Genomic DNA, 102,552 nt, shown 5'->3' with positions numbered 1-102,552 from the left:
GGGCCCCTCGTCCACGTACCGGATGCCGTGTCCGGCGGCCGGTCAGTCGATGCCCCGGCAGATGTGCGGTTCGCTCCCGTCGTCGTCGTGGTCCCCGGCCAGCAGCAGGGGCACCCAGCGCGGAACCCCGGTCAGCGGTGCGGGTGGCAGAGGTTCCGGGTCCACCGTCTCGTGGTCCAGCAGCATCGTCTCCATTGACGAACCCTCCTTCGGGATGGGCGGTGTGCGCGGTCAGGCATGACAGGCCGGCAACCCGCCGTGGAAGGCGACCATCTCCTTGAAGGAGGCCGCCACATCGATGCGGGCGCCCGGGGCGAGACCCTCGAGCTCCGCGTAGGCGCGGTGCAGGTTGCCGACGAGGCGCTCGGAGTCCAGCAGGGACCCGAAGGCGCCGAGGTCCGCCTCCCGCGCCACCCGCAGCGGGCTCAGGCCACGGCGCACGCCGTCCTGGGCCAGCGCCTGGAGCAGGTGGAGGTAGGACTCCGTCGCGTCGATGAGCTCGGGGCCGCCGACCGGGCCGTGCCCGGGGACCACCACCTCGGGCCGCAGCGCCCGCATCCGCTCCAGGGCGCGCAGCGAACCGGTGACAGAGCCCATCAGGATGTACGGGGTCACCCCCGACCAGACCACGTCGCCGGTGAACAGGACCGCGCGCTCCGGCACCCAGGCCACCACGTCGTTCGCCGTGTGTGCGGGGCCGACGTGGAGCAGCTCGGTGCGCAACCGGTCGCCGTGCAGCGTGAGTTCGTCCCGGAACGTCAGGGTGGGCAGGGTCAGCGGCGTCTCGCCCCAGTCCACGTCCGGCCACAGCCCGCGCAGACCCAGGCCCGCCTCCCTCGTGTCCGCCCGGGTCCCCGCGTGGGCCACGATCACCGCGCGCGGGACGAACTGGCCGTTGCCGAAGGTGTGGTCGCCGTGGAAGTGCGTGTTGACGACGTAGTCCGGACCGTCGGGCACGACCCGGGCCACCTCCTCCCGCAGCCGCCGCGTGCGGGACTCCGTCGCCGCGGTGTCCACCAGGACGGACCGGCCCCCGCCGGCGACCAGGCCCGCGTTGTTCAGGCACCAGCCGCCCTCCGGCTGGACGAGGGCGTACACCCCGTCCGCGACCGGCACCAGGGAACCGGGTCCGGCCGTCCGCGCGGGTGCCGGAGCCGCCGTGCGCACCTCGTGCGTGTCGGTCGCCATCAGTAGTTACCGAGCCCGCCGCAGACGTTCAGCGCCTGCGCCGTGATCGATCCGGCGGTGTCGGAGGCGAGGTAGCCGACGAGTCCCGCGACCTCTTCGGGGGTCGAGTAGCGCCCCAGCGGGATCTTCGCGTTGAACTTGTCCTGGATCTCCTGCTCGGTCACCCCGTAGTGGCCGGCGTAACCCTGCCGTACCCGCTGGGCCATCGGAGTCTCGACATAGCCCGGGCAGACGGCGTTCACGGTGATCCCGGTCGGGGCGAGCTCCTTGCCCACGGCCTTGGTGAAGCCGATGACACCGTGCTTGGAGGCCGAGTACGGCGCGGCCAGTTCGACGCCCTGCTTGCCGCCGGTGGACGCGATGTTGATGATCCGCCCCCAGTCGCCCTCCCGCATCAGACCGGTGCTCAGCACCTCCCGGGTCACCCGGAACGTGCCGTTCAGGTTGGTCTCGATGACGTCGTCCCAGAGGGAGTCCGCCAGCTCGGCCGTCACCCCGCCGCCGCCCCGGCCCGCGTTGTTGACGAGGATGTCGATGCGCCCGTACTCGGCCACCGCGGCCCGTACGGCCTCCCGGATCTGCTCCAGGGACGTCACGTCGCACACCGTGCCGGCCACTTCGAGGCCCTGCTCGCGCAGTTCCTTGACCACCGTGCGTACGCTCTCCGCGCTACGTGCCACACCGAACACCGCGACACCCTGCCGCGCCAGCAGCTCGGTCACGGCCAGGCCGATCCCGCTGGTCGCCCCGGTGACGAAGGCCACTCGCCGTCCTGCGTCTGTCATCGTGCTCTCCCCATGGTTCGTGCCGGCGGATCCCGGACCCATCGGTCCGACGGTGGGGCCGTCGCCTTGCGGGGATCTCGTACGCGGGTGGAGCCGGTCCGGAGACCGGGGTGTCGAGCGGTACTCGATGCGGGGCCTAGGGCGGCCGGTCAGCGTGGGCGTATTCGATGCGGCTACCCGGGCGGACGCCCGGCTGGAGCGAGGAGAGCCCGTGCCCGAGCAGACGCAGACCCTGCCCGACGTCAGGAAGTCGGTCACCGTGGCGGCGACGCCCGACGAGTGCTTCAAGGTCTTCACCGAGCGGCCCGTGGACTGGTGGCCGCCGAGCCACGTCCTGGTCCGCAAGGAGCGGGCCGGCCTGGCCTTCGAGCCGGGCGTGGGCGGGCGCTACTACGAGTGGGACGTGGAGGGCACCCAGATCGCCTGGGGCCGCGTGCTGGAGTGGGTGCCCGGCCGCCGGGTCGCCATGACCTGGCGCGTCGACCCCAACTGGCAGTCGATCCCCACGGACGACCGGGCCAGCCGGATCGAGGTCGACTTCGAGGACGCCGGCGAGGGCCGCACCCGGGTGTCGCTGGCCCACGTGGAACTGGACCGGCACGGCCCCGGCGCCGAGCGGATCTTCAAGGCGCTGGACGGACCGAGCCCGGGCGAGACGCTGGAGCGCTTCGCGCAGGCGGTCGCCGACGGGTCCGGGGCGTGAGCCCCGGCCGGAGCGTCCTGGACGCTCCGGCCGCCACGCCCACCGGGCGCGGACGCGGCCGTGCGGCCGGTCCGCCCGTCCTCCGCGCCTCCCGCACCACCCCGTCCGGGGGAACGCCCGCACGCCGGACCGGCGGCCGTACGCCCCGCGAGCCGGTACACGGCCGACGCGACGCCGCCCGCACCGCCCGCACCGCCTGTACCAGCCCGCACCGCCGAGAACCCGCGAGTGGCCGTCGCCCCGCCCTTCGGCGCACGGCACGCCCCGCGGCGGTACGGGCGGTCTCGGCGCGACATCACCTCCGCCACCGGACGTACGGCCCTCCGGCACGACACGGCCGGGCGCGGCAGCCACACCGCCGTCCCGCCCGCCCCGGGGACCGAGCAGCACCGGAAGCCGGCGGAACGACGAAGGGGCGTCCGGGACGAGAAGTCCCGGACGCCCCTTCGCGCGCGCCTCAGACGGCTACGGACAGCCCGGCGGCGGGCTTCGCGGTGGTCGCGCGGGGCAGCTTCTTGAGGTCGAACCCCGGCTGCCGCACCGTCCCGGGTGTCAGGTCCGTACCGGCCGTCAGCAGCCGCCGGGCGATGCCGTGGTCCGCGGGGCGGTTCACCGACTCGACGCCCGTCAGCCGGCCGTCCCGGAAGCAGAAGACGGAGAAGCGCCCGCCTTCGACGTCGCCGACGGTCACCGTCGTGTCGTGGCCCGCCGTCAGCCCGGCGATCTGCAGCCGCAGCGCGTACTGCTCCGACCAGAACCACGGGACGGCGGTGTACGCGTAGGGCTCGCCACAGATCGCCGCCGCGACGCACCGCGCCTGGTCGGAGGCGTTCTGCACGGACTCCAGCCGGATGTGGCGCCCGGCGTGCGGGCTGGGGAAGCGGGCGCAGTCGCCGAGCGCGTAGATGTCCGGGTCCTCGGTCCGCAGCCGTTCGTCCACGACGATGCCGTCACCGACGAGCAGCCCCGCCGAGAGCGCCGGCGCGGTGTTGGGCAGCACCCCGACGCCGACCACGACCAGGTCCGCGGCGATCCGCTCGCCGCCGTCCAGCTCCACGACGTGCACCCCGCCCCCGCCGTCGCCGTGCAGCGCCGCCACCTCACGGCCCAGCAGCAGCCGGACCCCCTGGGCGCGGTGCTCCGCGACGAGCCGGTCCGACATGACGGGCGTCAGCGCGCGGGCCAGGGCCCGGGGCTGCGCCTCCACCACCGTCACCTCGTGGCCGAGCCCGCGCGCGGTGGCCGCGACCTCCAGGCCGATGAACCCGGCGCCCACCACGACGAGTTGCCGCGGCGGGCCGCTGAGGCGCAGCCGCAGGTCCTCCGCGTCGGCCAGCCCGCGCAGCGTGAGCACCCCGGTCAGCGAGGCCCCGGGCACCGGCAGGGTGCGCGGCCGGCAACCGGTCGCCAGGACCAGCGAGCCGTACGGGAGGCGGAGACCCGAGTCCAGCAGCACGGTGTGCCGGTCCCGGTCCACCGTGGCGACCCGGTCGCCCGTGATCAGCTCGATGTCCTGCTCGGCGAAGAACGACGCCGGCCGCAGCAGGACCTCGTCGGCCGTCACCGTACCCGCGAGATAGCCCTTCGACAGCGGGGGCCGGTGGCAGGGGGCCGGGGGTTCGTCACCGACGAGCGTGATCCGGCCCTGGAAACCGCGGCTGCGCAGGGCGCACGCGGTGTCGAATCCCGCCTGGCCCGCTCCGGCGACGACCACCGAGTGCGCGGCCATCAGCTCTGCGCCTCGGGCAGGTGCACCAGCAGCCCGTCGAGGTCCTCGGAGATGGGCAGCTGGCAGCTCAGCCGGCTGAACTCGTTGCGCTCGCAGGCGGTGCCGTACAGCACGTCGTCCTCGACGGAGTCCATCGCGGGCAGCGGCAGCGTGTTCGCCTCGTCGATGTACACGTGGCACGTGCCGCACTGGGCGGAGCCGCCGCACTGCGCCTCGATGCCGTCGACGTTGTTCAGCTTCGCACCGCGCATGACCGTGCCGGGCGCCCGGACGTCGACGACGGTGACGGTACCGTTCGGATGCTTGTAGGTGATCTTGGCCATGGCGTGCTCTCCTCGTGGAATGTCGGTCGGCCGTGGGGGAGTCGTGCGTCTGCGCGCGCGCCCGGGCGGGGGGCGGAGCCTCCGAGGGCCCCCGTCCCGCCGGCCGCCGTCGAGCGGGCCGGTCGGCGGACGGGGGTCACCGGGCCGGGGTCACCAGGTGACCGGCAGCTCCCACAGGCCGTAGATGACGGCACCTTCCTTGCGCGGGATCTCCAGGAAGGGCTTCGCGAGCCGCAGCGTCGGGATCCGCTGGAAGAGCTTGCTCCACACGATCTCCAGTTCGAGGCGGGCCAGGTCCGCGCCGATGCAGTGGTGCACCCCGTGCCCGAACCCCAGGTGCTTGCGGCTGCCGCGCCGGATGTCCAGCTTCTCCGGCTCCGGGAAGACCTCCGGGTCACGGTTGGCCGCCAGGCCGAGGCAGAGGATGCCGTCGCCCTTGCGGATGACCTGGCCCGCCACCTCGATGTCCTCCAGCGCGACGCGCGGCACGGCGGTGTCACCGATGGTCGCGAACCGCACCAGCTCCTCCACCGCCGGCTTGACCAGCGAGGGGTCGTTCAGCAGGAGTTCCAGCTGGTCGGGGTTCTCCAGCAGGCAGGCCGTGCCCAGCGAGATCTGGCTGGCGGTCGTCTCGTGCCCGCCGTTCATCAGCAGCCGGACCATGTTGAACAGGTCGCGGTCGGTGTACTCCTCGCCGGAGGCCTCGTAGTCGGCCATCGCCCGGCTGAGCAGGTCCTCGCCCGGCGTCTCCTTCTTCTGCTTGATCAGCTCGCTGATGTACGCGTTCACCTCGACGATCGCGGCCTGCCGCTCCTCGGTGGAGCTGTGACCGCCCAGCAGCGCGGTGCCGTGCTTGATGAAGAACTCGTGCTGGTCCTGCGGGATGCCCAGCAGCTCGCAGATCACGGTCATCGGCACGGCCAGCGAGAAGACCCGGTGGAAGTCGGCCGGGGCCTCCATCGCCAGGAGCTTGTCCAGGTGCTCGTCGACGATCTCCTCGATGCGCGGACGCAGCCGCTGGACCTGCCGGTGGGTGAAGGTCAGCGCGGCCTTGCGCCGGGTGCTGCTGTGCGCGTCGCCGTCGTAACCGATGAAGGAGGTCTCGGTCCGGTACTCCGGCGGTGCGACGAAGTAGAAGGGGAAGTTGTCGTGCCGGCGCGACGCGCTCAGCCGCGGGTCGGTGAGCAGCGTACGCATCGTCTCGTAGCCGGTGACCGTCCAGATGCGCAGGCCGGAACCGTCCAGCGTGACCTCCGAGACATCCTTCTCGATCATGTCGGCGTACTGGGCGGGCGGCGTGAACGGGCACGTGCGCTTGTACGGAAACGTCGCCGCCTCCGCCTCGGCAGGGGCAGCTGACTCCAGATCACTGATGGTCACAGCGGATCGATCCTCTCCGGGGTACGTCAGGGCAGCGGGAGCGGCCGGGCAGCAGTACACCCAAAGCGGCTGGGGCCCCGGTCGAGCGGACACGGAGCGGCCCCCGGACCCGGGAAGCCGTGATCCGGTCCGCCTCATGCCGGGCACGAGCCGGGTCCCGCAGGCTTGCCGGAGCCGCGACGCAGGAGGACCTGGAGGACCAGCGATGACCACATCCCCCGCAGGACCACCGCCGGACGGGACCGGGAACGGAACCGCGGGCGGACCCCGCCGAAGGCCCGGGAACGTGCCCGGCACGGGCCCCCTGCACGGCCTCAGGGTCCTCGAACTCGCCGCGATCGGGCCCGCCCCGTTCGCCTGCATGATGTTCGCCGACCTGGGCGCCGACGTGGTGCGGGTGGACCGGGCCGACGGCCGGCGCTCCTTCGCCGACTGGCACCGCGACCTGGACCGGGGCCGGCGCACGAGGGCCCTCGACCTCAAGGACCCGTCCGGCGTCGCCGAGCTCCTGCGCCTGATGGACGGCGCCGACGTACTCGTCGAGGGGTTCAGACCCGGGGTCGCGGAGCGGCTGGGCATCGGTCCCGACGTGTGCCTGGAGCGCAACCCCGGCCTCGTCTACGCCCGGATGACCGGCTGGGGACAGGACGGCCCGCTGGCCACCGCCCCCGGCCACGACATCAACTACCTCGCCCTGACCGGCGCGCTGTACGCGATCGGCGAGGCCGGCGGCCCCCCGGTGCCGCCCGTGAACCTGCTCGGCGACTTCGGCGGGGGCGCGATGTTCCTCGTCACCGGAGTGCTCGCCGCGCTCCACGAACGCCGCACCTCCGGCCGCGGACAGATCGTCGACGCGGCGATCGTCGACGGGGTCAACACCCTGCTGGCCATGGCGACGGGCATGGCCGACGCCGGCCACTGGCGCCACGAGCGCGGGGCGAACCTGCTCGACGGGGGCGCCCCCTACTACACCTGCTACGTCTGCGCCGACGGAGGCCATGTCGCGGTGGGCGCCCTGGAGGAGCGGTTCTACGCCGCCCTGCTGACCGGCCTCGGCCTCGACCCCGACGGGCTCCCGGACCGCACCGACCCCGCCAACTGGCCCGCGCTGCGCCGCGCGTTCGGCGGCCGGTTCCTCCTCCACGACCGGGACACCTGGGCCCGGCTGTTCGACGGCACGGAAGCCTGCGTCACCCCCGTGCTGCGCATCGACGAAGCCCCGGACCACCCCCACCAGCGGGCCCGGGGCAGCGCTCCGGCCGCTCCCGCACCCCGCTTCAGCCGCACCCCGGCGGTGCGGCGCAGGTCCACCTGGGCTCCAGCGGTCCTCCGTGCACCCGCCCGAACCTGGGGCGAACAGCCGGACCTGTCGGCCGGCGCCGTCGGAACATCCGCCGGCCGGCCGACACCAGACCAAGGGAGCGGCGATGGCTGAGCAGTTCCAGCTCTACGACACGACCCTGCGCGACGGCACCCAGCAGGAGGGCATGGTGCTGACGGTCGAGGACAAACTCGCCGTCGCCCGCCGGCTCGACGGCCTCGGAGTGGGATTCATCGAGGGCGGCTGGCCCGGAGCCGTCCCCAAGGACACCGAGTTCTTCCGCCGGGCCCGCACCGAACTCGACCTGAAGAACGCCGTCCTCGCCGCCTTCGGCGCCACCCGCCGGCCAGGGGTACCCGCCTCCCTGGACCCGCAGGTGCGCGCCCTGCTGGAGGCCGAGACCCCGGTGGTGACCCTGGTCGCCAAGAGCCACACCGGTCATGTGCGCAACGCCCTGCGCACCACGCTCGCCGAGAACCTCGCCATGATCAGCGGCACGGTACGCCACCTGGTGCACGCCGGCCGGCGGGTCTTCGTCGACGCCGAGCACTACTTCGACGGCTACCAGCTCAACCGCGAGTACGCCCTCGCCGTCGTCCGCACCGCCGCCGAGGCCGGCGCCGAGACCGTCGTCCTGTGCGACACGAACGGCGGCTCCCTGCCCGACGAGGTGCGGACCGTCGTCACCGAGACGCTCGCCCTGACCGGCGTACCGCTCGGCATCCACGCCCACAACGACAGCGGCTGCGCCGTCGCCAACACCATGGCGGCGGTCGACGCCGGAGCCGTCCAGGCCCAGGGCACCGCCCACGGCTACGGCGAACGGTGCGGCAACGCCGACCTGTTCACCGTCATCGCCAACCTGGTGCTCAAGCGCGGCCGCGAGGTCATCCCGCTGGAGAACCTGCGGGACCTGGCCGGGACGGGCCGGGCCGTCACCGAGCTGACCCAGGTCCCCGGCAGCGTCGCCGCACCGTACATCGGCGGCTCCGCCTTCACCCACAAGGCCGGACTGCACGCCTCCGCGCTGCGGATCGACCCCGACCTCTACCAGCACACCACGCCCGAGCTGGTCGGCAACACGATGCGCACCCTCGTCTCCGACATGGGCGGGCGCTCGTCGATCGAGCTCAAGGCACGCGAGCTGGGATACGCCGTCGAGGCGGGCTCCGACGAAGTGGCCCGCGCCGCGACCCGGGTCAAGGAGCTGGAGAACACCGGCTACAGCTTCGAGTCCGCCGACGCCTCCTTCGAACTCCTGCTGCGCGAGGAGCTCGACGGCGGCCCCCGCCCCCGCCCGTTCGACGTCGAGTCCTGGTCCGTCGGCGTGTCCGGGACGGGCGACGAGGTGCGCACCGAGGCCACCGTACGGCTCACCGTCCAGGGCAGGACCGTCACCGCGACCGGCCACGGCAACGGGCCGGTCAACGCCATGGACACCGCCCTGCACACCGCGCTCGACCCCTGCTTCCCCGCCCTGTCCCGCCTCGAACTGACCGACTACCGGGTGCGGGTGCTCAGCGGCGAGACCGGCAGCGGTGCCGCCGCCCGCGTGCTCATCTCCTACCGGGACGGCGAGCGCAGCTGGGGCACCGTCGGCGTGGACGGCAACACGACGGCGGCCAGCTGGCAGGCGCTCCTCGACGCCGTCCACTACGTCCTGCTCGACGGGCCGCCCGGCCGGGTCGAGGAAGCCCCGCCCCTGGCCGCCGCCGTACCGGGCTGAGCCCCGACCTTCCTTGGAGTGACCGTGCGTCTGGAAGACGTCTACATACGGGCGACCGCCACCCGGCTGCCCGCCCGCCTGGCGGTCGCCGACGCCGTCGCCTCGGGGGCCTGCCCGCCCCGGGTGGCGGCGTCCACCGGCATGGAGTCGGTGGCGTACTCGCCCGACGAGTCCGCCGCCGAGATGGCCGCCGCCGCGGCCAGGACCGCGCTGCGCCGGGCGGACAGTCACGGCGGCGACGTCGATCTGCTGCTGCACGCCGACACCTACCACCAGGGCCAGGACCTGTGGCCGGTCGCCTCGTACATCCAGCGTGAGGCGCTCGGCAACAGCTGCCAGGCCGTCGAGATACGGCAGATGTCCAACGGCGGACTCGCCGCACTCGACCTCGCCACCGCCTACCTCACCGCGGGACACGGCCACGGCGACGCCCTGATCACCACCGCCGACCGGTTCTGCGCGCCCGGCATCGACCGCTGGAAGACCGACCCGGGCACCCCGTACGCCGACGGCGCCACCTCCCTCGTGCTCTCCAGGCGGGGCGGGTTCGCGCGGCTCGTCTCGCTCGCCCTGTACGCGGACCCCGAGCTGGAGCCGCTGCACCGCGGGGACGACCCGTTCACCCCCGCGCCCTTCACCCACCGGATGCCCGTCGACTTCGACGAGGCCAAGCGCGCCTTCGTCGGCCGCACCGGCATCTCGTACGCGATCACCCGGGCCCACAACGGCCAGCAGACGGTGATCAAGGAGGCGCTGGCCGACGCCGGGTCCGAGCTGGGCGAGGCGGACTGGGTCGTGCTGCCGCACTTCGGCCGCCGGCGCCTGCAGTCCATCTACTACAAGCCGTTCGGCATCGATCCCGACCGCACCACCTGGGACTACAGCCGGACGGTCGGCCACCTCGGGGCCGGCGACCAGTTCGCCGGACTCGACCACCTGCTGGTCTCGGGCCGTGCCTCGCCCGGCGACCGGTGCGTCCTGGTCAGCGTCGGCGCCGGATACAGCTGGGGCTGCGCGGTCGTGGACATCCTGCGACGCCCGGACTGGGCGACCCCCTGAACGGGTCCACCGATCCTCAAGTTCCGCTTGAGCACCTTATGTCAGCCTCGTGATCCGCCCTGCTGCGGACTGTCCGAAGGAAGGTTTGCCGTGGCGCCCACCGCTACGTCCGAGACCCGAGCGCTCCATGTCACGGAGCACTCCATCACCGTGGCCGCATCACCCGCCGCCGTCTACGCCCTGGTGGCCGACGTCGCCGAGTGGCCGCAGGTGTTCGGCCCCACCGTGCACGTCGAGGTGCTGGAGGAAGCCCCCGAAGAGGGTGGCGAGCAGCTCCTGCGCATCTGGGCGATCGCCGGCGACAAGGTCCGCACCTGGACCTCGCGCCGCGTCCTGGACCCGGCCGGCCGCACCATCACCTTCCGCCAGGTCGTCACGGCGGCGCCCGTCGAGTCGATGGGCGGCGAGTGGCGCGTCCAGGAGCTGGAGGACGGCACCACCCGGGTCACGCTGCTGCACGACTACCGTGCCGTCGACGACGCCCCCGACGCGGAGGCCCTCATCGAGCAGGCCGTCGACCGCAACAGCCGGGCCGAGCTCCTCGCCCTGAAGAACACCGCGGAGCAGGGCGAGGCCCGCGAGGAACTCCACTTCACCTTCAGCGACTCCGAGACCGTCTTCGGTGCGGCCGGCGACGTCTTCGCCTTCCTGGACCGGGCCGACCTGTGGCCCCAGCGGCTTCCGCACGTGGCCCGCCTGGACCTCAGCGAGGACGAACAGGGCATCCAGCGGATGGACATGGACACCCGCAGCCCCGACGGCTCCACGCACAACACCACCTCGGTCCGTGTCTGCTTCGAGGACCGCAAGGTCATCGTCTACAAGCAGCTCCGGGTGCCGGTCGCGATGAGCGGCCACACCGGGCGCTGGGTCATCGAGTCGCTCGGCGACGGGACCGTCAGGGCCACCTCGTGGCACACGGTGACGCTGGACCCGGCCGGTGTGCGCACCGCGCTCGGCCCCGACGCCACCCTCGCCGAAGCCCGGGACCTGGTGCGCAGGACGCTCGGTACCAACAGCTCCACCACATTGCGCCATGCCAAGAAGTTCGCGGAGGAAGTGCGTGCCGAAGCGTAGTCACGATGCACCGATCACGGTGGTCAACCGGTTCGACGTCAAAGGAGACACAGAGCGCTTCGAGCGCGAGTTCCGGCACCACTCGCAGTACCTGCGCACCCGCGAGGACTTCGACTTCCTGGTGACCGTGCGGCTCGTCGACCACCCGCAGGTGTACGTGCACCTCGGGCACTGGCGGACCATGCGGGGATTCCTCGACACCGTCCACGACGACACCTTCCAGGCCCAGGTCCGCAAGCTCGGACCCATGGTCGACACGGAGGCCGACCAGGCGGTGAGCGTGGCCCGGAAGATCACCGGGGACGCCGTCGCCGGGGCGGCGAACGTCGTACTGACCCGGGCGGTGGTGCACGGGGACCCGCACGTGTTCGAGCGGCAGTTCGCCGAGGCGAACGAGCACCTGGCGCGGCTGGGCGGATACGGCGGGAGCGATCTGCTGCGCTCCACGCTCCGCCCCGACGTCTACACGGCCGTCCAGTGGTGGCGCGACACCGACGCCTGCGAACAGGCCCTCGGCGACAGCGGCCACCGGGCCGCGACGCAGGCGATGACACGGGGTGCCGCCCTCACCGTGGAGCGCACCCGGCACGTGGCGTACGAGCGCGTCCTGAGCTGACGCGCCGCCGGCACACCGGGGCGCAGGCCGCTCCACCCGTACAGGAGCCGAGGACCACGTGTCCTCGGCTCCTGTACGTCCCGGGCACGAGTTCCCTTCGAGCGCCGTGGCCCAGGCTGTCCCCATGGCGAATCCGATGCGCATCACCGTGGTCCGCGGCCGGCCCGACGAGGCCGAGCTGGCGGCCGTCACCGCCGTCCTGCTGGCCCTCGTCCGCCGTACCGGCGAACCGGACGGCGACGTCGCAGCGGCCTACGCCGGCTGGACCGTGAAGAACGGCGGTCACCGCAACCCGGTGGCCTGGTCCGGACGATGAGCGGGCGTACGCACGACGGCCGCACGACATGCGAGGGGGAGGCATGACAGGACACCGGACGCTCACCGCACACATCCAGGCCCGGGCCGCCGAGACACCGGACCGGGAAGCGCTGATCCTCCTCGCCGAACGGGACGGCCGGCTGCTGCCGGAGACGATCACGTACGCGGAACTCGACCGGGCCGCGCGCACCCTGGCCGGACGGCTCGGCCGGCACGTACGGCCGGGGGACCGGGTACTGATCGCGCCGGGCTCGCGGGCCCTGTTCGTCACCGGTTTCCTCGCCTGCCTGTACGCCGGTGCCGTCGCCGTACCCGTGGCGCCGCCCGGTGGCCGGGGCCACCACGACGACCGCATCGCCAGGATCGTCAAGGACGCCGCGGCCGCCTGCCTGATCACCTCCGTCGCCGAGGCGGCCGAGGCCTCGCAGCTGCTCGCCCGGACCGGCCACGGCGACGTCGTCTGCCTGCTCGCGGACGGGCCCGCCCCGGCGGGTGCCGCACAGGAGGAGCCCGAACCGCACACGGCGGAGCCGGACGAGCCCGTGTACCTCCAGTACACCTCCGGCTCCACCCGCGACCCCCGCGGTGTGGTCGTCACCCACCGCAGCCTGCTCGCCAACCAGCGCGCCATCCAGGAGGCGCTCGGCACCCGCCCCGGCATCCGGATGGGCGGCTGGCTGCCCCTCCACCACGACATGGGCCTGGCGGGTCAGCTGCTGCACGCCCTGTGGCTGGGCGGCACCGCCGTCCTGATGTCCCCGGCCGCGTTCGTCAAACGGCCGGCGAACTGGCTGGAGACCGTCTCGCGCTACGGCCTGACCGTCAGCGGGGCCCCGGACTTCGCGTACGAGCTGTGCGTCCGCCGGATCAACGACTCCCAGATCGCCGCCCTGGACCTGTCCGGCTGGGAGGTCGCCGTCAGCGGCGGCGAACCCGTGGACGCCGCCACCCTCACCGCCTTCGCCGAGCGCTTCGCGCCCGCCGGACTGCGCCCCGGGGCACTGGCACCCTGCTACGGCCTGGCCGAGGCGACCCTGCTCGTCTCCGGCACCCGTACGGCGCCCGCCGCCGCGTCGCGCACCGTGGACGCCGCCGCCCTGGAGGCCGGCCGGCTGCTGCCCGCGCCCGAGGGCACCGGCCGGGTCCTCGCCCACTGCGGCCCGCCCGCGTCGGCCGAGGTACGCATCGTGGACCCCGAGACCCGCCGGGAGCTGCCCGACGGCCACATCGGCGAGATCTGGGTCCGCGGCGAGAGCATCGGCCCCGGCTACCGAGGCCGCCCCGCGGAGACCGCCGCGTCCTTCGGCTGCCGCATCGAGGGCGGCGGCCCCGGATATCTGCGCACCGGTGACCTCGGCGCCCTCGACGACGGCCTGCTGTACGTCACCGGCCGCATCAAAGACATGATCATCTTCGCCGGGCGCAACCTCTACCCGCAGGACCTGGAACGCACCGTCCAGCAGGTCAGCGGACTGTTCGGCGCCGCCACCGCCTTCGCCGTGCCCGACTCCCGCGAACGGATCGTCATCGTCCAGGAGCTGCGCGCCCGCAGCCGCTACGACATCGACCTGGCCGCCCTCGCCACCGCCGTCCAGCAGCGCCTCGGCCAGGAGTACGAGGTGAACGCGGGCGTGCTGCTCGTACGCCCCGGCACGGTCCGCAGGACGACCAGCGGCAAGGTGGAACGGGCCGCGATGCGCCGCCTCTTCCTGCGCGGCGAGCTCACCCCCCTGCACCAGCGGCTCGACGCCGACGTCGAACGGCTGCTCGCGGCCGGGCGGGCACGATGACACCCGCCGAGGAGCGCATCGACGCCCTGGAGCGGGCGTTCGGTCCCTTCGACGACCCCACGAACCCGCTCGGCGCCGAGGCCCTGCTCGCCGCCGACGCGGCCGGAGAGGTGCTGCCCGACGCCGAGAAGGTCCTCGACGAGTTCGACCTCAACGCGGAGTTCGTCCCCGCGGGCCTCGGCGGCCGGCTGGAACGGATGGACCTGCTCGGACGGATCCTGCGCCCCGTCTTCCGCCGGGACGCCTCACTCGGCTTCGGCTACGGGCTCAACTGCTTCTTCGCCGCCACCCCCGTGTGGACCGCGGGCAACGGCGCCCAGCGACGGCAGGCCGCCCGGCTGCTCCTGAACGGCCGCAGGATCGCCGTCGCCCGGCACGAGGTCGCCCACGGCAACGACTTCGTCCGCGACGAGTTCACCGCCGCGCCCGTCCCCGGCGGGCTCCTGCTCGACGGCAGCAAGTCGGCGATCGCCAACGCCTCCCGCGCCACCGGCCTGGTGGTCTTCGCCCGCACCGGGGCCGCCGGTGGCCGCAGCCACACCGTGCTGCTCCTGGACCGTGACGAACTGCCCGCGGACCGCGTCGAGGACCTGGCCCGGCGCACCACCAACGGCATGCGCAGCACCGAATTCGGCGGCCTGCGGATCACCGGGTGCCACGTCCCCGACAGCGCCGTGCTCGGCGCGCCCGGGGACGGCTACGAACTGTCGTTGCGCTCCTCGCTGCTCATCCGCGGACTCATCCCGTCCATCGTGCTAGCCGGGGCCGACACCGCCCTGCGCACCGTGACCAGGTTCGCCGTCCGCACCCGCGCCGACGGCCGGTCCTCCCTGGACGTGCAGCACGTGCGCGACGTGCTGACCGGCGGCTTCCTGGACCTGCTGCTCATCGACTGCCTCGCCCTCGTCGCGACACGGGCGCTGCACCTGCTGCCCCGGCAGATGAGCGCCTACGCGGCGGCGGCCGCCTACCTGGCGCCCCGGCTCGTCACCGAGAGCATGGACGAGATGTCGGCGGTCCTGGGCGAGGAAACGTTTGCCCTGGACGGGGCGTACGGCATGTTCCAGAAGCAGCGCCGCGACCTCCCGGTCACCTCGCTGGGGCACGCGGGCAGCGCCGGCCGGCAGGTGAGCATCCTGCCGCAGCTGCCCTACTTCGCCCGGCACGCCTGGTTCGCCGACCCCGAACCGCCGCCCGGACTGTTCCGGCCGCACGAGCCGCTGCCCCCGCTGGACCTGACCCTGCCCGCGCTGCTCGGCGACGGCGATCCGCTGGCCGCGACCCTCGTCGCCTGCACCGACCAGCTGGAATCGGCCGGGCCGCCCGGCCCTGCCGGTCACGCGCTGCGCTTCCTCGCCAGGTCGCTCACCGGTGAACTCGCCGAACTCAAGAAGGCGTTCGAGGCGATACCGCAGGGCGACCGGGAGGCGCTGTCGAGTCCGCACAGCTTCGGCCTCGCGGACCGCTACACCCTCGTCCTCGCCGCGGCCGCCTGCCTCGGGGTGTGGCGCGAGCAGCAGTCCGCACCCGCCGGCACCACCGACGCGTTCCTCGCCGACCCGGCCTGGGCCACCGCCGTCCTCTACCGGCTCGCGAGACGGCTCGGCCTGCCCCTGCCGGACCGGCCCGGCGTCTGCGAGCGGCAGGTGCTGGACGAGGCCGTCGCCCGACTGCACAACCGCCGCAGCTACGACCTCTACAGCTCGCCGCTCGCCTGAGGAGCCGAATCATGCAGGAACACCCGAGCTCAGCCGAGGACGACTTCGCCGTGGCCCACCGGGAATGGCTGCGTGAGCGGGTCGCCCACTACCTCGGCCGGCCTGTACCGGACACGGCACGGCTGGACGAGGAAGGGCTCGACTCGGTGGCCGCACTCAGCCTCTACGGGGACATGGAGGACGAGTTCGGCACGCTCGTCGAGCCCGAGGACATCCGGGCGTACCCCACCGTGCGTGAACTCGCCGACTTCCTGGCGATGCGGGACTCCCGGCACGGCGCCGGACGGATCCGGGCGGCCTTCGTCTTCACCGGCCAGGGCTCCCAGCACCCCGGCATGACCGCGGGCCTCCACCGGCACTCCACCGGCTACCGCACCTTCCTGGAGGAGGCCGACGCGGCACTGCTGCCCTTCACCCGGCAGTCCGTCGCCGGGCTGATCCTCGATGACGACCCGAGCGTCCACCGCACCGCGCTCGCCCAGCCCGCCCTGTTCGCCGTCGGCTACGCCCTGGCGCGGACCCTCCAGGAGGCGGGCGTCCAGCCGGTGGCGGTGCTCGGCCACGGCATCGGGGAGTTCGCCGCCGCGACCGTCGCCGGCGCGCTCACCCTCGACGACGCGGCACGACTGGTGGCGACGCGCGGCGCCCTCATGCAGGCCCTGCCGGCGGGCGGCGCGATGATGGCCGCCTGCGTCACACCGTACGAGGCGGCCGAACTCGTCGCCGCCGAACCGGACGTGGGCATCAGCGCCGTCAACGCCGCCAAGTCGGTCGTGCTCTCCGGCGACCGTGCCGCACTGGAGCGCGTCGAGGCCCGGCTCGCGGAACGGGACGTACGCTGCCGGTACCTGACCGTGACCCACGCCTTCCACTCCCCGCTGATGCGGCCCATGGTGAGCGAGTTCGAGGCCTGTCTGCGCCGGCTGCCCGGCGCCGCCGCCCGGCTGCCGTTCTACTCGACCCTGTACGGCCGGCTCGCCACCGAGCCCCTCTACGGCCCGTACTGGGCCGAACAGATCACCTCACCCGTCCGGTTCGCCGACGCCGCCCGCTGCCTGCTGGCGCAGCAGGCCCCCACCCACGTCGTCGAGATCGGGCCGCGGCCCGTGCTCACCCCCTACCTGCGGCGGATCGGCGGCGGCCGGCGGGGTCCCGTCTGCCTGCCGGTCTGCCGGGGCCCGCGGAGTGACGCCGTCGACCTGGCGGGGGTGATCTCCGCACTGGACGCGGGACCGCTGACGGCCGCCTTCCCCGGAGTGCGGGGCAGCGGCGCGCGTGACGGCGGTGCCTGACGTGCGGGCCCGGATCGGGCGGCCGCTGCACGCCGCCGGACCCGGCGGCCCCTGGGACGCCGTCCACGCGCAACTGCTGCACACCGGCACCGCCCTGATCCACGGGACGATGCCCGCCTGGTTGCCGGCCGGCGGCACGGACGCGGAGCTGCGCCGCCGGCTGGGCCGGGACTGGCAGCGCTACGAGAAGCTCACCCAGCCCCGGATGCGCGAACGCTTCGTGGCGTCCCGGCTGTTGCTGCGGCACGCCGCCGCCGCCGTCCTGCACACCGCCCCGGAACTGGTCGACCTCGCCTACCAGCCGGGCGGCAGGCCCTATGTGCGCGGCTGCGACCAGATCGACATCAGCCTCAGCCACACCGAGGAGATGATGGTCGTCGGCATCACCCGCCGGGGCCGCATCGGGGTGGACGTGGAGCGGGCCGACCGGCAGCTCGCGCACACCGGCTCGGAGAGCCAGGCCTGCACCCCGTACGAGAGGGCGCTGCTGGACGCGGGCGGCGACGGCGTGCGCAACGACGCGATGGTGCGGCTGTGGACCCTCAAGGAGGCGTACAGCAAGGCGCTCGGCCAGGGGCTGCGATTCCGTTTCACCGGGTTCGGCTTCTCGACCGAGGACGGTGTCACGCGGCTGGCCAGGCCGGACGGCTCCCCCGTGCCGGGCGGCGAGTGGCAGTTCGCGACCTTCGCGGCCGGTGACGGCTACGTCGTGAGCGTCGCGGTGTGCGACACCGGGTTCGGTGAGCTGTCCGACCTGTCGGTGGCGACGACCCTGGACGCCGGGATGCTCGACACCCTGCTGGGCGCGCCCGGGGCGTCAGGGGAGCCAGCCGGCGTCCTCGGCGATCCGGATGGCGTCGATGCGGTTGCGGGCCCCGAGCTTGCCGACGATGGCGGTGAGGTAGTTGCGCACCGTGCCCTTCGACAGGTAGAGGCAGCCGGCGATCTCGGCGGCGTCGGCACCGCGGGCCGCGAGCCGTAGGACCTCCAGCTCGCGCGGCGACAGCGGATTCTCGGGCGAGTCCCAGGCGGTCAGCGCGAGCTGCGGGTCGACGACCCGGCGCCCGGTGGCCACCGACCGTACGGCCAGGGCCAGCTGGTCCGGCGGTGAGTCCTTGAGCAGGAAGCCCGAGACGTGCGCGGACAGGGCGCGCCGCAGGGTGCCGGGACGCCCGAGACTGGTGAGGATCAGGGTGCGGCAGCTGGGCAGCTGCTCGTGGAGTTCGGCCGCGGCGGTGAGACCGTCGATCCCTGGGAGGTCGATGTCTATCACCGCCACGTCGGGTCTGGACGTCAGCGCGGTCGGCACGATCGTGTCGCCGCGGTCCACCGCGGCCACCACGTGCAGATCCGGTTCCAGTTGGAGCAGTGCGACCAGCGCGCCACGGATCATGTGGACGTCCTCGGCGAGGAGGATTCTCACAGACAGCATCGTTACCCCCGGTCGGATGATGTGGCTCACTTCGATCGGGCCGTAGGCCGGCCCAGGGCCTCTCGTTCGGACCGGTGCTAGGCCACGGCGGTTCTCTCCGGGCCCGGCCCCGCGACCGGTGACCCGCTGTCGTGGTTCTGGGGTCTGGTCGGTGCCCACACCTCCAGGTGGAACCTGCCGTCCCCGCCCAGCCCCGCGCTGAGACCGCCGCCTATGGCGGCGAAACGGATGCGCAGGTTGTCCAGGCCGCTTCCGCCGTTCCGCGCGGTGAAGACGTCGGGCAGCTCGTACGGGTGATCGTTGGTCAGACCGAGCCGGACCGTTTCTCCGTCCGTCTCGGCCTTGATGGAGCAGACCCGTACGCCGCTGTGCCGGAGGATGTTGGTGACCCCTTCCCGGAGCGCCGTGGCGAGGACGGTGTCGACCACCGGATGCAGCCGTCCGCACGCCACGTCCACCTCGGCACGCACGTCGGCCGCCGCGAGCACGGTTCCCGCCGACTCGGCCTCCTCGGACAGCGACATGTCCCGGTACCCGCTGGACACCAGCCGTACGTCCGACAGCGCCTGGCGTGCCACCTGGAGCAGCGAGGCGGTCTCCTCACGGGCCTTGTCCGGGCGGCTGCTGATGAGCCGTTGGACCAGCTCGCCCTTGAGGGCGATCGCCGAGAGGCTGTACCCGAGCAGGTCGTGGAGATCGCGGGCGAACCGCAGCCGTTCCTGCGTGACCGCCATCCTCGCCAGTTCCTCCCTGGTCGAGTGCACCTCGTGCACCAGGTCCGTCAGGCGGGTCAGGCCGTAGATGACGAGACCGGTCAGGATCCCCGCGATGGTGAAGTAGAGGACCAGGTCGACCGACGCCCCGGCACGCAGGTTGTAGACCGGGATGAACGCGATGAGCAGTCCGTAGGAGGGCCACGCGTACCGTGCCGGCAGCGTGAGCAGCAGGGAGGCGGCGAGCGGGCCCTGCATGCTGCCCCAGTTGGTCCCGAACCACACGAGCGGTGCGAAGGTGAGCACCGCCTGGACAGCCAGCGCCCCGGCCTTCCAGCCGGTCGACCAGCGCCGCGCCCCGCCCGAGGAGACCGCCACCTGGACGCCGTACACCGCGACGACGAGCACGACGCACGCGACGAGCTGCATGGTGTTCGGCCTGGTCCTGACGACGTTCAGGATCGTCATCGTGCCGTAGCAGGTGAGTGCCACGAGGATCACCGCCCGGGCGAGCAGCGGCGCCGGCGGCTGTGAACGCGGTGAGAACGAGGTGCCCAAGGACGTGGTCTCCGGCTTCCCCCTGTGCGCGTACGACATCTCCGTGACGGACCCCCCGGTCGTCGACCCTTGGTCCAAGGGTGCTTTCCCGCCATCACGACTCGTCGGCACTGCCGCCTCCTTGCCAGGACCAGTAGTGGCGGACCGCATGCTATGTCGTCCGGTCAGCCGTCAGCCACTGGTTCCCGAGGGCGACCTGATTCAGACGAAGAGTGGTACGGGGTTGATTTCTTCGTACCGGACAGGACGCGCGTGACGTCCCAGCAGCACCGGTACGTCGAAGAGCCGGCCGGGGGCGAATCGGGCCCAGAAGTGCCGCATTCCCGGAACGATCACTTTGACTACGGGAAGTCCCACGTCGGGGCGGGTCTGGTCGAGGACCAGCAACTCCATTCCATGGGCACGTACCAATGAGTCCGCCGTCTCCACATCGTCCCGCAGATCGTTCCGGGCGGTATACGAATAGTGCCCCGGAGTACGCGGACTTTCGGCTGGATCCGGACGCAGGTATGGCTGGTTATCCACCGTCCCTGTGCGCCACCAGTCCGCGAGGCCGGGATCCGCGGAGTGGAGGTCGGGCGAGTCCTCGTCCGGGGGGAGCAGTTGAGCCATTTCCGTCACCGCCCGGCGCAGGGCCAGCCGCGGGTCGAAGTGCGCCCCGAATCCGAAGGAGATGCCCTGGGCGCCCCCGTCGGTGCGCCGGGACAGCGCGGCCATGACCGGAATGCCGAAGTCCGCGGTGAGGTCGAGCACCCACAGGTCGCGGTGCAGCCGCGCGTACGCCGTCCGGGTCCGCGCCAGCCACGGTTCGTCGAAGGCGTCCAGGTCGACCGCGGGCTGACGGGTGCGGTTGTACCACCACAGGGCGACCGCGTCCCGCTCCACCACCTCCAGGAAGCCCTGGACGACGGCGTCCTCCGGGCTGCTGCCCGCCGCGTTGCCGTTGGAATCGGCCCAGGGCGCGGTGGGCACACCGCCCGGCCCGGCGCCGAAGTACAGCATCGAGGTGGGGAGCAGCCGGTGCGTGCCCGTGGTGAGGGACCACACGGGCGTCCAGTCGGCCGGCGCCTGCGGGTCGAACGGCGGGGGTACCTGCTGGAAGCGGGAGTTCCGGGCGTTCCACCCGTCCCGCTCACGGAACTGCCGGTCGGCGAACAGCTGGCAGTCGTTGGGGTGCAGGGCGGCCGGGCCGAGCCCCGTGAGGGTGTCGCGCACGGTGGGCTCGTCCCCCTGGCGGGTTCCGCAGTACCGTTCCAGCGCCTCGCACAGCGCGCCGACCTCGGCCTCCTGCGGAGTGGTCCCCTTGCCCCCGCTCTGGCCCCGCAGCCCGCCGCGCAGTCCGGCCAGCGAACGGCTGTCCCCCAGAGCCATGTTGCGCCCGGCCACGTACCGGTTCAGACCCTCCGGGGAGCCGGGCGCGGGACGCAGCTCCGACACGATTCCGGTGACCGGGTCGGCCAGGTGCCGGTAGCGCTCCAGGACCGCCGCCGCGCTGCCGGTCCGGTGGTTGCCGCCCACCGTGTGCGTCTTGGGGCTGGACCGCGGGACGAAGGGGCGGCGCACCTGCTCCGCGACGAGCCCGGGATCCCCGCACGCGGCGCACTGCGGGCGCCGCCGCACCGGATGCCGCCGGGTGCGCAGGGTGCGGGAGTCCAGCGTGCACACGGCCCCCTGGCCCTCGTAGCGCAGGCCCGCCACCCACTTCGACGTCTCCAGCACCGCGGTGTGCAGCCCCATGGCCCGTACGGTCGCGAGCGAGGCCTCGGGGACCTGCACCGTGCCCGCCAGACCCAGGGCGTGCATCACCGGGGACCGGGAGGCGCGGTGCCCGCGTAACCGGTGCGCCAGACACTCCCAGCAGGGGCCGTCGGCGTCCCCGAACACCGGCCCCACCCAGGTCTCCGCACCCCACGGCTTGGCCAGCAGCCAGGGCCGGCCCGCCGCGCGGTGGCGGGCGTCGATCTCCGCCAGTCGCGGGTCGAGGTAGTCGTCGCACAGGACGAGGGCGAGCGCCGCCGGCTCCCCGGGGCCCGCCGTCAGCCGCAGCCCGGCGGCCTCGCACTCCGCCCGGGCCGCGGCGGCGTCCACCCGGCCCAGCACGACCAGCTCCACCTCCGTCGTCAGCAACGACGCGGTGGCGCTGGGCCCGTCGAGGCCGGCGCACTCCCAGTACGCCTCCGTCGGGGCGTCGGCGGCCGGGTCGTGGTAGCCGATCAGATCGGCCTTCGCCAGCTCGGCGATCATCCGGGCCGCGGTGGCCGGGGTCAGCGACCCCGTCGCCTCCTCCAGCACACAGGTCAGGGTCCGGGTGCCGTCCAGCAGGGCCGCCAGCTCCTGGACCTCACGGCCCTGCAGCGCGGTCGTCCCCCGCTCGGACAGCAGGTAGACGGCGTCGCCCTCGATCGCCTCGACCCGCAGATGTCTCTTGAATCCCACCGGCAGCTCGCTGCCCGTCCCCCGGGAAGTGATCACGCACGGGCCGCCGGCGCCTCTTCCCCGGGCAGCGGCGTCATGCCGCTGTAGCAGCCGTAGAGCGTGGTGGCGCCGGGGCGGTCGAGCTCGTCGATGACCAGGCCGACGGCACCCTTGGCACCGGGGGCGCTCACGAACAGGTCCCCGTACACGGGTTCGGTCGCCGCGAGTCCGAACTCGGCGAGGACCGAGACCGGATCGCTCGTGTAACGCTGGGCCAGGTCGGGCTCCAGACCGGCACGGGCGGTCAGCAGGGCGAAGCGGTGGTCGCGGGACTTCGGGGCGGCGACGCTGCCGTTTTCCTGGTGGGCGAGCTGCGTGTGCGTCGTGACGGTCATGAGGATTCCCTCCCGGGTCGGTTGGTACGAGTTCGAGTTCGTTGCACCGAGTGCCAGGATTCTGCGACGTGCCACGGGGCCGGGCCCAGTGCCGGGCTCACCACTGGGGCATGACATTTTCATGTGCGCGCTCATGACCACCTCACTGGGACTCGAACGCCGCCGGTGCGAGGCTCGCCTCAGACTCCAGAGCCTGTGCCGACCCGGTGTCGGGCCGGCCTCACAGCGCATGAAGGGGAGGGCGCCATTATGGAGATCAAAGTCCTGGGACCACTGACGGCCCGTGAGAACGGGGTGTCCGTCGTACCCACCGCGGCCAAGCCGCGCCAGATCCTGTCCCTGCTCGCCCTGCACTCCGACCGGGTCGTGACCGTGGCGACCCTGATGGAGGAGATCTGGGGCGAGGACATCCCGCGCAGCGCGGCCACCACGCTGCAGACCTACATCCTCCAGCTCCGCCGCAAGATCGCGGCGGCCCTCGACGGCGACCCGGCCCGTCAGGCCAAGGACGTCCTGATCACCCAGCACGGCGGCTACCTGCTCCAGGTGCAGCCCGGCCAGGTCGACGCCCACGAGTTCACGCAGCTCACCGCGTCGGGCCGCGCCGCGCACGAGGCGGGCGACCACCTCGCGGCATCCGAACTGCTGGGCCGCTCCCTCAAGATGTGGCAGGGCTCCGCACTCGTCGACGTACGCATCGGCACCGTGCTGGAGCTGGAGGTGCTCCGCATGGAGGAGGACCGGATGGCGGCCCTGGAGCGGCGCATCGACGCCGACCTCATCCTCGGCCGGCACACCGGGATCGTGCCGGAACTGCGGGTCCTGGTCGCCAGGCACCCCATGCACGAGAACTTCTGCGCCCAGCTCATGACCGCGCTGCACCGCTCCGGCGGCGCCTGGCGGGCACTGGAGGCGTACCAGCGTCTGCGGGGGACGCTCGTCGACGAGCTGGGGCTGGAACCCTCGGCCCGGCTCCAGCGCCTCCACCATGCCGTGCTCTCCGCCGACCCGGCACTGGACCTGCAGGTCCCGGCCTCCGGCTGACACGGGGCCGGCCGTCGGTGCCGTCCCCGGCACCCGTCGGGGTACGCGCCGCGGCACGTTCTCCAGTTTGTCTCTAGCCGCCGTTCCTACGTTCGGCCGATGACGATCCTCGACGACCTCACGGTCACCCAGGCCGCCCCCGACCTCCGACGCGCCGCCGCGGAACTGCGACGGCTCAAGGAGGAGGTGAGCCGCGGACCCGATCCGGCGGCCACCCGGCGGCAGCACGACAAGAACAAGCTCACCGCGCACGAGCGGCTGGAACTCCTCTTCGACGACGGGACGTTCACGGAGATCGAGCCGCTGCGCAGGCACCGGGCCTCCGGCTTCGGCCTGGAGGAGCGCAAGCCGCACGGCGACGGTGTCGTGATCGGCTGGGGCCTGGTCCACGGCCGCACGGTGTTCGCCTACGCGCACGACTTCCGGGTCTTCGCCGGAGCGCTCGGCGAGGCGCACGCCGAGAAGGTGCACAAGGTGATGGACCTGGCGGCGGACGCCGGCGCCCCGCTGGTCAGCCTCAACGACGGGGCGGGCGCCCGCATCCAGGAAGGCGTCACCGCGCTCGCGGGCTACGGCGGGATCTTCCGCCGCAACGTCGCAGCCTCCGGGGTCATCCCGCAGATCAGCGTGATGCTGGGCCCGTGCGCGGGCGGCGCCGCGTACTCCCCGGCCCTCACGGACTACGTCTTCATGGTCCGGGACACGGCGCAGATGTTCATCACCGGGCCCGACGTCGTGCAGGCGGTGACCGGCGAGAAGATCACCCACAACGGCCTGGGCGGCGCCGACGTCCACGCCACCACCTCCGGCGTCTGCCACTTCGCCTACGACGACGAGGCCGAGTGCCTGGAGGACGTGCGGTTCCTCATCGCGCTGCTGCCGTCCAACAACCGCGAGATGCCGCCCTCGGTGCCCTGCGACGACCCGGCGGACCGGCTCACCGAAGCCCTCGCCGACCTGGTGCCGGCCGACCCGGGGCGCAGCTACGACATCCGCGCGGTGATCGAGGAGATCGTCGACGACGGGGAGACCTTCGAGGTCCACGAGGCGTGGGCGCCCAACATCGTGTGCGCGCTCGCCCGCCTCGACGGCCACCCGGTGGGCATCGTGGCCAACCAGCCGGCCGCCCTCGCCGGGGTGCTCGACATCCACGCCAGTGAGAAGGCCGCGCGCTTCGTCTCCACGTGCGACTCCTTCAACATCCCGCTCGTCACCCTCGTCGACGTCCCCGGCTTCCTGCCCGGCGTCGACCAGGAGCACAACGGCATCATCCGGCACGGGGCCAAGCTCCTCTACGCGTACTGCAACGCGACCGTGCCCCGGATCTCACTCGTCCTGCGCAAGGCGTACGGCGGCGCCTACATCGTCATGGACTCCCGCTCCATCGGAGCCGACCTGGCGTTCGCCTGGCCCACCAACGAGATCGCCGTGATGGGTGCCGAGGGCGCCGCCAACGTCATCTTCCGCCGAGAGATCGCCGCGTCCGACGACCCGGAGGCGGTCCGCGCCCGGCGGATCGACGAGTACCGGACCGAGCTCATGCACCCCTACTACGCGGCCGAGCGCGGGCTCGTCGACGACGTCGTCGAGCCCGCGGAAACCCGCCGCATCCTGATCCGGTCGCTGGCCATGCTGCGCTCCAAGCGTGCCGAAGTGCCGTCTCGTAAGCACGGAAATGTCCCTACGTAATCGGTCAAAAGGGCAGGTCCACGCGAACGCGAGTCCGGGTCTAGGGCGCGGACGTTCCATAGCTTCACCGGAAGCGGCGGCTCGTTACGAGCGTGCGGCCGACCGGTCCGGCCGGCCGGAGGGGTCCACACCCCGGACACCCTCCGGCCGCCGATACCGACTCACGACCCAGCAGTGATACGGACGAAGGGATCGACAGTGACCCCCACAATGCCAACCGGCAGGTGCGCCCAGCCGCATCCGGCCCCGTCGAAGGCCAGGTAGACCATGCGCAGAGTCGCCATCACCGGCCTGGGCGTCGTGGCCCCCGGTGGGGTCGGTGTCAAGGAGTACTGGAACCTGCTCACGGCGGGACGCACCGCCACCCGCAGGATCTCCTTCTACGACCCCTCACCGTTCCGTTCGCAGGTCGCCGCCGAGTGCGACTTCGACGCCCTGGCCGCCGGCCTCTCCCACCAGGAGATCCGCCGCCTCGACCGGGCCGCCCAGTTCGCGGTGGTCTCCACCCGGGAGGCCCTGGCCGACAGCGGCCTCGACCTCTCCGCCCTCGACCCCGGCAGGGTCGGCACGGCCGTGGGCAGCGCGGTCGGCTGCACCACCAGCCTGGAGCGCGAGTACGCGGTCGTCAGCGACGGCGGCCGCAAGTGGAACGTGGACCACGAATACGCCGTACCCGAGCTCTACCGGCACTTCGTCCCCAGCTCCATCGCCGCCGAAGTCGGCCTGGCGGCAGGGGCGGAGGGACCCGCCGCGGTCGTCTCCACCGGATGCACCTCCGGTCTCGACTCGCTGGGCCACGCCGTGGAACTCATCCGCGAGGGCACCACCGACATCATGATCGCCGGTGCCACCGAGGCCCCGATCTCGCCCATCACCTCGGCCTGCTTCGACGCCATCCACGCCACCACCCCCCGCAACGACACCCCGGAGAGCTCCTGCCGGCCCTTCGACCGGACCCGCAGCGGACTCGTCCTCGGCGAGGGCGCGGCCATCCTCGTACTGGAGGAGCTGGAGAGCGCCCGGCGGCGCGGCGCCCACATCTACGCCGAGATCGCCGGCTTCGCCTCCCGCTGCAACGCCTACCACATGACCGGTCTCAAGCCGGAGGGCCTGGAGATGGCGGAGGCCATCGACGTCGCCCTGGCCGAGGCCCGCCTCGCACCGGACACCATCGACTACATCAACGCCCACGGCTCCGGCACCAAGATGAACGACCGCCACGAGACCGGCGCCTTCAAGCGCAGCCTCGGGGACCACGCGTACCGCACCCCGATCAGCTCCATCAAGTCGATGATCGGGCACTCCCTCGGCGCCATCGGCTCCCTGGAGATCGCCGCCTGCGCGCTCGCGATGGAGCACGGCATCCTGCCGCCCACCGCGAACCTCCACGAGCCCGACCCCGAGCTCGACCTCGACTACATCCCGCTGGTCGCCCGCGAGAAGCAGACCGACGTGGTCCTCAGCGTGGGCAGCGGATTCGGCGGATTCCAGAGCGCCATGGTGCTGGCCCGCCCGGAGAGGAGCACCTCATGACCACCGCAGTGGTGACCGGCCTGGGCATCACCGCCCCCAACGGACTGGGAACCGAGGACTACTGGAAGGCCACGCTGGCCGGCGAGTCCGGTCTCGGACCCGTCACCCGCTTCGACGCCACCCAGTACCCCTCCCGGATCGCCGGGGAGGTCGGCGACTACATCGCCGAGGACCACATCCCCAGCCGGCTGATGCCCCAGACCGACCACATGACGCGCCTCGCGCTGACCGCGGCCGACTGGGCACTGGCCGACGCGGGCATCGACACCACCGACATGCCCGAGTACGGCATCGGCGTGGTCACCGCGGCGTCCGGCGGTGCCGTCGAGTTCGGCCAGCGGGAGCTGCAGAACCTCTGGAGCAAGGGCAAGGAGTACGTCAGCGCCTACCAGTCCTTCGCCTGGTTCTACGCCGTCAACACCGGCCAGATCTCCATCCGGCACAAGCTGCGCGGCCCCAGCGGCGTCCTGCTCACCGAACAGGCCGGCGGCATCGACTCCCTCGGCCACGCCCGCCGCCACATCCGCAAGGGCTTCCCGGCCGTCATCTCCGGCGGCATCGACGCCGCGATCTGCCCCTGGGGCTGGGTCCCGCAGATCGCCTCCGGCCTGATGAGCACCGTGAACGACCCGGCCCGCGCCTACCTGCCCTTCTCGCCGGACGCGGGCGGGTACGTACCCGGCGAGGGCGGCGCGATCCTCCTCGTCGAGGACGCCGAGTCGGCCCGCACCCGCGGAGCCGCCACGGTCTACGGCGAGATCGCCGGATACGCCGCCACCCTCGACCCGGCACCCTCCACCGGCCGCCCGCCCGGCCTGCGCAGGGCCGTCGAGAACGCCCTCGCCGACGCCGGGATCACCGCCGGGGACATCGACGTCGTCTTCGCCGACGCCGCCGGCGTCCCCGACCTGGACCGGGCGGAGGCACAGACCCTCACCGCGCTGTTCGGCGCGCACGGGGTCCCCGTCACCGCTCCCAAGACGATGACGGGCCGCCTGCTCGCCGGCGGTGCCGCCCTCGACGTGGCCACCGCGCTGCTCTCGCTGCGCGACGGAGTCATCCCGCCGACCGCCAACGTCGGCGCGCCGGACCCCGGCCACACCATCGACCTGGTCACCGAGGCACGCGAGGCGAATCTGCGCCACGCGCTGGTCCTCGCCCGGGGCCACGGCGGCTTCAACGCGGCACTCGTCGTACGCCGCGGCTGAACAGCACCCCACCCCCCACACGCTCCACCCCCCCACGAACCACCGGCACCACCGCCACACCGGAACGATCCATACGCCCAACCGAGAGGACGGCACCGCCCATGAGCACCACGACCGCCACAGTGACCCTGGCCGACCTGACCCGCATGCTGCGCGAGAGCGCCGGCGAGGAGGAGGGCATCGACCTCGACGGTGACGTCATCGACACCCCGTTCATGGAGCTCGGCTACGACTCGCTCGCCCTGCTCCAGGTCATCGGGCAGATCCAGCGCGAGTACGGCGTCGAGATCCCGGACGACGCCGTCGTCGACGCCGAGACCCCCGGCGCCCTTCTCGCCCTCATCAACTCCGGGGCCACCGCGGCCTGAGCCGGTCCCGCACGGCCGCCCCGCTTCTCGTCCCCCCGTGGGCGGGGCGGCCGTCACCGGCCTCACCACACCGATCCGTATCGATGGGGGCCCGAGCCGCGGCCCACGAGGAGGAACCATGTCGCTCACGCAACGGAGTGCGGTGGTCCGCCGGCTGATCGTCAGCCCCGGCTCCGCGCCGCAGCACCGCAGCACCGCACCGGTCGTCGCCTCGGCCGCCGCCGTATCGGCCGTACTGCGCGCCTTCGGCCGCCCTCCCGAGGACCTGCCCGCCCGGACCGTCGTGCTCCTCGGCGCGGACACCCTCGACGGCGTCGGGCCCGAGCACGAAGGCTTCACCGTCCGCACCGCGGACACACCGGGCCGCGCCCTGCGCCAGGCCCACCGGGAACTCCACGAAGGCACCGCCGACCTCGCCCTGGTCGCCGGCTTCGGCGAACCCGACCCCCGGACCATCACCGTGTACGCCGTCAAGCGGGCCGCCGAAGCCGTGGCGGACGGCGACGCGGTGCTCGGCGTGCTCGACGTCACCACGCCCGGTGGCGAGGACACCACCCCGCCGCTGCGCCCCCTGACCGGCAGCCCGCGCGGCACCGACCCCGACCGGCACCGGCTGGTCTGCTGGTCGGGACAGAACGCGGACGACGAGATGCGGGTACGCGACGAGCTCCTGCCGATGCTCAGCGGCGTACACCGCGAGATCTTCCCCGCCCTGCCCGCCACCGTGCCCTGCGGCACCGCCCCCGGCCCGATCCGCGGCGCGGCCGTCACCGTCTCCGCGCTCGCCGCCCCGGCCGTGCACAAGGCCCGCGCCACCGACGCCTCGCGCCCCCGCCCCGTCGCCCTGCTCTTCCCGGGCCAGGGCTCCCAGCACGCGGGGATGGCGGCCGGCCTCTACCGCCGCGAACCCGTCTTCACCGCCGCCGTCGACGCGGCCCTCTCCCACATGGGCGAGGAGGGCCCCCGCATCCGCGCCGACTGGCTCGACCCGGCACGGGCCGCCATCGGCATCGACGACGTACGGCGCGCCCAGCCCCTCCTGTTCGCCATCGACTACGCACTGGGATGCCTCGTCCTGAGCTGGGGCGTCCGCCCGACCGCCCTGCTCGGCCACAGCGCCGGCGAGCTCGTCGCGGCCACCTTCGCCGGGGTCGTGTCGCTGCGCGACGCGGTCGCGATGGTGCTGGCCCGGGTCCGGGAGGCCGTGAAGATCCCGGCGGGCGGCATGCTCGCCGTCGCCGCGAGCGAGGAGCAGGTGCTCCCGTACCTGACGGCCGATGTCGCCGTCGCGGCCGTCAACGCCAACCAGCAGGTGATGCTGGCCGGTTCGAAGGACCCGCTCACCGAGGTCGCCGCCCGGCTCAAGGCGGACGGGCACACGGTGGTGACGGTCCCCGCCACCAGCCCCTTCCACTCGCCGGCCATGGCCCCCGCCTCCGACGCGGTCGAGGTCGCCTACCGCGATATCCCCCTGCGCGAGCCGAAGATGGCCCTCTACTCCGGCTACACCGGAGCCCTGATGAGCCCTCAGGAAGCACGCAGCCCCCGCTTCTGGGCCCGCCAGATCACCGACACCGTCTACTTCCGCAAGGCCCTGGACGAACTCCTGGCCGCCGACGACGTCCTGCTGGTCGAGGTGGGCCCCCGTCAGACGCTCACCGCTTTCGCCCGTCGGCACCGCTCCGTACGCCTGGGCGCCGGCGCGGTCACCCCGGTCCTCCCGGCACGGGCGGGAACCCCCGAGGCCGACCGTCAGTCGGTGCTCACGGCGGCGGCCCGCATCTGGACCGAGGGCCACGACCTGGACCTGAACGCGGTGGCCCGGCTGTGGACCTGGAGCGAGGAGGAGGCTGCCGGGGCGGAACCCCGTGTCCCCGCGCGGGCGCAGACACAGCTCGCGTGAGACACGTGGCGCGGGCCCTGCACGAGATACGCGTGTCGCTGACGGCGGCGGGCTGGATCTGGCTCGGCCTCTCCGTCACGGGCCCGCCCCCGCCCCCGGCGGACCAGCCCCCGACCGGGCCGCCGGAGGGACATCCGGAACGGCTCCGCCCGGACGTACCGCTGACGCCGGGGGAGGCCGCGCTCCAGCGGCAGCTCACGGGACGGTGGCCCTGACATCCCTCGCGCCGGCCCCGCCTACTTGGACTCGACCCGTCCGACCGGGCGGGGGCCGGCCGCCAGCGCGTTCCGCGCCTCCTGCCAGGCCGGATCCCCGGGGCTGAACGCCGTACGCAGGTACGCCCAGGTGAGCCCCTGGACCGCGGACACCCGCCCGGGGTTCTCGTCCGTGGTCTCGGCGACGTCGTAGCCGGAGATCCCGCCGAGCCCGTGCTCCGCGTCGAACAGGGTGAGCAGGGACTTGGGGCCGGGCGAGAGGACGTACGGATCGGCGTGCCAGTCCGGGCCCGACACCGTCAGGTGCGTGGAGGTGTCCTTGTCCCCGGCGACCACCAGTGCGGGCGTCCTCATCCCGGAGAAGTCCGTGCTCAGGAAGAAGGGCATGCTCTTCGCCGCGGACCGGTTGAGGGCGTCACCGCCCCGGCCGGGCGCGGCGAGCAGCACACCCGCCCCGATCCGGGGATCGGACAGGTCCACCTCCGTCCCGTCCTCGGGATCGGTGAGCCGGGCACCCAGCAGCAGGCTCGCGGTGTGCCCGCCCATCGAGTGCCCGGCCACGGCGACCCTGCCCCGGTCCAGACGCCCGCGCAGCTGCGGGACGGCGGCCTCGACCAGATCCAGCCCGTCCAGGACGCGCGTCATGTCCTCGGCCCGCGACCGCCAGAACAGAGGCGCGCCGGGGGTGGCGGGATCGAGGCTCAGGGTCCGCGAGCTCAGATGGGTGGGCCGGATCACGACGAAGCCGTGCGCCGCCCAGAAGTCGGCGAGCGGCGCGTAGCCGTTCATCGAGGAGAGGTGGTTCGAGTAGCCCTGGCCGTGCGACAGGAGGACGACCGGCAGGTCGCTTCCCGTCATGGGCGCGGACACCCGCATCTCCAGGTCCACGGCCCGGCCGGGCGCCGGCAGCACGACCGGACCGACGGAGAGGACCGGGGCGGGCGGGCCGAGGAGGCTCGCGGTGTCGATGGATTCACTCATGGTGTGTCTGTCCCTTCGACGGCCATGACCACCGGTCCTGTCCGGCCGGCGGCCGGCAGCGGCCCGCTCGGGCCGAAACCAAAGCGGAACGTTGCTCCGCTAAAGATACGGAGCGCTGTTCCGTTTTGTCAACGGCTGTTGGGACGAGCGCACGGTGCCCTCCGCCGAGCCCGCCGCATCGGCCGGAGTCCACCGGTGGCCCGTGCTCCCCGCCGTATCGTGGGCACCCGGGCTGCCGGCCGGCCGCCCCGGACGGAGAGGCCCCCGCGTGCACCCGCTCACCGATGACCAGATCGCCGCCCGGATGGTCCGGATCCCGGGCGGCACGGTGGACCTGCGCGACGACCGCCGGGGCACCCGATGGCAGGCGGACGTCGAGCCGTTCCTGCTCGGCAGGCACCCCGTCACCAACCAACTGCACCGCGCGCTCACGGGATCGGACGCGGCCCCCACCGCGAGCGGAGCCTCACCCCTCACGAACATCAGCTGGCTGGACGCCGTCGACCTGTGCGACCGGTTCTCGGCAGGGGCCGGCCTGCGCCCCGCCTACTCCCGTGACGCGCGGACGGGCGAGGTGACCTGGGACCGGACGTCCGACGGCTACCGCCTGCCGACCGAGGCCGAATGGCAGTACGCCTGCAAGGCGGGGACCACCGGATACCGGTACGGGGAGATCGACGCCATCGCCTGGTACGACGGCAACTCCCAGGGCCGGGCCCACGACGTCGGCTCCAAGTCGCCCAACGCCTGGGGGCTGCACGACATGCTGGGCAACGTCTGGGAGTGGTGCTGGGACGTCTACGACGAGGAGGTCTACGGCTCCTACCGGATCTTCCGGGGCGGCGGCTGGGCCGAGTCGGAACGCGGCTGCGGCGCCACCGTACGCCGCCGGAGCCACCCCACGTTCGCCATCGACGACCTGGGCCTCCGGCTGGCCCGAGGTCCGCTCGGGCCGACGGCGGACTGAGGCGGGCCGGACCCGTCCTGTGCCCTCAGGTCAGTCGGAAGGCCCCATCAGCGCGGAGACCGCCAGGAAGTAGCCGACGACGAGGGCCGTGTGCAGGACCACGACACCCCACGGATGCGCGTGCCACCACGGCAGCCGGACACCGGGGAACGCGGTCCGCAGCTCCTTGGGCGACGAGGCCGGGGAGTCGGTGAACGGTATGCCCCGCAGCCGTCGCGCGAGCCGTTCCGTGTCGGCCCGCTGCCAGGGCCGCATGTCGAGCACGAAGGGGCGGGCCACGTCCGAGGTGATGACCATGCGCCCCGGCGTCGGGGTGAGGGGACCGACGCCGAGGGTGACGGGGTGCAGTCCGGTCAGGAACTCCACCGGCACGCGGTAGACGGAGACCCCGAACGCGTTGTCGACCCGCAGTTCGTCCTCGACGACCGCGACCCGGGCCAGTGAGGATCGCAACGCCGTCATGACGAGGACCACCACCACGGGCAGCACGATCAGCACGAGGCTGGGGACCAGCCACCCGATGCCGAACTCGCCGATCAGCAGGGCCCCCAGCGAACAGAGGGCCGGCACACCGACCACCCCGTACAGCGCCAGCCGCTTGCGATAGACCGCGTTGTCCGGCCGCACGACCACGCGCGCGCCTGCTCCCGCCATGACATCCCCCTCGAGCCACCCGACCGACCGCGCCATCATGACGCCGATCCGCACCCGGCGACAGAGCGCGGTGCGCGCGGGCAACGGTGGAAAACCGTACGGGGGTTCGACGTCCCGTGAGGTACGTTCCTGTCGTCCGAAGGGGGGCGAAGTGGCGAAGCTCAACCAGATCATCGCCGTGGAAAAGGGTGTCAAGAGCAAGTCGCTCCAGGACATCACCGCGGCTCACCACCAGGTGCAGAAGCCCGTACAGCTGGCCGGCATCTCGCGTACGTACCAGCCGAAGGACGAGGAGGGCGAGCAGCTGCCGCCCGAGTCCACGCGCGTCCAGGTCAAGGCCGAGGACGTACTGCGTGAGATGTCCGCGTCACTGACCCGGCTGTTCGACGTGACCGCCACCAAGGACTGGGCCAACTGTTCCGCCCGCGCGGACGTCACCGTCGACGGACGGGTGATCGTCGGCGAGGTGCCGGTCAGCTACCTCCTCTTCCTGGAGAAGCAGCTCACCGACCTGCACACCTTCGTCAAGAAGCTCCCCGTGCTCGACGCCTCCGAGTCCTGGTCGCTCGACCCGTCCACGGACTGGTGGAAGACCGACCCGGTACGCACGATCCGTACGAAGAAGGTCCCCCGCAACCACGTCAAGGCCGAGGCGACCGACAAGCACCCGGCGCAGGTCGACGTGTACTACGAGGACGTGCCGATCGGGTACTGGACGACCGTGAAGTTCTCCGGATCGCTTCCGGCGAGGCGGGTGAACGAGCTGCTGGATCGTGTCGAGAAGCTGCAGCACGCGGTCAAGTTCGCCCGCGAGGAGGCTAATGGTGCCGAGGTCACCGACCGGCGGGTCGGCGACGCGGTGTTCGGCTACCTGTTCGGCTAGTACCGGACACGGGTAGCATCCCAAGTCGCCCCCACGCGAAGCCGTGGGGGTGCGTGACATCACGCGGCCGGTTGAGGTCCGGTCCGGGTGACGAGCGCAAGCTGAAACTGACGTTCAGCCTGAAGACGCGGTAAAGGTGAAGGTTCGAGTCCTTCCCCCGGCACCACAGGCCGGGGTGGCCCAACATGGCAGAGGCAGCCGCGATCACACTCAGACTCTCGCTCAAGCTTCAGTATCGCCACCGACTGCCAGATCGACCGAGTACGGACGAACACCGTTGAATGCTGGTTCGAATCCGGCCTGCACCTCTTCACGGCGCGGTAGTTCAATGGAAGAACGCGACGGTCTGACGACTGATCCGCACTCTTAAACGCCGCTGGCAAGCGCAATTGGGTGGCATCCCCAGGGGCCCGGGAGCTGGATACGACTCCCGGGCTCCGCCACGTCCAGAACCCGGCAGTGTTACGGAGCGTCGCTCGCCGGAGGGGGCGTCACGGACGGCTCGATGGTCGCCCGGACGTAGATCCGCGTGGTGCCGGGTGTGAACTCGTGGGCGAAGAGGTCGACACAGCGCTGGAGGTACTCGCCCTCCGGGGTCGCGAGGTCGTCCGGGCACAGGCTGGTCTTCCGCAGCCCTTTGACGAACGTCTCCGGTTCGGGCAGTCCGAGGTGATCGAAGGCAGCCGCGGGACGGTAGTCCTTCGGCTCGGGATGAGAGTTGTCGATCATCTTGGTGCCGTCCTCGATGAGCCGGCCGGTATACGTCTCCGCATCGTCGGCCGGGAGGACGAAGGACAGCAGACCGGTGTCGTAGCGCTCCCCGACCTTGTACCCCGCCCGACGGTCCGATGCCGTGGCCGGAATGCGGATGCCCATCCGGTCGCTCATCCAGGCAGGCGTGGCTCCGTCTTCCCAGCAGCAGGTCATCTCCTTGTCCAGCAAGTCCGAGGAGACCTTCTCCGTGACGCAGGAGACCACACCGATGGTGGCAGCGGCGCAGGCGAGAAGCACCGACAGGACGACGACGGCGACAGGCATGCGACGGCGGCGTACGGGCGGCTCGCCGGCAGCGATCTTGCTGAAGCTCTTCATCGGTCCTCTATCGCGCTTCCTGCTGCTCACGGCCCGGATCCGTGCGGTCGCCCTCGCGCCCGGGTACGTCCGGCGCGGGCAGGGGTTCCTGGTTCGGGGCGGATCCGCCCAGATCGTAGTGCTTGACGGAGCTGCTGCCCGCCATGTCGAATTCCTGGGCGATGCCCGTGGTGTGGAGGCGGGCCATCCGACCGTCCGGAATGCTCAGGGCGCTGCCTCCGGGGACGTCGATGGTCACCCCCTTGTCCTCGTCCCAGTTGTAGCGGTCCCACGCGTTGGCCTGGTAGTCGAGGCCTACCTGAGGTTGACCATGCGCATCCGGGACGACGGTGACCACTCCGGTCACGTTCGATCGGGTGGAGCCGACCGCGTAGAACCAGTTCTCGTCGACGTCCTTGCCGAAACTGAAGTCACGGTTACTGGTCTCCACCGGCATTGAGACGGGCTGTCCGCCGTTGCGCCGGAACTCCGCGAGAGCCTGTTCGCGCCATTCGTCCTGATGTTGCTCGATGCGTTCCTCGATGTGCGTTCGGAAGCCGGGCACGTCCGACATCATCTTGTCGACGGGCAGCTCCATGTCCGTCCCGCTGTTCCCCAGGTAATGCGCCATGTGCCGGGCAGCGTCGTTGTCGCCCTTCCAGTCGGCAGCCTCGGCGATCAGATTCATCTTCTCCCGGGTCCTGCGCTCCTCCGCTCCGGGTTCCTCGGCGCCATGACGCCCGGAGCCTCGGGCGGGGGCCGCCTGCTTGACGGAGGGTGCGAGAAGTCCCGCCGCGAGGAGGTCGTCCTTGTGCCCGGTCCACAGTTCCGCACGGGCCTGAGGGCTCAGCGACGACCAGAGCCGCCGCAATTCGGCCCGCTGAGCTGTGTTCGCGTCGTCACCGAGCGAGGCGAGTTTCGTGGCACGGGGCAGCTGATCCTCGTCCAGCGAGGTGTACGTCGCGTGGCCCGCGTTGTGCGGGTCGCCACCGTGGCTTCTCTTCAGGGCCCGGGTGACGGCTGCGTCGATCTCCGCCGCATGGGATACGAGCCCCGTGAGCGTGTCGGCGTACCACTGCATCAGGTCTTTGGTCCGCTGGGAGGTCCCGTCGACGCCACAGAACGCCTCCGTGACCTTCACCGTGCCGTTGGGGCCATCCGTCACCAGCAGCCCCGGATCAGGGCCCGCATCCCGTGTGGGATCGCCCTTACGGGCTTCCGCCGACAGCTCCCTGGCCCGCTTCTGCATGTGTGTCAGTTCTGCGGGGGAATCCCGGAGGACAGCGGCGATGCTCTGGGCCTCCAGGTGGAGGTCCGCGACCTCCTTGGCCGTCTTGCGGACGAAGTCCTTGGTGACAGACGCATTCAGTCCTGCCCGGTCGGCCCCGTCGGACATGAGCAGGAGGCCGCTGTAGGTCTCGGTTGTCAGCTTCTCCAGGCCGGTTGCTGTCGACGCCCAGTCACCGGCCGCCTCGCCCAGCTTGCTCAGGTTCACTTCGATGAGATCCGTGTACGAGAACGTACCCACGTTTGCCTGCCCCCGCTCACTTCACGTACTTCAGGATCTCCGACACCGGTACGGCGGAACCGTCTCTTCGCGTGAGGGCGGCGGCGATCTCCGCCTCGTCGTTGGCGTGTGCCTTCTTCGAGTAGTCCAGGTGGTTGGAGATGTGAGCGCACATCTGGAGGACCGTCTTCACCTGCGAGCTCCAGACCTCAAGGGCGGTGTACAACTCACCGCCCGCGCTGAAGTTCCGGCCCTGCAACTCCGCTGCGGCCCGGGCGGTCGTCCCCGCCCCGGCCTTGTCGATACCGGCCCCCGCGATGTCGGCGCGCTTCTGCAGCTCGCCGTGGATCCGGAAGGCCTCGTTGCCGACCGCGCCCAGGTCGTCCTGATGAACCACGAGATCGGCATCGGTCCCGGACGCGGTGCTGCCGGCCCCGGTCGTGTTGAGCCTCATCTGCGTGGAGTGCCGTTCCTGGGCGTCAGCCTTGAGTGCTGCCCAGTCGTCGTCGAACGTCCTGAGTCCCCCGGCTCCGATCGACGTCAACGTGGCACCCCAACAACGAGGTTGTGGCCCGATCACCCGGATATCGCCGTTGCCCGTTCGGGCATGGGTGCCTATGAGTGGTTCCGGAGGCGTCCGGATCACCCGCAGGTGACGGGTCCGGGGTCAGACCAACTCGCTGACGAACGCACGCCAGGCGTCGTGGCCGAAGGCGAGGACGGGGCCGGCGGGACGCTTGCTGTCGCGTACGGGGACGAGGTGGGGGAGGTTGTGGGCCACCTCGACGCACTCGCCCTGTCCTCCGCTGTAACTACTGCTGCGCCAGGTGATGTTGGCGAGGTCCGGCAGTGCGCGGCGTTCCTGACTCATGGTCTGTACTCCTTGGCGATGCGTCGGATCAGGCTGAGTGAGTCCGTCGGCGGCAACGCTGAGGTGCGGGCGTCATCGAAGAGATCGCGGTAGCGCGAGACTTCGGATTCCCGCTCCATCCAGATGTTGCCAGTTGGAGTCTCAGTCAGTACGAGATCGAGCGCTGACACCCGCGGAAAGCTCAGCAGTAGGTACGGACCGAACATACCCGGATGCGCGCCGCGGGAGAACGGCAGCACCTGGACGGTGACATTGGGCCGTTCGGCGAGACCGGCCAGGTGATTGAGCTGGTCGTGCATGACGGTTCGGCCGCCGACCTGCTGGTGCAGGACGCCTTCTGCGAGGACCGCCCAGAGTTCCAGCGGGTCGTCACCCGTCAGACGCTCCTGTCTGGCCAGCCGCACTTGTACGAACCGGTCGATCTCCTCGGCTGTCTGCCATGCCCGGGAGGCGACCGTTACCGCCCTCCCGTACTCGGGAGTCTGGAGCAGCCCGGGAACCAGCTGAACTTGGAAGGTCCTGATGCTGTCGCAGATCGTTTCCATCTCGATGTAGTCGCGGTAGGTGTCTGCGAGCACCGAACCGTACTGATGCCACCAGCCCTCGCGCCGACGCCTGTTGGCCGTGCGAGCAAGTGACGCCAGGCGCTCGCGTGCGTCCGGGTCGGCAACCTCGTATGCGTGTATCAAGGCGATCAGGTCGGGTGTGCGAACAGGCACGTGACCGTTCTCGATGCGGCTGATCTTGCCCTTGGTGCAGTCGAGGACTTCGGCCGCCTCTGCGGTGGACAACCCGGCCTGCTCGCGGAAGCGGCGAAGTTCGTCGCCGAGTTGGCGCCCGAGAACGGTGGATGGCTTTACGGATGGCATGCACCCTTCCCTACCAGCCGGCGGGGCTCCGCGTCCTCGGAACGCACTAAGGGGTGAATTGAGCGACAGCAATCCATTCAACGTTGCGCCAGTATCAAGTGCCCATGCACTCTGTGATGGCTGATCTACCGAACGTCACCTATGTTCCGGTGTTCGCGACGCCACAACCGCAGACCTTCAAGGAGCGTCATGGCAGAGCCTTCCGGCTTCCACGAAATCAGCTTTCGGCTGGTCCGTACTCGCAGCAGCGTCCCCAGGGCGCGAGCCGTTCTGCGGGCCCGACTCGGTGAGTGCCGAGTGGGGCAAGCGGTGGCCGAGACGGCCGAGTTGGTGCTGTCCGAGCTCGTGACCAACGCGCTGCGGGCCCCCGCGCCCGGTGACCGGATGGTGGGCGTACGCATCGAGTGCCGGGAGCGGGGCGGGCTGCTGCGGCTGGAGGTGAGTGACGCGGGGGAGGGGCGCCCGCTGGTGCGGACGCCCGGTGCGCTGGACACGGCCGGGCGTGGGTTGCTGCTCGTGGAGGCCCTGGCCCACCGCTGGGGTGTGGACGAGCGGCGGGCGGATATCGGGAAGACGGTGTGGGCGGAGCTGTCGGCCCCCGGCATCGTCCCCGCGTCAGGGGAGGCCGAGGTCGCGGCGGTGACCGTCCGGGCCGGCCAGAGCGTGCGGGTCGGAAGGGCCTGGCGAACGGTCCGCAGCATGCGGAGCGAGCGGTACGCCTCAGGAGGGCTCTTCGTCGTCATCGGCCTGGACGAGGGCCCCGCCCTGCGGCTGCAGGCCGGAGAAGCGGTGACGGTACGGACCGGGGGAGCGGGCTACCCGCGCCATGGAGGGGGCGGGACCGGTGAGCGCGTCGTGAGGTGGCTGTGGAAGAGGCTCCGCCCGCGTCGTGTGGAAGCTGCCGGGCCCAGCTTCTCCGGCACGTCGAAGCGGGTGGCCGGCGGCCGACCGTTCGTGATCAGTACGTCCGGTGAGTCGCTACCGGGGTGCCGGCCCGGAGGAGGCCGGTGTACCGCCAGGGCCGTGGCTCGCTTCGCGGGCACATCCGTATCCCGGCCGGCTTCGACGACCCGCGCGCAAGTATCACCGAAGCGTTCGGGATGCGCTGATGACGTATCTGCTCGATACCCGCGTCGTCATGTGGTGGATGGCCGACGCTCCGCACCTGTCCGGCCGGATCAAGGACCTGATCGACACCGAGCCCGCCGTCCACATCAGCGCGGTGTCTCCGTGGGAGATCACGGTCAAGCACTTCCTCGGTGAGTTCGAGGGTCCGGGCGACCTGGCCGAACAGGTGCGTGACCTGCCCCTCACCAGCGTGCCGGTCACGGCCGCCCATGGAGTACGGGCGGGCCGGCTGCCGATGCTGCACACCGATCCCTTCGACCGGATACTCGTCGCGCAGGCGCAGGCCGAGCAGCTGGTCCTGGTCACCCGGAACGCCTGGATCCCCCGGTACGACGTATCGGTCGTGCGGTGCTGACCTGAATCGGTCCGGCAGTGGCGCGGACCCCGGGATCCGCCCCGTTCAGAACCCGGCGGGGCGGTTTCGCCTCCTGGGCGGCCGGGGGTGCCGCCGGCCCGGCCAGGTCGCCCAGCGCAGCCCGTCGGCCTCCTCCGGTGGCAGCAGGCCCATGGCGGTCAAGGCGGCCCGGGCCGCCTGCCGTCCGGCGATCCGGTGACCGTACTCGGACGAGTCGACCTCGTGGAAGGAGCCGTCCGGTGACCAGTCCCGCGGCCGCCACCCCGTCCAGACCCTCCAGCAGCCCCGACCGCAGGGCGGGCACGAACCCGGCGGGCAGGCGCTTCTCCGGGACGACGCCGAGCAGCTCGGACCCGTCGCCGGGGCTCGGTGGTCCGAACCGGGCCACGATGTGCGCGTACGGACCGCAGGACCCGATGTTCATCAGGGCGCGGACACACACCTCGGGTACGGGGGAGGGGAGGCGGCCGGTCGAGGACACCACCGTACGTACACGGGCAGGCCCGCCCACCGCGCGTACGCACGGTGAACGGGCCTGCCCGGACCGGTGGTTCGAGGTCAGTGCGTGGAAGCGGCCGGGGCCTTGGCCGCCGCTGCGGCGGCGTTCTCCTCCGCGAGCCGCTCCATGCCGCTCTGCGTCTTGAGCGGCTTCTCCTTGATGAACAGGACCGCGATCAGGGCCAGGAACGCGAACGGGGCCCCGATCAGGAAGACGTCGGCGGTCGCGACGCCGTACGCCTGCTCGACGACCTCCCGGACCGGTTCGGGAAGAGTGGCCAGGTCGGGCACGCTGTGCCCGGAGCCTCCGCCGTCCGCCGACGTGCCGAGCCCCTTCTCCATCTCGCTCGCCACGCGGTGGCCGAGCACGGCGCCCAGGGCGCTCGTACCGATCGCGCCGCCGAGGCTGCGGAAGAACGACAGGACCGACGTCGCCGCACCGAGCTCCGACGCGGGTACGTCGTTCTGCGCCGCCAGCACCAGGTTCTGCATCAGCATGCCGACACCGACGCCGAGGACCAGCATGTAGACGCTGAGCACCCCGAACGAGGAGTCCGCGCTGATCGTGGACAGCAGGCACATGCCCGCCGTCATGGTGATGCCACCGGCGATCAGGAAGCCCTTCCACTTACCCCGGGAGGAGATGATCTGCCCGGCGATGGTGGTGGAGAGCATCAGGCCGAGGATCATCGGCAGGCTCATCAGGCCCGCGGCGGTCGGCGACTTGCCGAGCGAGGTCTGGAAGTACTGGGAGAGGAAGACCGTGCCGCCGAACATGGCCACGCCGACGAACAGGCTCGCCACCGTCGTCAGGGCCACGGTGCGGTTGCGGAAGATGTCCAGCGGGATCATCGGCTCGTCGACCCTGGCCTCGACCATGACCGCGGCGACCAGCAGGACCACACCGGCGCCGACCAGGGCGGCGGTCTGCCACGACAGCCAGTCGAACTGGTTGCCCGCGAGGGTCACCCACAGCAGCAGCGCGCTGACGCCGCTCATGATGAGGACGGCACCCACGTAGTCGATCTTCACTTCCCTGCGGACCGTGGGCAGCCTCAGCGTCAGCTGGAGCAGCACGATCGCGAGCAGGGCGAACGGCACGCCGATGAAGAAGCACCAGCGCCAGCCCAGCCAGGAGGTGTCCACGAGGACACCGCCGATGAGGGGCCCCGCGACGGTGCCGACGGCGAAGACGGCGCCGAAGATGCCGGAGTAGCGGCCGAGTTCACGCGGCGGGATGATCGCCGCCATCACGACCTGGGCGAGCGCGGTGAGTCCGCCCGCGCCGATGCCCTGCACCACCCGGCTCACGATGAGCACGCCGACGCTGTCGGAGAAGCCCGCGACGAGCGAGCCCACGACGAACATCGCGAGCGAGATCTGGATGAGCAGCTTCTTGTCGTAGAGGTCGGACAGCTTGCCCCAGATCGGGACCGTCGCCGTCATCGCCAGCAGCTCGGAGGTGACGACCCAGGTGTAGGCCGACTGGCTGCCGTTCAGGTCGGAGATGATCCGGGGAAGGGCGTTGGCGACGACGGTGGAGGCCAGGATGGCCACGAACATGCCGGCCATGAGGCCCGACATCGCCTGGAGTATCTGGCGGCGCGTCATGGCCGGTGGGGCCGCTTCGAACGCACCGGGGGGACCGGTTTCGGGTGTGACGGCAGCGGACATCGGCTGACGTTCCTCATTCTCTGGTGAAGGTGAAGAAGCCCCGTCGGGGGCCTCGGATGTACTTCAGTCGCTCAGACCGGCGGCCAGCGACGCGAACGCCTGCCGGTAGATGCTTTGGAACGTGCGGGTGCGTCCGGAGGCCACCCAGAGCTCCACGGCGGCGCGGACGGCGGCGTTCGACACATGGGCGAGCAGCCTGGGGGACAGGTCGGAATCGGGATCCTTGCCGAGGCGTTCGGCCAGGACGGCCACCAGCGCGGCTTCGTCGGCGCACCGGGCGGCCACGAATCCGTTCATCAGTGACGGACTCCTCCGGAGCGCGGCCGTCTGCAGCTCCCAGCGTTCGTGGTCCTGCTCGATGTCGGCGAGCTCCTGGCCGATCGCCTCACGCAGGGCGTTCAGCGCCGAGAGCTCCCGCGGCGCGTTGAGCACCGCCTGACGCGCCCGCTCGGCACTGCCCTGGTCGGGCCGGGTGATCGCGTCTTCCAGGCACGAGAAGTAGTTGAAGAAGGTGCGCACGGATACGCCGACCTCATCGGTGACCGCCTCCACGGTCACGCCCTCCATCCCGTGCTCCGCGCCGAGGCGCAGCGTGACGTCCGCGAGGGCGTCACGTGTGGCGCGCTTCTTGCGTTCACGCAGCCCGACGGGCGCGGCATCGGCAGTCATGAAGATGCATACTATGCAATTTTGCACAGTGCGCAAAACGTTTTGGGCGAGATTCAGCCGTAGGTCCCTTCCGTCACGGTGAGGAGATGATCCCGACGGGCTCAACACGCCCCGACCGGACCGGACATGGGCCGTCGGCGGGCGCGACCGCACCCGTCCGCGGGGACGAGGAGACCGCGGGGTCATGGGAAATGCGGGGGCACATGAAAAAGGCCTCCTGTCCAACGTGATGTTGGTCAGAAGGCCTTTCGGCACTTCCTGCGAAGTGCCCCCGGCAGGATTCGAACCTGCGCACCCGGCTCCGGAGGCCGATGCTCTATCCCCTGAGCTACGGGGGCGTTGTCGCTGCGCTTGGCGGCGACGAGTGAAACCCTACCAGCTCCGACGGGGTGTCCGGGAACGGGTATTTCACGCGTCGGGTCCCCGGACCGGGGCGGTCGGGCGGCCCCGTCGCCCCCACGGTGAACCGGGCGCCGAACCGGTTCCGGCGACCACCGGTCGGCCCTGCGGGGGGCGGAAGTGGGCAAAAGCCGGACGCGGCCCCTCCGGCCGACCTACCCTCGAAGGGTGTCAGGGGCGTACGGCCGCGTGCTTGTTGTCGACGACAACAAGGTCATCCGGCAGCTGATCAGGGTCAATCTCGAGCTGGAGGGCTTCGAGGTCGTGACCGCGGCCGATGGTGCCGAATGCCTGGACCTCGTGCACCAGGTCTGCCCCGACGTCATCACGCTCGACGTGGTGATGCCCCGGCTCGACGGGATCCAGACCGCGATCCGGCTCCGGGCCGACCCGAGGACCCGCGACCTGCCCGTCGCCGTCGTCAGCGCCTGCACGCCGTACGAGGTGAACTCAGGGGTGGCCGCGGGGGTCGACGCGTTCCTCGCGAAACCCTTCGAGCCGAGCGAGCTGGTGCGGATCGTCCACCGGCTGATGCGCGGCAGGGACACGTCGTCGCTCGACGGCAGACACGGCGCCGGGAGGGCCGGAAGCCCGGCCGGGTGACCGATACCACCCTCCGCACGACCCGCACGGATGACCGGATGGCGAAACGGGGTCGCGAAGTGCCCCCCTTCCTCCCATACGCTGGTCCCGTGACCCCCGCAGATCTCTCCCGAACCGTGCTGCACGCTGTGCGCCGCGCGGTCGACGAGGACGCCCTGCGCGCGCCCGTACCCGCGCGCGTCCGGGTGGAGCGGACACGGCCCGGCGGCAGCGGCGACTACGCCTGCGCCGTCGCCCTCCAGCTGGCAGGGCCCGCCGCGCTGCCCGCCCGCGAGGTCGCACGCATCCTGCGGGACCGGGTCGCGGCCACCCCCGGGATCGGGCGGATCGAGATCACCGGGCCCGGATTCCTGAACTTCACGCTCGACGCCACCGCCGACACCGCCGCCCGCGCCGCGCTCGTACGCGACGTACGGGAGCGAGGGCTCCGCTACGGACGCGTCACCACCGAGGCGGGGCGGCTCCACCGGCTCCACCACCGGCCCGAGGTCCGGGCCGCCGTCGTCACCCGCACCGTGGGCCGCCTGCTGCGCACCCAGGGCGGCCAGGTGCTGGCCGGCTGCACCGGGAAGCCCGACCCCGACTGGGAGCGGCTGCGCGTCGTCGTCGGCCCTCGCCACGGGGACGCGGAGAGCCGGGAACTGCGGCCCGTCCCCGCCGGAGCCACCGCCGGCGAGCTGCTCGCCCGGCTCGGGCCCGACGCCGCCCTGTGGGGGCTGCTGAGGCCGGCCGGCCACGACCACGCGCCGCTGGGCGACGACCTCCTCGTACAGGGAGAGCCCAATCCGCTCTTCCTCGTCCGCTACGCCCACGCCCGCGCCCGCGCGCTCACCCGTGGCGCGGAGCGGCTCGATCTCACCGGCGCGTACGAACAGGACGTGGAAGCGCCCGCGCTGTACACCGCGCTCGCCGACCACCCCGGCGTGCTCGCCACGGCGGCACGCCACCACGCGCCCGACCGGCTCGCACGCCACCTCGAAACCGTCGCGCACGCCCTCTTCGACCTCCTCGAAGCCGCGCCGCCGCTCCCCGTCGGCGACGAGAAACCCTCGGCCGCCCACCGATCCCGGCTGGCCCTTGCCGAAGCCGCCGGGACGGTGCTGGCCGGCGGCCTGTACGTGCTCGGCGTCAGCGCGCCCCACCACCTCTGAGACCTGAGAGAACAGAACGATGAGCCGATCCGCACACCCCGCCGGGCCCCGTCACGCCGATGTCTACCCCGAGGGCCACTACAGCGCCCCGGCGACCGACCTGAACGTGCTGGACGAGAAGGTGTGGTCCCGTACCGTCTCCCGCGACGCGGACGGTGCGCTCACCGTCGGCGGGATCGAAGTGGCCCGACTGGCCGAGGAGTTCGGCACCCCGGCGTACTTCCTCGACGAGAGCGACTTCCGGGCGCGCTGCCGCGCCTGGGCCGACGCCTTCGGGCGGGACGCCGACGTGTTCTACGCGGGGAAGGCCTTCCTGTCACGCGCCGTCGTGCGCTGGCTCACGGAAGAAGGGCTGAACCTCGACGTGTGCTCCGGCGGCGAGCTCACGACCGCGCTGGACGCCGGGATGCCCGCCGAACGCATCGCCTTCCACGGCAACAACAAGACCGTCGCCGAGATCGAGCGGGCCGTCGACGCGGGCGTCGGACGGATCGTGCTCGACTCCTTCCAGGAGATCGTCCGGGTCTCGCACATCGCCCAGCAGCGCGGCGTGCGCCAGCGCGTACAGATCCGTGTCACCGTGGGCGTCGAGGCACACACCCACGAGTTCATCGCGACCGCGCACGAGGACCAGAAGTTCGGCATCGCACTGGCCGACGGACAGGCCGCCGAGGCGGTCCGCAGGGCACTCACCCTGGACGGTCTCGAACTCATCGGCATCCACTCGCACATCGGTTCGCAGATCTTCGACATGGCCGGCTTCGAGGTCTCCGCCCGGCGCGTCGTCCAGCTCCTCGCCGAGATCCGCGACGAGCACGGCATCGAGCTCCCCGAGATCGACCTCGGCGGCGGCCTCGGCATCGCCTACACCTCCGAAGACGACCCCCGCGAGCCGCACGAGATCGCCAAGGCGCTCGGCGACATCGTGACCCGGGAGTGCGAGTCGGCCGGCCTGCGCACCCCGCGCATCTCCGTCGAGCCCGGCCGGGCGATCGTCGGCCCCACCGCGTTCACGCTGTACGAGGTCGGCACCATCAAGCCCCTGGAGGGCCTGCGCACGTACGTCAGCGTCGACGGCGGCATGTCGGACAACATCCGCACCGCCCTGTACGACGCCGAGTACAGCGTCGCCCTCGTCTCCCGCAGCTCCGACGCCGAGCCCATGCTCGTCCGCGTCGTCGGCAAGCACTGCGAGAGCGGGGACATCGTGGTCAAGGACGCGTTCCTGCCGTCCGACCTCGCCCCCGGCGACCTCATCGCCGTGCCCGCCACCGGCGCGTACTGCCGCTCCATGGCGAGCAACTACAACCACGCCCTGCGCCCGCCCGTCGTCGCTGTGCGTGACGGACAGGCCAGGGTGATCGTCCGGCGCGAGACGGAGGAGGATCTCCTGCGTCTCGATGTCGGTTAATGAAATAGGGGTCTCAGGATCCGGACGGGTGGCAGAAACTCCCGTCCGGTGAGTGAGACTGGTCCACACATCAGCAGTATGAGAAACGAGGTCGGATGATGCGTACGCGTCCGCTGAAGGTGGCGCTACTGGGCTGTGGAGTGGTCGGCTCAGAGGTGGCGCGCATCATGACGACGCACGCCGACGACCTCGCCGCGCGCATCGGTGCGCCGGTAGAGCTCGCGGGCGTCGCCGTCCGCCGGCCCTCCAAGGTGCGGGAGGGAATCGACCCCGCACTGATCACCACCGACGCGACCGCCCTGGTCAAACGGGGTGACATCGACGTCGTCGTCGAGGTGATCGGGGGGATCGAGCCCGCCCGCACCCTCATCACCACCGCCTTCGAGCACGGCGCCAGCGTCGTCTCGGCCAACAAGGCGCTGCTCGCCGAGGACGGCTCCGCCCTCCACGCCGCCGCCGAGAAGTACGGCCGCGACCTCTACTACGAGGCGGCCGTGGCCGGTGCCATCCCGCTCGTACGCCCGCTGCGCGAGTCCCTCGCCGGCGACAAGGTCAACCGGGTGCTCGGCATCGTCAACGGCACGACCAACTTCATCCTCGACAAGATGGACTCCAGCGGAGCCGGCTACTCCGAGGCGCTCGACGAGGCCACCGCCCTCGGATACGCCGAGGCCGACCCGACCGCCGACGTCGAGGGCTTCGACGCCGCCGCGAAGGCCGCCATCCTCGCCGGGATCGCCTTCCACACCCGGGTGAGGATCGGCGAGGTGCACCGCGAGGGCATCACCGAGGTCACCGCGGCCGACATCGCCTCCGCTCGCCGCATGGGCTGCACCGTCAAGCTCCTCGCGATCTGCGAGCGCGCCGCCGACGGCAGGTCCGTCACCGCCCGCGTGCACCCCGCGATGATCCCGCTCAGCCACCCGCTGGCCTCCGTCCGCGAGGCGTACAACGCGGTGTTCGTCGAGGCCGAGGCCGCCGGGCAGCTGATGTTCTACGGCCCCGGCGCCGGCGGCGCCCCGACCGCGTCCGCCGTCCTCGGCGACCTGGTCGCCGTCTGCCGCAACAAGATCGGCGAGACCACCGGCCCCGGTGAGTCCGCGTACACGCGTCTGCCGGTCAGCCCCATGGGCGAGGTCGTCACGCGGTACCACATCAGTCTCGACGTGGCCGACAAGCCTGGCGTGCTCGCCCAGGTCGCGACGGTCTTCGCCGAACAGGGCGTATCCATCGATACGGTCCGCCAGCAGAGCCGACATTCGAGCAGCGTCGACGAAGTCGCCATCGAGCAGGGTGGCGGCGGGCGACGGATGGGCGGAGACGGCGAGGCATCCCTCGTCGTCGTCACCCACCGCGCGCCCGACGCCGCCCTCTCCGGGACCGTCGAAGCGCTGCGCAAGCTGGACACCGTGCGCGGTGTCGCCAGCATCATGCGTGTTGAAGGGGAGTAAGGACCCATGACCAGCAACGGCACCCACCAGTGGCGCGGCATCATCGAGGAGTACCGGGACCGTCTTCCGGTCACGAGCACCACGCCCGTCGTCACGCTCCGTGAAGGTGGCACGCCGCTCGTTCCGGCGCAGGTTCTCTCCGAGCGCACGGGCTGCGAGGTGCACCTCAAGGTCGAGGGCGCCAACCCCACCGGTTCGTTCAAGGACCGCGGCATGACGATGGCGATCACCCGGGCCAAGGAGGAGGGCGCGCAGGCCGTCATCTGCGCCTCCACCGGCAACACCTCCGCCTCCGCCGCCGCGTACGCGGTGCGGGCCGGCATGGTCTGCGCCGTCCTCGTACCGCAGGGCAAGATCGCGCTCGGCAAGATGGGGCAGGCCCTCGTCCACGGCGCGAAGATCCTCCAGGTCGACGGCAACTTCGACGACTGCCTGACCCTGGCCCGCAGCCTCTCGGACAACTACCCGGTGGCACTGGTCAATTCGGTCAACCCGGTCCGGATCGAGGGCCAGAAGACCGCCGCGTTCGAGATCGTCGACGCGCTCGGCGACGCCCCCGACATCCACGTCCTGCCGGTCGGCAACGCGGGCAACATCACGGCCTACTGGAAGGGCTACAAGGAGTACGCGGGCGACGGCCTGTCCACGCACACCCCGCGCATGTGGGGCTTCCAGGCCTCCGGCTCCGCGCCCATCGTGCGCGGCGAGATCGTCAAGGACCCGGCGACCATCGCCACCGCGATCCGGATCGGCAACCCGGCGTCCTGGCAGTTCGCGCTGGACGCCCGGGACGAATCGGGCGGCTTCATCGACGAGGTGACGGACCGCCAGATCCTGTCCGCGTATCGCCTGTTGGCCTCCCAGGAGGGTGTCTTCGTCGAGCCCGCCTCGGCCGCCTCCGTGGCCGGCCTGCTCAAGGCCGCCGAAGAGGGCAAGGTCGACCGAGGCCAGAGGATCGTCTGCACCGTCACGGGCAACGGCCTCAAGGACCCCGACTGGGCCGTCGCGGGTGCGCCGCAGCCGGTCACGGTCCCCGTCGACGCCGTCACCGCCGCGGAGAAGCTGGGCCTCGTCTGACATGCGCGCAGTGCTGCCGCCCGGCCCCGCCGGGCGGCAGAACGGTCCGACCACCCCTCGCGGGGGCGCAGAGCGCATGGGAGGGATGCGACACGCATCGTGCGCCTCCTGTGCGCCCTATGTCGCCACAGAACCTTCCTTCGATAAGCTGTGACCAACCCGCCCCGCCGCACAGGCCGCGGAGCAGTCGCCGTAGTGACTGCCGGGTACCCCGCCCCCGGCACAACGGCACCCCCACGCACGTCGAACCACCTCGCACAACATCCCCGCCGCCGTACAGGAAGAGTCGTCCAACCGATGGCCGGTCCCGCGTTCCGAGCCGCCGCCGTCCGGGTGCGCGTCCCCGCAACCAGCGCCAATCTGGGCCCGGGTTTCGATGCCCTCGGCCTCTCACTGGGGCTCTACGACGACATCGTCGTCCGCGTCGCCGACTCCGGTCTGCACATCGACATCGCGGGTGAGGGCGCCGAAACGCTCCCCCGCGACGAGAACCACCTGCTCGTACGCTCCCTGCGCACGGCCTTCGACCTGCTCGGCGGACAGCCGCGCGGCCTGGAGATCGTCTGCGCCAACCGGATCCCGCACGGCCGCGGCCTCGGTTCCTCCTCCGCGGCCATCTGCGCCGGCATCGTCGCCGCCCGCGCCGTGACGACAGGGGGTGAGGCCCGTCTCGACGACGCCGCGCTGCTGGAGCTGGCCACCGAGATCGAAGGACACCCCGACAACGTCGCGGCCTGTCTCCTGGGCGGTTTCACGCTCGCCTGGATGGACGGCGGAGCCGCTCGCGCGATCAGGATGGACGCGGCCGATTCCGTTGTTCCGGTGGTCTTCGTCCCGGCCACACCGGTGCTCACCGAGACCGCCCGCGGCCTGCTGCCGCGCACCGTCCCGCACGTGGACGCCGCCGCCAACGCCGGTCGTGCGGCCCTCCTCGTCGAGGCCCTGACCAGGCGTCCCGAACTGCTGCTCGCGGCCACCGAGGACCGGATCCACCAGGAATACCGGGGGCCCGCGATGCCGCGGAGCGTGGAGCTGGTCAACCGGCTGCGCGCCGACGGCGTCCCCGCCGTCATCTCCGGCGCGGGGCCCACCGTGCTCGCGTTGACGGAGGAGGGATCGGCCGACAAGGTCGCCCGGCTGGCGGGTGAGGGATGGGCCGCGAACCGGCTCGCCCTCGACGCCGCGGGTGCGAGCGTGCTGCCGCTCGCCGCGTAGCCGCACGTGATTGCCGGTGCTCGAGAGGGGGAATGTTTGTTGGAGCCGGTAGTGTTAACCTCAAGTCAGCAATCGACGTCTTTGTGGCGCGTTGCTTCGTGTCCCCATCCGGGACCACCACTCTTCCGGGAGCCTCCCCGACTGCCTGAGCAGCCTGCCTGAGCTTTCGAGCACGCTCCGGAACCGGCACGACACCCTCTTGCTCGTCCAGGAGTGGGCCGAGCAGGGGGATCTCGCGCCGGAACCCCGCACATTCGTCTCTCCGCCGTACCCGGCGGACCACCGCCCCGGCAAGGTCCGCGATCGACACGATCAACAGACCGCAGTCGGACAGCACAACCGGTCGCCGAGCCAGAAGGCCGACGTCCGCTCCAGGGAAGGACCCTTCGTGAGCGACACCACCGATCTGATGGGCGTGACTGCCGACAAGAGCGTCGACAGCTCCGCGTCCGCCGAAGGTGCTGCCACTGGCACCACCGCACGGCGCCGCCGCTCCGGCACCGGCCTCGAGGGCATGGTCCTGGCCGAGCTGCAGCAGGTCGCGTCCGGCCTCGGCATCAGGGGGACTGCGCGGATGCGCAAGAGCCAGCTGATCGAGGTCATCAAGGAGGCGCAGGCCGGAGGATCCTCCGCGCCCAAGGCCTCCTCCAAGGCCGCCGCGGCCCCCGCCGCCACGGACGCCGAGAGCAAGCCCAAGCGGCGTGCCACGTCCAAGACGCGCACCGGGGACGAGTCCGCCGCCGAGCCCGCCGAGAAGGCCGCGGCCCAGCAGCAGATCGACATTCCCGGCCAGCCGGCCAGTGACGAGCAGCCGCCGGCCGAGCGCCGCCGTCGCCGTGCGACCGCGCAGGCGGGCAGCCCCGACACCAAGGCCGAGACGAAGTCCGAGCCGCAGGCCGAGGCCCGTCAGGACCGTGCCGAAGAGCGCGGCGACAGGAGCGAGGCCAAGGGCGACGCGAAGGCGGAGTCCGCCGCCGACACGGCCGAGGGCCGTCGCGGTGACCGCCAGGACCGTCAGCGCGGCGACCGTGGTGACCGCCAGGACCGCGGTGACCGACGTGACCGCCAGCGTGACCGGCGCAGCAAGGGCGACGACCAGGGCCAGCAGAGCGGCGGACGCCGTCAGGGCCAGCAGGGCGGCGGCCAGGGTCAGGGCCAGGGTCAGAGCCAGGGCCAGGGTCAGCAGGGCGGCGGTCAGAGCCAGGGCCAGCAGGGCGGTGGCCAGCACGACGACGGTTACGACGACGAGGGCGGCCGTCGCGGCCGTCGGGGCCGTTACCGCGACCGCCGTGGCCGTCGTGGCCGCGACGAGTTCGCGACCGACGTCCAGGTGGCCGACGACGACGTCCTGATCCCCGTCGCGGGCATCCTCGACATCCTCGACAACTACGCGTTCATCCGGACCTCCGGCTATCTGCCGGGACCGAACGACGTGTACGTCTCGCTCGCCCAGGTCCGCAAGAACGGCCTGCGCAAGGGCGACCACGTCACGGGTGCGGTGCGTCAGCCCAAGGACGGCGAGCGCCGCGAGAAGTTCAACGCGCTGGTCCGCCTCGACACCGTCAACGGCATGGCGCCGGAGACCGGCCGCGGGCGTCCCGAGTTCCAGAAGCTGACCCCGCTGTACCCGCAGGACAGGCTCCGTCTGGAGACCGACTCCAACATCCTGACCACCCGGATCATCGACCTGGTCGCCCCGATCGGCAAGGGCCAGCGAGGCCTGATCGTGGCCCCGCCGAAGACCGGTAAGACCATGATCCTCCAGGCCATCGCCAACGCGATCACGGTCAACAGCCCCGAGTGCCACCTGATGGTCGTCCTGGTCGACGAGCGTCCGGAAGAGGTCACCGACATGCAGCGGTCGGTGAAGGGCGAGGTCATCTCCTCGACCTTCGACCGTCCCGCCGAGGACCACACCACGGTCGCCGAGCTCGCCATCGAGCGCGCGAAGCGCCTCGTGGAGCTCGGCCACGACGTGGTGGTCCTGCTGGACTCGATCACCCGTCTGGGCCGTGCGTACAACCTCGCGGCGCCCGCCTCCGGCCGCATCCTGTCCGGTGGTGTCGACTCGACCGCGCTGTACCCGCCGAAGCGCTTCTTCGGTGCCGCGCGCAACATCGAGGACGGCGGCTCGCTGACCATCCTGGCCACCGCGCTCGTCGAGACCGGCTCGCGCATGGACGAGGTGATCTTCGAGGAGTTCAAGGGCACCGGCAACATGGAGCTCAAGCTCGACCGGAAGCTCTCGGACAAGCGCATCTTCCCGGCGGTGGACGTCGACGCGTCCAGCACCCGTAAGGAAGAGATCCTCCTCGGCACCGATGAATTGGCCGTCACCTGGAAGCTGCGCCGAGTTCTTCACGCACTCGACCAGCAGCAGGCCATCGAGCTGCTGCTGGACCGCATGAAGAAGACGCAGTCGAATGCGGAATTCCTGCTTCAGATCCAGAAGACGACTCCCGGCAGCGGCAATGGGAATGACTGACTGAACGCCTGAACCGGGACAGTTCAACCGTCCCTCGAATCCGCCCCGTTACTTCGGTGACGGGGCGGATTTCTGCATGTACCATTCAACTTGCCGTCACTCTCCCCCCACATACGGCTCCAGATTCCAAATGGTTTTGAACAACGGGAGACATGCGTGCGCATAACGCGTCATGCCGGATCGGTACGAAAGCTTCGCAGACTCATAGCCACCGGCGCAGCGACGCTGGCGCTGCTCGGCGGCGGCCTGGTGGCCGGTGCCCAGGCCCAGGCGGCCGACGGCGGAGAAAGGCTCCTGCCGCCCAAGGGCGCCGACGTGGTCAGCCCGCAGAAGGCCTCCCCGCGCATCATCGGCGGTACGAGCACCGCCTTCAGCAGCGCGCCCTGGATGGTCCAGCTCCTCTTCGAGTTCGACAACGACGGGTACTACTACTTCACCTGTGGCGGCACGCTCGTCGCGCCCAACAAGGTGATGACCGCCGCGCATTGCGTGACCGACGACAACGGCAACGCACTGGACATGGTCGGTCAGGGCATGGTGCTCGCCGGTACGGCCAAGCTCGCCGGTGGCCCGAATGACGAAGGCACCGCGGTCGGCATCACCCGCTCCTATTTCGCGGGTACGTACGACGCGGACGCCATCGACAACGACATCGCACTTCTGACGCTCTCCAAGCCGCTGTCCTACACGCCGGCCCAGCCCGCCTCGTACGGCGACAACGCGCGCTACACCGCGGGCACCGTCGCCACCACCTATGGCTGGGGCATGACCGGGTCCGACTGGGACACCGCGACGCTGTCCGACACGCTGATGCGGATCAACCAGCCGCTGCGTTCGGACGCGGAGTGCTCGGAGGCCATCGACACGGCCATCGACCTCCCGGGCGCCTACAAGGCGGGCCACATGATCTGCGCGGGCGAGGGTGGTACGAGCGACGACAGCACCGGCCTGGCCACGTGCCCCGGTGACTCGGGCAGCCCGATGTTCGTCTCCGGCCGCGTCATCGGCATCACCTCCTGGGGTGTGGGCAGCGACCTGGAAGCCTGCAACATCCAGGGCACGTACGACGTCTACACCAAGGTGGCGACGTACTACCGCTCGATCCAGCCCCGGATCGACGACACCAGCTTCAGCCGTGACCACCGTGCGGACCTGTTCGCCCGGACCACTGGCGCCACCGGCTACACGTTCAACTCCGGTGGCGAGAAGCTGGCCGCGCGCAAGGTCTTCGCCGGTTCGTACAGCGCGTACAACCTCATCGTGCAGACGGACCTCAACCGGGACGGTTACGAGGACCTGATAGCCCGCCAGTCCTCCAACGGCGATGTGTACTGGCTGCACCGTTCCGCGAGCAGCGCGACGTACGTGAAGACGAAGATGTTCAGCGGCTGGAAGACCGTGCGGGCGATCGTCGCCCCCGGTGACGTCAACAACGACGGCAAGGGCGACATCCTGGCCGTCACCTCGACCGGCGACCTGATGGTGTACCCGAGCTACGGCAACGGGAAGTTCAACACCGCGGTCAAGGCGGCCACCGGATACCAGGTCTACAACCAGGTCCGCGGCCACGGCGACTTCACCTACGACGGCAAGAACGACCTGCTCCTCCGTCGCGGCGGCACCAACGACCTGTACCTCGCCAAGGGCACCGGCAAGTCCACCGCCCCGTTCGAGACCCCGGTCAAGGTCCGGAGCAACTGGTCCACGTACAACCTGCTGGTCACGCCGGGCGACGTCAACGGCGATGCCAAGTCCGACCTTGTGGCGCGTTCCACCGCGGGCGACCTGTACCTCCTCAAGGGCACGGGCCAGGGCACGTCCGAGATCTTCGCCACACAGGTGAAGCTCGGAACCGGCTGGAACAGCTACCACACCGTCGGCTGAATCCCCAGGTGAGCGCCGGGTGACCGGACAACCGCCCACCTCAGCTGTGGCCCCCGTCCCCGGACGGGGGCCACAGCGCGTCGTGCGACGCTTCTCGCTGCTCCGGCGTCCCGACGAGTGACGCCGGACGGGGCCGGCACGCCACGGCGGGGGGCAGCGGCGAGGAACGTACGAGGGAGACGCATGAGCGGGCAGAGCAGGAGCACCGGCCGAATACGTGGCACCGGAAGCCGCCGCAGGAAGCCCTCCACAGGCCGCCGGGTGAAGACCGCGGCCCTGTGGACCGCCGCGGCGGTGGTCGTCGCCGGAGGATCCGGGCTCGGCTACGCCTACTTCACGCTCAACGGCAACCTCAAGGCCGTCGACATCGACGCCGCCCTGGGCACGGAACGCCCCGACGACGCCGACAACGGCTCGCAGGACATCCTGGTGCTCGGCTCGGACTCCCGCTCCGGCGCAAACTCCGCCTACGGCGTCGACGAGGGCGCCGCCCGCTCGGACACCGCGATGATCGTGCACGTCGACAAGGGCCACACCTCCGCGAGTGTGGTCTCCGTCCCCCGCGACACCCTCGTCGCCCGCCCCGCCTGCACGAGCGACACGACCGGTGAACAGGTCGGCGCGCAGCGCCGGGCGATGTTCAACACGGCGTACGAGGTCGGCGGGCCCGCCTGCGCGGTGAAGACCGTCGAGGCGATGTCCGGGATCCGCATGGACCACTACGTCGAGGTCGACTTCACCGGGTTCACGAAGGTCGTCGACGAGCTCGGCGGCGTCGGGATCACCACCGGGCAGACGATCGACGACTCCAGGAGCCGTCTGCACCTGGAGCCGGGCACCCACACCCTGGACGGCGAGCAGGCGCTCGGCCTCGTCCGCACGCGCGAGAGCGTCGGCGACGGCAGCGACCTGGGACGCATCCAGCTCCAGCAGGCGTTCGTGAAGGCGCTGATGGACCAGGCGAAGAGCGTGGGGGTGTTCTCGAACCCGAAGACGCTCTTCGGCCTGGCGGACACCGCCACCAAGGCCGTCACCACCGACTCCGAACTGGCCTCGGTCAAGAAGCTCACCGGCTTCGCGAACGGGCTCAGGAGCCTCGGCTCGTCGGACGTCGACATGGTCACGCTGCCGGTGGAGTACGACCCGGCCGACCCCAACCGGGTGCTGCCCCAGGAAGAAGCCGGCCGGCAGGTCTGGGCCGCGCTCAAGAAGGACGCGCCGATCCCGGCGTCCGCCACCGAGAAGTCGGCCGGCGACAAGGGCGAGGCGGGCGAGGTCGTGCGCTGACCGGGGCGAGGCGCCCGAGGCCGCGCGCCGACGGCACCATCCGTCACCGCCCGGTCGCGGAACGCACCCCGGACGCTTCGGGAATACACCTGGCCGGCCTCTCGTTTTGGGAGATACGGCCGGTCCTGGCAGACTGGTACGTCGGCCCCGGTTCACGGACGCGCAATCCGCGCGTACGACCCGGAGCCCTCCCGAAACTAGGAGACACCTTGAAGCGCGAGATTCACCCCCAGTACGTCGAGACGCAGGTCAGCTGCACCTGCGGTGCGTCGTTCACCACCCGGAGCACCCTTGAGGGCGGCGCGATCCGCGCCGACGTCTGCTCCGAGTGCCACCCGTTCTACACGGGCAAGCAGAAGATCCTCGACACCGGTGGCCGTGTGGCCCGCTTCGAGGCCCGCTTCGGCAAGGCCGCCGGCTCCGCCGCCAAGTAGCGAGCCACTGCGCCGGTTCCCGGCGCCCTCTCTCGGGGGCGCCGGGGCCGGCGTTTTTTCCGGCTGTGCGGCCGGGTGCCCTCCGGGCACGGACCGGCAGCACGTCGTCCAGCAGGCCCGCAGACGTATGACGCACGGAACACAGGAGCCCGAAGATGTTCGAGGCGGTCGAGGAACTGATCGGCGAACACGCCGATCTCGAGAAGAAGCTCGCCGACCCGTCGGTCCACGCCGACCAGGCCAACGCGCGCAAGCTCAACAAGCGCTACGCGGAGCTGACCCCGATCGTCTCCACGTACCGGTCCTGGAAGCGCACCGGTGACGACATCGGCACCGCCCGCGAATTCGCCGCGGACGACCCGGACTTCGCCGCCGAGGTCAAGGTCCTGGAGAAGCAGCGCGACGAGATCACCGAGAAGCTCCGGCTCCTCCTGGTCCCGCGTGACCCCAGTGACGACAAGGACGTGCTCCTGGAGATCAAGGCGGGCGCGGGCGGCGACGAGTCCGCCCTGTTCGCCGGTGACCTGCTGCGTATGTACCTGCGCTACGCCGAGCGCGTCGGCTGGAAGACCGAGATCATCGACTCCACCGAGTCCGAGCTCGGCGGCTACAAGGACGTCCAGGTCGCCGTGAAGACCAAGGGCGGCAACGGCGCCACCGAGCCCGGCCAGGGCGTCTGGGCGCGGATGAAGTACGAGGGCGGCGTGCACCGCGTGCAGCGCGTGCCCTCCACCGAGTCCCAGGGCCGGATCCACACCTCCGCCGCCGGTGTGCTCGTCACACCCGAGGCGGAGGAGGTCGACGTCGAGATCCACGCCAACGACCTGCGCATCGACGTGTACCGCTCCTCCGGCCCCGGCGGCCAGTCCGTCAACACCACCGACTCCGCGGTCCGCATCACGCACCTGCCGACCGGTGTCGTCGCCTCCTGCCAGAACGAGAAGAGCCAGCTCCAGAACAAGGAGCAGGCCATGCGCATCCTGCGGTCCCGGCTGCTGGCCGCCGCCCAGGAGGCCGCCGAGCAGGAAGCCTCCGACGTCCGCCGCAGCCAGGTCCGTACCGTCGACCGCTCCGAGAAGATCCGTACGTACAACTTCTCGGAAAACCGGATCTCGGACCACCGCGTCGGCTTCAAGGCGTACAACTTGGACCAGGTGCTCGACGGCGACCTCGACGCCGTCATCCAGGCCTGCGTGGACGCCGACTCCGCCGCCAAGCTCGCCGCCGCGTAACCCGCGTAAGATCCGCCCCGCCCCGCTCGTGAACCCGTACGGAGAACCGCGATGAACCTGCTGCTCGCCGAGGTGGCCCAGGCCACCCAGCGGCTGGCCGACGCCGGTGTCCCCTCACCGCGATTCGACGCCGAGGAACTCGCCGCGTTCGTGCACGGCGTCAAGCGGGGCGAACTGCACCACGTGCCGGACACCGACTTCGACGCCCGCTACTGGGAGACGATCGCCCGCCGCGAGGCCCGCGAACCACTCCAGCACATCACCGGCCGCGCCTTCTTCCGCTACCTGGAGCTCCAGGTCGGCCCCGGCGTCTTCGTGCCCCGCCCGGAGACCGAGTCGGTCGTCGGCTGGGCGATAGACGCCGTCCGCGCGATGGACGTCGTCGAACCGATGATCGTCGACCTCTGCACCGGATCCGGCGCGATCGCCCTCGCCATGGCCCAGGAGGTGCCGCGCTCGCGCGTGCACGGCGTGGAGCTGTCCGAGGACGCCCTGAAATGGACCCGGAAGAACGCCGAGGGGTCCAGGGTCACCGTCCACCGGGGAGACGCCCTGAGCGCCCTTCCCGAGCTCGACGGCCAGGTCGACCTGGTGATCTCCAACCCGCCGTACATCCCGCTCACCGAGTGGGAGTACGTCGCCCCCGAGGCCCGCGACCACGACCCGCAGATGGCGCTGTTCTCCGGCGAGGACGGCCTCGACACCATCCGGGGCATCGAACGCACCGCGCACCGCCTGCTGCGGCCCGGCGGGCTCGTCGTCATCGAGCACGCCGACACCCAGGGCGGCCAGGTGCCGTGGATCTTCACCGAGGAACGGGGCTGGGCCGACGCGGCCGATCACCCCGACCTGAACAACCGGCCCCGGTTCGCGACGGCCCGCAAGGCCATGCCGTGACCACCGGGACACCGGAACCGTACGACCCCTACCCGTCATACCCGTACATGTCCCAGGAGGCCGGCTGATGGCACGGCGATACGACTGCAACGACGCGACCGACCGTACGACCGGCCTGCGTGAAGCCGCGTCCGCCGTCCGCCGCGGCGAACTGGTCGTGCTGCCCACCGACACCGTGTACGGGATCGGTGCGGACGCCTTCAGTTCCGAGGCCGTCACCGACCTGCTCGACGCCAAGGGCCGCGGCCGGAACATGCCGACCCCCGTCCTGATCGGCTCCCCGAACACCCTGCACGGACTGGTCACCGACTTCTCCGAGCAGGCCTGGGAACTCGTCGACGCGTTCTGGCCCGGCGCCCTCACGCTCGTCGCCAAGCACCAGCCGTCCCTCCAGTGGGACCTCGGTGACACCCGCGGCACCGTCGCCATCCGGATGCCCCTGCACCCGGTCGCCATCGAGCTCCTCACGGAGGTCGGCCCGATGGCCGTCTCCAGTGCCAACCTCTCCGGACACCCCTCGCCCGAGGACTGCGACGCGGCCCAGGAGATGCTCGGCGACTCCGTCTCCGTCTACCTCGACGGCGGCCCCACGCCCGGCATCGTCCCGTCGTCCATCGTCGACGTCACCGGCAAGGTCCCGGTACTGCTGCGGGCCGGCGCCCTCTCCGTCGAGGACCTCCGCAAGGTAGTACCCGACCTCGAGGTGGCCAATTGACCGCCCCTGAGGGGCGTGGCATAGCGGGGCAGCACGACACTTTCCGCATCCTCCACGTCAGCACCGGCAACGTCTGCCGCTCGCCCATCACCGAGCGGCTGACCCGCCATGCCCTGATGGACCGCCTCGGCGACCCGCTCAGCCGCGGCCTGATCGTGGAGAGCGCGGGGACCTGGGGGCACGAGGGCGCGCCCATGGAGGCCAACGCCGAGGTCGTCCTCGCCGACTTCGGCGCCGACGCCACCGGCTTCGTCGGCCGCGAACTGCTCGACGAGCACGTCATCCGCGCGGACCTCGTCCTCACCGCCACCCGCGACCACCGCGCCCAGGTGATCTCGATGGGCCACTCGGCGGGCCTGCGGACCTTCACGCTCAAGGAGTTCACCCGGCTCGTCCGGGCGATCGACCCCGCCACGCTGCCCGACGCCCGCGAGGAGGGCGTCGTCGAACGCGCCCGCGCCCTGGTGCGCGCCGCGGCGGCCCTGCGCGGCTGGCTGCTGGCCCCCACCGCCGAGGCGGACGAGGTCTACGACCCGTACGGCGCCCCGATCACCTTCTTCCGCTCCATCGGCGACGAGATCAACCAGGCGCTCGACCCGGTCGTCACCGCGCTGACCGGGGTACGCGACCCGCACTGACGCACCGTCCGCCCCGGCCGGCCCCCTGCGCCGACCGGCGTACGGGGCCGCACGGCAGCGGGCAGCGCGCGCGGTGCGGGCCTACATTGGAGCTGACACCAGCGCACGCCCCCTCCCCAGGCCCGGAGCCGTCAGATGCCGGTCACCACTCCAGCCGCACCCGCAGCCGTGTCCTCCTCCGACACCGCCATGCCGCAGGACTTCGGCGCCCTGCTCCGCCAGGACCCGGAGATCGCCGGCGTCCTGCTCGCCGAGGCCGGCCGCCAGGCGAGCACGCTCCAGCTCATCGCCGCCGAGAACTTCACCTCGCCCGCCGTCCTCGCCGCCCTGGGCTCGCCCCTCGCGAACAAGTACGCCGAGGGCTACCCCGGCGCCCGCCACCACGGCGGCTGCGAACAGGCCGACGAGGCCGAACGCGTCGCGGTCCGGCGGGCCATGGCACTGTTCGGCGCCGAGCACGCCAACGTCCAGCCGCACTCCGGCTCCTCCGCCGTCCTCGCCGCCTACGCGGCGCTGCTGCGCCCCGGCGACACGGTCCTGGCCATGGGACTCCCGTACGGCGGGCACCTCACACACGGTGCCCCCGGGAACTTCTCCGGGCGCTGGTTCGAATTCGTCGGCTACGGCGTCGACCCCGACAGCGGGCTCATCGACTACGCCCAGGTGCGTGCCCTGGCCCGGGCCCGCAGCCCCAAGGCGATCGTCTGCGGCTCCATCTCGTACCCCCGCCACCCCGACTACGAGCAGTTCCGGGACATCGCCGACGAGGTCGGTGCCTACCTGATCGCCGACGCGGCCCACCCGATGGGCCTGATCGCCGGGGGAGCGGCACCCAGCCCCGTCCCGTACGCCGACGTGGTGTGCGCGACGACACACAAGGTCCTGCGCGGGCCGCGCGGCGGCATGATCCTGTGCGGCGTGGAACTGGCGGAGCGGATCGACCGCGCCGTGTTCCCGTTCACCCAGGGCGGCGCCCAGATGCACACCGTCGCGGCGAAGGCCGTCGCGTTCGGCGAGGCCGGCACCCCGGCCTTCGCGCTGTACGCCCACCAGGTCGTCGCCCACGCCCGCGTCCTCGCGGCAGGGCTGGAGGCCGAGGGCTTCGACATCACCACCGACGGCACGGACACCCACATCGTCGTCGCCGACCCCGGACCGCTGGGCGTCGACGGCCGCACCGCCCGGGAACGCCTGGTCGCCGCCGGCATGGTGCTCGACACCTGCGCCCTGCCGTACGGGGACGCCCGCGGCATCCGGCTGGGCACGGCGGCCGTGACCACCCAGGGCATGGACGAGGCCGACATGGCACGGATCGCCGCACTCTTCGGCGCGGCCGTCAGGGACGACGACGACCCGGAGGGTCTGCGGACCCAAGTGCGCGGACTGGCCGAGCGGAATCCGCCGTACCCGGGGTAGGCGAAGGGTGTGCAACCATCACCCGTACCTTCGTGTCCTTGCTCATGAGACTAGGGTGTGGGGCTGAGATGGCCGGCGAGATCTGTGGGGCAGCCCGTGCGTGATTACCTGCTGACGCTCTGTGTCACGGCAGCGGTGACCTATCTGCTGACCGGGCCGGTGCGGAAGTTCGCCATCGCGATCGGGGCGATGCCCGCGATCCGTGCGCGTGACGTACACCGTGAACCGACACCGCGGCTCGGTGGTATCGCCATGTTCGGCGGACTGTGTGCGGGACTGATCGTCGCCGACCACCTGTTCAACCTGAACAGCGTCTTCGAACTGTCCAACGAACCACGGGCCCTGCTCTCCGGAGCCGCCCTGATCTGGCTGATCGGCGTCCTGGACGACAAGTTCGAACTCGACGCCCTGATCAAGCTCGGCGGCCAGATGATCGCCGCCGCCGTCATGGTCATCCAGGGTCTGACGATCCTGTGGCTGCCCATCCCCGGCGTCGGCACGGTCGCCCTCACCCAGTGGCAGGGCACGCTGCTCACGGTGGCGCTGGTCGTGATCACGATCAACGCGGTCAACTTCGTCGACGGCCTGGACGGCCTCGCGTCCGGCATGGTCTGCATCGCCTCCGCGGCGTTCTTCCTGTACGCCTACCGGCTCTGGTACGGGTACGGCATCGAGGCCGCGGCCCCCGCGACGCTCTTCGCCGCGATCCTGATGGGCATGTGCCTCGGCTTCCTGCCGCACAACATGCACCCCGCCCGGATCTTCATGGGCGACTCCGGGTCGATGCTGATCGGCCTCGTACTGGCCGCGGGCGCGATCTCCGTCACCGGGCAGGTCGACCCGGACCTGATGAAGATCTTCGAGGGCGGCGAGCGCGAGGCCACCCACGCGATGCTGCCCGTCTTCATCCCGCTGCTGCTGCCGCTCACGATCATCGCGATCCCGGCCGCCGACCTGGTGCTCGCGATCGTGCGGCGCACCTGGAACGGCCAGTCGCCGTTCGCGGCCGACCGTGGGCACCTGCACCACCGGCTGCTGGAGATCGGGCACTCGCACAGCAGGTCCGTGCTGATCATGTACTTCTGGTCCGCGCTGATCGCGTTCGGTGCCGTCGGCTACTCCGTGCACTCGGCGTCGCTTTGGATCGTGCTGGTGATCGTGGGACTCAGCGCCGTCGGCCTGGTCCTGCTCCTCATGCCGCGGTTCACCCCGCGCGCCCCGCGCTGGGCCGAGGCCTTCGTGCCGCCGCGCTACCGGCGCCGGCGCCGCGACGACGCGGAGGGGACGGGTTCGCCCGCCGCGGAGGCCGTAGAGGCCCGGGAGGGTCAACAGGGGCCCGCGGGCCCGCAGATGGCCTCTCAGGCGCCGGAACGGGCACCCGTGGCCGTGGGAGTCTCCGGCGTCAACGGAGCGACCGCGATCGGCCCCCGTTCGCGCTTCACCGGTCGGGACCGTGCGGACTCGTCACGTTGATGATTCGGACAGCAGGCCGCATTACCACACAAGGTGCCGCATTGTCGCGCGCATACGCGCAGGGTCACTCTCATGTGTGACAGCGGGCACACCATTCGGGTAAAGACCTCACCAAATAGTTTGTGATAGCGTTCACTAAGCCCGGTGACAGAGCCGAAGGACCTGAGTAGGACGGTCCCTCGGTCTGAGGCATCGACTCGGTCCGGGCCTACGCTCGTCCATGACGACACCACTGCCCACCCCCTGTAAAGCGGAGTTGCCGCCATGCCGTCCAACGACGTCCGGACTCTCCTCCAGACCGCCGTTCCCACCGCTGCCGCCGGCGCTGTCGCCACCGCGGTCAGCGCTGGTGTCGCCGGTGGCAAGGGAGCCCTGGGTGCGGTTGTTGCGACGCTGGTCGTGATTCTCTTCATGGGGATCGGACTCGTGGTCCTCGAACGGACCGCCAAGTCCCTCCCGCACCTGTTCCAGGCCATGGGGCTGATGCTGTACACGGCACAGCTCCTGCTGCTTTTCATCTTCGTCGCCGTGTTCAAGGACACTTCGCTGTTCAACCCGAAGGCCTTCGCGATCACGCTGGTCGCGACGACTCTCGTGTGGATCGGCGCACAGGCGCGTGCGCACATGAAGGCCAAGATCCTTTACGTCGAACCCGAGTCCAGCGAGGGTGACAAGCCCAAGAAGACGGGCCCGTCGGCGTGATGGGTAGGGGCGGAATAAAGGCGCTCGCCGGACCCTGCTATCGTCCGGTTTCAACTGCGGCACTGCGGGCGCGGGCATGTGAGCTGACGCCTGCTCGATCGCGAGGCTCAAATGCCTGACTGCCGCTCACACATCCGTAACACCAGTCCAGTGCCGAACCGCGGCCGCGTGCCGCGCCGACACATCGAGGTTGCCGTACCTATGCGCCACGCTGAAGGAGCCCGCGGTGAGTGCTGACCCGACACAGGTGCTCGCCTTCGAGACCGATTGCCACATCTTCGACGGTTGTGGTTTCCCGGCACCCGGCTTGCACTCGTTCCTGTTCGAGCCGCTGTGGGGTGACCCGGACAGCAACTTGTACTTCAACAAGCCGATGCTGCTGGCGCTCCTCGGTTCGATCATCATCGTCGGTTTCTTCTGGGCGGCGTTCCGGAAGCCCAAGATGGTCCCCGGCAAGCTGCAGTCGATCGCGGAGATGGGTTACGACTTCATCCGTCGCGGCATCGTCTACGAGACCATCGGCAAGCGCGAGGGCGAGAAGTACGTCCCGCTGGTCGTGTCGCTGTTCTTCTTCGTCTGGATGATGAACCTCTGGTCGATCATTCCGGTCGCCCAGTTCCCCGTGACGTCGATCATCGCGTACCCGGTCGTGCTGGCACTGATCGTGTACGTGCTCTGGGTCAGCCTGACCTTCAAGCGGCACGGGTTCATCGGTGGCTGGAAGAACATCACCGGCTACGACAAGTCGCTCGGCCCGGTGCTGCCGCTGGCGATGCTGATCGAGTTCTTCTCGAACCTGCTGGTCCGGCCGTTCACGCACGCGGTCCGACTCTTCGCGAACATGTTCGCAGGCCACACGCTGCTGCTGCTGTTCACGATCGCCAGCTGGTACCTGCTCAACGGCATCGGGTTCGCCTACGCGGGCGTCTCCTTTGTGATGGTCATCGTGATGACCGCGTTCGAGCTCTTTATCCAGGCGCTGCAGGCGTACGTCTTCGTGCTCCTGACCTGCACCTTCATTCAGGGCGCGCTCGCCAAGCACCACTGAGCACCTGCCCTGTCCCCAGTCGTCCGGTGGCCAACCCCCACCGGTCCGTGAAAGAGAAGGAAGAACTGGCATGTCCCAGACCCTTGCTGCCGTCACCGGCTCCCTCGGCTCCATCGGTTACGGCCTCGCCGCCATCGGCCCCGGCGTCGGCGTCGGCATCATCTTCGGTAACGGCACCCAGGCTCTCGCCCGTCAGCCCGAGGCTGCCGGTCTCATCCGCGCCAACCAGATCCTCGGCTTCGCCTTCTGTGAGGCGCTCGCCCTCATCGGTCTGGTCATGCCGTTCGTCTACGGCCAGTAGTGATCCTCGGATCCACGACCAGCCCACCAGACGAAAGGCACTGATGTGAGCCAGCTGCTTACGGTCGCGGCCGGGGAGATGGAAAATCCCCTCGTCCCGCCGATTCCAGAGCTCGTCATCGGCCTCATCGCCTTCCTCATCGTCTTCGGCTTCCTCGCCAAGAAGCTCCTCCCGAACATCAACAAGGTTCTGGAAGAGCGTCGCGAGGCCATCGAAGGCGGTATCGAAAAGGCCGATGCGGCCCAGACCGAGGCCCAGAGCGTTCTTGAGCAGTACAAGGCTCAGCTCGCCGAGGCCCGCCACGAAGCCGCCCGTCTGCGCCAGGAGGCGCAGGAGCAGGGCGCCGTCATCATCCAGGAGATGAGGACGGAAGGTCAGCGGCAGCGCGAAGAGATCATCGCCGCCGGCCACGCCCAGATCGAGGCCGACCGCAAGGCCGCGGCCTCCGCGCTGCGTCAGGACGTGGGCACGCTCGCCACCGCCCTGGCCGGCAAGCTCGTCGGTGAGTCCCTCGAGGACCACGCCCGGCAGAGCGGCACCGTCGACCGTTTCCTCGACGAGCTCGAGGCGAAGGCCGAGGCAGTCCGATGAACGGAGCGAGCCGCGAGGCACTGGCTGCCGCACGTGAGCGTCTCGACGCGCTGACCGACTCCACGTCGGTCGACGCGGCGAAGCTCGCCGAGGAGCTGGCAGCCGTCACCGCGCTGCTCCACCGCGAGGTATCGCTGCGCCGGGTCCTCACCGACCCGTCGCAGGGCGGCGAGGCCAAGGCCGAGCTGGCCGGACGGCTGCTGAGCGGTCAGGTGGGCGGCGAAGCCGTTGACCTGGTCTCCGGCATGGTCCGGTCCCGCTGGTCGCAGTCCCGCGACCTGGTGGACTCGGTCGAGGAACTGGCGAACACCGCAGACCTCACCGCGGCCCAGCGGAGCGGCGCGCTCGACGACGTCGAGGACGAGCTGTTCCGGTTCGGCCGGATCGTCGGTTCCGACAAGGGACTGCGCTCCGCGCTGACCAGCCGGACGGCGTCCACCGCCGCCAAGGGCGAGCTGCTGCGCAGCCTGCTCGGCGGCAGGACGCGGCCCGTCACCGAGCGAGTCGTCACGCGCCTCGTGACCCAGCCCCGTGGACGTAGCCTGGAGGCGGGACTCGAGTCCCTGTCCAAGCTCGCCGCGGAGCGCCGGGACCGCATGGTCGCCGTCGTCACCTCGGCGGTGCCGCTGTCCGATCGGCAGAAGCAGCGCCTCGGCGCCGCCCTGGCGAAGATCTACGGCCGGCAGATGCACCTGAACCTGGACGTGGACCCCGCGGTCCTCGGCGGGATCTCGGTGCGCGTCGGTGACGAGGTCATCAACGGCACGATCGCGGAGCGCCTCGAAGAGGCCACCCGCCGGATGGCCGGCTGACAGCGAGCAGCGCACCCGCACCACCTGAACGAGCAAGAACAGCGGCCCGGTTGGGCCGTGCAGAAATTGCAGAAGATTCCTGGGGGTCGCCCCCAGACCCCCTTAAGAAACTTCGGGCCCAACAAGGAGAGCAGGGAACCCAGATGGCGGAGCTCACGATCCGGCCGGAGGAGATCCGGGACGCACTGGAGAACTTCGTCCAGTCGTACCAGCCGGACGCGGCCTCGCGCGAGGAGGTCGGTACGGTCAGCGTTGCCGGCGACGGCATCGCGAAGGTGGAGGGCCTGCCCTCCGCCATGGCGAACGAACTGCTGAAGTTCGAGGACGGAACCCTCGGTCTCGCCCTCAACCTCGAAGAGCGCGAGATCGGTGCGATCGTCCTCGGCGAGTTCAGCGGAATCGAGGAGGGCCAGCCGGTGCAGCGCACCGGTGAGGTGCTCTCCGTCGGCGTCGGCGAGGGTTACCTCGGCCGCGTCGTCGACCCGCTCGGCAACCCGATCGACGGTCTCGGCGAGATCGCGACCGAAAGCCGTCGCGCCCTCGAACTGCAGGCCCCTGGCGTCATGGTCCGCAAGTCGGTGCACGAGCCGATGCAGACCGGCTACAAGGCCGTCGACGCCATGGTGCCGATCGGCCGAGGCCAGCGTCAGCTGATCATCGGCGACCGTCAGACGGGTAAGACCGCTCTGGCCGTCGACACGATCATCAACCAGCGCGACAACTGGCGCTCGGGCGACGTGAACAAGCAGGTGCGCTGCATCTACGTCGCCATCGGTCAGAAGGGCTCCACCATCGCCTCCGTGCGAGGTGCCCTGGAAGAGGCCGGCGCGCTCGAGTACACGACCATCGTCGCCGCCCCGGCGTCCGACCCGGCCGGCTTCAAGTACCTGGCGCCGTACACCGGCTCGGCCATCGGCCAGCACTGGATGTACGACGGCAAGCACGTCCTGATCATCTTCGACGACCTCTCGAAGCAGGCCGACGCCTACCGCGCCGTGTCGCTTCTGCTGCGCCGTCCGCCGGGCCGTGAGGCCTACCCGGGCGACGTCTTCTACCTGCACTCGCGTCTGCTGGAGCGCTGCGCCAAGCTCTCCGACGACATGGGCGCCGGTTCGATGACGGGCCTCCCGATCGTCGAGACCAAGGCGAACGACGTGTCGGCGTTCATCCCGACCAACGTCATCTCCATCACCGACGGCCAGTGCTTCCTGGAGTCCGACCTGTTCAACGCGGGTCAGCGTCCGGCGCTCAACGTCGGTATCTCGGTCTCCCGAGTCGGTGGCTCCGCCCAGCACAAGGCCATGAAGCAGGTCTCCGGCCGACTGCGCGTGGACCTCGCCCAGTACCGCGAGCTGGAGGCGTTCGCCGCCTTCGGTTCCGACCTGGACGCGGCCTCCAAGGCGTCGCTGGAGCGCGGTAAGCGCATGGTCGAGCTGCTGAAGCAGCCGCAGTACGCCCCGTTCCCGATGGAGGAGCAGGTCGTCTCCGTCTGGGCCGGCACCACGGGCAAGATGGACGACGTCCCGGTCGAGGACATCCGCCGCTTCGAGGGTGAGCTGCTGGAGTACCTGCGCCGTGAGCGCAAGGACCTCCTGACCAGCATCGCCGAGGGCGGCAAGATGTCCGACGACACGCTGCAGTCGATCGCCGACGCGATCGCCGCCTTCAAGCAGCAGTTCGAGACCTCGGACGGCAAGCTCCTGGGCGAGGGCTGATCGATGGGCGCTCAGCTTCGCGTTTACAAGCGCCGCATCCAAGCCGTCACCGCGACCAAGAAGATCACCAAGGCGATGGAGATGATCGCCGCCTCGCGCATCGTCAAGGCGCAGCGCAAGGTGACGGCGTCGATGCCGTACGCGACCGAGCTCACCCGCGCGGTGACCGCGGTGGCGACCGGCTCCAACACCAAGCACCCGCTCACCACCGAGGCCGACGCCCCGGTGCGTGCCGCGGTCCTGCTCCTCACGAGTGACCGCGGGCTCGCCGGCGGCTACTCCTCCAACGCCATCAAGGCCGCGGAGCGGCTGCGGGAGCGGCTGGCGGCCGAGGGCAAGGAGGTCGACACGTACATCGTCGGCCGTAAGGGTGTCGCCTACTACGGGTTCCGTGAGCGCAAGGTCGCGGAGTCGTGGACCGGCTTCACCGACAGCCCGGAGTACGCGGACGCCAAGAAGATCGCGGCGCCCCTGATCGAGTCCATCCAGAAGGACACGGCCGAGGGCGGCGTCGACGAGCTGCACATCGTCTACACCGAGTTCGTGTCGATGATGACGCAGAACGCGGTCGACGGCCGGATGCTGCCGCTCTCGCTCGACCAGGTCGCGGAGGAGAGCGGTGCGAAGGACGAGATCCTTCCGCTGTTCGACTTCGAGCCGTCGGCCGAGGACGTCCTCGACGCCCTTCTGCCGCGCTACGTCGAGAGCCGCATCTACAACGCACTGCTGCAGGCGGCCGCTTCCGAGCACGCCGCCCGCCGCCGCGCGATGAAGTCGGCGACCGACAACGCCGGGGATCTGATCAAGAGCCTCTCCCGGCTTGCCAACGCGGCCCGCCAGGCCGAAATCACCCAGGAAATCAGCGAGATCGTCGGCGGTGCAGGTGCGCTGGCCGACGCGTCCGCGGGGAGTGACAAGTAATGACGACGACAGTTGAGACGGCCGCTGCCACGGGCCGCGTCGCCCGGGTCATCGGCCCGGTCGTCGACGTGGAGTTCCCCGTCGACGCGATGCCGGAGATCTACAACGCCCTGCACGTCGAGGTCGACGACCCGGCCGAGGCCGGCGCTCGTAAGACGCTGACCCTCGAAGTCGCCCAGCACCTGGGTGACGGCGTGGTCCGCGCGATCTCGATGCAGCCCACCGACGGTCTGGTCCGCCAGGCCCCGGTGACCGACACCGGCAAGGGCATCATGGTGCCGGTCGGTGACATCACCAAGGGCAAGGTGTTCAACACCCTCGGCCAGATCCTGAACGACCCGGAGGCCGAAGCTCAGATCACCGAGCGCTGGCCGATCCACCGCAAGGCCCCGGCCTTCGACCAGCTCGAGTCCAAGACCGAGATGTTCGAGACCGGCCTGAAGGTCGTCGACCTGCTGACCCCGTACGTCAAGGGCGGCAAGATCGGTCTGTTCGGTGGTGCGGGCGTCGGCAAGACGGTCCTCATCCAGGAAATGATCATGCGTGTGGCGAAGCTGCACGACGGTGTGTCGGTGTTCGCCGGTGTCGGCGAGCGCACCCGTGAGGGCAACGACCTCATCGACGAGATGACCGAATCGGGCGTCCTGGAGAAGACCGCGCTGGTCTTCGGCCAGATGGACGAGCCGCCGGGCACCCGTCTCCGGGTCGCGCTGTCCGCCCTGACCATGGCGGAGTACTTCCGCGATGTGCAGAAGCAGGACGTGCTGCTCTTCATCGACAACATCTTCCGCTTCACGCAGGCCGGTTCCGAGGTCTCCACGCTGCTCGGCCGCATGCCGTCCGCGGTGGGTTACCAGCCGACCCTGGCCGACGAGATGGGTGTGCTCCAGGAGCGCATCACCTCGACGCGTGGTCACTCGATCACCTCGATGCAGGCGATCTACGTCCCCGCGGACGACCTGACCGACCCGGCCCCGGCCACCACGTTCGCCCACCTCGACGCGACGACGGTTCTCTCCCGTCCGATCTCCGAGAAGGGCATCTACCCGGCCGTGGACCCGCTGGACTCCACGTCCCGCATCCTGGACCCGCGCTACATCGCGCAGGACCACTACGACACGGCCAGCCGCGTCAAGGGGATCCTGCAGAAGTACAAGGACCTCCAGGACATCATCGCGATCCTCGGTATCGACGAGCTGGGCGAGGAGGACAAGCTCGTTGTCCACCGTGCCCGTCGCGTCGAGCGCTTCCTGTCGCAGAACACCCACGCCGCCAAGCAGTTCACCGGCCTGGACGGTTCGGACGTTCCGCTCGACGAGTCGATCGCCGCGTTCAACTCGATCTGCGACGGGGAGTACGACCACTTCCCCGAGCAGGCGTTCTTCATGTGCGGTGGCATCGAGGACCTCAAGGCCAACGCCAAGGAGCTCGGCGTCTCCTGAGCCTCCGGCTCACCGAGGGGGGTGGGTGTGTCCCGCCCCCCTCACCACGCCCCGTAGAATTGACCCAACACCCGGCATGACCGCCGGGTGGTGACCCGAGGAGCCACCCTTGGCTGCTGAGCTGCATGTCGAGCTGGTCGCCGCGGACCGCAGTGTCTGGTCCGGCGAGGCCACCCTCGTTGTCGCACGTACCACGTCCGGCGACATCGGCGTCATGCCCGGTCACCAGCCGCTCCTGGGTGTGCTGGAATCGGGCCCGGTGACGATCCGTACGAGCGACGGCGGGACTGTCGTCGCCGCTGTGCACGGCGGGTTCATCTCCTTCGCGGACGACAAGCTCTCGCTGCTCGCGGAGATTGCCGAACTCGCGGACGAGATCGACGTCCAGCGCGCCGAGCGTGCGCTGGAGCGTGCGAAGTCGGACACGGACGCCGCCTCCGAGCGGCGTGCGGACGTGCGACTGCGTGCGGTGGCGGTGCGCTAGCGCGCATCCCACGAGGTGTTTTTTACTCAGCCGCGGCCCGTTCTGGAATCATCCAGACCGTGTCGCGGCTGAGGCGATGCAGGTGCGGTTCGGTTCGGCTCGGTTCGGTATCCGTTACTCGACGATGCGAGGAGGTCGGTGGAGATGGTCCTCGCTTTGTGGGTCGGCGGTCTGGTCGTCGTACTGGTCGCGGTGGGTCTGTTCGTCTTCGGTCTGCGCAGGCGGCTGATCCAGCGTTCCGGCGGGACCTTCGACTGCAGCCTGCGCTGGGACGTGTCCGAGGAGCCCGATCCGTCCGGCAAGGGCTGGGTGTACGGGGTCGCCCGCTACAGCGGTGACCGCGTCGACTGGTTCCGGGTCTTCTCCTACGCGCCCCGTCCGCGCCGCGGACTGGAGCGGTCCGCCATCGAGGTGGTCGCGCGCCGGCTGCCCGAGGGCGAGGAGGAGCTCGCGCTCCTGTCCGATTCCGTCGTGCTCGGATGTCTCCACCAGGGGATCCGCCTGGAGCTGGCGATGAGCGAGGACGCCCTGACCGGCTTCCTCGCCTGGCTGGAGGCGGCCCCGCCCGGCCAGCGGGTCAACGTGGCTTGAGCAGAGGATCCCTCCGGACGGAGTCCGGGGGAGGGTGAACGTGGCCTGAGAGGGCCGGCGGGCACGGAAAAACCGGGGAGACAGGGGGCGAACCCGTCTCCCCGGCGCTTTTTCCGGGGCCGTGCGCTACAGCGTGGGGATCTAGTTGAGTCCGCTGTCCATCGCGCTCACGAGCTCACCGTTCGCGGTGTCACCGCTGAACTCCCAGAAGAACGCCCCGCCCAGGCCCTGGCTGTTCGCCCAGGCCATCTTGGACGTGATCGTCGCCGGGGTGTCGTAGCTCCACCAGTTGGTGCCGCAGTGCGCGTACGCGGTGCCGGCGATCGTACCGGTGGCCGGGCAGCTGTTCTTGAGGACCTTGTAGTCCTCGATGCCCGCCTCGTACGTGCCGGGGGCCGCCCCGGTCGCCGTGCCGCCCGGTGCCGCCTGGGTGACGCCGGTCCAGCCGCGGCCGTAGAAGCCGATGCCGAGCAGCAGCTTCGAGGCGGGGACGCCCTTGGCCTTCAGCTTGGCGATGGCGGCTGCGGAGTTGAAGCCCTCCTGCGGGATGCCGCTGTACGAGTTCAGCGCGGAGTGCGGGGCCGTCGGGCCCTTGGCCGCCCAGGCGCCGAAGAAGTCGTACGTCATCACGTTGTACCAGTCGAAGTGCGCCGCGGCGCCGGCGTAGTCGGCGGCGTCGATCTTGCCACCCTCCGAGCCGTCCGCGGTGATCGCGGCGGTGACCAGGTTGTTCGTGCCGAACTTGGTGCGCAGCGCCGAGGAGAGGTTCTTCAGCGCGGCGGGGCCGCTGGTGTCACAGGTGAGACCACAGGCGTTCGGGTACTCCCAGTCGATGTCGATGCCGTCGAAGACATCGGCCCAGCGGGGGTCCTCGACCAGGTCGTAGCAGGACTGGGCGAACGCGGCCGGGTTCTGCGCCGCGGCACCGAAGCCGCCGGACCAGGTCCAGCCGCCGAACGACCAGATCACCTTGATGTGCGGGAACTTCGCCTTGAGTTTGCGCAGCTGGTTGAAGTTGCCGCGCAGCGGCTGGTCCCAGGTGTCGGCGACGCCGTCGACCGACTGGTCCGCGGTGTAGGCCTTGTCGTAGTCGGCGTAGGCGTCACCGATGGTGCACTTGCCGCCCTGGACGTTGCCGAACGCGTAGTTGATGTGCGTGATCTTGGCCGCGGAACCGGACGTCACCAGGTTCTTGACGTGGTAGTTGCGGCCGTAGACGCCCCACTCGGTGAAGTAGCCGAGATTGACCTTCTCACCGGGGCCGGGGCCCGGGTCGGTGGTGCCGGTGGTGCGGACGGCCACGGAGGAGCTGACCGGACCGGTCTGGTCGGCGGTGTCACGCGCCTGCACCGTGTAGGAGTAGTCGGTGCCCTTGGTGAGACCGGTGTCGGTGTACGTCGTCGTGGTGACCGTGGCGACCTTGGCGCCGTCCCGCAGGACGTCGTAGTTCTTGACGCCCTTGTCGTCGGTGGCGGCGCTCCAGGTGAGCTTCGCCGACGTGTCGGTGATGGTGCTCGCGGTGGGGGTGCCGGGCTTGGACGGGGCGTTGTCGCCGGGGACGCTGCCGCCGTCACAGGAGGCGCCGTTCAGCTTGCAGCCGGTGGGGGAGCCGGTGCCGGTGCCGTTGAAGCCGAAGCTGACGCTGGCTCCGGGGGCGACGGTGCCGTTCCAGCCGAGGTTCTTGGCGGTCCAGTGGGTTCCGGAACTGGTGACGGTGGCGTCCCAGGCGGAGCCGACGGCGGTGCCGGAGGGGAAGTCCCACTCGATGGTCCAGGAGGACAGGGCGGTGGTCCCGGTGTTCTTGACCGTCCACTGCCCCTCGAAGCCGCTGCCCCAGTCGGACTTCTTGACGTAGGTGGCGGTCGCCGACGTGGCGGCCTCGGCGGGGGAGGCCAGGCCGACCATCGCGGCGAGCGGCAGGAGCAGCGCGGTGAAGCCCGCGACCGCCTTGGATCTGGTGGATCCGCCGGCTCCGAGTCTCCATCGGAGTCTGGATCGGCGTAGGGGGGTTTCAGTGCTCAACGGTGCTCCTCGGGTGAGGTCCGACAAACGGGGGTGGTCCGTGGACTGCAAACCCTGCGTCGCCCTGAGCGCGCATTGTCATGGCGTACTCATCGCAGCGTGCGTGCTCGGTGAGATTAGGAAGGTCTGGACCAATCGTCAAGAGGTCCAGACCAAAGAGCCGGAACCGGCCTCAGAGCCGCAACTCCTGAGCGAGTACCGCGGCTTGGACCCGGCTGCGCAGCTCCAGCTTCCCCAACAGCCTGCTGACGTGCGTCTTCACCGTCGCCTCCGCCATCGACAGCCGGCCGGCGATCTCCGCGTTCGACAGTCCCTCGCCGAGACAGGCCAGCACCTCACGCTCGCGCCGCGTCAGCGCGTCCAGCACCGCCGGATCCGCCGTGCGCGCCCTTGCCGCCCCGGCGAACTCCGCGATCAGCCGGCGCGTCACGGCGGGGGCGATCATGCCCTCGCCGCGCGCCACCGTACGTACCGCCTCCAGCAGATCGTGCGCGTCGGTGTGCTTCAGAAGGAAGCCCGCCGCACCCGCGCGCAGCGCCCCGAAGACGTACTCGTCCAGATCGAACGTCGTCAGCACCAGCACGTCCGCCAGCCCTTCGGTCACGACCTGCCTCGTCGCCGACACCCCGTCGAGCCGGGGCATCTGCACGTCCATCAACACCAGGTCCGGGCGCAGTTCGCGCGCCAGGCGGACAGCCGCCTCACCGTCCTCCACCTCACCCACGACCTCGATGTCCGGTGCGCTGCGCAGGATCAGCACCAGGCCCGCGCGCACGGCCGACTGGTCCTCCGCGACCAGTACCCGGATCGTCATCTCACAAGGTCCCTTCCTCGACGGGCAGTTCCGCCCGCACCAGCCAGATCTTCGCCCCGTCGTCCCCCGGCACCGGGCCCGCCCCGATCGTCCCGCCGAGCAGCGCCACCCGCTCCCGCATCCCCACGAGCCCGGCCCCCGAACCGGGGGCGCGCGGCCCAGGCCGGTCGCCGATCATGCTGCTCACCTCCACCGTCAGCAGATCCCCCGACCGCCCCAGCCGGACCGTCACCGGCCCCGGCGCGGCATGCTTCAGCGCGTTCGTCAGGGACTCCTGGACGATGCGGTACGCCGCCAGCTCCACCGGCGCGGGCAGCGGCCCGGTGCCCGCGCGGCCGTCGTCCAGCGTCACGGTCAGCCCGCTGGACACGGAGTTCGCGTCCGCCTGCCCGACGAGGGCGTCCAGGGACGCGAGGGTCGGTGCCGCGCTCGGCGTGTTCCCTCCGCTCTCCCGCAGCAGCCCGATCAGCCGCCGCATCTCGGCCAGCCCGTCGACACTGTTCCGCCGGATCACCCCGAGCGCCTCGCGGGAGGTGTCCGGGTCGTCGATGGAGAGCGCCGCGGTGGAGTGGATCGCGATCGCCGAGAGGTGGTTGGCGACCATGTCGTGCAGCTCCCGGGCCATCCGGGACCGCTCCGCGGTCACCGCCTGTACCCGGTCCATCTCGGCCAGCAGCGCGGTCTGGTCGGCCCGCAGCCGGGCGGCCTCCGCCGCGTCCCGGTGGTTGCGCACACTGACACCGGTCAGGGCCGGCACGAAGGAGACCATGCCGACGACGATCCCGATGAGCACGGCGTCCGCCGACGGCTTCCACGCGACGAAGCCGACCGTCGTGGCCACCGTGACGAGCAGCGTGATCACCGGGACGCGGCGCGCGGCCCCGGGCGGCCCGTAGAGCACGGCGGCGTACACGAGGTCGGTGAACATCAGCAGGGTCGCCAGGTTGCCCACGGTGAACTGGTCGGCCACCAGCGCGACCGTCCCCACGGCCAGCGCGGTGCGCGGTGCGCCGCGCCGCAGCAGTTCCAGCGCGGACATCACCACGAGCGGCAGCAGGGACACCCAGGGCGCGTCGAAGAGCCGGCCGTTCTGGATGTGGATGCCGACCAGCCAGAGGATCACACCACCGGCCAGCCCGGCGGCCGAGAGCAGGACGTCGTCGCGATGCGGGCGCGCAAGGGAGAACACCCTCCCATCCAACACGGCGTGATCCCGCGGGACGTCCGTACGACGGGTGAGGCGCGGCTACATCGAAGGATGCAGTCACGATTCCTCACTGCCGACGACGATTTGGCGCCCCACGGACGGGAGCCTGGAAGGGACCGGAAGGAGAAGTACCGTGATCGTCACACTGATCGTGCTCTGCGAGGTCGGCTTCTGGGTCCTGCTGGCCGCCGGACTCGCAATCAGGTACATCGCGAGGAAGCCACGCCTGGGCGCCGCCGTGCTGCTGTGCGAGCCGCTGCTGGAGGCCGTCCTGCTGGTGGTGACGGCCATCGACCTGAAGAACGGCGCCGAGCCGGACTGGAAGCACGGCCTGGCCGCCGCCTACATCGGATTCACCGTGGGACTCGGACACTCCACCGTCAAGTGGGTGGACGCCAGGATCGCCCACCGCTTCGCGGGCGGACCGGCCCCGGTGAAGCCCCCGAGGTACGGGATGGCCCGGGCCGCCCACGAGTGGCGCACCGCCGCCCGCTGGTTCGTGGCCGCGGGGACCGCCATGGCCCTGCTCCAGGCGGCGATCTGGTACGTCGGCGGGGACGGCGACACCGGCTCGCTGCGGATGTGGCAGCAGAAGATGCTCTGGGTGATCGGGATCAACCTGGTCATCGCCGTGGGATACACCGTCGCCCCGAAGCGGGAGCCCAAGGACCGGGTCGGGGCGGGCCGCTGATCAGCGCTCGCCGCCCGGCACCCACAACACGTCCCCGATCTCCTTGTTCGCCGTCCTGGCGAGGATGAACAGGAGGTCGGAGAGGCGGTTGAGGTAGGTCGCCGTCAGCGCGTTCATCACGTCCCCGTGCACCTCCAGCGCCGCCCAGGTGGACCGTTCGGCCCGCCGCACGACCGTGCAGGCCTGGTGCAGCAGCGCCGCCCCCGGCGTACCGCCCGGAAGGATGAAACTGCGCAGCTTCTCCAGGTCCTCCAGGAAGGTGTCGCAGTCCGCCTCCAGCTTGTCGACGTAGGACTGTTCGACCCGCAGGGGCGGGTACTCCGGGTTCTCGACCACGGGGGTGCACAGGTCCGCGCCCACGTCGAACAGGTCGTTCTGCACCCGGACGAGGACCTTCACGACGTCCTCGGGGAGACCGCCCAGCGCGACGGCCATGCCGATGACGGCGTTCGCCTCGTTGGCGTCGGCGTAGGCAGAGATCCGCAGATCGGTCTTGGCGGTCCGGCTCATGTCTCCGAGGGCGGTGGTGCCCTGGTCGCCGGTACGGGTGTAGATGCGCGTCAGATTGACCATGGGGCCAGCGTAGTTAGGCTCCGGCCCCGCGAGGGACACGCGTGCCGACTCTCACAGTCCGAAGGGCGCGCGACGCGCGCCGCGGCGTACGAGCCGGGCTGTCGGGATGCGGGCCCTGGCGTACGAGCCGGGGCACCGGGACGCGGGCCCCTGGCGTACGGGCGGAGGTACCCGGACGCGCGCCGTGGCGCGCGTGCCGGCGTACGCGCCCCGCGACGCGCGCGTGCCGAACGGCGCCGTCGCGGACCTCCCCCGGCTGGAAGGCCCTCAACTACGCCCGGTGCGCCACCGCGTGAGGCTCCGCGATGTGATGTCCGTCATGTGAGACGTGACGCGCATCTCTTCACGGCCCCTGGGCCCCTCACGGCGGCTAATCTCCGCCGGAGAGCATGTGGAAGAACCGTTGAGATTGCATAGGGGTGCCAACGTGGCCAGGAAGCTCGCCGTCATCGGCGCCGGACTCATGGGGTCCGGAATCGCGCAGGTCTCCGCCCAGGCGGGCTGGGACGTCGTGCTGCGTGACGTCACGGACGAGGCCCTGACCCGCGGTCGTGACGGCATCAGGGCCAGCTACGACAGGTTCGTCGCCAAGGGCAAGCTGGAGGCGTCCGACGCCGAGGCCGCGCTCGCCCGCATCACCACGACCGCCGACCTCGACGCCGTGGCCGACGCCGACGTCGTGGTGGAGGCCGTCTTCGAGAAGCTCGAGGTCAAGCACGAGATCTTCCGGACGCTCGACAAGGTCGTACGGGAGGACACCGTCCTCGCCTCCAACACCTCCGCCATCCCGATCACCAAGATCGCGGCCGTGACGGAGCGCCCGGAGCGCGTCGTCGGCGTGCACTTCTTCTCGCCCGTCCCGATGATGCAGCTCTGCGAACTGGTGCGCGGCTACAAGACCAGCGACGAAACCCTCGCCACCGCACGGGAGTTCGCCGAGTCCGTCGGCAAGACCTGCATCGTCGTCAACCGCGACGTCGCGGGCTTCGTCACCACCCGGCTGATCTCGGCGCTCGTCGTCGAGGCGGCCAAGCTCTACGAGTCGGGCGTCGCCTCGGCCGAGGACATCGACACCGCCTGCAAGCTGGGCTTCGGCCACGCCATGGGTCCCCTCGCCACGGCGGACCTGACCGGCGTCGACATCCTGCTGCACGCCACGGGCAACATCTACACCGAGTCGCAGGACGAGAAGTTCGCCGCTCCCGAGCTGATGCGCCGGATGGTCGACGCAGGTGACATCGGCCGCAAGAGCGGGCAGGGCTTCTACACCTACTGATCGTTCCCGGTGTCCCGGGCGCCCGGCCCGCCGTCGGCCAGGCGCCCGGGAACCGGAGGTCCGACGCCGTCAGGCGCCCCGGACCAGCGGTTCCGGCGAACCTCTATCACCCCTGAGGGTGAATTCGGTATCGGTTCGCTCACAGACGGCAACTTCCCTGCCGCCGCCGCAGTCAGTGGTGGCAGAGACAGAAGAGATCCAGACAGACGACCGACCTTGCTACGGGGTACTTCCGGGGAGCGCATATGCACATCAGGGGCGACCACGCCGAGCTGGTCGTCGGGGGCCGCCTCGACGTCCGAAGCGCGGCGGACGCCCGTACGGTTCTGCATTCGGCCGTCGACGACGGAGCAGGTGACCTCGTGCTGAACCTGACCGAGCTGGATTCGTGGGACGCGACGGGACTCGGCGTCATCATGGGCGCGCACCGCAGAGCCGGCCGGGCCGGCCGGCGGCTCGTGCTGCGCGGTGTGCCGCCGCAGATGCAGCGCCTGCTGGTGGCCACGCGGCTGCACCGCATTCTGGCCATCGAGGGCGGAATCGCCGCAGACTCGCTGCCGCGCGTATAAGGACGACCGACCGGCAGTACACGCACAATCCTCACGAGACCGTGACGTCCGGGGCGGCGCGGCCCCCCGCCGGTTCGTAGATACTGTGCGAAGGTTTAAGGTTCGGCGTCTGCCGAACGACGGACCCACCGGGCGGACACCGGACCGGAAACGACAGTGGGGCGTGCGAGGCCGGGAGGGCAACCGTGCGCTACACGTCTGGGGGACTTTGACGATGGACCCGACCAACCACCGGGGACCGGAAGAGCACGACCGCACCGGTGAGGACACCGGGCGGAGACGGCAGTCCCGCGATCCCCTGACACCCGAATCCGGGCACCAGGCACCGCACCAGTCCCGCACGGTGCAGCTGGTATCGGGTGACTTCCTGCTCACCGTGAATCCGGTGGACGGCAGCGAGATCGAGCCCTGCCGCCCCGGGGAGATGCCCGCCGCGCCGGTACGGCACACCGCGGCCGAGCGCACCGAGCGCGAGCGCGCCACGGCGCCCCCCGTGCCTCCGGGGCCGCCCGGCCCGCGGCTGCCCCTCCTGGAGCGCCAGGAGGAGCGCGAGCGGCTGGTACGGCTGCTGGCCCGGGGCCGCTCCGTGCGGCTCACCGGCCCGGCGGGCTCCGGCCGCACGGCCCTGCTGAACGCCGTCGGCGACGACTGCGCGGACCTGGCGCCCGACGGCGTCGTACGGCTCTCCGGATACAAGCGGACCACCACGGACCTGCTGTACGGGCTCTTCGAGGCCGTCTACCGGTCACCGCTGCACCGTCCCGACCGCGAAGGGCTGTCGGCACTCGTCCACGGCATCGGCGCGGTCGTCGTCCTGGACGACCTGGAGCTCGGCGGCGCCGCGCTCCAGGAACTCCTCGACGCGACACCCGAGTGCGCCTTCCTGTTCGGTACGACCCCCGACGTTGCCGCGCCCACCGCCGACTCGAACCTCGAAGAGGTCTTCCTCGCCGGTCTCGGCCGAAGCGCCTCGATCGAGCTGCTGGAACGCGTCGTGGAGCGCACCCTCACGGACGAGGAGGCGAACTGGGCGGGCGACCTCTGGTTCGAGTCCGAGGGGCTGCCGCTGCGCTTCGTCCAGGCGGGCGCGCTGCTGCGCCAGCGTGACCGGCTGCGCACCGACCCGGAGGCCTTCGACGGCTACGACGACGAGGCGGCCGACACCCCCTTCGGCAGGCCCGAACCCGCGGACGTGCCCCTGCCCAGCCTCGGCGAGGGTGCGGCTCCCGCCGCGCTGCTCGCCTCCCGGCTGAGCGAGGCCGCCCGCGACACCCTGCACTTCGCCGTCGCGCTGGGCGGCGAGCTGCCGCACCAGGCGCACCTGCCGGCACTCGTGGGGGACACCCACGCCGACGCGGCGCTGGGCGAGCTGTTCCTGTGCGGCCTGCTCTCACCGGCCGGCCCCCGCTACCGGCTGGCCGCCGGTGTCCTGGCGCAGCTGGAGGCGAGCGGATACGGCGCGGACGCGGACGTGCGTGCCCGCACCGCCGCCCAGCACTACGCCTGGTGGTCGGGTCACCCCTCGGTCACCCCCGAGCGGGCGGTCGCCGAGGCGGACGCCGTCCTCGCCTCGATGGCGCCCCTCGTCCCGGGCGACCAGGCGGGTCAGACCAGCGCGGCCGTCCTGCTGGCCCGCAGTGCCGCCCCCGCCTTCGCCGCGGGGATGCAGTGGGGGGCCTGGGAGAAGGCTCTCAGGATCGGCCAGGAGGCCGCCAGGATCGCCGGTGAGGTTGGGGAAGAGGCCTACTTCCACCACGAGTTGGGTGTACTCGCCCTGTGCACGGGAAATCTGGACCGGGCCAGGGCCGAGCTGGAGACCTCCGTCGGCATGCGCGGCGCGCTCGCCGACAAGGCGGGGGCCGTCGCCGGCCGCAGGGCGCTCGCCCTCGTCGCGGACCGCTCCGGCGAACCGTCGGCCATCGGCCGTCCCCCGTCCGGCGACGAGCCGCCGACCGCCCGGCACGAGGATTCGGTTCTGCCGCCCGCGGGCGTACCGGCGGCCATGCCGCTGTTCCCCCGGAAGGTCGCGGAGCCGCCCACCCTGATCTCCCGTCAGGCACCGCCTGCCGCCGCGAAGGGCGCCGGACGCCTCGGTGCCCGTACGGCCGTGCTCCGGGGCGCCAGGCGCAACCTGGTCGCCGTGGGCGCGGGCGCGCTGCTGGCCGCCGTGCTCGGCACCGTCGTGACGCTGGGCGCGACCTCGGGCAGTGAGGACCCGGAGGGCCGGAACGTCACGACGGAACAGTCGGCGAGTGAGGACGACAGCGAGAACGGCCTCACCGCGGACGAGCCGAGCGACGACCCGGCCACCGGCGGGGGCACGACCGACGGGTCCCCGGCCCCGGGCACCTCGGGCCGGGCCACCCCGTCCGGCAGTGCGAGCCCCTCCCCGGGCACCTCGGACCCCGGAGCGAGCCCCACGTCGGGCTCACCGTCCAGCGGCAGCCCCAGCGACCGGCCGACCTCCGGGAAGCCGTCGGCGACGGGCAGGCCGACGAAGCCGACCCCCACGGACCCGACGCCCTCCGAACCGACGCCGTCGGAACCCACGCCCTCCGAGCCGACACCTTCGGAACCCACGCCTTCGACGCCCACGACGGATCCCGAGACCTCCAACTCGGCGAGCGGCCCGGCCGAGTCGGCTACCGCCTCGGCGACGACCGCCGGGCCCGGCCCCGAGGCCTCCGACACCACACAGGTGGCCTGAAGCACAGAACGCCCCGGCCGGCCGGGTATCCGGGCCGGCCGAGGCGTTTCCCCTGTCCGTGGCGCCCCGCGGAGTCCCGCGCGACCCCTCCGGGTCAGAACAGCCGCAGCTTGTCGTCCTCGATGCCCCGCATCGCGTTGTAGTCCAGGACCAGGCACCCGATCCCGCGGTCCGTCGCCAGCACCCGCGCCTGCGGCTTGATCTCCTGGGCCGCGAACACACCCCTGACCGGCGCCAGATGGGGATCCCGGTTGAGCAGCTCCAGATAGCGGGTCAGCTGCTCCACCCCGTCGATGTCACCCCGCCGCTTCAGTTCCACGGCCACGGTCTTCCCGTCCGCGTCCCGGCACAGGATGTCGACCGGTCCGATCGCGGTGGGGTACTCGCGGCGGATCAGGGTGTAGCCCTCGCCGATCGTCTCGATGCGGTCGGCGAGCAGCTCCTGGAGGTGCGCCTCCACACCGTCCTTGATGAGCCCCGGATCGACACCCAGCTCATGGGACGAGTCGTGGAGGATCTCCTCCATCGTGATGATCAGTTTCTCGCCCGCTTTGTTCACCACCGTCCAGACACCCTCGCTGTCGTCGGCACCCTCCTTCAGGGTGCACGGCGGGGACATCCAGTTGAGAGGTTTGTACGCCCGGTCGTCGGCGTGGACCGAGACGCTGCCGTCCGCCTTCACCAGGATCAGACGGGGGGCGGAGGGCAGGTGGGCGGTGAGCCGGCCCGCGTAGTCGACGGAGCAACGGGCGATGACGAGACGCATGGTCGGCAACGCTACTCGACGACCCGCGTTCCACGCGATTCGCGGCCCCGGCACCCCGGACCCCCCTTGACGGACACCTTTCTGGCTTGCCCCTCTTTGCGACCGTTCGTTATTGGCCGGTTGTGTTCCCAATCTCCTGGTGCGGCCCGGACTGCGCCCTTAACGTGGAAGCAGGAGGTCGCCGTCTGTGTACACAGCGTCGCCGTCCTCCTTCCCTGCCCGTAAGGCCCCGGCCACCTGTCGGGGTCGCGAGAGGAGAACCCATGTCGCTCGACGTCTCACCGGCCCTGTTGGAACAGGCCGAGCGAGGCGAGGTCGACGAAGCCGACTTCGTCGACTGCGTCCGGACCTCCCTGCCCTTCGCATGGGAGATGATCAGCTCGCTGGTGGCTCAGCTGAAGGTCGACGGCGGAGAGTTCGCCGACAACCAGACGCCGCCGCCGGACGAGCAGGCACGTGGTCAGCTGCTGCGTGCGCTCGCGAGTGATGCGATACGCGGCGCGCTGCAGCGTCACTTCGGGGTGCGTCTCGCATTCCAGAACTGCCACCGCGTCGCGGTGTTCCCACTGGACGCCTCGGTCGACGAGCGACTGGCCCGATTCACCTCGGTGAGGGGCCAGTTGCTCAACCAGTCGCCCGAACTACGGGACTGCTGAGCGCTTCTGCTGCCGCTTCGGGCCGCGGGAGGTGCAACTGGCTCCGGGGCGGCAGCTCCCGCACCACCGCACCACCGGGACATCGTGCGTGAACAGGTCACCTCAGCAACGGCAGCACATCCGTGCCCAGCCGCTGCACGTTCTCCTCCGTCGCCGCGAGATCACCCGACCCCTCCACCAGAAGGGCGAAGCGGGTGATGCCCGTGCGTTCCGCCGTGGCCGCGAGCCGGTCGGCCGCGAGGCCGGGCGGACCCACCGGATGCAGACCGCAGAGGTACTCCGTGTACGCGACCGGGTCGCGCATCACCCGGTGCCGGCCGTCGACCGTCACATGGGCGCCGAGCCCCTGCCGCAGCCAGCCCGGCATCGCCTTCACGAGCGTCTCCACGGCGTCAGCCGGACGGTCCGAGATCTGGGCCACTCCCGCGGACACATGTTCGTTTCGTTCCACGACTTCCGCCGGCAGGCCCGCCTCCCGGGCGGCCGAACGCCACAGAGCGACCATGTCGGCCTTCTCCTCGTCGCCGCAGTGCATTCCGAGAAGCATCGGCAAACCCTTTTCAGCGGCGAGTTCCACGCTTTTCGCCGAGGTGCACGCGACGATCACCTCGGGCCCCGCCGGGCCGTCGCCGAGCAGCTCGTCGGCCCGGGGAACCACCGCCACCTCGCGGAAGGCGTAACGCTCCCCGCGGCCCGCCACCCGGGGCTTGCGCAGCCAGTCGAGCAGCAGCTCCAGCGACTCGGGGAAGCCGTTCTCGTACGCCGCGAGGCCTCCTCCGAACACCTCCAGGTCCACCCACGGACCACCGCGCCCCACGCCCAGCGAGAAACGGCCTCCGCTGGTGAGGTGCAGCAGCGCCGCCTGCTCGCCGAGCGCCACCGGATGCTGGGTGGGCAGCACGCTCACCGCGGTGCCCACCCGGATCCTGCTCGTGCGGCCGAGCAGCAGCGCGGCCAGTGTCACGGCCGACGGGCACACCCCGTACGGCACGAAATGATGTTCTGCCAGCCAGACCGAATCGAGCCCGGACCGCTCCGCGACCTCGGCGGACCGGACGGCCCGGTGCAGGGCCTCACCCTGCCCCTGGCCGGGAAACTGCGCTGCCAGTACGAACGTTCCTACGCGCATCGCCTATTGCCTCCTTGCGGCCGACGCGGCTCTCCCCTACCGGCAACAACGTGTGACACGTGCCAAGGGCACGGTCCCCGGCGAAGTTGTTGCGATTTTCCGGTAACCCACCCGTCCCTCGGGTGCCCAGCCGTCACAGCGCGACACCGGCCCGTGGCCGATGGCTCTACGCTGGACGGATTCTGCCCGCCCCGCCCCGTGAGGTGTCACGTGTCCCCGCGCCGCAACCGCCCCCGAGGCGGCGAGAGCCCTGCCGGCAACGCACGAGAGGCCGCGGAGCGCTACGGCGGGGCCGGTGACACGGAGAGCTGGCAGGGCGAGGAGTGGTCGGTGCGCCCGGTGAGCGGCGCGAGCGCGGCGGGCAAGCGCTACCGCTGCCCCGGCTGCGACCAGGAGATCCCGTCCGGCGTCCCGCACCTGGTCGCCTGGCCGGAGTTTCGCGGGATCGACGACCGCAGACACTGGCACAAGGCCTGCTGGAACGCGAAGGACCGCCGCACCACGCGGGTGCAGCGGTCCAAAAACGCACCGCGCTACTGAGTCAGACGTCGCGCCGGTCCAGCGAGACGAAGGCACCCGCCATCGCCACCGCGGTCACCCCGAGGATGACCCACAGAGGCTCCCAGCCGGACGGCCCCGACGTGGTCATCGACGCGTCGTACAGTGCGCCGAGCTGGTTCGGGATCGAGTACTCGAAGAGTGCCTGCTGGAGGCCCGACAGCGACGACGAGAACATGAACATCGCCAGCACGAGCGGCAGCAGCACCACCGCGATCATGATCGTGATCGCGCCCGCCGAGTGCCGGATGAGCGCCCCGAGCGCGAGCGAGAGCAACCCGAGCATCGCGACGTACAGCCCCACACCCACCGTGGAGCGCAGCCAGTCGTCGGCGGTGGGGGTGCCGCCGTCCAGCATGGCCGTCTGCAGGACACCGACGATCCCCGTCGTCACCGTGGTGATCGTGAAGGACAGCAGGAAGAAGACGACCGACTTCGCGACCAGTATCCGCGCCCTGCTCGGGCAGGCCGTCAGCGTCGTACGGATCATCCCGGTGCCGTACTCGGACGCGATGGTCAGCACGCCGAGGGTGATCACACAGATCGAGCCGAGCAGCACACCGAAGAAGCCGAGGCTGAGCACCGGGGTGCCGTCCAGCTCGGCGTCCGACGAACTCACCGCGAACGCGGCGAGCAGGCCGACGGCGAGCAGCAGCACGATCATCACGCCGAGCGTCCACATCGTGGAGCGCACGGACCGGATCTTCGTCCACTCGGAGGCGATCGCGTCGCCGAGGCCGGGGCTGCGCACCGGGATCGGCGAGGAGTACAGACCGCCGCCCTCCCAGCCCTGCGGAGGCTGCCGGTAGGTCTGGGGGGCCTGCGGGAGAGGCGGCGGAGTTGCCGGCGTCGTCATCGGGGGTCCTCGCTGGTCTCGCGCACGGTCGGGTCCGCGGGGGCGGCCACGGGGGCCACCGGTACGGCAGGGGCGGGGGCAGGGGCTACGGGAGCCACCGGTGCGGGCGGGGCGGCGTACGGGTTCTGTCCGGGCGGCGGAGGGGCGTACCAGCCCTGCTGCGGCACCTCGGGCGGTGGCTGGTGCGCCGGGGTCCCGTAGCCCGGCTGGGGGCCGTAGCCGGGCGGCGGGAGCTGGAGCTGCGCCTTGGCGTCCGCGGTCGAGCGGTAGTCCACGGCGCCCTGCGTCATCCGCATGTACGCCTCCTCCAGCGACGCCTGGTGCGGCGAGAGCTCCCACAGCCGGACGTCCGAGGCATGGGCCAGATCGCTGATCCGGTGCAGCGGCAGCCCGGTGACGCGCAGGGCCCCGTCCGGCTCCGGCATGACCCCGCCACCGGCCTCCGTCAGCGAGGACGTCAACTTCTCCCGCTGCTCCGGCCGGTCCGCCGGGATCCGCACCCGGGCGAAGTCCGCGGAGTTCGCGGAGATGAAGTCCTTGATGCTCATGTCGGACAGCAGCTGCCCGCGCCCGATCACGATCAGGTGATCGGCGGTCAGTGCCATCTCGCTCATCAGGTGACTGGAGACGAAGACCGTGCGGCCCTCGGACGCCAGCTGCTTCATCAGATTGCGGACCCAGAGGATGCCCTCGGGGTCGAGCCCGTTGACCGGCTCGTCGAAGAGCAGCACCTGCGGGTCACCGAGCAGCGCCGCCGCGATGCCGAGCCGCTGCCCCATGCCGAGCGAGAAGCCGTTGGAACGCTTCTTCGCGACGTCCTGGAGCCCGACGACGCCGAGCACCTCGTCCACCCGGGCCGCCGGGAGGCCGGCCAGCTGGGCCAGACACAGCAGGTGGTTACGGGCACTGCGCCCGCCGTGCACCGCCTTCGCGTCCAGCAGAGCGCCCACCTGGCGCGGCGCGTTGGGAAGACTGCGGAAGGCGTGTCCGCCGATCGTCACGTGCCCCGCGGTCGGCCGGTCCAGGCCGAGCATCATGCGCATGGTGGTCGACTTGCCCGACCCGTTGGGGCCGAGGAACCCCGTCACGGTCCCCGGCCGAACCTGGAAGGAAAGGTTGTACACGGCCGTCTTCGCGCCATAGCGCTTCGTCAGGCCGACTGCCTCGATCATTCTCCAGAGCCCCATCGACTTATCTGTCGTCGGGGCCCAGGCCACCCGGCCGAACGCCCCCGTAAGAGTTAGGAGGATAACCAGCCCGTGCCGGTTCCGGCCAAGCCGTTGCGCGGAGCGCCGGTGCCGCCGCGCGCCCGAAGGACCGCGCCGGGTCAGGCGTCGCGCTTCCTCAGGACGAGATAACCGCCCACCAGCGCCGCCACCACCCACAGGGCCATGATCCCGAGACCGGCCCACGGCCCGTACGGTGCCGGATCGCTGTTCATGGCGTCCGGGACCACCTGCATGATCTTCGACCCGGCCTGGTCGGGGAAGTAGCGGGCGACGTTCTTGGCACCCGGGACCGCCGAGAGGATCTGCGAGACCAGGAAGAAGAACGGCATCAGGATGCCGAGCGACAGCATGGAGCTGCGCAGCATCGTGGCCACACCCATGGAGAAGATCGCGATCAGGCCCATGTAGATACCACCGCCGAAGACCGCGCGCAGCACGTTGTCCGCGCCGATGTCCGTACGGTGGTCGCCCAGCAGGGCCTGACTGAGGAAGAACGTCACGAAGCTGGTGGCCAGGCCGACCAGCAGGGCCAGGCCGCCCGCCACCGCGATCTTGCTGAAGAGGAACGAACCGCGCTGCGGCACCGCGGCGAGCGAGGTGCGGATCATGCCGGAGCTGTACTCCGTCCCCACCACCAGGACGCCGAAGACGACCATGGCCAGCTGGCCCAGGATCATTCCGGAGAAGCCCACGAACGTGGGGTCGAAGGTGGCGCGCTCCGCGTCGGAGAGGTCGTCGAACTGCGCGTTCAGCAGGGCGCTGAGCGCCGCGCCCATCGCGACGGTGACCACGAAGGCCGAGATCAGGGTCCACGTCGTGGACGAGACCGTACGGATCTTGGTCCATTCGGAATTCAGGACCGCGGGTACCGATGCCATCGTCGTCACGCCCCCTTCGTGTCGTCGCCCGGCGTCGTGCCGGAGGTCTGCCGGTCCCACCCGTCGCCCCAGTGCGGTCCCACCGGCGGCGGCTGCGCCCCGTCGCTGTCGGAGTGCGCGTGGTACTCCACGGAACCCGCCGTCATCTGCATGAAGGCCTCCTCCAGCGAGGCCCGCTGCGAGCTGAGCTCGTGCAGCACGATGCCGTGTCCGGCGGCGAACTCACCGAGCTGCTCCGTGGTGGCCGCGTCGATCTCCAGCGTGCCGTTGCCCGCCTCGACCGCGACGATTCCCGCGGAATGCAGGGCGTCGCGCAGCCGCTCCTGCTCCGGCGATCGCATACGCACATAACTGCGGGAGTTCTCCTGGATGAAATCGGCCATGGAGGTGTCGGCGAGCAGTTTCCCCTGACCGATCACGATCAAATGATCGGCCGTCAGGGCCATTTCGCTCATCAGGTGCGAGGAGACGAAGATCGTCCGGCCCTCGGAGGCCAGCTGTTTCATCAGATTCCGGATCCAGTGGATTCCCTCGGGGTCCAGACCGTTGACGGGCTCGTCGAACATCAGGATCTCGGGATCACCGAGCAGCGCCGCCGCGATGCCCAGCCGCTGGCCCATTCCGAGGGAGAACCCCTTGGACTTCTTCCCGGCGACCGCGCTGAGCCCGACCGTGTCGAGCACATGGGAGACCCGGCTCGCCGGAATGCGGTTGCTCTGCGCGAGGCAGAGGAGGTTGTTGTACGCGCTGCGCCCGCCGTGCATCGACTTCGCGTCCAGCAGCGCCCCGATGTGCTTGAGCGGCTCCTGCAGCTCGCGGTAGGGCCTGCCGTCGATGCGCACCGAACCGCTGGTCGGGTTGTCGAGGTCGAGCATCATCCGCATGGTGGTGGACTTGCCCGCCCCGTTCGGGCCCAGAAAGCCCGTCACCATCCCCGGCCTGATCCGGCATGACAGATGGTCGACGGCAACCTTGTTGCCGAAGCGTTTGGTGAGGCCGTCGAGCTCGATCATGCGTTCACGCTAGAACGGCCGCGCGCCCGGCGCCACCACAAGGGCGGAACCGGGCGCGCAAAGAGTACAGCTGATGCAGGGCCGGGTCAGCGGGTCTGCTGAGCCGGGACCCCACGGGTGGCGGGCTCGTCGTCCACCGGGGAGCCGGCGGCGGCCACCGCGGCACCCGTCAGCGTCGCCAGCATCTCGCGGACGTTGGTCAGCTGGGCGTTGATCGAGTCGCGGCGGTTGGTGAGCGCCGCCAGCTCGCGCTCCGACTCGCTGCGGATCCGGTCGGCCTTGGCGTTCGCGTCGGCCACGATGTCCTCGGCCTGGCGCTGCGCGGTCTCCACCGTCTGACGGGCACGGCGCTCGGCGTCCGTACGGAGCTTCTCCGCCTCCAGGCGGAGCTGCTCGGCACGGTGCTCGATCTCGGCGAGACGCTTCTCGGCCTTCGCCTGACGGGACGCGAGGTCGCGCTCCGACTGCTCACGGCGCTTGGCGAGGTTCGTCTCGAAGTCCGCGGCGGCCTGGGCGGCCTTGGCGCGGGTCTCCTCGAAGAGGGCGTCCGCCTCCTCACGCTTCTGCTGGGCGTCCTTCTGGGCCTCGGTGCGCAGCGTGCCGGCCTCGCCCTTGGCCTTCTCGACGATGCGAACGCCCTCGTCCTCGGCCTTCGCCTTGCGCTCGGAAGCGAAGGACTCCGCGTCGTTGCGCACCTGCTGGGCGGCCGACTCGGCCAGCTCGCGGTGCTGCTCGGCCGCGCGACGGGCCTCCTCACGCAGGTCCTTCGCCTCCTCCTCGGCGAGGCGGAGGATCTTCTCGACACGGGCACCGAGCCCGGCGTACGACGGCTCGGCCTCGTTGACCTGGGCCTGGGCATTCTGCGTCTCGAGGTGGAGCTCCTCGATCCGCTTCTCCAGAGAAGTGATACGGGCGAGGGCACTGTCACGGTCGGCGACGATTTTGTTGATGCGGTCGTCCACCTGACCGCGGTCGTATCCACGTCGCACGAGCTCGAAGCCGAAGGGGGAGGAAGGGTCGCTCATGGGGTTCCTGTCGAATGAGACCGGTGAGGTGTTAGAGGGAATCCTAGGGGCCTGGGCGGCGTGTCCATGTGAAGATGCCGCTTTGGTATGGAGAATGACCCCCCATTTGAGTGGCCGGCCCCCGGAGCGCTTGCCACTCGAAGGGTGGAACGTTCACGCCGACGCGGGCGGCAGGGGCGGATTCGTTATCCATCCGTCGCCTTGCCACCCGATCGGGTACCCGCCGACGCGCCGGCCTTGACGCCCCCCGTGCCGCCGTTGGCCGCCTTGCCACCCGCGGGAGCCTCGAACGACTCCAACGCCTCCAGCACGTCCTGGACGCGTGAGATCTCGGTGTTGATGTCCTCCCGCCGACGGACCAGCAGATCCAGCTCGCGCCGGCCCTCGTCGACGATCTGCTTCGCCTCGGCCTCGGCGTCGGCGCGCAGCTTCTCGGCGATGCGCGTCAGCTCGGCCTTCTTGGTCTCGGCCTCCTTGAGGAGCGACTCGGCGCGACGAACGGCGGCGATACGCACCTTGCTCGCCTCCGAATTCGCGTCCGCCACCAGTTCCTTGGCCTTCGCCTCGGCCTCCGCGGCCTGCTCCGTCGCCGCCTTCATCAGCTTGTCGACGCGCTCGCCCGCCGTCTTCATCTGCTCGGACGTCTCGCGGCGGGCCCGCTGGTGCAGCTCCTCGATCTCGCTCTCCAGCCGCAACCTGAGCTCCTCCGCCCGCTCCCGCGTCGCGGTGGCGTCCCGGCGGGCGCCGACGAGCAGCTCGTCCGCGTCCGTACGGGCCCGCTCCACCAGGGAGTTGCCCTCCACCGTCGCGTCCGAGGTGATCCGTACGGCCTCGTTGCGCGCGGCGCCGACCATCCTGTCGGCCTGCTCCTCGGCCTCGGTGGCGGCGCGCAGCGCCTCCTCCCGCGCCTTGTCGACGAGCTGGTCGGCCTGCTCGGCCGCGTCGGCACGGCGCTTCGCCGCGGCCTCCCGCGCCTCGTCCAGCATCCGGTCCGCCTCCTGGCGGGCCTCCGCACGCATCTGCTCGGCCGCGGACTCCGCGTCGGCGCGCAGCCGCTCCGACTCCTCGCGGGTGCGGGCCGCGTGCTCCTGCGCCGAAGCGACCGTCCGCGCGGCCTCCGCGCGCAGCCGCTCCGCCTCGTCGGTCGCCTCGCCGACGAACCGCTCCGACTGTTCGGTGGCCTCGGAACGGATCCGCTCGCCCTCGCTCGTGGCCTCGCCGACGAGCCGGTCGGCCTGGGCCGCGGCCTCGGAACGGATCCGGTTGGCGTCCTCGCGGGCCTCGCCCCGGGCACGCGCCGCGTCGTGCTCCGCCGAAGCGAGGGCGTCGGACGCCTCCGTACGGACGCGCTGGCTGTACTCCGAGGTGTCCGAGCGGAGCTTCTCCGACTCGGCGATCGCCTCGGACACGGTCCGCTCGGCCAGGGCCTTCGCGGCCTCCGACTCCTCGTGCGCGACCTGACGGATCCGGTTGGCGTCCTCGGCGGACCGCTCGCGCTCGGCGTAGGCGTCGGAACGGACCCGGTCCGCCTCCTCCTGCGCCTCCGTCCTCGTCCGCTCCGCGGAGTGCTCGGCGGCCGACCGGAGCCCGCTGATCTCCTCCTCGGCCTGCTCCTGGAGTCCGGCGACGGACTCCCGCACCTGCTGGGCGGTCTGCTCGGCCGCGGAGACCATCTCGGCCGCCCGGCTGTCCGCCTCCTCGACCAGGCGCTGGGCCTCCGCCTGTGCCTCCTCGACCCGTTTGCGGGCGGAGGCGAGGAGCTCCTCACTCTGCTCGCGGGCGCGCTCGCGCTCCTGCTCCGCCTCGGCACGCGCGGCGCCGAGCGTCTCCTCGGCCTCGCGGCGGCGCCGGTTCGCCTCCTCCTGGGCGGCGGCGAGGGCCTCCGCGGCCTCCGTGCCGACCCGCTCGGCGGCGGCGGCGGCCTCGGAGCGCACCCGGTCGGCGCCCTCCTTCGCCTCGGTCCTGAGCCGCTCCGCCTCCGTGGCCGCCTCGGTGCGCAGCCGTACCGCCACGGACTCACCCTCGGCGCGCGACCGGGCGGCGTCGGCGGCGGCCTCGGTACGCAGCCTCTCGGCCTCCGTCGTGGCCTGTTCCTGGAGCGTGCGCAGGCGCTCGGCGGCCTCGGTGCGCAGCCGCTCGGACTCCTCGCCCGTCTCGCGGCGGATCCGCTCCGCCTCCGTACGGGCCTCGCCGAGCACCGTCTCGGCGGCCTCGACCCGGGTCTCCGCCTCGGTGCGCAGCCGGGTCAGCTCGTCGGCGGCCTCGGCCCTGCGGGCCTCCACGGCCCGCTCGGTCTCCTCGCGCAGACCCTCGGCCGCCTGCTCGGCCGCCGCCGTCAGCGCGGCGGCCTGCTCCTCGGCCTCCGCGCGCAGCTTCTCGGCCTCGCCGCGGCTGCGCTCCAGCGCCTCCTCGGCCTGCTTGCGCAGCGCGCCGGCGCGCTCGGCCGCCTCGGCCCTGACGCGCTCGCTCTCCGTGCCCGCGGAGGTCCGCAGCTCCTCGGCGTCCGCCTTAGCCTTGGTCAGCAGCTCCTCGGCGGTGCGGGCACCCTCCTCCAGCTGCTGGACGGCCTCGCGGCGGGCCTCGCCGCGGATGCGCTCACCCTCGGCGACGGCCTCGGAACGCAGCTGCTCGGCCTCGCCGCGCAGCCGGCGGGCCTCCTCCTGCAGTTCGACGGTCTTGGCCCGGTACTCCTTGGTGTCGTCCTTGGCCGCGCCCTTGAGCTGGTCGGCCTGCTCGGCGGCCTCGCCGCGCAGCCGGTCCGCCTCGGCCTCGGCCTCGCGGCGGATCCGGTCGGCCTCCTCGCCGGCGGCCCTGGTGGTCGACCTGGCGTCCTCGGAGGCCTTGGTCAGCACCTCCTCGGCGCCACGGGCGGCCTTGGCGAGCTGGGCGGCGGCCTCCTCGGCGGCCAGGGTGCGGGCGTTCTCGGCGGCCTCGGCGACCAGCCGCTCGGCCTTCGCCCGGGCGTCGGAGAGCGCCTGCTCGGCCTCTTCCTTGAGCGTCTCGGCCTGCTTCGTGGCCTCGCCGACCAGCCGGGCGATCTCGGACTTCGCCGTACGGGTGCGCTGCTCGTTCTGCGACTCGGCGCCGGCCAGCCGCTTGACCGCGGCCTCCTTGGCCTCGGAGAGGACCTTCTCGGCCTCCAGCCGGGCCTCGCGCAGCCGTGTCTCGGCCTCCTGCACGCGCTGCTCGGCCGTGCGGTTGAGCTCCGTGGTCTGCTGCCGGGTCTGCTCGGTCTCGGCCGTGGCCGTGGAGCGCAGCCGCTCCGCGTGGCTGGTGGCCTCGTGGGCCTGGGTGGAGGCGGCGTCGAGCAGCCGCTCGGCGTCCCTGCGGGCCCGCAGCAACGTGCTCTCGGCCTCGGAACGGGCCGCTTCCGCCTCGGAGTTGACGCGTCGGCGGGTCTCGTCGGCGAGCCTGGCCGCCTCGGCGCGGGCGGCGGCCAGCGACTGCTCGGCCTCGGCGCGCGACTCGTCCAGGAGCCGGCGGGCCTGCGACTCGGTCCGGGCCCGCAACTGCTCGGCCCAGGCGACGTTCTCGTTGACGTGCGACTCGACGGTCTGGCGGCGCTCCGCCAGCTCCTGGTCGAGACGCTGGCGGCGCTGCACGGCCTCGGTGTGCAACTCGGCCTGCAGACGGGCCTGGTGCTCCGCGTGCTCCTGGAGGATCCGCTGGGTCTGCGCCCTGGCCTCGCGGAGCTCGCGCTCGGCGTCCGTACGGAGCTGGTCGGCCTGGATCTGGGCGTTGCGGAGCATCTGTTCGGCCTGGTAGCCGATGTCCGCGCTGTCGTGTGCGGGACGGGTCGCGAGATTACGCCGGGCCTCGTGCAGCTTGGCGCGCAAGACCTCGACCTGGTAGCCGAGGTCCTCGGCGTGCTGGACGGCCTTCTCCCGGCCGGTCTTCAGCCGGTCCATCTCGGCTTCGAACCGCGAGAGATGGTCGTCTTCGGCTCGGTGGCTCTGCTGGCTTTCGTAGCCCCGCACTGCGCGGTCCCATCCTTCCCCGAGCTCTCAACTACGTTCGAGCAGGGGAGACCCCAACCCTGGTCGCAATTCTCCAAACGGGTACCGCTCGCCGGCGAACGGTCCCCCGGGGAATGGTGACAGATCAACGGCGGGGACGCGGCGCGCCCCCGGCCCGGCCCCGGCCCGGAACCGCCCACTCTACCGGGCCGGTATCGGTCGGGTCAGTGCTCCGTCGCGGACGTGACCAGTTCCGTCAGCACACCGTGGCAGTCCTTGGGGTGCAGGAAGGTGATCCGGGACCCCATGGACCCGGTCCTGGGCTCGTCGTACAGCACCCGGACGCCCTTCCCGCGGATGTCCGCGGCGTCCTCGTCGACGTTTGCGGTCCCGAACGCGATGTGGTGGACACCCTCACCGTTCTTCGCCAGCCACTTGCCCACGGCCGAGTCCTCACGGGTCGGCTCCAGCAGCTGGAGGTACGAAGCGCCTCCGTCCGAGGCGTCGTTGATCTTGAGCATGGCCTCCCGGACACCCTGCTCCTCGTTGATCTCGGAGTGGTGCACCTCGAACCCGTAGGTCGCGCGGTAGAACTCCACCGTCTTGTCGAGGTCGAAACAGGCGATTCCGATGTGGTCGATTCGCGTCAGCATGGAACCAGTGCAGCGCCCCCGGGATGGTTACGCAACGTGCGCGCGATCACACCCGCTGCCGGATGACGGGCGCGGTACCGCTCAGTACATTCAGGTAAACCCTCGTTCACAACCAATCCAAGGGGCTGCGCCTCATGTCAGGAACGACCGGTACCACCTCAGTGATCGTCGCGGGCGCGCGGACGCCCATGGGCCGCCTCCTCGGCTCGCTGAAGACCTTCTCCGGAGCCGACCTCGGAGGCGTCGCCATCAAGGCCGCGCTGGAACGGGCCGGGATCGGCGGCGACCAGGTCGAATACGTGATCATGGGCCAGGTGCTGCAGGCCGGGGCAGGGCAGATCCCCGCACGTCAGGCAGCGGTCAAGGCCGGGATCCCGATGAACGTTCCCGCGCTCACCGTCAACAAGGTGTGCCTGTCCGGGCTCGACGCGATCGCGCTCGCCGACCAGCTGATCCGCGCCGGTGAGTTCGACGTCGTGGTGGCCGGTGGCCAGGAGTCGATGACCAACGCCCCGCATCTGCTGCCGAAGTCCCGAGAGGGCTACAAGTACGGTGCGATCGAGATGCTCGACTCGATGGCGTACGACGGCCTGACGGACGCCTACGAGAACATTCCGATGGGCGAGTCCACCGAGAAGCACAACACCCGCCTCGGACTGGACCGCGCCGCCCAGGACGAGATCGGCGCCCTGTCCCACCAGCGTGCCGCCGCCGCCCAGAAGAACGGTGTCTTCGAGGCCGAGATCACCCCGGTCGAGATCCCGCAGCGCAAGGGCGACCCGGTCCTCTTCTCCAAGGACGAGGGCATCCGCCCGGAGACGACCTCCGAGTCGCTCGGCAAGCTGCGTCCCGCGTTCGCCAAGGACGGCACGATCACCGCCGGGACCTCCTCCCAGATCTCCGACGGTGCCGCCGCGGTCGTCGTCATGAGCAAGGCCAAGGCCGAGGAGCTCGGCCTGGACTGGATCGCCGAGATCGGCGCCCACGGCAACGTGGCCGGCCCGGACAACTCGCTCCAGTCGCAGCCGTCCAACGCCATCCGCCACGCCCTGAAGAAGGAGGGCATCGGAGTCGAGGACCTCGACCTCATCGAGATCAACGAGGCCTTCGCGGCCGTCGCGGTCCAGTCGATGAAGGACCTCGGCGTCACCTCGGACAAGGTCAACGTGAACGGCGGCGCCATCGCGCTCGGCCACCCGATCGGCATGTCCGGCGCACGTGTGGTGCTGCACCTGGCGCTGGAGCTGAAGCGGCGCGGCGGCGGCACCGGGGCGGCGGCGCTGTGCGGCGGCGGCGGCCAGGGCGATGCGTTGATCATCCGGGTTCCGGGCAAGTAGTCCCCCGTACGAGCGAGCGAGGAGACCGAGTGTGAAGGTGGACGTCCCCACCCTGGTCGAGCAGGCACGCCAGGGCGGGCCACGTGCGGTGGCCCGGCTCATCTCCCTGGTGGAGGGTGCCTCGCCCCGGCTGCGGGAGGTGATGGCGGCCCTGGCACCGCTCGCGGGCCACGCGTACGTCGTCGGGCTCACCGGATCGCCGGGCGTCGGCAAGTCCACCTCGACCTCGGCGCTGGTCTCCGCCTACCGGAAGGCCGGCAGGCGGGTCGCGGTCCTGGCCGTCGACCCGTCCTCGCCGTTCTCCGGGGGCGCGCTCCTCGGCGACCGGATCCGGATGTCGGAGCACGCCTCCGACCCCGGGGTCTACATCCGGTCGATGGCCACCCGCGGCCATCTGGGCGGTCTCGCCTGGTCGGCCCCGCAGGCGATCAGGGTGCTGGACGCGGCGGGCTTCGACGTGATCCTCGTGGAGACGGTGGGCGTCGGCCAGTCGGAGGTGGAGATCGCCTCCCAGGCCGACACCTCCGTCGTGCTGCTGGCTCCCGGCATGGGCGACGGCATCCAGGCGGCCAAGGCCGGGATCCTGGAGATCGGCGATGTGTACGTCGTCAACAAGGCCGACCGGGACGGGGCGGACGCCACCGCCCGCGAGCTCAACCACATGCTGGGCCTCGGGGAGTCCCGGGGGCCCGGCGACTGGCGTCCGCCGATCGTGAAGACGGTCGCCGCCCGGGGCGAGGGCATCGACGAGGTCGTGGAGGCCCTGGAGAAGCACCGGGCGTGGATGGAGGAGCACGGCGTCCTCGCCGAGCGGCGTGCCCGGCGGGCGGCGACGGAGGTCGAGACGATCGCCGTCACCGCGCTGCGGGAACGCATCGGCGACCTGCACGGCGACCGTCGGCTGGACGCCCTGGCGGAGCGCGTCCTCGCGGGCGAACTCGACCCGTACCGTGCGGCGGACGAGCTGGTCGCGGGCCTCGCCGGGCTCCCGGACGTGAACGAAGGCTGACGGTCCCCCGGGCGGCGTGCGGGCCGCCCGGGGGACCGGCGGATCAGTTGTCGTCGTGGTCGTCGTCGCCCCGGTCGTCGCGGTCGCCCTCGTCGTCGTCCCGGTCCCCGCTCCGGTCGTCGTCCACCGACACCTCGCCGTTCTTCGCGTCGACGTGCAGCTCGTGCCGCGCGCCGTCCTTGCCGGCCACCTCGACGTCCCAGCGCAGGACTCCGCCCCGGCGGTCGTCATCGTCGTCGCCCCGGTCGTCGTCCAGGTCGATGGACGTCACGCCGCCCGGCACGCTCTGCAGGGCCGCACGGGCCGCCGCGTCCATCGTGACGGCGGCGGACCGGGGTGCGTTCCGGTCGCGGTCGTCGTTGTCGTCGTCGCGGTCGGACACGACCTTCGCCGTGCGCGCGTCCACCTTCACGTCGTGCCAGGTCCGGTCGGAGCCGTACACGTTCAGCTCCCAGACCGCCCGGTCGTCATCGTCGTCGTCCAGCTCGGCCTCGGTGACCGTGCCGGGCACCGTCTTCAGCGCGGCGGCGACGGCCCGGTCGAGGGAGATCGTGCCGCCGGCGCCCCGGACGGACTCCTTGCCGTCGTCGTCCCGGCCGCCGCCGGCCGTCTCCGTCTCCGTGCCGGTCGTGCCCGTCGTGCGGCTGGTGCTGTCGTCGTCCGCGAAGGCGACCGTGGCCGCGGCGCCCCCGCCGACGAGGACGGCCGCGGTGACGGCTGCGATGGCGATGTTGCGCTTCATGGGGTTCCTCCGAGTGGTTGTGCGGTGCGACGGGAACCACCATGCCGAGGCGATGCTGAACCCAGCCTGAAGGCGGCTGAAGACGTCTTCAGGTTCGGTTTGCGAGGCTGTGCGCATGCGTCTGCTGATCGTGGAGGACGAGAAGCGCCTCGCGGTGTCCCTGGCAAGGGGACTCACCGCCGAGGGCTTCGCCGTCGATGTCGTGCACGACGGCCTGGAAGGGCTGCACCGGGCCGGGGAGGGGCGGTACGACCTCGTCGTCCTCGACATCATGCTGCCCGGGATGAACGGCTACCGCGTGTGCGCCGCTCTGCGCGCCGCGGGCCATGACGTCCCCATCCTGATGCTGACGGCGAAGGACGGGGAGTACGACGAGGCCGAGGGGCTCGACACCGGGGCCGACGACTACCTGACCAAGCCCTTCAGCTACGTCGTGCTCGTCGCCCGCGTCCGGGCCCTGCTCCGCCGCCGCACCACCGGGTCGGGCTCGCCCGTGCTCACCGTCGGCAGTCTGCGGATGGACACGGCCGCCCGGCGGGTGCACCGGGGCGAGGAGGAGTTCGCCCTGACCGCGAAGGAGTTCGCCGTACTGGAACAGCTGGCCCTGCGCGCCGGCGAGGTGGTGAGCAAGGCCGAGATCCTGGAACACGTCTGGGACTTCGCGTACGACGGCGACCCCAACATCGTCGAGGTCTACGTCAGCACCCTGCGGCGCAAGCTCGGTGCCGCGTCCATCCGTACGGTGCGCGGCGCCGGCTACCGGCTGGAGGCGCTGTGAGATCCGTGCGGGCCAGGGCCGCGATCGGCGCGACCCTGGTGGTCGCCGTCGCCCTCATCGGGGCGGGGCTCGCCGTCCTCATGGTCCTGCGGGGCAACCTGACCGACCAGGCGGGGCTGGAGGCGGAGGTGGCGGCGCGCGAGGTGGCCGGCCAGCTCGCCCTGGACGTGCCGTACGCGGACCTGGAACTGGGCGACGAGGACCTCCACCCGGTCCAGGTGACCGACGAGGACCGCCGGGTGGTGGCCGCCTCGAAGGACCTGGAGGCGATCTCGGGGACCGCCACACCGCGGGTCACCCCCGTGCCGTCGGCGCCGGCCGAGAGCCCCGGTGACGATGACGACGACGATGACGACGACCGGAGCGACGATCCGGCGCGCGGCAAGGTCTCCTCGGCCGACCCGGACTTCACGAACGGCACGGCCACGATCGACGGCGGGACGGCCGACTACCGCTTCGCCCGGGTCGAGGGGACCACGTCGGACGGCGTCACCCTGACCGTCCACGCGGGTGCCCCGCTCGCGACCGAGCAGGAAGCCGTGGGCACGGTGCGCGGCGCCATGCTGACCGGCCTGCCGGTCCTGCTGGCCGTCGTGGCCGGGGTGACGTGGCTGGTGACCCGCAGGGCCCTGCGGCCCGTGGAGGGCATCCGCCGGGAACTGTCCGCGATCACCGCGTCGGAGGACCTGCGCCGCCGGGTGCCCGAGCCGGACTCGCGTGACGAGATCGCCCGGCTGGCCCGGACGACCAACGAGACCCTGACGGTGCTGGAGGCCTCGGTGGAGCGGCAGCGGCGCTTCGTCGCGGACGCCTCGCACGAGCTGCGCAGCCCGATCGCCTCGCTGCGCACACAGCTCGAGGTGGGGGAAGCCCATCCGGAACTGCTGGACGTGCCCGGCGCGGTCGCCGACACCGTACGGCTGCAGGGGCTGGCCACCGACCTGCTGCTGCTGGCCCGGCTGGACGCGGGGGAGCGGCCCGGGCGGGCGGCGGTCGACCTGGGCACGCTGGTCCGCGAAGAGGTGTCGCAGCGGGCCGGGGACCGGATCCCCGTGGCGGTGTCCGTGGCGGACGGGGTCCTCGAAGTCACCGGTTCACGGGGGCAGTTGTCCCGGGTGGTCGGCAATCTGCTGGACAACGCCGAGCGTCACGCGGAGCACTCGGTCGCCGTCGCCGTGACGAGGGAGCGGGGTGATGTCCTGGTGGAGGTCACCGACGACGGCTCGGGGGTGCCGGAGGCCGAACGGGAGCGCGTCTTCGAGCGCTTCGTACGCCTCGACGACGCCCGCACCCGGGACGACGGCGGGGCGGGCCTGGGTCTCGCCATCGCCCGCGACGTGGCGGCCCGGCACGGTGGCACGCTCGACGTGGGTACGGCCCCGGAGGGCGGCGCGCGCTTCACGCTGCGGCTGCCGGCACCGGCCGCGCGGGGAGCGTGAGGTCCGGCGCGGGCGTGCGGGCGAAGGGCGCGGGTGTGCGGGCCGGTTCCGGCCCGCACCGCCTACGGCTTGCCGCGCCGGCCGCGCAGGTGGTCGGCGATCGGGGTCAGCGCCGCATGCAGTTCGGCGAGCGCCTCGGGCGTCAGCAGGTCCATGAAGTGCCTGCGCACCGACTCGACATGGTGCGGCGCGACCTTCCGCATGGTCTCCGCACCGGGGCCGGTGAGGACCGCGAACAGCCCGCGCCGGTCGGACTCGCAGTGTTCACGCCGCACGAGGCCGGCGTTCTCCATGCGCGTGATCTGGTGCGAGAGCCTGCTCTTGGACTGCAGGGTCGCGGCGGCCAGGTCGCTCATCCGCATGCGCTGGTCGTCCGACTCCGAGAGATTGACCAGGATCTCGTAGTCGTTCATGGTCAGCCCGAACGGCTGCAGGTCTTTCTCCAGCTGGTGGGTCAGCAGCCTGCTGACGTCCAGGTGGGTGCGCCAGGCGCACTGCTCCGCATCGGTCAGCCAGCGGGTGGCCGTCTCGGTCTCCATGTATGGATTCTACCTAAGAAGTTGAAAGACGGACGAAAATGGAGGATGTGACACCGCGCACGCGCCGGGCAGGCGTCACACTCCGCAGAGTACCGTTCACAATCCGAAGCGGCGCTGGAGGTCCCCCAGCTGACCGGGCATGCGGGGTGCGGAGCCGGGTTGACCCGCGCCCGCGGAGCCCGGGACACCCGGCTCGTGCGGGGTCGCCCCCGTCGCCAGATCCGGCAGCAGCGCCTCGGTCGACTGGAGCAGCACCGTGCCCGCCCCGACGAACTCGAACTGGTGCTCCTCGCCCGACGTGCCGCCCACCCCCGTCAGCGACCGCAGCCCGCCCAGCACGCCCGTCATGTACCCGTGGTCGTAGTGGTGGCAGGGCGAGGGGCAGTCCGCCCAGCCCACCAGCGCCTGTGGGTCGACCCGCAGCGGCGGCTCCATGAAGACGACCGGGCCGTTGGACGCCGCGACGAACTTCCCCGTGCCGATGAGGGTCAAAAAGCCCGGCACGATCGACTGCTTCAGCGCCAGCGTCGGCTGGTACGCCAGCAGGTTCCCGGACCGGATCGTCAGATTGCCGTTCTCCAGGTCGAAGGAGTTCACGTCGAAGGCCCGGTCCGCCAGCAGCATCTTGCCGCTGCCCTCGGCCACCACCCAGTCGCTCGCGTGCAACGGGGAGTGGAAACTCGTGCGGAGCAGCCGGTCGAAACGGCCGTGTCCTATGCCGTTGAACTCGATCTGCCCGTAGTAGGCGATCATCTTGCCCTTCTGCAGGAACCACTGGCTCCCCTTGAGCTCCACGCAGAAGGTGTACGCGTTGACGTTGTCGTCCGACGGCAGCGTCATCGGATCGTGGATCACGGGCGTGCTCACAGCTTCTCCTCCGACGCCTGGACGTACACCGCACCACTGCCGCTGAGCTCCAGCTGGAACGCCTCGCCGGAGCCGCGCCCCACCATGTCGCGCCAGCCGAGCGCCGTGGACAGCCTGTTGCGTACGTCGCCGTGGTGGGCGACGTAGGCCTGCGGGTCCACGTGCACCGGGCGGCCCGGCGTGATCGGCAGCTCGACGACCCCGCCGTGCGCCATCACGGCTGCCTCGCCGTGACCCTTGAGCGTCGTGGTGAAAAGGCCCTGCCCGGTCACCTGGCCGCGCACCATGCCCATCACGCCGCCCTGCGAGCCCATGAACATCGTGCCCTGCTGGAGCGTCCCGTCGAAGGCGAGCAGCCGGTCGGCCTCCACGTACAGGGTGTCGCCCGACAGGCCGATCACCTGGATGTGGTGGCCGCCGTGGCCGAACATCACGGTGCCGCGTGGGGTCTCCCCAGGGCCGCCCGGCCCGACGGGAATTTCGACCGTCATCAGCGGGGTCGCCTCGTCGGCCACCCGCCGGCCGATCATCGACGCCAGTCCGCCCTGCCCGCCCTGGATGTTCGGCGTGAACGACACGTCACCGCGGTACGCCAGCATCGCGCCCCGCCGGCTGTACATCTTCTGGCCGGGCACGACCGTGGCCTCGACCATCTTGGAGTTGATCTCACGGAACGGCATCAGACATCGCCTCCGACGGTGTTCCGCTCGCTCGGCTGGACGTAGACGAGACCGTCGCCCTCGAAGCGGATCTGGAACGACTCGCCGGAGCCCTCGCCCATGAGTGTCCGGAAGTTCACCCCGGACTGGAAGTGCTGCTGGAGGCTGCCCTGATGGGCGATGTAGGCGCCCGGGTCGACGGTCAGCGGGTACTGGCGCGACACCCGCAGCACCACGGCCGAACCGTCCGACATGATCGCCGCCTGGCCGGTGCCCTCGACGGTCGTGGTGAACAGGCCGTTGCCGCTCGCCCCGCCGCGGAGCCCGGTGAAGGTGGTGCCGGTGCGCAGCCCGGCGTCGGTGGCCAGCAGATTGCTCGCCTCGACGTACAGCTTGTCGCCGTGCAGCGAGACGAGGCTGATCTCGCTCGCCCGGTCGGCGAAGTAGCAGGTGCCCTGCCCCTTCACCTCCATCACCGTCATCTGCTCGCCGGTCACCCGGCGGGTCACCATGCCGCGGATGCCCTCACCGCCGCCGGACATCTTCTTGAAGGACATCTGACCGTCGTACGCGACCATCGAGCCGTTCTTCGCCTTGACGGCGTCACCCGTCAGGTCGACCGCGAGGGTCCTGCCGCCTTGGAGCCGGAACATTGCCACGGGTCGACGGTAGTCGCAGCGGTGCCCGGCGGACAGGGCCCTGGGGCCCATCCGGACCCCGAGAGGACCCTGATATGCGCCGATACGTGCCACCCGGGGTCCGGCCGGGGCCTATCGGGCCCCGCCACCGGAGCCGGCCGGGGGCGATGCCACAATGGCAGTGCTTGTGCCTGCGTTCACAAGCCGTACCGCCCCCTCCCACCGAAGGTGCCCTCGTGGACATCAAGACCGCTTCCGCCCTGCACCGGCTGCGCCTCATCTCGGTTCCTGAGGCGCTCTCCTTCCCGGCGCTGCTGATTTTCGGCTCGCTCCTGATGCGCGTCTCGGACATCGACTTCCTGATGCCGCCGCTCGGAGCCCTGCACGGCCTGCTCTTCACGATCTACGTGCTGTTCCTGCTGGACGTGTGGGTCAAGGCCAAGTGGCCGCTCAAGCGCGTCGCGCTCTTCTTCCTCCTCGCGGTCGTGCCCTTCGGCGGGTTCTACGGCGACAAGCTGCTCAAGAAGTACGAGGCCGACGGCGTCATCGCCGCCCGCGCCCGCGCCGAAGGCACGGTCAGCGCCTGATCGTCGCCTTCTCCGTCAGTCCGCCGGACGTCGGCGAGGATGTCGGTGAGTACGTCGCCGACGCCGTACGGGTCGTCCGCGAGTCCGGGCTCCCCCACCGCACCGACGCGATGTCCACCTCCGTCGAGGGGGAGTGGGACGAGGGTTGGGGTCTCCCCTGCTCGAACGGAGTTGAGAGATGGGGGACGGATGTGGGCCAAGCGTGCCGTCGAGCCCGCGCCGGCCGCGTCTCCCCGGTGCTGAAGGCCGGCATCAGGCCCGGCGTCACCGACGGCCTGATGACCTCCGAGGTCGAGACGGTGGAACGCCCCCTGGCGGGCTGACACACCGTCCGCCCCCTCCGTACGTACCGGGCCCCCGGAGCCGATCGGCTCCGGGG

95 protein-coding genes, 1 tRNA gene and 2 pseudogenes are annotated in these 102,552 nt (G+C 71.1%); 60 read left to right on the top strand and 38 right to left on the bottom strand.

Annotation, left to right across the window (positions count from 1 at the left end; translation table 11 throughout):
* Positions 1-42: 42 nt before the first annotated feature.
* From ACFWVP_RS25500 to ACFWVP_RS25490, 3 genes are read right to left on the bottom strand one after another with little or no spacing between them, the layout of a single operon-like run.
* The gene (locus ACFWVP_RS25500) at positions 43-195 is read right to left on the bottom strand and encodes a hypothetical protein (RefSeq protein ID WP_384500016.1); all 153 of its coding nucleotides are present in this window, start codon (positions 193-195) and stop codon (positions 43-45) included.
* 36 nt (positions 196-231) lie between these two features.
* Positions 232-1,188: an MBL fold metallo-hydrolase gene (locus ACFWVP_RS25495; protein WP_384500014.1), complete on the bottom strand. Its 957-nt coding sequence runs from the start codon at positions 1,186-1,188 to the stop codon at positions 232-234.
* Positions 1,188-1,973: an SDR family NAD(P)-dependent oxidoreductase gene (locus tag ACFWVP_RS25490; RefSeq protein ID WP_384500012.1), complete on the bottom strand. Its 786-nt coding sequence runs from the start codon at positions 1,971-1,973 to the stop codon at positions 1,188-1,190. The genes ACFWVP_RS25495 and ACFWVP_RS25490 overlap by 1 nt, the downstream gene beginning before the upstream one ends.
* A 211-nt stretch (positions 1,974-2,184) precedes the next feature.
* Between ACFWVP_RS25490 and ACFWVP_RS25485 the strand changes: the two genes are divergently transcribed.
* Positions 2,185-2,676: an SRPBCC domain-containing protein gene (locus ACFWVP_RS25485; RefSeq protein ID WP_384500010.1), complete on the top strand. Its 492-nt coding sequence runs from the start codon at positions 2,185-2,187 to the stop codon at positions 2,674-2,676.
* Positions 2,677-3,133: 457 nt separating this feature from the next.
* Here the strand turns inward: ACFWVP_RS25485 and ACFWVP_RS25480 are convergent, their stop codons facing one another.
* From ACFWVP_RS25480 to ACFWVP_RS25470, 3 genes are all read right to left on the bottom strand, one after another.
* Positions 3,134-4,405, bottom strand: a complete 1,272-nt coding sequence (locus ACFWVP_RS25480; protein WP_384500007.1) for an NAD(P)/FAD-dependent oxidoreductase — start codon at positions 4,403-4,405, stop codon at positions 3,134-3,136.
* Positions 4,405-4,728 carry a 2Fe-2S iron-sulfur cluster-binding protein gene (locus tag ACFWVP_RS25475; protein ID WP_384500005.1) on the bottom strand — a complete coding sequence of 108 codons (324 nt, stop codon included), beginning with the start codon at positions 4,726-4,728 and terminating at the stop codon, positions 4,405-4,407. Before ACFWVP_RS25475 ends, ACFWVP_RS25480 begins: the two co-directional genes overlap by 1 nt.
* Positions 4,729-4,878: 150 nt before the next feature.
* Positions 4,879-6,108 (bottom strand): cytochrome P450, encoded by a 1,230-nt coding sequence (locus tag ACFWVP_RS25470; protein WP_384500003.1) that lies wholly within the window; start codon positions 6,106-6,108, stop codon positions 4,879-4,881.
* Positions 6,109-6,313: 205 nt separating this feature from the next.
* On the opposite strand from ACFWVP_RS25470, the gene ACFWVP_RS25465 reads away from it, so the two are divergent.
* The 10 genes and pseudogenes from ACFWVP_RS25465 to ACFWVP_RS25420 form a co-directional block, all read left to right on the top strand.
* Positions 6,314-7,543 carry a CaiB/BaiF CoA transferase family protein gene (locus ACFWVP_RS25465; RefSeq protein WP_384500001.1) on the top strand — a complete coding sequence of 410 codons (1,230 nt, stop codon included), beginning with the start codon at positions 6,314-6,316 and terminating at the stop codon, positions 7,541-7,543.
* Complete coding sequence (cimA, locus tag ACFWVP_RS25460; protein WP_384499999.1) at positions 7,536-9,155, top strand: citramalate synthase; 1,620 nt, start codon at positions 7,536-7,538, stop codon at positions 9,153-9,155. Before ACFWVP_RS25465 ends, cimA begins: the two co-directional genes overlap by 8 nt.
* 24 nt (positions 9,156-9,179) lie before the next feature.
* Positions 9,180-10,214 carry a ketoacyl-ACP synthase III family protein gene (locus ACFWVP_RS25455; RefSeq protein WP_384499997.1) on the top strand — a complete coding sequence of 345 codons (1,035 nt, stop codon included), beginning with the start codon at positions 9,180-9,182 and terminating at the stop codon, positions 10,212-10,214.
* 90 nt (positions 10,215-10,304) lie between these two features.
* A complete protein-coding gene (locus tag ACFWVP_RS25450) occupies positions 10,305-11,291 on the top strand; it encodes an aromatase/cyclase (RefSeq protein WP_384499995.1) in 987 nt (328 codons plus the stop codon).
* The gene (locus ACFWVP_RS25445) at positions 11,278-11,907 is read left to right on the top strand and encodes an antibiotic biosynthesis monooxygenase family protein (RefSeq protein ID WP_384499993.1); all 630 of its coding nucleotides are present in this window, start codon (positions 11,278-11,280) and stop codon (positions 11,905-11,907) included. The genes ACFWVP_RS25450 and ACFWVP_RS25445 overlap by 14 nt, the downstream gene beginning before the upstream one ends.
* 124 nt (positions 11,908-12,031) lie before the next feature.
* On the top strand, positions 12,032-12,223 hold the full coding sequence (locus tag ACFWVP_RS25440) for an acyl-CoA carboxylase subunit epsilon (protein WP_384499991.1): 192 nt from the start codon (positions 12,032-12,034) through the stop codon (positions 12,221-12,223).
* Between the two features lie 43 nt (positions 12,224-12,266).
* The gene (locus tag ACFWVP_RS25435) at positions 12,267-14,015 is read left to right on the top strand and encodes a fatty acyl-AMP ligase (RefSeq protein WP_384499989.1); all 1,749 of its coding nucleotides are present in this window, start codon (positions 12,267-12,269) and stop codon (positions 14,013-14,015) included.
* The gene (locus tag ACFWVP_RS25430) at positions 14,012-15,733 is read left to right on the top strand and encodes an acyl-CoA dehydrogenase (RefSeq protein ID WP_384499987.1); all 1,722 of its coding nucleotides are present in this window, start codon (positions 14,012-14,014) and stop codon (positions 15,731-15,733) included. Before ACFWVP_RS25435 ends, ACFWVP_RS25430 begins: the two co-directional genes overlap by 4 nt.
* Positions 15,734-15,744: 11 nt before the next feature.
* Complete coding sequence (locus ACFWVP_RS25425; RefSeq protein ID WP_384499985.1) at positions 15,745-17,025, top strand: acyltransferase domain-containing protein; 1,281 nt, start codon at positions 15,745-15,747, stop codon at positions 17,023-17,025.
* Positions 17,026-17,134: 109 nt separating this feature from the next.
* Positions 17,135-17,731: pseudogene (locus tag ACFWVP_RS25420) on the top strand (4'-phosphopantetheinyl transferase family protein); the annotation flags it as partial.
* Between the two features lie 111 nt (positions 17,732-17,842).
* Here ACFWVP_RS25420 and ACFWVP_RS25415 read toward each other — a convergent pair.
* The 4 genes from ACFWVP_RS25415 to ACFWVP_RS25400 form a co-directional block, all read right to left on the bottom strand.
* A complete protein-coding gene (locus tag ACFWVP_RS25415; protein WP_057573620.1) occupies positions 17,843-18,457 on the bottom strand; it encodes a DNA-binding response regulator in 615 nt (204 codons plus the stop codon).
* Positions 18,458-18,534: 77 nt separating this feature from the next.
* Positions 18,535-19,767 carry a sensor histidine kinase gene (locus ACFWVP_RS25410; RefSeq protein ID WP_384499983.1) on the bottom strand — a complete coding sequence of 411 codons (1,233 nt, stop codon included), beginning with the start codon at positions 19,765-19,767 and terminating at the stop codon, positions 18,535-18,537.
* Between the two features lie 162 nt (positions 19,768-19,929).
* Positions 19,930-22,164, bottom strand: coding sequence for a TOMM precursor leader peptide-binding protein (locus ACFWVP_RS25405; RefSeq protein ID WP_384499982.1), 2,235 nt, complete (start codon positions 22,162-22,164; stop codon positions 19,930-19,932).
* Positions 22,165-22,196: 32 nt separating this feature from the next.
* Entirely contained in the window at positions 22,197-22,538 is a 342-nt protein-coding gene (locus ACFWVP_RS25400) for a hypothetical protein (RefSeq protein WP_384499980.1), read from the bottom strand.
* A gap of 249 nt (positions 22,539-22,787) precedes the next feature.
* On the opposite strand from ACFWVP_RS25400, the gene ACFWVP_RS25395 reads away from it, so the two are divergent.
* From ACFWVP_RS25395 to ACFWVP_RS25365, 7 genes are all read left to right on the top strand, one after another.
* A complete protein-coding gene (locus ACFWVP_RS25395; RefSeq protein WP_384499978.1) occupies positions 22,788-23,582 on the top strand; it encodes a BTAD domain-containing putative transcriptional regulator in 795 nt (264 codons plus the stop codon).
* 99 nt (positions 23,583-23,681) lie between these two features.
* The gene (locus tag ACFWVP_RS25390) at positions 23,682-25,271 is read left to right on the top strand and encodes an acyl-CoA carboxylase subunit beta (RefSeq protein ID WP_384499976.1); all 1,590 of its coding nucleotides are present in this window, start codon (positions 23,682-23,684) and stop codon (positions 25,269-25,271) included.
* A gap of 267 nt (positions 25,272-25,538) precedes the next feature.
* A complete protein-coding gene (locus tag ACFWVP_RS25385) occupies positions 25,539-26,804 on the top strand; it encodes a beta-ketoacyl-[acyl-carrier-protein] synthase family protein (protein ID WP_384499974.1) in 1,266 nt (421 codons plus the stop codon).
* On the top strand, positions 26,801-28,012 hold the full coding sequence (locus ACFWVP_RS25380; RefSeq protein ID WP_384499972.1) for a ketosynthase chain-length factor: 1,212 nt from the start codon (positions 26,801-26,803) through the stop codon (positions 28,010-28,012). Before ACFWVP_RS25385 ends, ACFWVP_RS25380 begins: the two co-directional genes overlap by 4 nt.
* A gap of 101 nt (positions 28,013-28,113) precedes the next feature.
* Positions 28,114-28,380 (top strand): acyl carrier protein, encoded by a 267-nt coding sequence (locus tag ACFWVP_RS25375; RefSeq protein ID WP_384499970.1) that lies wholly within the window; start codon positions 28,114-28,116, stop codon positions 28,378-28,380.
* Positions 28,381-28,498: 118 nt separating this feature from the next.
* Complete coding sequence (locus ACFWVP_RS25370; protein WP_384499968.1) at positions 28,499-30,283, top strand: acyltransferase domain-containing protein; 1,785 nt, start codon at positions 28,499-28,501, stop codon at positions 30,281-30,283.
* Entirely contained in the window at positions 30,280-30,498 is a 219-nt protein-coding gene (locus ACFWVP_RS25365; protein WP_384499966.1) for a DUF6059 family protein, read from the top strand. Before ACFWVP_RS25370 ends, ACFWVP_RS25365 begins: the two co-directional genes overlap by 4 nt.
* Before the next feature lie 21 nt (positions 30,499-30,519).
* On the opposite strand, the gene ACFWVP_RS25360 is transcribed toward ACFWVP_RS25365, so the two are convergent.
* Positions 30,520-31,479: an alpha/beta hydrolase family protein gene (locus ACFWVP_RS25360; RefSeq protein WP_384499964.1), complete on the bottom strand. Its 960-nt coding sequence runs from the start codon at positions 31,477-31,479 to the stop codon at positions 30,520-30,522.
* 304 nt (positions 31,480-31,783) lie between these two features.
* Here ACFWVP_RS25360 and ACFWVP_RS25355 point away from each other — a divergent pair, with 304 nt between their 5' ends.
* A complete protein-coding gene (locus tag ACFWVP_RS25355) occupies positions 31,784-32,446 on the top strand; it encodes a formylglycine-generating enzyme family protein (RefSeq protein WP_384500024.1) in 663 nt (220 codons plus the stop codon).
* Between the two features lie 30 nt (positions 32,447-32,476).
* Here the strand turns inward: ACFWVP_RS25355 and ACFWVP_RS25350 are convergent, their stop codons facing one another.
* A complete protein-coding gene (locus ACFWVP_RS25350) occupies positions 32,477-33,100 on the bottom strand; it encodes a hypothetical protein (protein ID WP_384499962.1) in 624 nt (207 codons plus the stop codon).
* 151 nt (positions 33,101-33,251) lie between these two features.
* Between ACFWVP_RS25350 and ACFWVP_RS25345 the strand changes: the two genes are divergently transcribed.
* Positions 33,252-33,983: a hypothetical protein gene (locus ACFWVP_RS25345; RefSeq protein WP_384499960.1), complete on the top strand. Its 732-nt coding sequence runs from the start codon at positions 33,252-33,254 to the stop codon at positions 33,981-33,983.
* A gap of 462 nt (positions 33,984-34,445) precedes the next feature.
* Here the strand turns inward: ACFWVP_RS25345 and ACFWVP_RS25340 are convergent, their stop codons facing one another.
* From ACFWVP_RS25340 to ACFWVP_RS25320, 5 genes are all read right to left on the bottom strand, one after another.
* Positions 34,446-35,075 (bottom strand): hypothetical protein, encoded by a 630-nt coding sequence (locus tag ACFWVP_RS25340; RefSeq protein ID WP_384499958.1) that lies wholly within the window; start codon positions 35,073-35,075, stop codon positions 34,446-34,448.
* 7 nt (positions 35,076-35,082) lie between these two features.
* On the bottom strand, positions 35,083-36,582 hold the full coding sequence (locus tag ACFWVP_RS25335; RefSeq protein ID WP_384499956.1) for a hypothetical protein: 1,500 nt from the start codon (positions 36,580-36,582) through the stop codon (positions 35,083-35,085).
* A gap of 16 nt (positions 36,583-36,598) precedes the next feature.
* Positions 36,599-37,015, bottom strand: a complete 417-nt coding sequence (locus ACFWVP_RS25330) for a hypothetical protein (protein ID WP_384500022.1) — start codon at positions 37,013-37,015, stop codon at positions 36,599-36,601.
* Positions 37,016-37,228: 213 nt separating this feature from the next.
* Positions 37,229-37,432: a DUF397 domain-containing protein gene (locus tag ACFWVP_RS25325; RefSeq protein ID WP_384499954.1), complete on the bottom strand. Its 204-nt coding sequence runs from the start codon at positions 37,430-37,432 to the stop codon at positions 37,229-37,231.
* Complete coding sequence (locus ACFWVP_RS25320) at positions 37,429-38,301, bottom strand: helix-turn-helix domain-containing protein (RefSeq protein ID WP_384499953.1); 873 nt, start codon at positions 38,299-38,301, stop codon at positions 37,429-37,431. The genes ACFWVP_RS25325 and ACFWVP_RS25320 overlap by 4 nt, the downstream gene beginning before the upstream one ends.
* Positions 38,302-38,442: 141 nt before the next feature.
* On the opposite strand from ACFWVP_RS25320, the pseudogene ACFWVP_RS25315 reads away from it, so the two are divergent.
* Positions 38,443-38,883: pseudogene (locus ACFWVP_RS25315) on the top strand (ATP-binding protein); the annotation flags it as partial.
* Positions 38,884-39,409: 526 nt separating this feature from the next.
* Positions 39,410-39,784: a type II toxin-antitoxin system VapC family toxin gene (locus ACFWVP_RS25310; RefSeq protein ID WP_384499951.1), complete on the top strand. Its 375-nt coding sequence runs from the start codon at positions 39,410-39,412 to the stop codon at positions 39,782-39,784.
* A 558-nt stretch (positions 39,785-40,342) separates the two neighbouring features.
* Here the strand turns inward: ACFWVP_RS25310 and ACFWVP_RS25305 are convergent.
* From ACFWVP_RS25305 to ACFWVP_RS25295, 3 genes are all read right to left on the bottom strand, one after another.
* Complete coding sequence (locus ACFWVP_RS25305) at positions 40,343-41,956, bottom strand: MDR family MFS transporter (protein ID WP_384499949.1); 1,614 nt, start codon at positions 41,954-41,956, stop codon at positions 40,343-40,345.
* Positions 41,957-42,019: 63 nt separating this feature from the next.
* Positions 42,020-42,625, bottom strand: coding sequence for a TetR/AcrR family transcriptional regulator (locus ACFWVP_RS25300; RefSeq protein WP_384499947.1), 606 nt, complete (start codon positions 42,623-42,625; stop codon positions 42,020-42,022).
* 266 nt (positions 42,626-42,891) lie between these two features.
* Positions 42,892-42,963, bottom strand: a tRNA-Arg gene (locus ACFWVP_RS25295).
* 229 nt (positions 42,964-43,192) lie between these two features.
* Between ACFWVP_RS25295 and ACFWVP_RS25290 the strand changes: the two genes are divergently transcribed.
* From ACFWVP_RS25290 to ACFWVP_RS25165, 26 genes are all read left to right on the top strand, one after another.
* Positions 43,193-43,627 carry a response regulator gene (locus ACFWVP_RS25290; RefSeq protein ID WP_384499946.1) on the top strand — a complete coding sequence of 145 codons (435 nt, stop codon included), beginning with the start codon at positions 43,193-43,195 and terminating at the stop codon, positions 43,625-43,627.
* A gap of 89 nt (positions 43,628-43,716) precedes the next feature.
* Positions 43,717-44,778 (top strand): ArgS-related anticodon-binding protein NrtL, encoded by a 1,062-nt coding sequence (nrtL, locus tag ACFWVP_RS25285; RefSeq protein WP_384499944.1) that lies wholly within the window; start codon positions 43,717-43,719, stop codon positions 44,776-44,778.
* Positions 44,779-44,797: 19 nt separating this feature from the next.
* On the top strand, positions 44,798-46,189 hold the full coding sequence (gene lysA / locus ACFWVP_RS25280) for a diaminopimelate decarboxylase (RefSeq protein WP_384499942.1): 1,392 nt from the start codon (positions 44,798-44,800) through the stop codon (positions 46,187-46,189).
* A gap of 95 nt (positions 46,190-46,284) precedes the next feature.
* Complete coding sequence (locus ACFWVP_RS25275) at positions 46,285-47,640, top strand: homoserine dehydrogenase (protein WP_384499941.1); 1,356 nt, start codon at positions 46,285-46,287, stop codon at positions 47,638-47,640.
* A gap of 6 nt (positions 47,641-47,646) precedes the next feature.
* Entirely contained in the window at positions 47,647-48,717 is a 1,071-nt protein-coding gene (gene thrC / locus ACFWVP_RS25270) for a threonine synthase (protein WP_384499940.1), read from the top strand.
* Between the two features lie 297 nt (positions 48,718-49,014).
* The gene (gene thrB / locus ACFWVP_RS25265) at positions 49,015-49,932 is read left to right on the top strand and encodes a homoserine kinase (protein WP_384499938.1); all 918 of its coding nucleotides are present in this window, start codon (positions 49,015-49,017) and stop codon (positions 49,930-49,932) included.
* Between the two features lie 388 nt (positions 49,933-50,320).
* Positions 50,321-52,417, top strand: a complete 2,097-nt coding sequence (gene rho / locus ACFWVP_RS25260) for a transcription termination factor Rho (protein ID WP_384499937.1) — start codon at positions 50,321-50,323, stop codon at positions 52,415-52,417.
* 156 nt (positions 52,418-52,573) lie between these two features.
* Complete coding sequence (locus ACFWVP_RS25255) at positions 52,574-54,301, top strand: trypsin-like serine protease (protein WP_384499936.1); 1,728 nt, start codon at positions 52,574-52,576, stop codon at positions 54,299-54,301.
* Between the two features lie 183 nt (positions 54,302-54,484).
* A complete protein-coding gene (locus tag ACFWVP_RS25250) occupies positions 54,485-55,588 on the top strand; it encodes an LCP family protein (protein WP_384499934.1) in 1,104 nt (367 codons plus the stop codon).
* A 209-nt stretch (positions 55,589-55,797) separates the two neighbouring features.
* On the top strand, positions 55,798-56,022 hold the full coding sequence (gene rpmE / locus ACFWVP_RS25245) for a 50S ribosomal protein L31 (RefSeq protein ID WP_069170687.1): 225 nt from the start codon (positions 55,798-55,800) through the stop codon (positions 56,020-56,022).
* A 155-nt stretch (positions 56,023-56,177) separates the two neighbouring features.
* The gene (gene prfA, locus ACFWVP_RS25240) at positions 56,178-57,254 is read left to right on the top strand and encodes a peptide chain release factor 1 (RefSeq protein WP_384499932.1); all 1,077 of its coding nucleotides are present in this window, start codon (positions 56,178-56,180) and stop codon (positions 57,252-57,254) included.
* Positions 57,255-57,305: 51 nt separating this feature from the next.
* Positions 57,306-58,151 carry a peptide chain release factor N(5)-glutamine methyltransferase gene (gene prmC / locus ACFWVP_RS25235; RefSeq protein WP_384499930.1) on the top strand — a complete coding sequence of 282 codons (846 nt, stop codon included), beginning with the start codon at positions 57,306-57,308 and terminating at the stop codon, positions 58,149-58,151.
* 67 nt (positions 58,152-58,218) lie between these two features.
* On the top strand, positions 58,219-58,866 hold the full coding sequence (locus ACFWVP_RS25230; protein ID WP_361887457.1) for an L-threonylcarbamoyladenylate synthase: 648 nt from the start codon (positions 58,219-58,221) through the stop codon (positions 58,864-58,866).
* Positions 58,863-59,504: a protein-tyrosine-phosphatase gene (locus tag ACFWVP_RS25225; protein ID WP_384499929.1), complete on the top strand. Its 642-nt coding sequence runs from the start codon at positions 58,863-58,865 to the stop codon at positions 59,502-59,504. Before ACFWVP_RS25230 ends, ACFWVP_RS25225 begins: the two co-directional genes overlap by 4 nt.
* A 135-nt stretch (positions 59,505-59,639) precedes the next feature.
* Positions 59,640-60,920, top strand: coding sequence for a serine hydroxymethyltransferase (gene glyA, locus ACFWVP_RS25220; protein WP_384499927.1), 1,281 nt, complete (start codon positions 59,640-59,642; stop codon positions 60,918-60,920).
* Between the two features lie 84 nt (positions 60,921-61,004).
* Positions 61,005-62,393: an MraY family glycosyltransferase gene (locus ACFWVP_RS25215; RefSeq protein ID WP_384499926.1), complete on the top strand. Its 1,389-nt coding sequence runs from the start codon at positions 61,005-61,007 to the stop codon at positions 62,391-62,393.
* Between the two features lie 264 nt (positions 62,394-62,657).
* Positions 62,658-63,095 carry a hypothetical protein gene (locus tag ACFWVP_RS25210; RefSeq protein WP_384499924.1) on the top strand — a complete coding sequence of 146 codons (438 nt, stop codon included), beginning with the start codon at positions 62,658-62,660 and terminating at the stop codon, positions 63,093-63,095.
* 226 nt (positions 63,096-63,321) lie between these two features.
* Complete coding sequence (gene atpB, locus ACFWVP_RS25205) at positions 63,322-64,143, top strand: F0F1 ATP synthase subunit A (protein ID WP_384499922.1); 822 nt, start codon at positions 63,322-63,324, stop codon at positions 64,141-64,143.
* A gap of 70 nt (positions 64,144-64,213) precedes the next feature.
* Positions 64,214-64,444: an ATP synthase F0 subunit C gene (gene atpE / locus ACFWVP_RS25200; protein ID WP_250967599.1), complete on the top strand. Its 231-nt coding sequence runs from the start codon at positions 64,214-64,216 to the stop codon at positions 64,442-64,444.
* 45 nt (positions 64,445-64,489) lie between these two features.
* On the top strand, positions 64,490-65,035 hold the full coding sequence (locus ACFWVP_RS25195) for a F0F1 ATP synthase subunit B (RefSeq protein ID WP_384499920.1): 546 nt from the start codon (positions 64,490-64,492) through the stop codon (positions 65,033-65,035).
* Entirely contained in the window at positions 65,032-65,847 is an 816-nt protein-coding gene (locus ACFWVP_RS25190; RefSeq protein ID WP_384499919.1) for a F0F1 ATP synthase subunit delta, read from the top strand. The genes ACFWVP_RS25195 and ACFWVP_RS25190 overlap by 4 nt, the downstream gene beginning before the upstream one ends.
* 143 nt (positions 65,848-65,990) lie before the next feature.
* Positions 65,991-67,562: a F0F1 ATP synthase subunit alpha gene (atpA, locus tag ACFWVP_RS25185; RefSeq protein ID WP_384499917.1), complete on the top strand. Its 1,572-nt coding sequence runs from the start codon at positions 65,991-65,993 to the stop codon at positions 67,560-67,562.
* A 3-nt stretch (positions 67,563-67,565) separates the two neighbouring features.
* On the top strand, positions 67,566-68,483 hold the full coding sequence (locus tag ACFWVP_RS25180; protein WP_329207309.1) for a F0F1 ATP synthase subunit gamma: 918 nt from the start codon (positions 67,566-67,568) through the stop codon (positions 68,481-68,483).
* Complete coding sequence (gene atpD / locus ACFWVP_RS25175; protein WP_384499916.1) at positions 68,483-69,925, top strand: F0F1 ATP synthase subunit beta; 1,443 nt, start codon at positions 68,483-68,485, stop codon at positions 69,923-69,925. The genes ACFWVP_RS25180 and atpD overlap by 1 nt, the downstream gene beginning before the upstream one ends.
* Before the next feature lie 109 nt (positions 69,926-70,034).
* Complete coding sequence (locus ACFWVP_RS25170) at positions 70,035-70,409, top strand: F0F1 ATP synthase subunit epsilon (RefSeq protein ID WP_383765364.1); 375 nt, start codon at positions 70,035-70,037, stop codon at positions 70,407-70,409.
* A 144-nt stretch (positions 70,410-70,553) separates the two neighbouring features.
* A complete protein-coding gene (locus tag ACFWVP_RS25165) occupies positions 70,554-71,000 on the top strand; it encodes a DUF2550 domain-containing protein (protein ID WP_384499915.1) in 447 nt (148 codons plus the stop codon).
* Between the two features lie 141 nt (positions 71,001-71,141).
* On the opposite strand, the gene ACFWVP_RS25160 is transcribed toward ACFWVP_RS25165, so the two are convergent.
* The 3 genes from ACFWVP_RS25160 to ACFWVP_RS25150 form a co-directional block, all read right to left on the bottom strand.
* The gene (locus ACFWVP_RS25160) at positions 71,142-73,022 is read right to left on the bottom strand and encodes a glycosyl hydrolase family 18 protein (RefSeq protein ID WP_384499913.1); all 1,881 of its coding nucleotides are present in this window, start codon (positions 73,020-73,022) and stop codon (positions 71,142-71,144) included.
* A gap of 172 nt (positions 73,023-73,194) precedes the next feature.
* Positions 73,195-73,836, bottom strand: coding sequence for a response regulator (locus ACFWVP_RS25155; RefSeq protein ID WP_384499912.1), 642 nt, complete (start codon positions 73,834-73,836; stop codon positions 73,195-73,197).
* A gap of 1 nt (position 73,837) precedes the next feature.
* A complete protein-coding gene (locus ACFWVP_RS25150) occupies positions 73,838-75,025 on the bottom strand; it encodes a sensor histidine kinase (RefSeq protein ID WP_384499910.1) in 1,188 nt (395 codons plus the stop codon).
* Between the two features lie 151 nt (positions 75,026-75,176).
* On the opposite strand from ACFWVP_RS25150, the gene ACFWVP_RS25145 reads away from it, so the two are divergent.
* A complete protein-coding gene (locus tag ACFWVP_RS25145) occupies positions 75,177-75,734 on the top strand; it encodes a hypothetical protein (RefSeq protein ID WP_384499908.1) in 558 nt (185 codons plus the stop codon).
* On the opposite strand, the gene ACFWVP_RS25140 is transcribed toward ACFWVP_RS25145, so the two are convergent.
* On the bottom strand, positions 75,735-76,307 hold the full coding sequence (locus ACFWVP_RS25140; RefSeq protein ID WP_384499907.1) for a cob(I)yrinic acid a,c-diamide adenosyltransferase: 573 nt from the start codon (positions 76,305-76,307) through the stop codon (positions 75,735-75,737).
* Between the two features lie 427 nt (positions 76,308-76,734).
* On the opposite strand from ACFWVP_RS25140, the gene ACFWVP_RS25135 reads away from it, so the two are divergent.
* From ACFWVP_RS25135 to ACFWVP_RS25125, 3 genes are all read left to right on the top strand, one after another.
* Positions 76,735-77,583 carry a 3-hydroxyacyl-CoA dehydrogenase family protein gene (locus ACFWVP_RS25135; protein ID WP_384499905.1) on the top strand — a complete coding sequence of 283 codons (849 nt, stop codon included), beginning with the start codon at positions 76,735-76,737 and terminating at the stop codon, positions 77,581-77,583.
* 245 nt (positions 77,584-77,828) lie between these two features.
* On the top strand, positions 77,829-78,152 hold the full coding sequence (locus ACFWVP_RS25130) for an STAS domain-containing protein (RefSeq protein ID WP_073745281.1): 324 nt from the start codon (positions 77,829-77,831) through the stop codon (positions 78,150-78,152).
* Between the two features lie 214 nt (positions 78,153-78,366).
* A complete protein-coding gene (locus ACFWVP_RS25125) occupies positions 78,367-80,859 on the top strand; it encodes an ATP-binding protein (protein WP_384499904.1) in 2,493 nt (830 codons plus the stop codon).
* 94 nt (positions 80,860-80,953) lie between these two features.
* Here the strand turns inward: ACFWVP_RS25125 and nucS are convergent, their stop codons facing one another.
* Positions 80,954-81,625 carry an endonuclease NucS gene (gene nucS / locus ACFWVP_RS25120; protein WP_384499902.1) on the bottom strand — a complete coding sequence of 224 codons (672 nt, stop codon included), beginning with the start codon at positions 81,623-81,625 and terminating at the stop codon, positions 80,954-80,956.
* A gap of 263 nt (positions 81,626-81,888) precedes the next feature.
* Here nucS and ACFWVP_RS25115 point away from each other — a divergent pair, with 263 nt between their 5' ends.
* Positions 81,889-82,281 carry an SCO5389 family protein gene (locus ACFWVP_RS25115; protein WP_030916014.1) on the top strand — a complete coding sequence of 131 codons (393 nt, stop codon included), beginning with the start codon at positions 81,889-81,891 and terminating at the stop codon, positions 82,279-82,281.
* 97 nt (positions 82,282-82,378) lie between these two features.
* Here ACFWVP_RS25115 and ACFWVP_RS25110 read toward each other — a convergent pair whose 3' ends face one another.
* Positions 82,379-83,410, bottom strand: a complete 1,032-nt coding sequence (locus ACFWVP_RS25110) for an LLM class flavin-dependent oxidoreductase (protein ID WP_384499901.1) — start codon at positions 83,408-83,410, stop codon at positions 82,379-82,381.
* A 210-nt stretch (positions 83,411-83,620) separates the two neighbouring features.
* On the opposite strand from ACFWVP_RS25110, the gene ACFWVP_RS25105 reads away from it, so the two are divergent.
* A complete protein-coding gene (locus ACFWVP_RS25105; RefSeq protein ID WP_384499899.1) occupies positions 83,621-83,950 on the top strand; it encodes an ATP/GTP-binding protein in 330 nt (109 codons plus the stop codon).
* A gap of 1 nt (position 83,951) precedes the next feature.
* On the opposite strand, the gene ACFWVP_RS25100 is transcribed toward ACFWVP_RS25105, so the two are convergent.
* From ACFWVP_RS25100 to mce, 7 genes are all read right to left on the bottom strand, one after another.
* Complete coding sequence (locus tag ACFWVP_RS25100) at positions 83,952-84,824, bottom strand: ABC transporter permease subunit (protein ID WP_384499897.1); 873 nt, start codon at positions 84,822-84,824, stop codon at positions 83,952-83,954.
* Positions 84,821-85,996: an ABC transporter ATP-binding protein gene (locus ACFWVP_RS25095; RefSeq protein WP_384499886.1), complete on the bottom strand. Its 1,176-nt coding sequence runs from the start codon at positions 85,994-85,996 to the stop codon at positions 84,821-84,823. Before ACFWVP_RS25095 ends, ACFWVP_RS25100 begins: the two co-directional genes overlap by 4 nt.
* A 155-nt stretch (positions 85,997-86,151) precedes the next feature.
* On the bottom strand, positions 86,152-86,931 hold the full coding sequence (locus ACFWVP_RS25090; protein WP_384499884.1) for an ABC transporter permease subunit: 780 nt from the start codon (positions 86,929-86,931) through the stop codon (positions 86,152-86,154).
* Between the two features lie 5 nt (positions 86,932-86,936).
* Entirely contained in the window at positions 86,937-87,944 is a 1,008-nt protein-coding gene (locus tag ACFWVP_RS25085; protein WP_384499882.1) for an ABC transporter ATP-binding protein, read from the bottom strand.
* 86 nt (positions 87,945-88,030) lie between these two features.
* On the bottom strand, positions 88,031-88,969 hold the full coding sequence (locus tag ACFWVP_RS25080; RefSeq protein ID WP_384499880.1) for a cellulose-binding protein: 939 nt from the start codon (positions 88,967-88,969) through the stop codon (positions 88,031-88,033).
* A 185-nt stretch (positions 88,970-89,154) separates the two neighbouring features.
* Entirely contained in the window at positions 89,155-92,946 is a 3,792-nt protein-coding gene (gene scy, locus ACFWVP_RS25075) for a polarized growth protein Scy (RefSeq protein ID WP_384499878.1), read from the bottom strand.
* A gap of 203 nt (positions 92,947-93,149) precedes the next feature.
* The gene (gene mce, locus ACFWVP_RS25070) at positions 93,150-93,578 is read right to left on the bottom strand and encodes a methylmalonyl-CoA epimerase (RefSeq protein WP_384499877.1); all 429 of its coding nucleotides are present in this window, start codon (positions 93,576-93,578) and stop codon (positions 93,150-93,152) included.
* A 134-nt stretch (positions 93,579-93,712) separates the two neighbouring features.
* Here mce and ACFWVP_RS25065 point away from each other — a divergent pair, with 134 nt between their 5' ends.
* Together ACFWVP_RS25065 and meaB are read left to right on the top strand one after the other, a co-directional pair.
* Positions 93,713-94,915, top strand: coding sequence for an acetyl-CoA C-acetyltransferase (locus ACFWVP_RS25065; protein WP_384499875.1), 1,203 nt, complete (start codon positions 93,713-93,715; stop codon positions 94,913-94,915).
* 31 nt (positions 94,916-94,946) lie between these two features.
* A complete protein-coding gene (gene meaB, locus ACFWVP_RS25060) occupies positions 94,947-95,924 on the top strand; it encodes a methylmalonyl Co-A mutase-associated GTPase MeaB (protein ID WP_384499874.1) in 978 nt (325 codons plus the stop codon).
* A gap of 43 nt (positions 95,925-95,967) precedes the next feature.
* Here meaB and ACFWVP_RS25055 read toward each other — a convergent pair whose 3' ends face one another.
* Positions 95,968-96,666: a PepSY domain-containing protein gene (locus tag ACFWVP_RS25055; protein WP_384499872.1), complete on the bottom strand. Its 699-nt coding sequence runs from the start codon at positions 96,664-96,666 to the stop codon at positions 95,968-95,970.
* A 115-nt stretch (positions 96,667-96,781) separates the two neighbouring features.
* Here ACFWVP_RS25055 and ACFWVP_RS25050 point away from each other — a divergent pair, with 115 nt between their 5' ends.
* Both ACFWVP_RS25050 and ACFWVP_RS25045 read left to right on the top strand, forming a co-directional pair.
* Positions 96,782-97,444: a response regulator transcription factor gene (locus tag ACFWVP_RS25050; RefSeq protein WP_384499871.1), complete on the top strand. Its 663-nt coding sequence runs from the start codon at positions 96,782-96,784 to the stop codon at positions 97,442-97,444.
* Entirely contained in the window at positions 97,441-98,883 is a 1,443-nt protein-coding gene (locus tag ACFWVP_RS25045; protein ID WP_384499870.1) for a sensor histidine kinase, read from the top strand. The genes ACFWVP_RS25050 and ACFWVP_RS25045 overlap by 4 nt, the downstream gene beginning before the upstream one ends.
* Before the next feature lie 62 nt (positions 98,884-98,945).
* Here the strand turns inward: ACFWVP_RS25045 and ACFWVP_RS25040 are convergent, their stop codons facing one another.
* From ACFWVP_RS25040 to ACFWVP_RS25025, 4 genes are all read right to left on the bottom strand, one after another.
* Complete coding sequence (locus ACFWVP_RS25040; RefSeq protein WP_384499868.1) at positions 98,946-99,422, bottom strand: MarR family winged helix-turn-helix transcriptional regulator; 477 nt, start codon at positions 99,420-99,422, stop codon at positions 98,946-98,948.
* Between the two features lie 96 nt (positions 99,423-99,518).
* Positions 99,519-100,289: an AIM24 family protein gene (locus tag ACFWVP_RS25035; RefSeq protein ID WP_384499867.1), complete on the bottom strand. Its 771-nt coding sequence runs from the start codon at positions 100,287-100,289 to the stop codon at positions 99,519-99,521.
* A complete protein-coding gene (locus tag ACFWVP_RS25030; protein ID WP_384499866.1) occupies positions 100,286-100,969 on the bottom strand; it encodes an AIM24 family protein in 684 nt (227 codons plus the stop codon). Before ACFWVP_RS25030 ends, ACFWVP_RS25035 begins: the two co-directional genes overlap by 4 nt.
* Positions 100,969-101,601: an AIM24 family protein gene (locus ACFWVP_RS25025; RefSeq protein WP_384500020.1), complete on the bottom strand. Its 633-nt coding sequence runs from the start codon at positions 101,599-101,601 to the stop codon at positions 100,969-100,971. Before ACFWVP_RS25025 ends, ACFWVP_RS25030 begins: the two co-directional genes overlap by 1 nt.
* Positions 101,602-101,822: 221 nt before the next feature.
* Between ACFWVP_RS25025 and ACFWVP_RS25020 the strand changes: the two genes are divergently transcribed.
* Both ACFWVP_RS25020 and ACFWVP_RS25015 read left to right on the top strand, forming a co-directional pair.
* Complete coding sequence (locus ACFWVP_RS25020; RefSeq protein WP_384499865.1) at positions 101,823-102,173, top strand: DUF3817 domain-containing protein; 351 nt, start codon at positions 101,823-101,825, stop codon at positions 102,171-102,173.
* Entirely contained in the window at positions 102,170-102,496 is a 327-nt protein-coding gene (locus tag ACFWVP_RS25015) for an MTH1187 family thiamine-binding protein (RefSeq protein ID WP_384500018.1), read from the top strand. The genes ACFWVP_RS25020 and ACFWVP_RS25015 overlap by 4 nt, the downstream gene beginning before the upstream one ends.
* Positions 102,497-102,552 lie beyond the last annotated feature (56 nt).

Origin of the sequence: Streptomyces sp. NPDC058637, assembly GCF_042717325.1 — a bacterium.
Lineage (GTDB): Bacteria > Actinomycetota > Actinomycetes > Streptomycetales > Streptomycetaceae > Streptomyces.
The sequence above is the reverse complement of the archived record's forward strand: the minus strand, read 5'-3'. Positions and strand labels throughout refer to the sequence as shown.

Bases quoted from the DNA above. Each gene is read 5' to 3' on its own strand.
- ACFWVP_RS25475 (WP_384500005.1), bottom strand. From the start codon at position 4,728: ATGGCCAAGATCACCTACAAGCATCCGAACGGTACCGTCACCGTCGTC.
- ACFWVP_RS25380 (WP_384499972.1), top strand. From the start codon at position 26,801: ATGACCACCGCAGTGGTGACCGGCCTGGGCATCACCGCCCCCAACGGA.
- ACFWVP_RS25275 (WP_384499941.1), top strand. From the start codon at position 46,285: ATGATGCGTACGCGTCCGCTGAAGGTGGCGCTACTGGGCTGTGGAGTG.
- ACFWVP_RS25495 (WP_384500014.1), bottom strand. From the start codon at position 1,188: ATGGCGACCGACACGCACGAGGTGCGCACGGCGGCTCCGGCACCCGCG.
- ACFWVP_RS25100 (WP_384499897.1), bottom strand. From the start codon at position 84,824: ATGACGACGCCGGCAACTCCGCCGCCTCTCCCGCAGGCCCCCCAGACC.
- ACFWVP_RS25055 (WP_384499872.1), bottom strand. From the start codon at position 96,666: ATGAAGCGCAACATCGCCATCGCAGCCGTCACCGCGGCCGTCCTCGTC.
- thrB (WP_384499938.1), top strand. From the start codon at position 49,015: ATGGCCGGTCCCGCGTTCCGAGCCGCCGCCGTCCGGGTGCGCGTCCCC.
- ACFWVP_RS25325 (WP_384499954.1), bottom strand. From the start codon at position 37,432: ATGAGTCAGGAACGCCGCGCACTGCCGGACCTCGCCAACATCACCTGG.
- ACFWVP_RS25500 (WP_384500016.1), bottom strand. From the start codon at position 195: ATGGAGACGATGCTGCTGGACCACGAGACGGTGGACCCGGAACCTCTG.
- ACFWVP_RS25355 (WP_384500024.1), top strand. From the start codon at position 31,784: ATGGTCCGGATCCCGGGCGGCACGGTGGACCTGCGCGACGACCGCCGG.
- ACFWVP_RS25360 (WP_384499964.1), bottom strand. From the start codon at position 31,479: ATGAGTGAATCCATCGACACCGCGAGCCTCCTCGGCCCGCCCGCCCCG.
- ACFWVP_RS25375 (WP_384499970.1), top strand. From the start codon at position 28,114: ATGAGCACCACGACCGCCACAGTGACCCTGGCCGACCTGACCCGCATG.
- ACFWVP_RS25425 (WP_384499985.1), top strand. From the start codon at position 15,745: ATGCAGGAACACCCGAGCTCAGCCGAGGACGACTTCGCCGTGGCCCAC.
- ACFWVP_RS25115 (WP_030916014.1), top strand. From the start codon at position 81,889: ATGTCGCTCGACGTCTCACCGGCCCTGTTGGAACAGGCCGAGCGAGGC.
- ACFWVP_RS25095 (WP_384499886.1), bottom strand. From the start codon at position 85,996: ATGATCGAGGCAGTCGGCCTGACGAAGCGCTATGGCGCGAAGACGGCC.
- ACFWVP_RS25180 (WP_329207309.1), top strand. From the start codon at position 67,566: ATGGGCGCTCAGCTTCGCGTTTACAAGCGCCGCATCCAAGCCGTCACC.
- ACFWVP_RS25370 (WP_384499968.1), top strand. From the start codon at position 28,499: ATGTCGCTCACGCAACGGAGTGCGGTGGTCCGCCGGCTGATCGTCAGC.
- ACFWVP_RS25085 (WP_384499882.1), bottom strand. From the start codon at position 87,944: ATGATCGAGCTCGACGGCCTCACCAAACGCTTCGGCAACAAGGTTGCC.
- ACFWVP_RS25320 (WP_384499953.1), bottom strand. From the start codon at position 38,301: ATGCCATCCGTAAAGCCATCCACCGTTCTCGGGCGCCAACTCGGCGAC.
- ACFWVP_RS25165 (WP_384499915.1), top strand. From the start codon at position 70,554: ATGGTCCTCGCTTTGTGGGTCGGCGGTCTGGTCGTCGTACTGGTCGCG.
- ACFWVP_RS25430 (WP_384499987.1), top strand. From the start codon at position 14,012: ATGACACCCGCCGAGGAGCGCATCGACGCCCTGGAGCGGGCGTTCGGT.
- mce (WP_384499877.1), bottom strand. From the start codon at position 93,578: ATGCTGACGCGAATCGACCACATCGGAATCGCCTGTTTCGACCTCGAC.
- atpA (WP_384499917.1), top strand. From the start codon at position 65,991: ATGGCGGAGCTCACGATCCGGCCGGAGGAGATCCGGGACGCACTGGAG.
- ACFWVP_RS25050 (WP_384499871.1), top strand. From the start codon at position 96,782: ATGCGTCTGCTGATCGTGGAGGACGAGAAGCGCCTCGCGGTGTCCCTG.
- ACFWVP_RS25350 (WP_384499962.1), bottom strand. From the start codon at position 33,100: ATGGCGGGAGCAGGCGCGCGCGTGGTCGTGCGGCCGGACAACGCGGTC.
- ACFWVP_RS25400 (WP_384499980.1), bottom strand. From the start codon at position 22,538: ATGACCGTCACGACGCACACGCAGCTCGCCCACCAGGAAAACGGCAGC.
- ACFWVP_RS25155 (WP_384499912.1), bottom strand. From the start codon at position 73,836: ATGACGATCCGGGTACTGGTCGCGGAGGACCAGTCGGCCGTGCGCGCG.
- ACFWVP_RS25065 (WP_384499875.1), top strand. From the start codon at position 93,713: ATGTCAGGAACGACCGGTACCACCTCAGTGATCGTCGCGGGCGCGCGG.
- ACFWVP_RS25440 (WP_384499991.1), top strand. From the start codon at position 12,032: ATGGCGAATCCGATGCGCATCACCGTGGTCCGCGGCCGGCCCGACGAG.
- ACFWVP_RS25090 (WP_384499884.1), bottom strand. From the start codon at position 86,931: ATGGCATCGGTACCCGCGGTCCTGAATTCCGAATGGACCAAGATCCGT.
- cimA (WP_384499999.1), top strand. From the start codon at position 7,536: ATGGCTGAGCAGTTCCAGCTCTACGACACGACCCTGCGCGACGGCACC.
- ACFWVP_RS25410 (WP_384499983.1), bottom strand. From the start codon at position 19,767: ATGTCGTACGCGCACAGGGGGAAGCCGGAGACCACGTCCTTGGGCACC.
- ACFWVP_RS25330 (WP_384500022.1), bottom strand. From the start codon at position 37,015: ATGAGGCTCAACACGACCGGGGCCGGCAGCACCGCGTCCGGGACCGAT.
- glyA (WP_384499927.1), top strand. From the start codon at position 59,640: ATGCCGGTCACCACTCCAGCCGCACCCGCAGCCGTGTCCTCCTCCGAC.
- nucS (WP_384499902.1), bottom strand. From the start codon at position 81,625: ATGCGTCTCGTCATCGCCCGTTGCTCCGTCGACTACGCGGGCCGGCTC.
- ACFWVP_RS25300 (WP_384499947.1), bottom strand. From the start codon at position 42,625: ATGACTGCCGATGCCGCGCCCGTCGGGCTGCGTGAACGCAAGAAGCGC.
- ACFWVP_RS25395 (WP_384499978.1), top strand. From the start codon at position 22,788: ATGGAGATCAAAGTCCTGGGACCACTGACGGCCCGTGAGAACGGGGTG.
- ACFWVP_RS25080 (WP_384499880.1), bottom strand. From the start codon at position 88,969: ATGAGCGACCCTTCCTCCCCCTTCGGCTTCGAGCTCGTGCGACGTGGA.
- ACFWVP_RS25435 (WP_384499989.1), top strand. From the start codon at position 12,267: ATGACAGGACACCGGACGCTCACCGCACACATCCAGGCCCGGGCCGCC.
- ACFWVP_RS25125 (WP_384499904.1), top strand. From the start codon at position 78,367: ATGGACCCGACCAACCACCGGGGACCGGAAGAGCACGACCGCACCGGT.
- lysA (WP_384499942.1), top strand. From the start codon at position 44,798: ATGAGCCGATCCGCACACCCCGCCGGGCCCCGTCACGCCGATGTCTAC.
- ACFWVP_RS25140 (WP_384499907.1), bottom strand. From the start codon at position 76,307: ATGGTCAATCTGACGCGCATCTACACCCGTACCGGCGACCAGGGCACC.
- atpD (WP_384499916.1), top strand. From the start codon at position 68,483: ATGACGACGACAGTTGAGACGGCCGCTGCCACGGGCCGCGTCGCCCGG.
- thrC (WP_384499940.1), top strand. From the start codon at position 47,647: ATGACCAGCAACGGCACCCACCAGTGGCGCGGCATCATCGAGGAGTAC.
- ACFWVP_RS25465 (WP_384500001.1), top strand. From the start codon at position 6,314: ATGACCACATCCCCCGCAGGACCACCGCCGGACGGGACCGGGAACGGA.
- ACFWVP_RS25025 (WP_384500020.1), bottom strand. From the start codon at position 101,601: ATGTTCCGGCTCCAAGGCGGCAGGACCCTCGCGGTCGACCTGACGGGT.
- ACFWVP_RS25385 (WP_384499974.1), top strand. From the start codon at position 25,539: ATGCGCAGAGTCGCCATCACCGGCCTGGGCGTCGTGGCCCCCGGTGGG.
- atpE (WP_250967599.1), top strand. From the start codon at position 64,214: ATGTCCCAGACCCTTGCTGCCGTCACCGGCTCCCTCGGCTCCATCGGT.
- ACFWVP_RS25250 (WP_384499934.1), top strand. From the start codon at position 54,485: ATGAGCGGGCAGAGCAGGAGCACCGGCCGAATACGTGGCACCGGAAGC.
- ACFWVP_RS25415 (WP_057573620.1), bottom strand. From the start codon at position 18,457: ATGCTGTCTGTGAGAATCCTCCTCGCCGAGGACGTCCACATGATCCGT.
- ACFWVP_RS25210 (WP_384499924.1), top strand. From the start codon at position 62,658: ATGCCGTCCAACGACGTCCGGACTCTCCTCCAGACCGCCGTTCCCACC.
- prfA (WP_384499932.1), top strand. From the start codon at position 56,178: ATGTTCGAGGCGGTCGAGGAACTGATCGGCGAACACGCCGATCTCGAG.
- ACFWVP_RS25340 (WP_384499958.1), bottom strand. From the start codon at position 35,075: ATGAAGAGCTTCAGCAAGATCGCTGCCGGCGAGCCGCCCGTACGCCGC.
- prmC (WP_384499930.1), top strand. From the start codon at position 57,306: ATGAACCTGCTGCTCGCCGAGGTGGCCCAGGCCACCCAGCGGCTGGCC.
- ACFWVP_RS25390 (WP_384499976.1), top strand. From the start codon at position 23,682: ATGACGATCCTCGACGACCTCACGGTCACCCAGGCCGCCCCCGACCTC.
- ACFWVP_RS25305 (WP_384499949.1), bottom strand. From the start codon at position 41,956: ATGTCCGCTGCCGTCACACCCGAAACCGGTCCCCCCGGTGCGTTCGAA.
- ACFWVP_RS25310 (WP_384499951.1), top strand. From the start codon at position 39,410: ATGACGTATCTGCTCGATACCCGCGTCGTCATGTGGTGGATGGCCGAC.
- ACFWVP_RS25040 (WP_384499868.1), bottom strand. From the start codon at position 99,422: ATGGAGACCGAGACGGCCACCCGCTGGCTGACCGATGCGGAGCAGTGC.
- ACFWVP_RS25110 (WP_384499901.1), bottom strand. From the start codon at position 83,410: ATGCGCGTAGGAACGTTCGTACTGGCAGCGCAGTTTCCCGGCCAGGGG.
- ACFWVP_RS25480 (WP_384500007.1), bottom strand. From the start codon at position 4,405: ATGGCCGCGCACTCGGTGGTCGTCGCCGGAGCGGGCCAGGCGGGATTC.
- ACFWVP_RS25030 (WP_384499866.1), bottom strand. From the start codon at position 100,969: ATGCCGTTCCGTGAGATCAACTCCAAGATGGTCGAGGCCACGGTCGTG.
- ACFWVP_RS25130 (WP_073745281.1), top strand. From the start codon at position 77,829: ATGCACATCAGGGGCGACCACGCCGAGCTGGTCGTCGGGGGCCGCCTC.
- ACFWVP_RS25490 (WP_384500012.1), bottom strand. From the start codon at position 1,973: ATGACAGACGCAGGACGGCGAGTGGCCTTCGTCACCGGGGCGACCAGC.
- ACFWVP_RS25190 (WP_384499919.1), top strand. From the start codon at position 65,032: ATGAACGGAGCGAGCCGCGAGGCACTGGCTGCCGCACGTGAGCGTCTC.
- ACFWVP_RS25230 (WP_361887457.1), top strand. From the start codon at position 58,219: ATGGCACGGCGATACGACTGCAACGACGCGACCGACCGTACGACCGGC.